This window comes from Novipirellula artificiosorum, assembly GCF_007860135.1.
Taxonomy (GTDB): Bacteria; Planctomycetota; Planctomycetia; order Pirellulales; family Pirellulaceae; genus Novipirellula_A; species Novipirellula_A artificiosorum.
The window spans coordinates 1-103,114 of sequence record NZ_SJPV01000010.1 but is presented as its reverse complement, the minus strand read 5'-3'; the positions used below and the strand labels follow the sequence as shown (position 1 = coordinate 103,114).

The window sequence follows — 103,114 nt, the reverse complement described above, 5'->3', positions numbered from 1 at the left end:
TTTGGTGGTGCGAAAACACCGTTTACAGGCACCCTTTGTTCAACCGGACGCCTCGTCTGTGGGAAATGTGACGTTGACGAGGAAGGTTCATGCCTCGCCTTCGACTCTCCCAGTGGAGAGGGTGAAGAGCGTAGACGCTCTATTATCAAGCACTTAGAAACGGAACAATTTCTCGCATCGGTAGAGGCCTAGCCTGCGCCAGGTTTCACGGAATGACTCGTTGAGATGTGCTTACAGAAAGGGCGAGACGGGAAGCCTTCACTTAGTCGACCGAAACAATGCCGTTTCGAATCGCGTACTGAACCAGTTCAGCGGTGCTGCTCAGTTCCAACGCTTCCATGATGCGAGCACGATGCGCTTCGGCCGTTCGCACTGAGATTTTTAGCAGTGATGCAATCTGTTTCGCTGAGCTACCTTCGGCAATCAATTGCAAGACCTCTCGCTGCCTGGCCGTCAATCGCTGCGGTGAGCCGCTGGAGGATGCATCACCATCGCGATAGGACTGGAACAATTCACCCGCAATGATGGGCGAGATATAGGTTTGTCCACACAGTGCTTCACGAATGGCGGTTAATAGCTCTGACGTCACTGAGTGTTTTAATACGTATCCGGAAGCCCCTGCATCTAAAGCCCGGCGAGCATACGCGACGTCGCGGTGCATGGTTAGGAAGACGACCTTTGCCGTGACGCCTGCGTCGCGAAGCTGGACCGCAGCTTCAATTCCGTTCAGCAATGGCATTGTCACATCGGCAACGATCACCGCTGGCAACAGCCTTTTCGCAGCAGCCACAAGCTCGCGTCCGTCGGCAACAACACCGACGACTTCAAACTCGGCTTCCAATAATCCACGCACTCCCTCGGCTAGAATTTGATGGTCGTCGGCGATTAATACTCGAATTCGATTCATGGCGATGACATGTGACCTAGCGTTGCCCGTAAGCCAGCACGAAGTGGCAGAAATCCACCCGGACTGAGTGGCACGTGAACTTCGACCGAGGTGCCCTGTCCCGGTTGTGAACTGATTTCAATGGTTCCGTCAAGGAGATGCACACGCTCCTCCATGCTCGAAAGACCTAGTCCTGGCTGCGAGTTTGCGATCTTTGCATCAAAGCCAACTCCTTCATCGCGAACCTGTAAGACGAGTTCGGATCCACTCACAAAGAGCTTCAAGGACGCTTCGTTGACCGCGGCATGTTTTGCAAGATTCCGCAGACCTTCCTGGGCAACACGATAGATCGACAACGCGATATCCTGCGGCAAATCCGGCGGCACATTTTCGATTCGGAGATCAATCAAAATTGCTTCACGTTGTGAAAACGCGCTGCACTCGGATCGTAACGCCTCAGCTAGACCCAGATCATCAATGATTGACGGATGCAACTGGCGTGAAAGCGCATGCACGTCGTCAGCCAAACTGACCAGCCGCTGACGAATCGAATTCACCATCGGCATCTCCATTTTGCACTCCGTCAGTTGAGATTCGAGGTTTGCCGCATCGATTCCCAGCACCGCAAGCCGCTGGGTCCAGTCGTCATGCATTTCACGAGCAATACGAGACCGCTCTTCCTCTTGTGAGATCAGCAGACGCGAAGTGAGTTGTCGCAGCCCGTCTTTTGCTTGACGCAACAACTTCTCTTTCTGCTTGAGAGTTTCATCGGCGCGTTTTCGGGCCAACGCGTTGGTGAAAATATCACCGATCATGCGCAATCGCGGAATCAATTCGTCCGGTAAACAGCGGGATGATCGCACGGAAGTGAAACCGATGCCGCCCACGACATTGCCCATCACCATCAACGGAATCGTCAGGTTGGTCTTCAGCCCCGTCCGCGCACAATATTCACGCTCGCCAGTCGCATCGGGTGGCAAATCGTCAGGCAATCGAATCACGGCCCCTTGGTGGATCAGCCTGGTGTAAACCGGAAGCTCCGAACTCAGCATGATCTTCGCTGAAGGTGGTACCCCTGGTAACTGGTACGAGTGGGTCACGAGCAATTGTTTGCCATCAGCAGAAACTTCGCCCAAGCCGCTCCGGTCCATGTCCAACATTTCAACGATTCGTCGCAATCCCCACTCGATATGAGCGTCGACCTCGCTAGCGGGAATATTCACGAACATAGCGGACAATTCGGTCAGCAACGCCTCAAAAGATAAACGTTTGCTCATCGCTGCACCCAACGGGCAACCCGCTTCGTCAAGCTCGCGGTACATACTCGAATCAAGAACGTTCATTCCCGTCCGAACCGCCGGCACAACTTCCATCGGAATCGGGCATGCAATGACCTCTTCCGAATCAGCATGCGATGCCGGATTATTGATTGTTCGCTGCTGAACGGTGAAGTGGTGAATCATTCTTTCGTTTGTCCTGAGTGCGCCTATTGTACACGACAAACTAACAGAACCCACCTCGAATGAGGATCAGGGATTCCCCTCATTTCTAGTTGAGACCAACCTACCAAGGTTTGCCATACTGGCAGACCGAACAGTACCTCGTCCGCTCAAAAAACTTTGCTGACCAATCAAGCCTTGTCGGACTCGACTGCCATTGGCTTGAGAATTCGCAGGAGTTCTTCGGTTGTTTCAGGATGTTCGGTAAGCTCAGTATGAGTCGTCTCGATCAATCGTTCACTGAGGGTATTTGGGTGCCGGGCGCTCTCGACTGGAACCACACCATCAGCGGGCGTGCCGTCCCTCAATCGCTTCCCCGTCCCGATGATCGTATGCAGTTGAACGCTTGGGTTGACGGGCGTTTGAAAGGCCGCGATCGACAACGTGTTGTCAGGACGAAGGAACGCGATACTCGCCGGCAAATTCTTCTCAAGCGATCCTTTGAACAAGCCCGGATTCTGTTCTTTCAGCGATTCGAATAGACGTCGGCGTTCCTTTGGCTTTCGGACAAGCATTGACCCGAGTTGTCCGACCCAGCTGGTAGCGAACGGAGATCCTTGATGTGGGGTGCCAATGAATACAACCCGTTTTACAAAAGGCAAGGGTTCAAAGAAAAAGAGCGAATCGATCTCGGCTCGTTGCTCGTTGGAAGTCTCGACGGCGTCTACGGGACGGCTGGCGATTGCGTTCCACAGAGCTGGACTGCGTTGTGTGATTTGCAGTTTCGAAACAAGGCCTCCCATGCTGTGTCCGACTAAGACCATTTGAGACAACGCGAAATCCGTCCCTGATGGGTTACAGAAGGCAACGGCTTCGGTAAGGGCCTTCCTCATCTGGGCAGCTGACCGCACAAACGGCTGACCGGTTGGATACTGAAAGAGCCAGATTTGATAGTGTTGATTGAACCAAGGTTCAGCCCGCAGGTCGTTGATCAGATCAATCCAGGTGATTCGGTCGGAAAGCAGACCATGGACAAAGACCACAGGGATTTTCCCTGACTGGTAGGGTTCGATCATTCTCAAGCCAGCCGCTTCGTCGGTCCGTCCCGGCATCATGAAACTTTGGAAATTGTCACGGTCAAATTGACTCTGGGCTAGAGCAAGCGGCGCGGAAACGTTGCGAGCAAGGTCCCAGGTTTGATCGTCATGGTTGACCTGCGTGACGCGAACCGGATCATACAGATCCAAGACAGCTAGGACGCGCCGATCCGTCGCACTTGGGTCGCTCTGATTGGAGATCAACTGAAAAGCCGTTGTTCGAGTCGGTCGCAAGACAGCGGTCGCTGCGAAAGGAATTGACTTTGCCTGATACGGCGGCGGCTCCGTCTTGTTTCTCGTGACCAGCAGTGGTACTCCCAGCCCGGGCTCGTCCCAGTAGCGGGCGAGCTTGACGCGATTAAACTTCGGAACAAGTTGCAACTCATTGAAGTCTTCGGCTTGCCAGGGGAAATCATGGCGAGCGATTTCGATCAGTACCTTTTCGCCATTCGAGGTCGTTATCGCGATGCCCTTATGCGGATCGAGCAAACCGTGTTGGCTCGCGCTCGCGGTCAGTTGTTCCAGACTGCGATGATAGATGTTCCACGCCGCGCTTGCTTGTTCCTGTTTGGTTTCAACTGCCGTATCGATCGGTTTCAGCAGGGGCCAACACATCAGTGCGGCCTCGGCGTAAAGCGAGACGCAATGCGGATCCGAATCTCGCTGAGCCTGTTCCGCAAGTCGGACGAACTCAACCGCGTCAACCAATCGGGAATCATCCGACAAGCCCGAGATCGAACTTGCTAATTTCGCATGTACACTCTTGGGGCCTTCGACATTCTTGGATTGGGTCGGAGCGAAGTTGCCAACAAGACCGCGTGACCACAGATTGGCCACCGAATTGCTGGTACTGCATCCCGACCCGACGCATACAGCCAAGCCAATCAAATAGTACGCGAGTGCAGAAATTGGACGGCAAACCATGAAAACAGCCTTTTGTATTGCTTATGCAGCGGATCGATGCGTCGCCGTCGACACACGTGGTCGAACTCGGACTCGAAGCACCGGTCTTTGCCCAACCGTTTGGAACTTCGCGTCCGCAAACCAATCCGCTAATTGTGGATCCATATTTCGGGCCGTCGATTCGATTTCGGTCGGACGGCTACCAAAGGAGATATTGCAACAGATCAGTTCTAAAATCTCAGCATGCTCAAAGTACGAGGTGTGAACCAATTCTTTCCCAGATAACCTCGCCTGAATTTGACTTGCCGCTTCACTGCCATGCTGCCACCACTTGACACCTGAATCGTGATCGTCGCCAGCAAATGTTCCATGCACCAAGATCGCGACCGACTCGGTGCCGGTTCCGCTCATATTGATAATGTCCCGGACCATTGCATTCACCGTATGGATTGTTAATTCAGCAAGACTTGCACACGTTACGCAATTTTGCACGTGGATGCCAATGTCATTTTGACGACACCCCCATTTTGGTACCCTAGCATCCTCCGATCATCAGGCTGGCTTTCGTTTTCGGTCCCTGCTACGGGGTACGTTCCGGGGCGACTGACCACGACCGTGCCACCTTGGTCCACGGCACGTTGCAAAGCGAGCGTGTTGTCCGCACCACCGGCCTCGGGCGAGAAACCAAAGGCAGCGGCATCGGCCCAACCCTGAGACTGCGATATTGGCATCTGCTCGTGAGCGCATGACAACTCGGTATGCCATGCCAAGCTCAGGACAATCAACGCGATGTGAGTCAAGCCATTTCTATCCATGAAAGAACTCCGGAACTCTCATTTCTAAAATCAATCAGTCTCTGCACTCTTTGAAACGCCCACCTTTTCAAATGGGGCTCTCCCAAGGAATGGGAGCATGCGGTCATACCTATGGTGATCACAACATCTGGCAGATGTGGTTACCCACGCGACCTCCGACGTCGATCGCACGCACCCCCTGGACCGAGACTCTGCATCACCCGGGGTCCCAGCAAATGAAGTACTTTCGCGAGCTCTTCGAGGCTCGGCCTTTTTGGAAAATGCGCCGGGACAAGGCGATGACGATGGATTCCGAAAACGTCCATGCAGGGTGGGCTCAAGGCGGCTCGTTCGGTGTCGTCTACCTGCCGCAAGGACAACCGGTCACCGTCTCGCTCGAGCAGGTTTCCGGAGAATCGATCAATGCTTGGTGGTTCAACCCACGACAGAATTCGAGCCAATTGATCGGAGAGTTCAACCACGTCTTCTCTGCCGCTTGCACGGTCGGCCTGTAGTATTTTTCATAGAACTCCGCTTCCCCACCATGCCGCTGCCAAAGCTGTTCTCCGCTCGTGGGCAGTGCGATCACTTGGCGATCAGAAAGAATTCAAGATCGCGATACGTGTCCACGTCTGGATACCCTTCGCAGGTTGGTGGAATCGCGAATCGAGCTTCGTCGGTGGGGAAAGCCGATTCGGCACGGAGTTGTTTCCGTGTCGTCGCGTCTTCCGGTGGGCCCTCACCAGGAAACATCGTTGGGGGATTCTTTCCATTACCTTCACGCCGAAGTCCCCAGCCGCCGGAGTAGTTGTCGCCGGCTCCTTTGATCAACGCAGGGCCGGGATCGGCAGCCAAATTGCGATTGGACAGCGTGAAGTTCCGCTCCGACCCTGCAGAAGAAAAACCGATCATGAATGCGTACTGTTTTCCCTTCTGGAATCGAAGCGTCTCGTCGTGGGTGAAATCCCATTTCAGGTAGGTCAACTTACCATCACCGGTCGCTGTCAAATCGGGGAGTCGCCCACCTTTGATGATACAAAGACTCTCGTACATCACACCTCTCACCGTATCGTCGCAACGGTGATTCTTTGAAAAGCCGTGAGTCGCATCCGTTCCCGGCGGGGTGCCGTTGTCATCAATCACGGGAGTTCCCACGACCTTAAAGAACTGAACGAACACCTCCGCATTCGCTGCGCCAGGAAGAAACGCTAAATCGGAATTGCCGGTTCGCAGTACGATCGCATCGAGCGTGAAGTTACATGGTGCGGTAAACACCTGCCCCAGATCGCGAGCGCGGCGATAATAGCCACTATCTTTCCACACGAATTCGGAGCGATTGCGAACGGAGGTGTTTCCCCCGAGACTCCCCCCCAATTGTTTGACCAACACACGCTCGGCCAGAACGCCGAGTACGGGTTGGACTCTTTCCCACTTGCGGGCCGTGCCCGATTCTTCGTCGTGATGCGAAAGGCCAGGTGCAAGCTTCCCCAGGGACGTCACCTGAAGTCCTTTGTCCCGAACTTGGCGAGCAATTTGCAGCACCGAGTTTTCTCGAGCCGGACGCTGGATTGACGACGCTCGTCTTTGAACAAGCTCTTTGGTCCGTTTCAGCAGCGACGGCACGTTGACTTTCTTGTCGCCACGATACCAATTATGCCACTTGCCCTCGGCCGCCTGTTGGCGAATCGACAAAAACTGTTCCAGTGCTTTCGCTGCTTCGGTAAAGGCAATCGGATCGTCCTGCGCCTGGATCATCGCCGCGTGATAACGATACAGTTCGCGCCAAAGTCTCGCCTGCATCAGGAAATGGATGTCATGAAACGCCCGTTCACGCCTCGTCAATTCGGACGCCGGATAGTTATCGATCAGCGTCCCAATCCGCTCAATCGCATCGCCGAGTTGCCGTTGCCGTAGAGCGATTTGTTTGGAGTCCATTCCCACCGGGTTCTTATCGCCTCGTTCATAACGAGCCAACATCGCTTTCGCCGACTTGAAGACCGCCGCATCCTGCATCGCTCGGCCGGGGCCGAGATCAAATAAACAATCATGTAGCTCTTGATAGGGATCATGCAAAACCGATGGTGCAAAACGGTCCCAAAACGTCTCGATCTTCCATTCGTCCAGGTTTCGCGTCATTTCCATCGAAGCTTGAATTCCCAGCACATGCTCACGCACGTTGCTAACGTTGAAGATCACATAATCTAAGTCACCGTTTATTGCAACTTCCGTTAGCACATCGTGAATCTTCGCTGGCTTGGATCCCTGCAGCAAATGCGGCCCCGACGACCAGAACGCAAGATGATAGTAGGCACCGTATCCGTACTGCGGATAGCGCTTGGAATGGTGGAAATCGTCCTGCATGAGCTGGGTTTCACCATGATCCGAAAAGACCACCATGATTCCCTCGGGGAATTCTAAGCTTCCTTCGCTCATCAATTCGGAGCCCTCGAGGAACAGTGTCGTCGTCGCCGGTGGTTCTTCCCGTTGGTCGATCTCTTTCACCATTTCCCATTGCTCGGCGATCGCTTGGGAAATCAATTTGCCTCCTTGTTCGCGATTGACGGAGTTGTCACTGTTCCAAATCGCCGTGTCTCCCTTGCCACGCAAGCCCAATTGCCAAACGACTTGATCGCCTGCGATCTCGTACCAGCGCCGTGCAGATGCTCGCCAGACCTCGCGGACCTTTTCCGGATTTGAACCATAGAGGAACGCTTCCTCTTTGCCTCGTTCTTTCCAGTAGTTTTCGAAACCAAAATGGCTCACTCCGAGCGGTTCGATGTGATGCTGGCTGACATACAAACCTCGTCGCACGGCTCTGCGGATCAAATCGGCTTCGGTATCATTTAGGATGTAGATGAACGACGCAGGAATAATCAGGTTGCCTCCGCCACGCAGGCAGGCTTCGCAAACACGATCGATGACCTCGACCGAAGTCACTTGATGATAAAACGGATAGCGAATGTCACGTGGCCCGTTGGGTTTCTTCCATTCCGTCAACAAGTCCTCATCGTTGACAAACCAGCCACGATATCGAAACATGGGGTCTTCCGACTCGGTGTCGCCGACCGGTACATGGATCGACTGGCGTCGCTCTGGCAACAGATCTTTGAAGTACCAGTACGGATCGACGCCAAGAACATCCTGGCAAATGTGATACATACCGTAGATCGCACCGAGTCGATCCGCACCGATTACTTTGATGGATGTCTCACTCACGGAGACGCGATAAGATTCCGGCTTAAGCTGCGTCGCATCGATTGAAATAACGACGCGCGTGGGTGCGGTATCTGGCGATTCCGCCGCAACGCCAAAGACTTTTAACAGATCATCTCTCAGATCGTCGGCGGCAAGCTGAACGCCTGGCACATCGACGCTGCACTCGACCACGGTCGCAGCATCGAGCCTGCACGCCGGTGCAGTCGCGTGAACCATGCCGGGAATCATCAAACAAGAACCGATACAGATACCAGTTCCAAGGCAAAACCATTTCATGAGAGGTGTCACGGGGTCGTTCCAGGGGATTCCTTGAATGGATTGATTCGAAAAACACGTCGCAACGTTTGGTGCGGTCCCGTTGGGCTGCGTTGTTGATCACTCATTTGTTTGTCCGAGCGTCGAGTTCATCCAGCTTGAACCGTGTGCTCACAACCGAATGCTTCTCCGGTCCAAGCCTATACTTAATGTAAGTCGTGGCGATGATTGTGCCGTCTGGCAGTAATTCCACGCCGGGGTAGCCGCAGTCGCCAACCCGTTTGGCATGACTGTGGAGCAACTTGACGCGGTACTGACCTGGGGTGGCGTTCTTGATGTCGTTATAAGTACCAACCCAGGCGACGAAGTGTCCCTTCGTTGGACTGCCGATTGCTTGATCGCGAAACGCGATCACCCAGCGGCCGTCCCCTACATGAACGCCGACGTGGCGATCTCCGGTTAATCCCCAGGGCGTGTCGACGGGGTCACTCCAGTTTTTCCCTTCATCCTGTGAGAACATCATCAGACTGCGACCGGTGTGTGTATTTTCTCTCATCAGACAGCACAGTTCGTCTCCCTCGGGAGAGCGGAAAACGAACGGTTCGCAGGGGTTTTTTCCTTCGACTGCGGCAACGACACGAGGCTCTGACCATGTGAAACCGCCGTCGGATGTAAACGTTTGCAAAACACTGAGGGGTGTTCGATCCTCTCCACCTGGTCCTTTGTGATACATCCCAAGGTACCTGCCATCTGTTAATCGGACGACGCTGCTGAATGTCATCACACAGGGAAAACCGAGTGGTGGCTGCTCCTTCCATGTTTGACCACTATCCTCACTCATGATGCTAGGCATGCCGGGACCGCCACGCTTTCCCAAAGCAGCGGACCAAACCCACAGTCGAGATTTGCCGGCGGGGTCGATCAGACGATAGATACTTGGGCAGTTCTGGTGGGTGGAAAAACCGGCAGGCATTTTTTCGTCGAGGCGAGTCCATGTTTTCCCACCGTCTTCGCTGAATGCCATCGGCCCGGCGGCACCACCATGATTGATACACCAGACACAATAAATGGTTTTGCCGTCTGCCATCAGAACCGTGGTTGGATGGCCTTGGTAGAGGTTTTCGGTTCCCTGAGCGATCACGACTTGGCGATCGGTCTCACTCGAAATATCGAGCAAAGGAAGGTCGGGACCGTCTGCAGCAACCGATGGCCTCGGTACAGCGGACATTGCACAAAGAAGGAAAGTCGAAGCGAAAAACTTTGTCGATGGTTTTCGGTAGGTCATAGAATAAGTCTCTTTAGGCAGGGGGGAACCCATTTCGGAGGCAGGATGGTCAGCAGACGGATCATTGTACTTCAATTGGTCGTCTGTTTGCACTCGTCGCGTTGTATCGACGTGCAAATTGCCCTGTTCGTCGACTTGCTTTCGGGACCAAACGCAATCCAACTCTGGTTTTCCTTCACGCGGATCTACGTTTCCCGAAAGACGTGGAAAAGCCAACTCGGGGTCAGCCAAGTTTAAGCTGTACTGACAGTTCTCCAACTCCGAAGGTAGGGGGCGTTGTTTCAGCAGCTTGCCGTCTAATGTGACTGCGGCGGGCCGGTCAGCCCAATTGTCGGCTCGCCACACGCCGGGCAAGCCATCGACCGCTTTCCACACGCCATTCGGTGCCAAGTCGTTGCCGCTTAGCGTCGGCAAGCGGCCGTCGGAATCGCGAATGCCTTCCAGCACAATCGGCTCTTCGGGGGTGCCTGCCTTCTAAAGCTGGACCGATTCGCGGTAGATGCCAGGATACACGTGAATGACGCTTCCAGGTGGCACGCGTTTGACCGCGGCGATCTGGTCTTCATCAAGGTGCTGCAGCCCGTTGATTCCTTTCAGCGGATGGTTGATCACCCACCAACCGGGTCGGTTCGTCGCGAGCGTTTTCCTTTGCGAATCAAAGGTAACTGTTAGGTCGGTATGTTCGAGTAACAAATGTTGTCCGCCGCAGGTAATCACCGTTGCCGGACGTTTAGGCTGCCCCGGTACCTTGGGGGCGGGCAGCGGTAAACCCTCCTTCGCACCGCAGTTTGCAGCAGCGAGGCGGATAGAGAGCAGAAGAGCGATAAGGGGGATTCGAAGCGTCTCGGTAAACCGGGTTGGAGAGGAAGTCGTTTTCGATTGTCTAAGCGTCACTGTTTTGATACACATTCCCTTCACTCGAGGCAACGTTCTATCTCGTTTTGCTCGACAACAACCAACGGAGAATCATAGACAGGCAGGTTTTCGAACATGGTTCCTTGTCCGATGGGCTTGCATGTATCCGACGGCATTCTGTAGGCACGTCCGGTGAGCAAGTCGACTAATACGGGCTCTTCGAACTTGAGATTCGATGCCTGTAGTTTCATGCTTTCAAAATCGGGCTTTTCGCCCCGGCTTGTCATTTGCTCGCCAATAGGTGATCAGTCCACCGCCGCTCGGTCCGCGATAAGCGGAGAGTTCGATCTTCCTGTCCGCGTTTTCGGTATTGACGTCGAAATCGAGATCTTGGATGCGAAGCAGCGTGTTATCGAATACAGATGCCAAATTCTGGATAGCATAGTACCCTTGCTTGGCATGGTCGATCGTCTTGTCGTCATTGATCGCCATCAATCCCTTGTAGTTAATTTTATCGGGATACTTCATTTCACAGATCGTGAAGTCGCGATCCATTGTCTCGGCGCCAATCGACCAATTTGACGCTTTGATGTCACGAGCATGACGTGGCTTGATGCTGCCAATGTACGTGTAGTCTTTGCCAAGCTGTTGTTCGAGCGACGGTGCAGCCTGGGCGGTGGCCAGCACAGCCTCAAGTCCATTGCCGGCGGTGATGACGTTGTAGCCGGGGAAGACCGACAGTGCGATCGCGAGCGGAAAGGTCGCTGAGATTGTTGGACCTATATGGGGAACGAATCGAAGACAAGTTGCCAACACTCCCCACAAAATCGCATTCGGAAACGTTCCACCGTCGGTCATTGTGATGCCGATGATTGATAGCCCGAATGTCATGACGAAACCATGCGACGTGTTGATGATCGTTTGAGCCACCAGGTAACGAGGTCGAGAATCGTCGCGGGATTGTCAAGGCTTGGCCGGTTGGGTTCGATATTCTCGAACAATCCATCCTCCGCATTCCCATTGTTTTTTCCGCCAGCATTCCTCGCAAAACGTAAGCGTTCTATCTTCCCATGTTGACGGGGGCGGTATGATGTCGAAGACCGTGCGAAGGAGTGCTCAGCCGATGAACGCCTTGAACTACGTCAGCGGGAGTCGGTCCCGCTGATGAATGAGCTTCATGATTGGCTGATCGAAAAGAGCAACGATCCGCGCGTGCTGCCGAAGAGTTCACTGGGCAAAGCGGTTCGTTACGCTCTGAATCAGTGGGGCGAACTGTCGGTGTTTCTTGGCGACGGAGCAATACCGTTTGACAACAATGAAACGGAGAACGAGCTTCGCAGCCTGACGATCGGCAGACAGAACGGGTTGTTCGTCGGCTCACATCGTGGAGGCGAAGTGGCCGCGGCGATGTACAGCATGGTCTCTTCGGCGGCGCGCCACCACTTGGATGTTTGGAGGCGTCGCTTCGTCGCTGGCCGAAGGATCAAGTGATTCGCCGAGTTGGGATGACTCGGGTCGAGTTGCAGTGGCTGATCGGCGACTTGAGCCACTCGTGCGTCAAAGGCAAAGCAGGCCGCGACGTCGAAGCGGTCAATGACCTGTGCGAGCACCTGGAGTGCGCCCAACGAACCGGCGACGGCGACTTGGACATTCTCTGGTAGCCGACGCCACTCAGTCGGACCTACTCAGGCTGGGGAGATAGAACGCTTACGTCGGACATCTGTAGTCTTTGCACAACCAGAGGAGCGGACACGCGGTGTGACCGCGCGCGTACAACGTGACCTTCTGGCGGCGGTGTCGCTGCGGGTTCAGGGTTTTCCCAATTCGTAAAGTTCGCCTACTTCGGTGTCACTTAATGCCTCGCCGAACAGGACGAGTTCATCGATTCGGCCGTTGAGGTTGCGTATCTTCTGGGGGCTGTACGTCGGTGGTGTGCCCCAGTTGCCGATTTCGGTATCCCCGAGTGTCAGGGGGACCGTGCTCTCTTGTATCCGCAGCCTTGCCAGAACCTCCCCGTTCGCAAAGTGGGTTACCTGCCTGGATTCACGATCATGGACCGTGGCCAAATGCATCCATCGGCCCAAGTGCGAGATATCAAGGAAGGGTTCGGAATCGTACGCCACACTCTTGCCGGTGCGCCCTCTAATCCCAAGCAGAAGTCGGCCATCGCCTCGCAATTGCCAGTGCGGCTCGCCACCGTCGAACCCGTTGGTCAGCATCAACGAATTGAACGCGCGATCCAGCCCGTCAAGACGCACCCAGGCGGCGTAGGTCAACGATTCATACGTGCCTGGAATGTGGAGACGCACACGATCTCCCGGGCGTTTGAACTCCAGGGCCCGTTTACCCGGCCAACGCCCCGATGACCACGCGCATCCGACGATCGCTCCGTCAAGCGATGGTTCCAGATCCCGGTGACTGGGGAGTACGCGGGGTGCATCGGGTTCAGGCTCAAACGAGTAGTAGCAGACAACTCGGGGATCGTTTTGCAGGCGGTCACGAAACGTTCGCCAATCGGCCACACGACCCTGGTTCTGCTCGGCTGCGAGTTGCTGCAATCTGGCAGACGAGACGAAAGAGTCGGACTCTGACGCGATCGCGTGAAATTCGCCTTGGGCGGAAACCGACACGCCGGACGTGGCCAGTACGTCTCGGCGTGATTGCAGGGATCGATTGGATTGGGCATCATACAATTCGACTTTGCCTTCAAACACGTGAACCGACGCGCTCCCGTCGTCGGCCACGTTCACTCCGAATTCGGTGCCCAGGTCGACCAATTCAAACTGCGGAGCCAGTATGGCAAATCCTTGCGATTGCGGGGGAACGTGAGCGCGAAGTTTCCCTCGCCGGCAAATCAGCCGGTCTGCATCCACGAATTCGAGGTCCGCAGGTCCCTCGACGACGACAACCGTCCCGCGATAGAACTCGAACTGAACCAGCCCCGTCTCAAGCTCCAGCACGCCGGGGGCAATGCTCGAACCGACATCGATCGAAACGTTGGCCCCCGGCCGAACATCGACCATCTGCGTCACAACGGCAACGCCTGCATCCAGCACGCTTCCGGTCGTTAGCGTTGGCCCGATCGCCGTGTCACGTTTCTCCGACTCGTTGCCGAACGGCCAGTTTACGATGGCCGCGAGCATGATCGAAGCGGCAATAAGGGGCGCCAGGACGAGCAGGAGACGTCGCTGCCGTGTCCGCAAGCGTTTCGCGCCTGCCTGTGCGACAGCCTGCGATTCAATAGACTCCAGCGGAAGCTCTTCTTCGAGCAGCGACACAAGTTGCATGTGCTCGGCGAAACGGCGGGCAGCGCCGGGCTGCTCCCCGAGCAATTCCTTGAGCTCGGCGGCTTGCTCGTCTCCCAGATTGCCGTCAAGGAGTAAGCCGATCAGCTCATCCAGCTTTGGAAGCCATTTCTCTGATCGATAGCTCATTGGGTTCCCTCCGCCTGTACGCGGTCATTGATGCAGTCCAACAGGAGGCCGTGGATTCGAGTAAGACGCTTGTACACGGCAACGCGACTGCGTCCCAATCGCTGGGCAATTCCGGAAACTGGCCGATCCATTGCGTATCGCGCCACAAGCAGGTCTCGGTTTTCATCGCTCAGTGTTTGAATGCAATGCCCCAACGCAACCCGTCGATCCTCGTACTCGCAACTGACTTTGGTCGCTTCGTCGGCCAGGATCACAAGTAGTTCATCATCGAGAGGCAGTGGCACGCGCTGCTGACGCCGCCGCCAATTCAAGATCGTGAGCCTGGCAATACTCATGCCCCAGGCAGCGAAATCGGTTCCCGGTTCAAAGCGGTCGAACTTCTCCCAAAGCAACATGCTCACGTCTTGCAGGATGTCGGCAGCGGCGGCCCGATCGTGTACCAGCGACAGAATGAAGCCGTGGATTCGGCGTTGATTCGACACCAGCAGTCGGGAAAACTGTTGCACCCGGTCGTTTTCTCGCGGAGGTTGCTGGTCCATGCTTATGGGCTGTTCAATTCGTGATGTTGGCTGCGTTAAATGATATCGCCGTCCCGCGCGAGTTTGCATTCTTGTGACCGGTAGCCTCAACTCGCAGCGTGTGGATGCCAGCTTCAAGATCGTCACTGCGGTAGCCCGTCACGTCGCACGTCTCGGTTGCGTGGTACAGGTCAAGGCGTCCCTGGCTCTCTCCGTCGAGAAAAATCTCCGCGATGCCCAGGTCGGCATCTTGGACGCATTTGTATTCAATTCCCGTGCCATAGAAGTAGACTTCGAAGGCATAGCCGAAGTCCACCCGGAATTTGTAGTATTGTCCGAGGTAGGCGTTGGGGCTAGAGACCATCTGTACGCCGTTCTTCACGCGTCGATAGATCTGGGGACTGATTTCCGGATCCCAACTGTCGTACTGCCGCATCATCGCTTCGTCGCCAAAGGTGATGCTGATCGCTTGGCCGTCAGCGTCCTTCAGAGTCACAAAGGGAACTTTGGCCAGAAACTGCGTCGGGTTCAAAACGTTTTCCCAATCTTTACCCCGGTTGGTCGAGCGGTAGATGCCGTCGATCGCGGGCGCGAAGATGGTTCCATCCTCCGCGTAGCTGCCGGAAAACGTCAGGCCGGTATAGAGGAATTTTCCCTTGAGGCCGAAGTAATTCCAAGTCTTGCCGCCATTCACCGACCGCAGCACCCTCTCGCCGAACGTGGTGGCGTAAAGTGTGTTGTCGGCGGCATAGGTTGGCGAGAAGACGAGATTGTTGATGTAGTACTCGTTCAGATTGAAATCGCTCGATCCAAACGTCGCCCCCCAATCACGCGAACTATGGAGTTGGCCCCCGGCGTTCATCACCAGAACCAGGCCGTCCTTGTCGAAGTTGGGCGAGACGAATATCTGCGAGGCGTTGCCCCGGAAAACGTGCTCCCAGGTGTCACCCTTGTCCTGCGACCGAAAGACTCCCTGGCCCGACGCGCAGAACATCAGGTTCTTCTTCGAACCCACGGGGGGGAAGGCGAAGGCATTGATGTAGTTGGATTCGCTGCCGACAATCACGCGTTTGATTTCCCGCGTCTTATCGTTGTACTTCCAGACGAACTTCTCCTCGACGTCAAGGATATGCCTGGGGACGGTGAACATCAGCAGGATTCCATCGTCGGCAAACTGATGGGACACACCCAATTCCCGATGCAGTACCGGCTGGTTGTAGTATCGGGATATGTCCAGTTCGGGGATCTGGGACCAGGTATGGCCCGCGTCGGTCGACCGATACAGCCCGGTGGAGATATCGATGACGAAGATCGTCTTGTCCTTGTCGTAGGCGGGCGAGAGCTGCATCCCGTTGGCAAACGCGGACGTGATTCCGATGTTGGCCGACTCCCATGTACTGCCGAGGTCGCGGGAACGGGAGATGCCGCTGTTGTACGTTGCCGTGAACACGTCCCGGGACGCGCCGCCCGGAGCGGGATAGACGTAGTATCCCCACTTTGTGTTCCAGACGTTGATATGTCGCCAGAAGTCGCCGCCGTCGGTGGTCTTGTAGAACCCGGTTGTCTTCCCCAGCAGCAGTGTGCGGTCCTTCTTGTAGTCCGGCGAGAACAAGAGTCGCGTGACGAGGATATCGGTATGATGCACCCAGCGGTTCAGGCCATTGGATCTCAGTTGCCAGTCCTCCCCTTCGTTCTCGGAGAGAAACACGAAACCTTTCGCCGTTCCTACTGCAATGGTCCCGTCCTCCGCATAGTACGGCGAGAACGCTATCTTGCAGACGTAGTCGTTCGTGCGACGGAAAACCTCCTGCCACGACCTTCCGGAATCGTCGCTTCGCAGGACCGTGCCGTCCTCTCGGAAACTGGGCGAAAAGGTATGCCCGGTGACCAGCGTCCGGTCCATGCCGGCGTGAGATTCGGAGAACGTCTCCCCAAAATTCGTCGAAACGAGATGGGCCTCGCCGAATTGGGTCGAGGAAGCGAAGACCAAGCCGTCCTCATGAAAATTCGGGCTCACGTCCAGCGAGTAGATAATGTCATGCGGGACATGGGCATGGGCGATGCTCGCCATACACGCAAGGAAGATGCACAGGGCGGTTTGTCTAATCGTGAGTTGCATGGCGGCGTCCGGTCAATTATGAATCTCGATTCGAAAGGGCTGCGGGGCATACATGGGGGAATGTCACCATCCGTGTATCTGTAAACCTGCCGTCGAAATTTCTTCTGGGCTTCTCAAATCTAAGCACTACCTTTGCCACTCTACGCCTTCACCCTCCAGTCGGGAGGGTCGGACGCGGTAGCGGCCGGGGAGGGGCTGGATAGAGATTCCGTAGAAAACACGCCAATTCTCCCATGAGAGGTTTACAATCCTGCCTTGTCGGACATTCCCCAGGTGAAAATCGAGGAATTGGCAGAGTCACGTTACATTGCCACCAAGAAAACAAAGGCGATAGAAACATGCCAAAATCGGCAAGAAATCTGGAGTGCAGGACTTTCATAAAGCTGACATTGCTGTTGAGCCTTGCCCCCGCACCCCGACGCCCCCCTGAGAAATCGGAGTGCCCCATGACACGACGTTCCACGCACAATTCGATCCGCCCCATCGCACGGATCGCACTGGTCATTGCCATGCTGCTTTCAGCTCGCCCGACGCTCGGCGTTGAACTGGACAAGTACGGCGGCTGGACTGGAATCCAGGGCGAAGAGACCGGGTTTTTCCATCTCGAGAAGACGGGCGGTCGCCACTGGTTCATCACACCCGAGGGCAACGTGTTCTTCCCTGTCGCGCTCAGCCATCTCTACTCCGGCGAAAGCGACGTCGCCTGTCAGAACGTCTACGGCGGCGACAAAGACGCCTGGATGAAGGACTCGTTTGCCAAAGCTCGCGCGATGGGGTTCAACTGCGCCCTGGGCAGCGCCACCAGCCCGGAGCGGAATCTCAACGGGTTCGTCGAGATCCCCAAGGTCGAAGCCCTGTTCCGCGAGCACAACTTCCCGTTCGCCGTCGGCGTGATCTTGCTGAAACACCCGTGGGAGTTCGTCGAAGGCGAAGACCTGCCGGACATCTTTGCTCCAACATACAAGGAGATGATCGAAGAGCGGGCCAAGGCAGCCTGCCCGCCGGTCAAGGACGACCCGTTGGTGATGGGATACTACTACGGATTCGGCGCGTTCAACCATGCCGAGATCTGGGTGAACCAATATCTGTCACTACCCGTGGGAAGTCACGGCCGCAATGCGGTCGTCGACGTTCTGATCGAGCGCTACGCGAGCGACGTCGAGAAGTTCAACCAGGTGTATGGCACCTCACTGAAACGAATCGGTGACCTGAAAGACACGGAGGAATTGGCCTTCGACAAGCTTATGGAACGCCGCAACTATCCCAAGGTCCGTACCCAACTCGATCCTCGCCAGGTTGCCGATTTCGAGGCGATTCTCTCGCACATGGCGATCACACTCTACAAAATCGGCTACGACGCGATCCGCCGATGGGACACAAACCACCTGATCTTTGGCTCGTTCGTCAAGGAGTTCGCCCTCTCGCCCGAGACGTGCAAGGCGATGGCTCCTTATGTCGACATGATCGCGCCGCAGCACATCAACCAGGACGTTCCCGTACACAAACTGGCCGAGGCGGCCGATCTGCCGATCCTGATCTCCGACGAGTATTTCGGCTGGCACTACCCCGGCGACGTCGGCAGCCGCCACGCCGGTTTAGAGTCGCACGACGCTCGAGGCGAAGTCTATCGGGCGAATCTCATGCGTCACTTCAAGGATCCTCAGGTCCTGGGCGTCACGTACTGTGCCTGCATGTTCGATCAGGGCGGCGAGACGTTGAAGAAGAACAACCAGAACGGCATCTACGATATTCACGGGAATCCACGACCGAAACTGCTCCAGGCAATCACGGACATGAACGGCCAGATTTACGAACACTCGCCCCATCCCGCCACGCCGAAGGAATTGGAGCTTCTGGATATCAGGCTTTATGACACGTGGCAGAAGCATTTGCGGGGCCGTACGCTTTGGGGACACTAGAAAGTCGAAAGTCGAAGGTTGAAAAGTGAAATGAGGCACTAGAACCGCAATGAAGATACAAACAACTCTTTTCGCAACTGCAATGTTCGCCCTTGTGATCGCTATGTTCGCTGAGAGTGCGATCGCAGAGCCTGGAAAAGACTCGGATCTCGCAACCGGCTATGTTCACGCGAAACAGATCGACGGTGTCTGGTGGTTCATTAATCCCGATGGACAGAGGTTCGTCAGCTTGGGCGTGAACCACATCGAACCGCATCTCTGGCTGGCGCCCTACAACAAGGAAGCGACGCTCAAGCGATACGGCCAGGACATGGTGACCGAAGGCGCCCGATTCAACCCGGAGGGCACGGCCGTCAAACGCTGGATCGATCGTCAGATCGAAATCTGCGATGATCTGCACTTCAATACCTTCGGCAAGCACACGCATGAGTCGATCGACCGGGCATTGTACGAGGACAGGATGTACTATATCGCGTCGCTGGAGACTGCTCCCTTGGCCGGCTGGCGAGAGCGCAAGGGCCAGGGACCCCGGCCGGATGTTTTCTCTCGCGATTTCGAAGCGTTTCTCGACCGCCGGGTGCATGACGTGTGTGCCGAAAACAAGGAGAGCCGCAACCTGTTGGGCTACCTTTACACGGACGTTCCCAGTTGGATCATGGGTCAAAAGGACCAAAACGACCGGGACGAGCAAGTGATGATCTACCCATGGATCAACGCCATTCTGCCACTCGGAGAATGGGCGCCCGGCAAGCAGCGTTGGGTCGAACACCTGAGCCGGCGGTACGATTCGCCCGAGGCGGCGGCCGTTGTCTGGGGGCTGCCCGTCAGTCCGGCCTATGGCATTACCTGGCAGGACATGGCCCGATTGCAAACGTGGTTCGAGCCGGCTGACGCAAAGAAGGCCACCGAGGACATGATCGCGTTCATGTACGTGATCTGCGAGAAGTGGTACGGCATGCACCACGACGCGATCCGCAAGTACGATCCGAACCATTTGATTCTCGGTGACAAGAACATGGTCATGTGGCACTACGAGTGGATGATTCCGGCGATGAAGAAGTACGTCGACGTGGTCACCATCCAGGCCTACGGTCGCTGGGAGCAGGATGGCAAGTCAGTCGCGAAACTCTACGAACAACTCGGCAAGCCCATCTACAACGGCGACGGATCCTACAGTTACGTACAGCCGAATCAGCAGGAGTGGGGAGCCAAGGGCTGGCGAACCGAGGCCAGGAGCTTCCAGGAAGTGGCGTCGCTCTATCGCGAAACGCTCGAAGGCATGATGGCCACTCCCTACATGATCGGCTGGCACCACTGCGGCTGCCTGGAACAGTGGGACGCGGCCGAGCGGGGCGATTCGCCCATGAACGAAAACGGCTTTATGGACCCGTTTGAGAACTACCATACCGAGTGGACCGACGTGATCCGCGACGTCAATACCAACGCGGCGAGACTTCACGAAGCCGCCGAGTGAGCGGCCGTCTTCGATAGAATGGGCCGTGACCCTCGATCGGGTTTTCCGCCTCGCGGCAAGGCTCCCTACTACGACGTAAAGGAAAACAATGACCCTCTCGACCATGTCAAAAGCCGTACTCACCGTCGCGTTGCTGGCTCCGCTGGCCCTGGTGCCGGCTGCCGAGCCGCCTGCCAGGGGATTTCCCGGCCGGCTGCCTTTGACGAAACCGACTGACCGACCGCTCAGCGCGGCGATGCAGCGGGCTTATGACTTTTGGGGAATCGCGTCTTTGGGTTCGCCGCGTGGGGTCTCACAAAATGATCGAATGGAGTTGTACAGCAACTTTCGCTACTCACGTTTGGAGGGATTCGACTACAGCTGCAATACGTCTCGACGCGACCCCACGAAAGTCCTCAAGATCGATGGGACTTATTATGTTTGGTACACCCATCGCAAAACCGAGGCTCCCCCGAGCGGCACGGGCAAGGCGACCGACACGATTCCGTCGGCGGATTGGGATCTCGCGGAAATCTGGTATGCCACCAGCAACGATGGCTTCGCCTGGCAAGAGCAGGGAGTCGCGGTTCCCCGGCCGCCAAAACCAGATTATGGCTGGCGCAGCGTGACGACGCCGGACGTTCTCGTGTTCAAAGGGAAATACTACCTTTACTACAAAGGCCAGCCGATCCATTCGAGCGACGAGTCTCCCGGCCTTGAACTTGTCCGCGCACAAGGGCTGGCGATCTCGGAAGATCCACTCGGACCATTCACCAAGCATCCGCTTAATCCCGTTATCACTTCAGGGCATGAAACTTGCCTGTTTCCATGGAAAGGGGGAATCGCTGCCATTACGAGTCTGGATGGACCGGAGAAGAACACCGTGCAGTTCGCACCCGATGGTGTGAATTTCGAAATCATGTCCAGCATTGAAATGCCGCCGCTTGCGCCGGGGCCGTTTGTGGCTGATGCGTTTTCGGATAACGAGGATGGCCGCGGCATCACTTGGGGGCTTTGCCACATTCCGCCGCCGGTCGATGCCACCGCTCCGGGGAACTGGGCGGAAAACGCCCATTTCACACTCGCTCGATTCGATTGCGATTTGAGCCGGGATACTCATCGGTCGAATTTCAAGAGTACCTACCCGGGACGATATGACGAGGAGGCGTTCTTCTCATCGCGAGCCCATCTTTCCGGCTGGCTATTGAACCAGGTGAAGAAGGAGCAGCAGCAACTCGACCGGAACACGATTCTCCAGCAGCAGTGAGTACGGCATCGCGCACAACAGCTCACCGTGGTGGGCGATCCTCGGAAAATCAACCTTTACGATCGGACCATACCTGAAATGAAATGTCCTCTTCTGAGTCTTCTACTCGTCCTGTTCATGAGCACCGTCGCACCATTACGGGCACAGAGTGTCCGATTAGCAGTTGCCCTGGACGCCCACCGTCCCCTTTCGCAGGACATCCACGGCGCGAACAACGAGTGCCTCTTCCGCCCCGTCTGGTTCGACCATCCGGCCTATGCGGAGAAGTACCTGGCGGCCGGGCGACCGTTCTTTCGCTACCCCGGTGGGACAGGCTCGAATTTCTATAATCCCTTCACGGGGTACTACGACGAGGAATCGCCATCGACACGCGACTACACCGGGCATAACAAGCGAGTCGCCCAATTCACCGACGGCGCCGGCCGCGTGCCGGATGAGTACTTTCGGTTCGTCAAGGAACACAATGTCCGCTACAGTTTGGTGTTGAACGTCTGCACACAGACGTTCGAACAGAACAAGGCCTGGCTGGAGAAGATCGCTGAAGAGGGCCACCGCGTCACGGCCATCGAGATCGGCAACGAGGTCTTCTACGGCAGCTACAAATGGGCCTTTGCCGCGGGGGCCGAGTATCTGGATCGTGCGAAGAAACTGACCGCCGTGATCCGCGAGCTGCTGCCGGAGACCAAGGTCGGGGTCGTGCTGCCGAACCAGATGTACCAGTACGACAACCTCCTGACCGATGACCGCTCGGCCGGAATGGACCATCCCTACGGCTGGATCGCCGCGCTCGAGGGTGAGACCTTCTACGACGCGGTTATCCTGCACGTCTATTCGCTGACAGGCATGGCAAATGACGTGAAGCCGGAAGACTTCATCCCCCATATCGAAGGCTACAACAACTGCGACGCCCACCTGGACCACTTCTTCGACAAGACACTTGAAACGCTCGAAACCCGATTCTCCGGCAAGGAAATCTGGATGACCGAGTACGGGGTCGGAGGTTTCGGAGGGAACCTGAAGCAGTACAACCTCCGCTTCTCCCATCTGGGCGCTCTGCACGCGGACGTCATGCTACTGCGGTTCATCAAGCGGCCGTCCGTTACCGTCGCGCACTGGCACTCGTTCCAGCACTTCTGGGACTTTGTCGGCGGCCCGCAAGGAATTGGCGACAAGGAACATCTGCCGTACACCCACTTCTCGGTATTTCGCGACGCAATTCGCAACAGTCACGCCGTGGTCGACATGACGATCCAGACGCGTGGTGACTCGGCAGCCGCTGAGGACCTGGAATCCATTGCGCTCGTGGGAGAAGATCGCGTGCATGTCCTTGTGATCAATCGACACGACAACCAGTATACCGTCGAACAGGTTGCGATGACCGATACGGAAAGAAAGCTCGGGTTCCGCCTGACCGGAGGCATACAACTGACACATCGAGCGGATAGGTCGCTGGCCGAAGCGATGCAGGATACCGAGCGATGTGAGCGCGTCGAGATATCCGCCTCCAACGGCGATTCGATCACACTTCCGGCGTACTCCATCACGCGATTAGAGTATGACTTGAGCCGGACGGCGGACCCGAGAGGATAAAAGAACGACTCCCTGGCGAGACCGCAAACGTTTCCTCCCGACACACATCAGCAGGTTGGCGGCACCTCGCATCGAGCTATGTGGTCGGTCATCACCGGCGCAGGATGCCCACGAAAACGCCAGTTTCGGTCCATGTCAACCTGCCCTAAGATGTCGTGTATGAGTTTTTCGAAAGGGCCACTTTGTCGCAGGATCCTGGCGTGCACGGGCCTGACAGGCCTCGGGCACTTGCGCCCAGCCCAGTCGTGCTCGGGTGGCGGACGACATTGAACTTGTCGCGCTGCAGGCCATAGTTGTCGGTGACATACTTCTTCATGCGCGTCCAGTCGCCCTCGCCCACCCGATAGTCGACCCACCAGTCGCGTGGCAGCTGGATCTTCTCTCCTTCGCCACCGGGTTCCTCGTACCAGTAGACGGCAAAGCTGCCGTCGTTGTACTTCGGGTCGCCTTCAAAGAAGACCTTGTTGAAATGCCGGGTGCTCTTCTCGGCGACCTTCATCGTCGGTCCTTGCTGTGTACGAAGTGATCTGTGCCGATGAAGAAAGCACGGTGCTCATGCCGTCATAGATCAGCCGGCCGGTGCAGGTTTCGTTTTCGACTGGGTGCGTAACAACTGTGCCGCCTTCGGCAATTTGAACCGCGTTATTGCTCTGGTCGAATCGCACTTTGGCGGTGCAGTCGATGCTCAGCTTCGGAATCACCAAGCTGTGACCATCGAAGCGAAGTGTGATGGGCGAGCCGGATACGATGATCGAACAAGCCACATCGTTGGCAGCGATGAATTTCTCTTCATGAATCTTGATGCCAGCGACTTCGTACGTGCAGATCACCTTGTCCGGTCGCCACACCATCGAGGTCGGTACAGGGTGCGGATATTCTTGATCCCCAATGATCACCGTGCCGTACGCGATTTTGGTTTGGGTGTAAAACTCCCAGCCGCGGAAATCGTGTCCATAGCCACTGCCCGCGTGCTGTGCCAACCCAAACCCGCGAGCGCGCAAGTCGTGGTGGAAGGGATGCGTCAGTCCAATCGTCTCGTCCTCATGATGTCGCCAGCAATGGTACTGCCCGCCCACGACATCAATGTCCGTCGGTGCAGTATCACCGACGAATCGTTCACACACCTCGCACAGATGGACTCTCTGACACGCATCCGTGCCGTCAAGACCTATGTCACGGACGTCGGCTTAGAACACTTGGCAGGCATAAAGAAACTTGAGCTGCTGGACCTGCGCGAATGCAACCAACTCTCCGATAACGGAATCGCACATCTTCGGGGGCTTACGCAACTCAAGGAACTAGAGCTACAAGGTCCAGGAATCACCAGTATCGGACTTCGGAATCTAACGGCGCTGCAAAAACCTTCGCGCACTCAGCTTGCATGATTGCAGCGTCGACGACGCGGGCCGGGAATGCCGGTGATATAGTCGTTGAGATCATCGCAGACGATCAGCACTACATTGGGCTGGGTTTTGGCGCAGACACTGGAAGCCACCACTGCAACGAACAGACTGATTAGTACTCGTTTCATCTCTTCTTTTCTCTTCTAGTGCTTGTTGCGGTGTTCCAATCGATAGCGATACAGCGTGTCTCCCATCTCGCGCGATGCTTCGACCATTTCAGGATACGGCCGATCAACGATGTCCACGAATCCGATCTGGTAGTTCTCGCCGTCTCCTCGGCCGGTGAAGAGCTGGTCGGAGTACTGGAACCAATGGGCGCCGACGATGCGATCGTTTTCCAGAGCTTGGTGAACGTAGTCGGCATAGGCCCGGGCCCGTTGTCGCTGATTGGCGACGGCCAGCAGACCCGTATGCGGCAGTCCTCGATCGAGCGCACCAAAATGGAACTCGCCGATGATCATTGGCTTGTCGAGGCTGTCCGTCGGCAGGACTTCGTGGACGACGGCCAATTGGTAGCGGTTCATGCTAACGACGTCGCAGTAAGCGGCCGCCGCGCGGTAGGCAGCGCGAGGTTCACCGTCGCCGTGGATGCGGCTGCCCAGGTAGAGGACGTTCGGGGCCACCGCCTTCAGCTGCTCGCTGACGACTTTGTAGTAGGTCTCCACGACCTGGGGTGTGTTTTTTTTGGGCCAGTGCAGTTCGTTGTCGACGAAGACGCCCAGGCACCATGGATCGTCCTTGAACTCGGCGGCCCACTCGGCATTGAGCCTTCCTCGCACGGTGGCGCGAAATACCGCTTCGTCGATCGAGGCCGAAACCTTCTTGGACATGCCGGAGCCCGCCGCAACGACATACGGGGTCCTCCGCACGTGGTAGAGGTCCGGATCGGACCAGTTGGCAAACGTATTCATACCCCAGGAGCGCAACCGCCTGTGGGTGAGGTCGCCAGCTTCCTCTTGCCATCGGTGACCAAACTTACGTTTCAGGTTGGACGCGCGGAAGTCGCCGTCGGGCACCTTTTCGGAAAAGTAGTTCTCCCGCTGCCAGATCTTTGTGCTTTGCGACAATCGCACGCCCGTGATCCCGTGCGACCAGAACAGTCGACCATCGGGATCGACCAGCCACCACTTTCCGCGATACTTCTCCGTGCGGAAGTGGCCCATCGCTTCGAGTTGGGGTCCGGCGGCCCAGCCTCCATATCGGTCCCAATCGACCGGGCCGGGGTGGGCGTCCAGATCCACGAGTTCCGCCCAACGCTGGGCGGTAATCGCTTCCGCCGATCGTGTCTTGCCCGGCCACGTCCCGTGCATGTATTGGCCGTACCGATCGACGAACGGAAAGAAGTCGGACTGCAGTTCCTGCTCACTCGGCGGCGCAAACCTGCCGGTGGCGCGGATGTTGTCGATCGAGAAACACATCGACTGGTTCGGACGCGACTTGCTGATTTCGATCGTGTCGAGCTTGGTCAAGTCCGGCGCCTGCCAATGTGCGAGCACCCCGCCAGGCAAGCCTCGCATATCGCGAAAGAACTTCAGCATGTACTCCGGCGGCTCACTTCGAAAGAACGTGAGAAGCATCGTATCGGTCTCGCCAGGTTCTAGGCAGACGACGCTTCGGGAAGCTGTTTTCTCTTGACCGACCGAAATTTGAGCGAGGACAGCGATCGGTTGCGAGTCTCGATTCGTCACGTCGATCGCTACGCCGGAAAAGGATGACAGGTCCCAGCCGGGCGAGGTGAGTCGAATGCGGGAAGGCTCGCCCTTACCGTGCAGAGTCACCTGGAGCGCGCGACCGGTCGCGCCTTGCACGAGTTCCGTTTCGGCGCGCTGGTGGATAATCGACGTTGGCTCGGATCCTTGATCGAAGTCGCAGAGGACATCGTCCGACCGAACCGATCCCAGCGAGACCATCAGTACGGAAACCGACAGTAGAGGCGAAAGGAAAGAAGGTACACGCATGATTGGCTCACAAGTAAAACGCATCATTTCTTTCTCGCTTCAATCTCTTCGCGCGTCATGATCCCATCGAGTTTCGCTTTGTCCTGGTAAACCGCTATGTAGTCGATGGACAAGTAATTCGGGAATACTGCCGGATGTTTGTCGTTGGGGTTGAAGGGGCTGCCTGGGTTGGTTTGAGCCAGCACGCCATTATTCAAGGTTAGGTAAAGGGCTTCATCTGGCCATGATCTTTGGGCATGCTCAGCTGGCATATCGTAAGGATCAGAGCCATAACGATGCTTACGATGGACTTCTTCTCCATTGAGATACCAAACCATCACATCTCCAGCCCATTCGAAGCCATAAGTATGCCAGATCGTGTCGGCATTGTGTTTTTCGACAAAGCTCTGCGATAGATAGGATGTGTTTCCATTTTTTAGCCAGGTTTGAGGCCATTGGGTCGGATAAATGTATCGCATGGCCATGTAATCTTGATGATTCTCACTCCAATGCCAGCCGAAGTATTCCCAGATATCGATCTCGGGAGGCCAGGTTTTGATTCCCACCATCCAGATGGCAGGCCATACGTTTTTTCCATTGGGAAATTTTGCGCGGACCTCAAGATAGGTGGGATTCTTCGTGCCATTGAATCCAAACTTATCAAAGGAGTTGATCCATCCGCTGGTGTAGTCAAAGTGGGTCCGACTAACGGGAAAGTCTGCAGGCCTTGGAGTCTTCCGCCAACCCATAGCCTTCACATCCCACTCCCAGGGTGGAGGCTCGGTTCCGCGATATCGTCGTTTCTGGTTCTGCAAAAAGAGGACGCCGTCCTGAACGAAGGAGTCTTCATCGGTGATGTACCCGGCGTACTTGTCTTGATTGAGGATATTGAGGCCGCCTCCTCGCTTTTTGTTCACAAGGTGAGAACTTCCAGTTTCCTTATTAGAGATGCCTCGATTCCATTTGCTTTCGTCAAACGTAACAAAATGGTCTTCAAAAACCCGGTTCGAATAGCGTGAAGGAACATGGGTTGTGGGATAATCGTCGGACGCTAGTCGGCCAGCCGCGATCTTTTCTGGCCATTGTGCTTCGACCATTCTGTCAGCGATGTGAATGGCTGTGGCCACACCTTGGCTGTCGTTCAAGGGGTCTCCTGGTTCAGCCCAGAGCTTTGTATCATCCAGATAGATGTCATCAACGAAATACTCGGTTGTTCCTCCGCCGGTTCTGCCAAAATCGATGCCGGTGACCTCCGTCGCTTTGACATGATCGGACAGGCAGATCGATATGTTCCACCACCCGTCCGAACCTTTGGAACAAGTGCTACGCCCCGTTCCTAACAGTCCACCCTCTTTCTCTGCGATTCCACCAACTTTCAAAACCTTATTGTCACTGACGAAACGAACTCTCGTTTTCCAGGCATCACGAGCTGGATCCCGAGCCAGTTTGAAAGTCAAGATACTATTTTCCTTCGCACGGACTGGAAAGCGAAGACAAGAAGCGTCGATGTTATTGTTGAGTGTGCCTGTGGTATCGATTTTCAGGTACCCTCCAGTCGCTTTTTCTCCGCGCTGCCAACTGGGCCTGTCGTCGATGGGCTCGGCCTCGATGGTCGAGGCGCTGTCACGGCTTGTCCGCGTGTGGTCGGTCGCCAAACACGACGATGCCAACACAACATGCCAAGTCGCAATTGTGACGCAGCAGAAGTTGAAATTCAGGTATCTCATATCTCGATCATTTCCTGGACGTGTAAGGTAATCCTCTTCTGGGGCTACCGTGCCTGTTCGATGCTAATGATGTACACCATCAGCATCGCTTTGCCCGACTTGGTTGAGCATGTTAACGAGCAGCTTGTCCGCAACAGGGTCTTTGCCCAAGTTCTCCATGATCCTGAGGGTAGAGTACAGAATCTTGCCGTCGCTGTTGCCCTCGGTTACGAGCAGCACGTCGGCTGCCCAGAGCACATCGCCGATGCCGTTGTAATGACGAAGCGAGTTATCCATATTTTTATGTTGGTCGTACGTAATGACACCGCTGATGTATTGGCCTCTGTTAGGGCGACAGATCGACTTGTTCGCGCAGACGTTTTCGTAGACTCCACTCATCAATTCGTTTGTCGGCAGGCCGTCGAACACGGGGTGATCGGTCACAATGTGATTTCGTGAGATGTAGTTTCCTTCCGTCGCGTACAGTTTCCCACTCAGCGGCAGTTGGTCCACGTCACTGTCGGTCAAGACTCGCGGTACGATCCAACTCCAACTGCCGTCATCATCTTTCGGCTTTGGCTCGGGATTGGGAGCCCCCCAAGTTAGGCTTGGCCCGGCGACATCAAGGCATATCGCGTATCCGCCACGCGTGACAAACTCCTTGACCTCGCCGACGGTCTTTCGAAAGTCGGGCGTCGCCTTGCTGATCGCTCCGATAACCACCGGACATGACAGGTCCAAGTCCGAAGAGAATGGAATTGTCTTGATGCCGTTATTCTTTAGATGAGCACTCACCGTATTGCCGGTTTCGACGACGGACACCTGCCCTGTCGGCCTGCCGATTTGTTCTCTCTCAAAGACATCAAATGCCCGCTGATTGCTCGTGATCAGTCGGCCGGATGGATCCTTGACATCGACTCGAACACGGTAGCTACCTCGCATCGAGTCGGTCTTAATTAGATCCGTGTAGAGGTCCGAGATCCCGTGTTGGAAGTCCTTGGTGAGCGTGTTGGTGGAGAGCGTTTTTCCATCGAGTGACTCGACGTGGACAGTCACTATCGCTTGAGTGGACCGCAGTTCGTTGATTCCCGTAATAGATACTTTGGCTTCTTGTCCCGCATACACATTCCGTGGAATGACATGAACGGAAACGATTTGTGGCTGGTTGGCCTGCTTGGTCATCTCGTAGGCCAAGGTTTTGGGATTCCGCCACAGATCGAGAATCGCCGCACCCAGGATCCAATCGCCGTCGGTCAGGGCGTGAATGCAGTAACCGCTGATCTCGGGATTCGTTCGCGTGGCCTCGATCATACGCTTGTTGGCGATGCCGTGTATTCGTTGCTCTTCCAGGCAGTAAGCTCGCAGATCCGGAAATGCCTTGTCGAATCCGGTACGCTTGAAGGCGTGTCCCAGATGTTTCTCCAAGTTCTTGGTTGTAACGGTCGCCGGCAAGATCGGGTTTCCACGTTCCCGAAACATCGCGTTGTTTCCCACGATGTCGGGCCAACTGGCATAGCCGAGTTCCGACAGATAAGACATGAGACCTGGCTGTACGTTCTTGCCAGGCATCGGCAGGCCCGCCAAGCCCATCGCTCTCTGCTCTTCCTTCGTTTTGCCAATCAACAGGATGCGATCGTACTGCGACTGGTTTACCTGCCCACCAGGATAGAAATGGACATCGTTGAACTTGACCGGTTCGGACTGGTAAGGCAGATACATGTTTGCACCTTGGGCCCATCCGCCCGATTCATCAAGAATCAGCCGCGTCGGGTCGAGCTGGCGCGAAAGAATCGCCATCGGACGCAGCAATCGCTTTAGGACGGGCTGTTTCAACTCGTTGAATAACTCCCATTGCACCACGCAGGCACGATTGCGGTCGCGCAAGATGCTCTCGCTTACTTCGTTTTCCACCCAGCCAGGCAGCCGAGCCGATTCGGACGGGAAGCCCATACATTCCACCACCAGGCTACCGACGGTCAGGACGCCCAGCTCATCAGCAAGGTCCAGCCACATCGGTGGCGGCGGCTTGCGCCAAGGGCGGATCATATTGAAGCCAGCCTCTTTGGCGAGCCTGATCTCGCGGATCGCCATTTCGCGGCTGTCGGGATAGGCCACGCCGGTCGGGTAAAGGCCCTCGAAGAACGTCGCTTTCAGGTAGAGCGGCTTCCCATTGAGATAGAACTGTTTGTTGCGAATCGTGAACTCTCGCATCCCGAATCGCGTCGTCCATTTGTCCGAGACCGCATCGGCTGACACCACCCTGACTTCGGCGCGGTACAGATGAGGATCGTCGGGCGACCAGTAGGTGGCGTCGGGTATGTGCAACGTTTCGCTGTGCTGGTTCAATCCCGGTTTGAGGTCATATTTCTTGCGCAATGTGGCGACAATACGCTCGGGCGTTTTGGTTGAACGAATCACGATCTCCACATCAGCGGATGTAGTTTGGTCGCCGGTGTTGCTCAATTGCATATGCAGTGCCGCACTGTCATCGGCGATCTTCGGCTCGATAAACGTGTCTTCCACGTAGACGGAATCGGTGGCGACCAAGCGTACCGACTGCCAGATGCCGCCGGTGATGCCGCCGCGCCATTGCGGCGTCTCCATCTTCCCCACTCCGTCGATTCGTTTGTCCTGCAGCAAAATCGGACCAGCGACGCGCACGACGAGTGTATTCTCCCGGTCGAGTCTCAGGAGATCGTCGACGCGGAATTCGAAAGGCGTGAATCCACCGTCATGAGTGCCGACGGCCGTATTGTTCACCCAAACTTCTGAGAAGAAGTTAACGGCATCAAAGTGCAAACGAACGACCTTCCCATTCCAATCCTTCGGAACGGTGAACTTGCGTCTGTAATAGGCCACACCTTCGTAGTCTTTCTCAAGCTCCTCCCAGCAGCTCGGAACTGGAATCTTCTGCTTTTCGACCAGCGCCGAAAACGCCGCATCCCGGTGCCAATCCGCCGCCCGACCCTTGTTGCCTGCATCAAAGGCGATCTCCCACGTTCCGTCCAAAGATACATGTTGCCTTGCGGCTGCGGTTGGTTCCGCCAGGGCAGAATGACTAAGAAGGCTGCACACGATTGCCAATGAGGCGGTATATCGGACAAAGATCATGGAGCGTGCTCCTGTTCGCTGCGATCGGGGTTGGGCTAGGCGGGGCCTTCGTTTTATTTTTCCTATAGTATGACAATAATACAAAGCGGGAGTCAATGCAGTGAGCCGGTTTGGCAAGAAAAAACCGCTCGATACACGCCGCCCCCGGTTGGCCCGACACCGGTACCTAGTTATCCACCAATCGTGCAGCTTGCGTTCTTCTTGCAAATTGAACCCGGCGAGAAGAGAACGACCGCATTGGACTTGTTGTTTTGGCGGTACTGATTGTCGTGCCAACGGCCATCGACAATGCGTCTGGCAGTTGCATAGCGGCAAGGCGGAAACTAGCCACCAGCGACGAATGGACCCGTGTGCTTTGGTGGCGTGGCAGGGGGGCCGGGGCAATGCGGGGCCCTATGCCGATCGACATAGTTCTGGCTGCTTCTTTATTTGCGGCGCGTTCTTCGTTCGATTGAGCGACCAACCTCGCGCCCTCCACTCATCGAGACTTTGGACACATCGATGGTATCACCGTCACGGAATTCTTCGGTTGTCGTTGTCCGCACGGTCTGTTTTGACAGTGGCTCGGAGTATTCTGAGACCCACACCATCGTCGTCGTTTTGGGATCCCAAGTCCCCGTGTAGGAAAGGCTACGACCATTCGACAAGAATGCCCACCGTTTGTACTGGCTCGTATTCGCGTCGTAGGTTGTCAACACCTTAATTTTCGCATTGTAGGGTACGAATCGGGCTTTCAGTTCACCGGTCTGTTCGAGATACGTACCACCCAGCACGCATTCTCCACTGAGTGTTCCTTGCGAAAAAGGATCGTCCGCATCGAAGGCGAGATCCCAGTCGCCGACGTAGCCGCGCAGTACGCCACGCTCTGTAGACTTCGACGGCGTACTTCTCTTGGCAGAGGCAACAAGAACGATCAACCCGAGACAGACGATCGAAAGGGTACGGATCATTTTAGTTTCCTGCGGATCTGTCAGAACGAATTGCATCAGCGGGTGCGAGGAGAAAAGCATGAGTACAGGAATCAGTGCATCGAGCTCTCCGCTGGATGCGTTAGTTATCCGGCATTGGTGTCATCATACCCCGACGAGGTTCGTTTGAACGCTATTGCTGCCTCTGAAGTGGGCACCCGCACTGCGGGCAGGTCGTAGCGCGGAGTGACACAAATCGCCCACAATCCGGGCACGGTTTCAAGTTCGGGTTGTTGCCGGACGCTTTACGGCTGCGTGTCAGGACGACGACCAACGCAACCACGATGGCAACGGGGATGAGCAAGATGACGCCGATGATGATCAGCTCCATCAGGCCCGGTGCACCAAAAGCAAGCATGCGATTGTTCCTGGTTTAGTGACGATCTAGCTGGCCGAAGCTTCGCCCAAGAGATTGATGGCAACGTTGGGATCCGATGCCCAGCCGGATAACTTGTGTAAAACCTGAAGGACCAGCGAGATTCCCTGGGAGGAAACGACCTTCACCGGTTCGTTCGAGTGTTCTCGATTGGAAGGAAGATCAGCCGGAGACCTATCTTCACCGATCGCCACAGTGCTGTCAAATTCCCAACTGAGCCAGCAGGTGGGCGTTGAGTGTTGCGACGCCCCTGTCAAATCCAGTTGCCGGCGAGGAAAGTGGCCGGTACAGGTAGTCTGTGTTTGATGATCAAGTTCGACAACGAATCCCAATGAAGCGGTGGTCGTCAACTATTCTCGTTTTCGGTGCCATTTCAACTGGTCTTTCCCATCAACCAGATACGAATATCCGTAAGCCGTTTTCTCCCATTTCCCAGTGTGTTCGGTCTTTACTCAATCGTTGTCGAAAAACAATAACTTCCCTGCGACGTTGGTGTCTGACAGTCGCTTGAAGTGTCCAACTGAGTACCCTTTGCCTGGGTGGTAGCCCAAAGCAAGTAGTTGTTGGTCGATGCCGAATGTGCCCTGGAATTTGTCGGATGAAGCCAAGTAGCAGTTCCTGGCTGTGTTAAGATCGATTGATATTTTATTTTTACGCTCCGCGGAACGTGTCAACAAGTTTGAGACAACAACTTTTGGAAATTAGTGACTGAAGCCAGCTCTATCAGGGGCCAGCCCCCGAACCCCCGGGATTTTTCCAGGCATTGCTCGGGTGTTCAAAGGTTCGTTGTCGGCTAAGTTCGTTGCGTTCGGTGAAACGGAAGCTGGCTCTGCGGGGACGCAACCAGCCAAGGGATAACCGGATCGAGGGTGCGTCAAAGACGCTTCTTGCGGGCCTCCAGGACAATGAATTTCTGGAGGCCTTTTTTCGTTTGCCGACAACTGAACCGGAGGATTGATCCATGCAGCAGTCGGCAGTTTCGCTGGTCGCGGAACACCGTTGACGAATCGCTCAGGGTTTGTTGCAAACGCCAGATCCAAGGTGTTCGTTCGTGACGCGATGATGCCACCGGCCAGTCCGTAGTGCAACGACGCCGGTGTCATCAACCCGATCCCGCTGTGGTAATGCTCGTTGTTGTACCAGCCAAAAAACTGACGGCTATGCGACAGCGCGTCTTGATAACTTCCGAATCGGTTTGGAAACTCCGGTTGGTACTTCATCGTCTTGAACTGGCTTTCCGAATAGGGATTGTCGTTGGATACATGAGGGCGGCTATGGGATTTTGTGACGCCCAAGGAGCCCATCAAATTGGCGACGCTGTGCGACGTCATCGAAGGGCCTCGGTCACTGTGAATGATCAGTTGATCACGCACGACTTTTTGCTTCTCAATTGTTTCCTGAATCAGTTTTTTGGCCAAATTGGCTTGTTCGCGATGAGCCAGCATCCAGCCGACGGTGTACCGGCTGAAAATGTCGAGGATCACGTAAAGATAATAATAAGTCCATGTTTCGGGTCCTTTAAGCTTCGTGATGTCCCATGACCAGACTTGGTTAGGGCCTGTCGCGAGCAGTTCGGGTTTTCGATAGTTCGGGCGTTTGAGTTGATCTCGTCTTTCCCGACTGGTCTTGTTTTGAGCAAGGATTCGATACATCGTCCGTACGCTGCACAGGTAGTTGCCTTCGTCAAGCAGCGCGGCGTAAACCTGATACGGCGACTGGTCAATGAAGCGATCGCTGTAAAGTTCCTGGCGTACGTTGTTGCGTTCTTCTTCACTCAACGCACGAGGCGAAGCAGCACGACTGACCGTTTTCTGTTGTGGTAGACGTCGTCGGTAGAGTGTCGCCCGGGACACCGTTAAAGCGTCACAGGCGTTGCTCGCCCTTCCTCGCTCGCAGATTTGCTCAGCGTACGCGCGGAAGTTGCATCGTCTTCATGCAATTGCAGATCATTCTAAGTCGCGTCGGTCATTTTCACCTCAGCGCGGAAAGGCCGATGGCTAAGTCCGCGCGGTTTCATGGACCGGATGCAGCTATAACACCACGAGCCAGTGACGTGCGTTAATGTCCCGAAAAAAGTTCGTTCCCATCGAATCTCCCTGGTGGGAGGTGGGGTGCATCCTTTCCGCATCACGGCAGTCTCGAGTTGCCGTCTCGGAAAAAAAAACGCCCTCAGGTGTTCAAGTTGATTGCCCTCACTGCACAACATTCATTCGAGGTCAGTTTTAAAGAATGTCCCGATGCCGACGCCGCCCAGCCGAGCGCTATACAATCGACGGTCCGATCAATATCGCCGCCTGCTGCCAATTCGATTACGTCGCCGCGGGGAGGAGAAAACTGGGAAGCGGGCGCGAAGCACGATCTGAACGGCAGGCCAACCCCTTTGCCGCCACAGCAACAGAATTGATCACGCACTGAAAATTGAAAAGTACTGAATACAGGGAGAGTGATTGTGTCCAAACAAAGCCAGCTTATTCGCCAGACGGCCTCAGCCTTGCTGGTTTGCGGTCTCATCACCAGCCTGTTGCCCGGTTTGGCCATCGCGCAGAACCCGTCCACGAGTGCAGTCGCGATTGTTCCGCTCGATGGGCCGGTGCTGGCCGGCAAGCCCGTGACGTTCAAACTTAATGGCAATCCGAGCAACCCTCATTGGGATCTCGGAGACGGGGCGACGGTTGACGGCTCGTCGGTCACCCACACCTACCAGGAACCAGGGATTTACCGCATCGTCATCGGATCCAAAGTGGGCGACACTTTCAACGAGCTATCTTCCGCCATCGTGCGAGTCCACACGCCAGAAACACTGCACTTGCCGCAGGTCCTTCTCGACACCGACGCACGCAACGAAGTCGATGACCAGCATTACATCGCCTACGGCCTGTTCAGCAACGTGGACGTGCTGGGCATCAACAGCGCCCATCACGGTCCCCACCGCATCAATCACTTTGGCGTTGCCCAGGAGCCGATCAACTATGGCGAGATTCTCTACATCATCGAACTCAGCCGCATTAGCGGCCTGTTAAAGCATCGTTCTGAAAACCAAATTCCGCAGGTGTTCCACGGCGCCAAAGTGCCGTTGCAGGTTCCCGCCAGTGGCAACTGGTCGGACACGCAACCAATCGAATGCGAAGCCAGCGAAGCGATTCTAGCTGCGGCTCGTGGCGCTTCGCCCGACAATCCGGTGTGGGTCCTGCCCGTCGGGCCATGCACCAACATTGCCAGCGCGATTCTTCTGGCCCGTGAACAAGGATTGGACCTGAGGAGCCGAATCAAAATCGTCTGGCTGGGGGGTGGCTCAGAAAAGGTCAACGTCAGGAGTCACAACGGAGGCAGTGACCCTTGGTCGGTCTTTGTGACCGGTCAGAGCGATGTCGATTTCTGGATCATCCTGGAGAATCCCACCGGTGCCAGCATCACCATGGACAAACGCGCCGAGTCGGGACTCTATCCCGACAACCGGCTGGGCCAATACCTGGAAGCGATCACGCCTGCTCGCGAGAAAGCCCTCTTCGACGTGGCGACGATTTCCATGGTCATCGGCAACCACCTTGGGAAGCCTTGGCTGACGTCGGTCGAGCCTTCCGTGGTGCTCGGTCCGGATGAGCAATACCAGTGGAAGCAGGTCGACTCGCCAACGACCGTTCATATCATTCGCGATATCGACCAGAAAGCGATGAAAACCGATTTCTTCAATACCTTGAACGGCAAGCCGACCACTCTCCCGCCCATGCAACAGAAATGATGAAGGACTGAAATGAAACGACGACTCTGTCTACTGCTGCTTCTCTCCGCATCGCTGGCCGAGGCCGATGATCGTCCCAACTTCGTGATCATCATGGTGGATGATATGGGCTATGCTGGCGTCCGTTGTTTTGGAAACCCGTATTTCAAGACGCCTGAAATTGATCGTCTCGCCGCCGAGGGAATGCGGCTGACCGATTTCCACTCCTCGGGCACCGTCTGCTCGCCGACTCGGGCCGGATTGCTGACCGGTCGATATCAACAGCGAGCCGGGATCGAGGCCGTGATTCATCCGGTGCGCGAGCATCCCGAACACCGCAAAGGGTTGCAGAAGACGGAAGTCACCTTTGCCGAGCTGTTGCAGTCGGCAGACTATACCACGGCCTTGATCGGAAAATGGCACCAAGGCTCGCAAGGGGAGCTTTGAGAACGAGCAAGTCGAACTCTACCGGCTCGACCAAGACCCATCCGAGAAGACCGATTTGGCCAGTGAGTACGCCGTCCGAGCGGCCGTCATGCTGACGCGTCTTAAGGCCTGGTACGTCGACACGCAGTGCACGGCCACACCACAGCCCGGCGGTTGGCCGCATTGAATCGCAGCAAAAAGCACCCAATGCATCACAGGGATGACTTCACGCGTCGTGGCACTCGTCATAATTCTTGACGATCAGAAGCACCCTTCGACGGATAAGATGACCATGACTGGCGGGAAGGCCTACGAGATTTTACCGAGTGCCAGAAAGTCGTCGCACATGACTCAGTGGGGATGGTGCTCGGTCTGGAGATGAGTCGGCTATCACGGTCTGGCAAAGACTGGCATGCGTTGTTGGAGTTGTGTGCGATCGATCAGACGCTACTTTCAGATACTGATGGCACCTATGATCCGAGTGATCCCCAACATCATCGTCGCTTGCGGTGATCGGCTGAAAAGCTCTTTCTCGCAACAAACAGGGATTCGAATTCGCTACAATCAGACGAGGTTTCGATCAAGGCCTTTGACAGGTAAGTGATGCTATGACGCTCAGACGAATTCTCCTGCTGCTTTGCGTGGTGCTTGTAACGCAATTCGTTTCCGGTTTCGTTCTCGCCGACGAGCAACCCCGACCGAACATTCTCTTCCTGCTGACCGACGATCAGCGATTCGACGACTTGGGTTGCATGGGCAACCAGATCATTCAGACGCCAAATCTCGATCAGCTCGCCAGCAACGGTGTGATCTTCAACAACGCCTTTGTCACGACCGCCATCTGCTGTTCCAGTCGGGCCTCGATCTTGACGGGGCAGCATATGCGTCGTCACAAGATCGTCGAATTTTCTACGCCGCTTTCGTCGGAAGCCATGGATGCGTCGTATCCGGTGCTTCTGCGGAATTCGGGGTATCGCACCGGTTTTCTAGGCAAGATGGCGATTGGTAACCCGTCAAACGGGCTTCGCCGACTGTCGCTGCCGGAGGACAAGTTCGATTTCTGGTTTGGTTTTCCCCAATCGATCAGCTTCCGCCAGAAGGTCGACGGGGAAGATCGTTTTCTCACGACGCTATTGGCCGACAAGGCGATTGAGTTCTTGCGGACAACCCCGAGCAGCCAACCGTTCTGTTTGTCGATCAGCTTCAAGACGCCGCACGGGCCGTTCGGTTTCTTCGATCCGGAAACACCCGACCCGTATCGGGATACGGAGATTCCTTCGCCCGCAAGCTACACCCGAAAAAACTTCGAGGCCCATCCCGAGTTCCTTAGAGAATCTCTCAATGGCAACGGTGAATGGCCCAGCAACGCTGATCAAGAACTTCTTCAAAAGGCTCGAATCTGTTATCGCTTGATCACGGGCATGGATGCCGCCGTGGGTCGCATCATGGCGACTCTGAAAGAACTGGGCATGGACGATAACACGATCGTCATCTTCACATCCGATCATGGTGCGTTGCGCGGCGACCACGGACTGACCGGCAAGTGGCTCATGTACGAAGAGTCGATACGCGTCCCGCTCATTGTCTGCGACCCTCGCCTACCGCATGAACTGCGCGGGACCAGGCGAGAGCAGATGGTGCTAAATATCGACATCGCTCCCACTCTGCTGTCGATGGGAAGCGTCGAAGTTCCCTCTGTGATGCAGGGACGCGATTTTGCCCCCTTCCTACGTGATGCGGCGATCGAGGGACGGAGGGAGTGGTTCTACGAGCATACGTATAATACGAAACGCCCCCGCCGTCCGATTGCCAAGAGTGAAGGGGTGAGAACCGAGCGATGGAAGTACATCCGCTATACAGAGCACGATCCGCCGTACGAACAGTTATTCGATTTGACTCGCGATCCGGGTGAGCAACGCAATCTCGCGAGTGTGCCTGCACACACCGACGTTCTGACGGACATGAGAGCCCGATGCGAGCGACTTGGTCAAGAGGCCCGGTGAGCTCCGTCGGCGTGAAGCATTCGATTGAATTTCTCTGGCAGAGCTTCAAAAAAGGACCAATCATGAAACGTATTTTTCGAGTCGTCTTTTCGATCATGCTCGGCGCAGCTGCTGTTTCCTGCATGCCGGGACGAGCTTGCGCACAAGCGAATTCGGAAGCCAGCGCCAGCGATCAGAAACGATACCAGAGAGAAGCGGAGGAGGCTCAGCAACGTGTCATCTCTTCCGCGGAACTGGACGCAGTCGCCATCGCGGCAATCGATACCGCAGTACCCACGGAGGCGCCCGCGACTCCCGCCAAGGTTCGTAAACTGTTGATTTTTGATGTCAACGTGGGCTATCCCGGACATCCGTCGCGCTTCCACGCCAACTACGCATTTGAGCAAATGGGCAAAAGGACCGGAGCATTCGAGATTGTGCTCAGCCGTGATCCGGAGGTGTTTCGTCGCGAAAGCCTGTCGCGTTTCGACGCGGTCTTCTTGAATAACACGGTAGGAAACCTATTCGAGGATTCGCAGTTGCGTCGGAACCTTGTCGAATTTGTCTATGCTGGCGGTGGATTGATGGGAGTCCACGGAACGACCGTGGCGTTTACCAAGTGGCCGGGCGCAGTGGAAGACTGGCCGGAATTTGGCGTCATGCTGGGCGCACGCGGCGCACGGCATCGTGAATTTGACGAACGCGTCTTCGCCAAGGTCGACTCACCGGACCATCCGCTCGTTCGCGTCTTCCCGGCGGAAGGATTCGAGTACCGTGACGAGTTTTTTCGCGTTCACGGTCCCTATTCACGTGACCGCCTTCGTGTGCTCTTCAGCATCGATGTCGACAGAACCGACCTCACGCCGAAGGAGAGTCGCTGGAAGCAAGAGCGCGAAGACAACGACTACGCGCTCGCATGGATACGCAACTACGGGCGAGGCCGCGTGTTCTATTGCACGATCGCGCACAACCCAGAGGTCTTTCGCGATCCACAGATGTTGAAATTCTATCTCTCTGCGACTCAGTTCGTACTGGGAGACCTCCCCGCTTCGACCATCCCAAGCGACCGTTTGACTCCGACGATTTCCGCTCAGGAGAAGCTCGGATGGCGGTTGGGCGTGACGGCCTACACGTTTTACCGTTACACCTTGTTCGAGACCATCGAGAAGACCGAGCAATTGGGGCTGCCTTACTTGGGCGGCTTGAGCTTTCAGAAGGTCAGCAGTGATATCGACAAACCGTTTGATGCGAAGCTTAACGACGACGAGTTAAAGGCGATTCGATTGAAGCTGGACGACGCAGGCGTGCGTATGCTGACCAGTTTCTACGCGAAGATTCCCGGCGACGAGGAGGGCTGTCGTGAGGTCTTCGAGTTCGCCCGAAAGATGGGCGTTGAAACGCTCATCTCGGAACCGCCGCTAGAATCGCTGGACATGATTGAACGATTTTGCGAAGCGTACGACATCGACCTTGCCATCCACAACCACGACCAAAAGGCTTCGCCTCATTACTGGAGCCCCGAGGCGGTCATGAATGTCTGTGACGGACGCGGACCGCACATCGGCGTATGCGCCGATGTCGGTTATTGGTTGCGATCTGGAATCGATCCCGTGGCCGCGGTCAAAACGATCGGTTCGCGGCTGTTCGTTGTGCAATTGCATGACCTCGATGCTCTTACCTCCGAAGGTCACGATGTGCCTTGGGGTTCGGGGGCTGGCAAGACCAAGGCGTTCCTCAAGGAACTTCACCGGCAAGGCGTCGAGCCCAAGATGTTCGGCTTGGAGTACTCCTACGACTGGTATGATTCGATTCCCGAAGTCAAGCAATGCGTGCGTTTCTTCAATGAAACGACGCAGGAACTAGCCCGGATGATTAGTCAGCGCACGTTGGAGTAGTAGGCTTAAGCCGATTCTTTACCGCCCATCGATGAGAAAATCGGCTAAAGCCTACGACTCCAACGTGCGTAGTCTGTTTCCAGTCAAAACGGTGCAAGCTAACTGCCAGCAACGAACTACAAAAAAGGTTCACTCTATGAAATCCACAACAGCGAATAGCCGTGAGACGACGGGCGATGGCCGCGATCTCAACCGCCGCGGGTTTATGCAAAAGGCGACCGGCGCAGCAGGCGCGTTGACCCTGCCTTCTCTGATTCCAGCGTCGGCTTGGGGGGGACTGGGACAAACGCCACCAAGCAATCGGATCACCGTGGCGCAGATCGGGCTTGGCACGATGGGACAGGGGCATGTGCGCCGTTTGAGTAGCGACCCCTCCGTCGAATTGGTTGCCCTTTGTGACGTAGATCGAATGCGTCTCATTGCCACGCAGGCCGCCGTCTCGCAGACCGAAGGGAATTCCAGCCCCGATATCTACAACGATTACCAGGACGTTTTGGCCAGGGACGACATCGACGCGGTCGTGATTGTCACGCCGGACCATTGGCACACTCCTATGGCCATCGATGCTGCAAAGGCAGGTAAAGACATCTACTGCGAAAAACCGGTTTCAATGACGGTCCGCGAGGGACGCGTGTTGGAGGAAGCGGTCAGGCGGTGCAACCGGATTTTCCAGACCGGGACGCAGTACCGCTCAATTCCTGCGATCCGGGAAGTCTGTAACTTCGTACGCAATGGCGGTTTGGGAAAGGTCAAATCGGTGTTTACGCTTTGGCGAAACATGGCGGGCTACTTGAGGAATCGGCGTTTTCAGCCCTATCGCGAGTTTCTGGACCTCGAGGCGGCAAGTCGTTCCTACGTACCGTTGGATGTCTCGTTGCCAGCGGAGCCCGTCCCCGAGGGGTTAGACTGGAACCGTTGGGTAGGTCCTGCCCCGTGGCATGGCTACAACCGTTTGTTTCACACGAATCCAAAGCCGGGAGTCGTTCCTTGGTCGTTCTGCCGAGAGTTCGGGGTGGGCGCTTCGACTGGATACCATTCACATGCTGCGGACATCATTCAGTATGCGTTGGGGATGGAACGCAGTGGACCGGTTGAGTTACTTCACCCCAATGACGGACCCTATCCGACGCTGACCTGTCGCTACGCCAACGGAACGTTGCTGCATCTGATTGAAGACTGGCAGGACGTCAAACGGCTTTACCAGGCTGTACCTGACTCGGCCCGCTTGGCCGGAAATTTCGGCGGCGTCTTCGTGGGAGAAAAGGGATGGATTACATCAATGACAACAGGCGGACCGATCGAGGGCGGCCCTAGAGAGATGATGGAGGGCCTCCCCGTGAATCAACGCGAGCCAGCCAGGGAAGGAAACAACCATCAGGCAAATTGGCTGCACTGCATCCGCACTCGACAACGCCCAAGCACGGATGCGGAGCTAGGGCATCGTGCGGCGACGCTCGGTCACTTGACGATTGTCGCCTATCAGCTGGGACGTTCGTTGACATGGAATCCTGCGGCCGAAAAGTTCCCGCACGATTCCGCCGCCAATCGCTTGCTGTCGCGAGCGAGCCGTGGATAACGCTGTCTGGGACGCGAGAAAGCGACGACGTTGGAAAAAGAAATACCTGATTCGATTCGAGAAAGACTCATGAACGGTTTACGATGCACATGGTTTGTATTGATGTGTGTGGCGATCCTCTATCAGGCGACTGCAACAACTCTTTCGTTTGCGGAAGATGAGAAGCCGCTGATCGACGTGATCACTTCGGATGCACCGAGAGGCGAGAAGACGATTGCATGCAAGAAACTGGCACTTTGCGGTTCCGGCAAGTGCGTCCCCGCGCTCGCGGCGCTGCTACAGGATGAAGAACTGGCGGCCTGGGCTCGGATTGCGCTGGAGGTGATTCCCGATCCGTCGGTCGACGAAGCCCTGCGCGCATCGCTGGAGCGTCTGGACGGACGCCAACGGATCGGCGTGATCAGGTCGATCGGTGTTCGCCAGGATGCAGCCGCGGTTGGCGCGTTGACGAAACTCCTGGGAAGCGACGATGTCGAGCTAGTGACGGCCGCTGCTGAGACGCTCGGGCGAATCGGAGGCGACAAGGCAATCGAGGCTCTCGTCTTGGCCCTGGAAGCGGACTTCGAGCCGGTGCGTAGCGAAGTTGCCTATGCCTGTATTCTATGTGCGGAGAAGCTCATGGCCCACGACAAGGCAATCCTCGCTGCGGAACTTTACGACATCGTTCTCGCAGCCAAGGTACCCGAGTGTCGAGTTGCCCAGGCAACGCGCGGCGCGATTCTCTCACGCGGCGCCGAGGGCGTTCCGCTCTTGCTCAATCAATTGAAATCAGGTGATCGAGCGATGGTGCAAGCAGCGCTGGCCGCCGCTCGCGAGTTGACCGCCTCAAGCGTTTCCCAAGAGTTACTCTCCGGGTTGGCCGATCTGGATGCCGATCTCCGAGCCTTGGTGATTCTGGCCCTGGCCGATCGTGGCGACGCTGAGACGTTGCCAGCGATGCTCAGCGCCGCACAGGAAGGTCCGGTTGCAGTCCGTTTGTCGGCGATTGAAGTGCTTGGCATCCTTGGAGACGAAACCTGCGTGCCTTTATTGCTGACCCTCGCCTCGGATGACTACGACGATATTCGCGAGACAGCTCGAGGCGCCCTGTCGATTTTGTCGGGCGACGGTGTCAACGTTCTGTTGACAGAGAGCTTGGCCGAAGCGGAAGGCAAACGGCGACTCGCCCTGATCGAACTCGTCGGTCGACGAAGAATCGAGGTCATCGAACCGCTTCTGAAAGCCGTCAACGACTCCGGTACGGAAGTTCGGGCCGCAGCGCTAAAAGCGCTGGGCGAGGTTGCTTCACTTGAGAACCTTTCGGTGCTGATTGACACGGTGCTGGAACCTGTCCATGCCGAGGATGGTCAGGTTGCCGCGAAGGCGCTTCGAGCCGCGTCAGTACGGATGGCCGATCGAGAAGCGTGCGCCGAACGACTCGCAAAGGCGTTGGAGGATGCACCGACCGACGCCCGAGTGACGATCATGGAGACGCTTGGGGAAGTGGGAGGCACGAAGGCGCTGGCCGCGATCGGCCGCATGGGTAAGTCAGAGGATGAGGAAATGCAGGACGCTGCTACTCGAGTTCTGGGCGAGTGGATGTCGATCGACGCGGGTCCGGTATTGCTCGACTTGGCCACCGACCCGAATTCGTCCTATCGTGTCAGAGCGCTCCGAGGGTATTTGCGATTGCCGCGACAGTTCGGCCCAGAGATGTCGGATGAGCAGCGCGTCGCGATGTGTCGCGAAGGGTGGAATGCGACCCAGCGTGATGCCGAACGCGAACTGGTCCTTGAGGTCATCGGACGCTATCCGAGCAAGGCCATGCTGCAATTGGCCCAAGACCTTGCTGTGGGGGAGGCTTTGGCGGACGAGGCCGCGGTTGTTGCCAAAGTGATTGAAATGCGTCTCAAAGATGGCGGGGCTCAGGACAAGTAACATCCGCCGAACACATCTCGTGGCTGAGTGAGTGTTCTTAGAACAGTACCTTAAAAGGTGGTTTAGGTTCGAGCGTTTTCTTTCCTCGAACCAACGGAATCTTGCAAGACGAAGCAATCTTCGGCTGAAAAAAGTCGAATTCTGTAAAATAGCGTGGGGAAAGAACTGGAACGAACACTTCGGCCAATGCAACCCGCGGTTGCGTGGTTACCAACCACGTCAACAAGAAGAAAACCGAGGACCACGAAAGTGAAAAGGGAAAGCATGGGGCGGTCGTCCGACCCGTGATTCGGAAGCTGTCTCGGATTCTTGTGTTTCATTGGTTAAACCGCGCTGGTGAAGTGTCCGGTTGCCAAAATATCGGCGACGTGCAGAAATATCGACTCGTCGCGGTGAAAGCCCCGAGTCGAACTGTGTTGCCTTGTTAGTATGACTGAACCGCCTCTTGGCATACAGCTGAGTGCCGGTCCCATCCCGGCCGGAGATGGTGTTTTCCTCAGATGGGTCAACTGCGAGAGAAGATTGAGTGGCAAGTCTACGCTTAGAAGATGACCGAGGCCGCAAGGGCTATCGGCTGCAGTTTCGTGATGCGGAAAAGCGAAACCGAACGATCTGGCTTGGGGACGTTCCCGAGTGGCGGGCACAGGAAGTGAAAGAGCACGTCGAACACCTGCTAGACCGAGTGAAGAAAAAGTGTCCGCCGGAAATGGCAACGGCCGATTGGCTTAGTGGTATCGATGACGACTTGCGCAACAAGTTGGCTCGATGCGGTCTGTGTGAATCAGTCGCAAAACGTGTTGCCCGTGTCTTGACGTTGGAAAAGTGGATCGATGAATACATCGGCGAGCGTCAAGACGTCAAGGATTCAAGCAAAATCAGTTACCGGCAAGCGAAAGCGAATCTGATCGACTTCTTCGGCCGCAAGAAACTGTTGCGGGACATTACGCTTGCGGAAGGAAAGCGGTGGCGTGTTTGGTTGAAGACCAAAGGAAACCGGCGGGACAAAAAGAGAAAGACCATGGCCGAAGATACGGTCAGACGTCGAACGGCAACCGCGAAGCAGTTTTTCGCCGAAGCAGTTGAACGCGGCTACATGCCGGCGGACCCCTTTGCCAAGCTACCGAGCGCAATCCAAGAAAACGAAAAGAGGCAGTTCTTCGTTGAGGCAAGTGTCATCGAAAGCTGCATGGAGTATTGCCCCGACTTGGAGTGGCAGACAATCCTAGCGTTAGCCCGCTATGGTGCGATGCGTTGTCCGAGCGAGCTGGTCGCGTTGCGATGGTCGGACGTGGATTTGCCAGCCGGCCGCATGGTCATTAACGCGAGCAAGACGGAACACCATTCAACCGGTGGGGTGCGTGTCTGCCCGATCTTCCCAGAATTACGGCCCTACTTAGAAGTGGCATGGGACGCGGCGCCAGAGGGAGCGGAATTTGTAATCAACCGCTACCGGCAATCCACTCAGAATTTGCGGTCCACGTTTCTGCTGATTTTAAAACGTGCCGGCATAACCCCATGGCCGAAGCTTTTTCAGAACTTGCGGGCCAGCCGCGAAACGGAGTTGTTAGCTCGCTACCCCGCAAAGGACGTTGTGGGGTGGGTGGGTAACTCGATTCCCGTTGCGATGAAGTCTTATGCCATGGCAACGGATGAAGCGTTCAAGGCGGCATCAGACCCGCACGGACAAACCATCGCTACCCCCTCCGAGCCAAACAACGTGGCCCGTGATTCAGAACGAGGGCACAACGCGGATTCAGGATGCAACCGCGGTTGCACTGGCGGTTGCATTTCGGGCCAATCTGGCGCTATTGAGGACTTGGGCAATTCCGCCCTGAACTATGAAAACACCGCAAAAGGCGGTGTTTTCATAGTTCAGGATAGCGTAGGAAACCACTATTTGATGGGCGATACAGAATTCGAATCTGTGACCTCTGCGGTGTGAATCGACTTCTCGCACCAAGCTATTTCCCTGCGATTTGCTGGAAAACTCACCATTCCTTGAAGCATAACACATCAATTCCGCATTGCAAGTTATTGCATCGACTGGCGTTGATTGTGGCATTGTTCAACCATTTCATGCCCAAAACCGTGAGTTATTGGGTATTGGCTTTCACGCCACCTTGCGGCACTCGTCTCCTAACCGACCAATCATCAATGCCCCACATCATCAGGGATACATCTGCTTGATGGTGACGATTGGATCCCAGCGTGATGCGATCTCGTTTCCTCTGCAGCCGACAAGGTGTATTGTTAGGGTCGTCGAGATAACCCCCTAAGAAAGCGCCGTTATGACCCCATGGCTAGTTCTCATCGTCCTGCTGGCCGCAGCCTGGAATACCGCTCCGCAAGCACAGGGCGAACCAACCAATGGCGCTGAAGCAGCGGCGAAGAAAGCGGATGCGGACAAGATCCTGGACGAACAATATGCCGCATGGATGATCACCCTCTCGCCCGCTCAGCAAGCCTGGGAACAAGTCCTACAGGAAAACCTCGGCAGTTTCTATCTTCCGATCCACAAACGCGAGAAAGTCGCCGGCAGATCCAACGCCTGGGACTTCATCCAGGACGATCCAAAGCTCCCACGCGTGCTGCTGATCGGCGACTCGGTATCACGAGGCTACACCCAGAGTGTGCGAATGGCACTTGCCGGCAAGGCCAACGTCCATCGAGCTCCGGCCAACTGCGGTCCCACCTCGCTAGCCGTGCGAAAGCTAGACGTGTGGCTGGGTGATGGCGATTGGGATCTGATTCATTTCAACTTCGGTATCCACGATCGGAATACCCCAATCACCGAGTATGGCGAGCGATTGGAGTTACTCGTCGAACGAATGAAACAGACGGGTGCGGAATTGGTTTGGGCAAGCACGACGCCGATTCCGGATGACCCGACCAAGAATCAAACTGCAGCTGCGATCGTTGAAAGAAACGACGTGGCAGCGATGCTGATGCGGAAGCACGGTGTAACGATCGACGATCTCTTCACTGCAATCACTCCGCACCTAGCTGAAATGCAGAATCTAAATGACGTTCACTTTAACTCGGATGGTTACGTGTTCCTCGGCCAGCAGGTCGCTCGGGTCATCGGTGAAGTATTGGAGTAATGCTGTTGCTCTGGACGAACCCAACGAAAAACAGTGTCATCGCTTTAGCAATACTGATCGCTTAAGCAAATCTGGGCGTGGGGCTAGCAGTTACCGTGGCGGGATTCACACCCATTCGTCAGCAAACCATTTCTAGTCTGCACGTGCATCTCTTAGTTCTGTCACGTCTTTCAAGCATCAGGTCAGTATCGGTGGTGGCTGCCATCCCCCAAGGTCGTCCTCCAGTGCTTTCATGAATGCCAGCACCACATCCTCCCGAAACTGGCGAGCAATCACCTGTACCCCAATGGGTAATGGCTGCGATTTATCTGTGCGGTCACTGAATCCGCATGGCACACTGCCGGATGGTATGGCCGGCAAGTATGCCGGTAGTTGCACAAAGATCAAACGCCGGATGTCCGTGAACGTCGTTGCGTGTTTTGGCGCCGGCGTTGCCGTCACCGGACTTAGGATCGCATCGTATTCACGCAGAAACGAAAGCAGACCTGTTCTCAATTCAGGTAATCGTAACTGAAACTGCTCAACCTGGCTTTTGCTATATGGTGTGGCCCATGCGCTAAGCCCACGCATCATGTCGCAATCGATTGGCCCCAGTTGATCAATACCGTGCTCCTTGAGTGTTTGCTTCCAGCTGTCGAGAAAGAAAGGTGAGTAAAGTGCTTGACTAATGTCGTATATCTCGTCTGCAAGTGGCGGTTTTGCGTCCACAACCCTTACGCCACGCTCCTCAAGAGTGCGTCTCGCGTCTTCCAGCGTCCGTTCGGTTTCAGGCGTCAGCACTGCTCCGGAACCTTGGGTCCAATAGGCCACTTTCATGCCGTGGAGTTCGACCTTTCGATAGTCGCCAAGTGGTACCGGGAATGTCTTCGTATCTCGTGGGTCCGGCCCTTGCATGATCGAAAGAGCGAGATGTAGGTCCGCGACCGAACGTGCAAAAGGCCCGGTTACCGTGTATCCCGGATCAGGCAACCAACCTTCGGCATGCGGTACAGCGGGAACTTGACCAGCCCGAGATACTCGCCCCCATCCGGGGCGCAGCCCAGGTACACCGCAGTAGTGAGCTGGAACGCGGATGCTTCCCAATCCATCCGTTCCAATACCTAGCCATGACCCACCACTTGCGATGATCGCAGCTTCACCGCCACTACTGCCTCCTGGCGTGTGACTGAGGTCGTAGGGATTGTTCGTTACACCGAATTCTGACGTGCCAGTCTCGTACGCGCTCATCAGTGCCGGCAAATTCGTCTTGCCTATGAGGATCGCTCCGGCATCTCGCAATCGCTTGACGACCGTCGCGTCACTCTTCGCCTTGGTATCCTTCCATATCGGCACGCCGCTCGTGGTGGGCATGTCGGCGACATTTAGGCAGTCCTTTATGGTAATTGGAACGCCCATTAGAGGCGTCAACTCCCAATTAACAGCGTCATTATCAAGCAGTGTATCGATCTGCTTAGCTTGCTGACGCGCCAGTTCCTCAGGAAAGTGAATCACCGCATTCAGGCTTGGGTTGACTTTCTTGATCTGGCCGATTGCGATGTCGACCAAATCCGTAACGGAGATTCTCCTGCGTCTAAGAAAGTCGGCAACAGAAGTTGCTGATGCTGCGAGAATGGTTCGCTCATCGATTCGCTCGGATGTCATTGCACGGGAGGTGCCCACTAGCGTGGACGTCACGAACCCCGTCGAGGCAATGCGACAGCATTGAGCAACGAACTCACGGCGGCTTGATTCCCTAATGCACATGCATCGGACTCCGTTGGGTAAAAACAGACGGATGGAATTACGAACCACTCCAAATGAAGCGGAATCGAGGGATAGTCAGGGCGTTGAACTAAGACGCTGGGCTTGGTGCGGCACAGATCCGTGGGGGCCCCGGAGCTGTTGCTCGGGCTCACCCAGCAGACTCAGGTTAACTGATTGCGGAGGGCGGTAGCAAAACTTGAGAATGGGCCTGCAGCTGGCAGTTATCCCGGTTGGTATCGCACCTGCTTGTCATCAAACCATTTGCGGCTCGTGCGTTCATGACTGGATTTGTCAGACGGCTGATTGCCCTATTGGCTCACGCGACGCCAGACATCGTGCTGGTCATCGACCTGTTCTCCGCCAAGCGTCCCGGTTCCGGTCCAGGTATGCGTATTGCCGTTGTCAGTAATCGTTACCGTGCTTGTGTATTCGTTCTTGGTTCCGTCTGGGGTACTTCCAAGACCCTTGTCAACCCATTTTCCGTCCACCTTGTGGAGCGTGCTCTGACCAACATAGCCACCAGACGAAACCCACATCCACTTGATTTGCTTAGCGCGCGCATCGAACGCAACGATGCCAGTGCCCGAACCATTACCGCCATAGAATTTTGTGATCAGGGCATTCCCATCTTCTGCTACCGTATTCTCAGAATAAGCGGTGACCTTTTCGCCCTTCTTTCCCAAGCCTGGCCAGTCCGCTACCCAGGTAATATCACCTACCCATCGTCCTTGAAACGCTTGACAGTATTCCTGGAAGTCCTTGCGACTAGACTCTTGCGCGAACGCTGGCGATGCAATTACGGCAAACAGCAAGACAATGGTCGAGGGTGCGAGTTTCATGGCGAAAACCTTTCGCTAGTAGGGAATCAACGGGAACGGATTAGGCGATGGCCAACGCTGACCGTCGCGTCAGGACGCACTCTGGTGGCACAATGAATACTTGCAAGCCCGAGGTTTGATGGGTGAGAGCCATTCCTAGCATCGTGCGAGAAATGACTGTCGGATCTCCAATTGTGAGCGGCAAGGCGCTAGCCGCCGGTTTGGTGCTAGAAAACCCTGTCCTCATGCACCGGTGGCTGGCACTATTCCGCTCACTTATTTCCCCCACGTTGCTTAGTTGTCCCCCGATGGCTCCCCCTGATCTTACCAAAGATTCCCAATGTTCTGTGTCGTTATCGCTTGATGAAAAACGTGACAGCCGTTCCAGACTCAGTCTTGCCCCTCTTGATCTCAGAATACACCGATGCATCACCGATTTCATCGCTAACCATGAGACCCTCGATAGCACCACCAATTGGATTTCCTTTTCGTGCCCCCTTCACGACTTTCTTGACGACCTCGGCAGCTATCTTGGCTTTCGATGGCGGAGCCTTAGTCGTACTGATTGAAACGACATAGGAGAACGGGACATCGATCTTGCAGTCCGGGGTAGTAACCACAACAAAGCAACGGTCGGGTAGCCATTCCATCGGGATCGCGATTGAATCGCCGGTGCCAGTGTCGACTGTGAAAGCCGCAGGCATTCCGATAGACGGCCCACGTGGCTTAACCAATTCACTGCGTAAGTGATGTACCCGCTTGTCGTAAACGTAGGTTGGCATACAGAGCCTCCTAATCGGATGAAGTCTCACGAAAGTCCCTAAAGCATCGACGCTGGTATTAGCTGAGTTTATGTCGCATAATTTCAATTCGTACGCACTTGAAAGGCAGGATTCTTCTGCATTCCATTTGATCTCAAATTTTCCGGTAAGTCCCATTCCAGCAGCGGTACCGGTAACATTCCAGTTGCCCAATAGCATTAGCAAGAAGTCGCGACTGATTTCGTCGGCCGCACGTGACGTCGTGGCGAATGCTCATGACAGCGTCAATAACAGTGACACAGCGATTCGTAGTGATCTCATTTCAGGACTCCTGATCAAAGAATGACAGCAAAGAACCGTGCTTCTATATTCATATGAAGGACCAGCGATCATACCCATGAAGGGACTCATTCACATTGGTTTCCCATTCGGTACCAAGGGTGACCCCGATTTATGCTCGTAGGTTGAATGGAGTGTTCTCGCCGGGGAGTTGAGAGCGCCTCTTTCAGTATTCTCACGGGTTGGCTTCCGGATGTCAATTTACACTATGCCGCCAGCGTTTTTGCCCCGTGAGGAGCAAGAACGCTTACGTATTGGCAACCCCGATTGCAGGTCTAAGGTACCATCAGCTCAAGCAGTTCCTCGTCCAGCCAACCTTCGCTGTCGTCTTCGTCGTCGAAGGCCCAGTGTTGGTCGATTGCTTGTGCGTTGATCGCGGCACGAGCTTGGATCACGCTGCGAGTTCGCTGGTTGATCGTGACGAGCGCGTCGAGCGGTGTCACGGCTCCGTCATGGTTCAAATCCAAGTGTGACGGTGTCGCACCAGACGGATGAGTGTTGAGCCAATTGATCACCAGCAGCGCATCCATCGATGTCACTTGCCCGTCGCCGCTTGCATCCATGGTAATTTCGGACGCGGGTGCTGCTGCAGGAGGCGGATCCGAAACGATGTAGGCCACCTGTTCGGTCGTGTGAGCCCGCTCACTGTCTCTCTGGTCTTCGTCAAAGCCCAACAGCAGCGTATTGTCGGTCACCGGCGTTGATCCATAGAGCACTGGCCAGCCACCGTTGCCACCGTCCATGCCAGCGGCGCTCACGACCGCGAACTCGGCGTGATCCAGGTGCCTGATGTTGTAGGTGAAGCCGTTTCCGTCGGTGACACCCTCGACCGTGTCACGACCCAATCCCGCCACGCAACTGATTCCGCCGATTGGTCCTGCTCCGCTCTCGATTACGATGTAGCCAATCGTTGCGCAGACAACATTTAAGAGAATGGAGTGGAGTGAGTGCGTGGTTCGACCTTTGACTCTCGGGTCTTCGACATCCTGGAAGCAATCGTGAAACTTACGAGCGACTTGATATGACATTCGGAAATCCATTTGTGCGTGCCGTGATTTTGACATCCGTCAACTGAAATCTTTCACACCGACACTGGACTTAGGCAGGTCTGAAACGAATAGTTGGTTAACGTTTGATGCGATGGCCGTGGCCTCGAAGCGGCAGCCAACCTGCTGAGTATCCGTGCCGGGCTTGACGATTTTTCGAGCACCGTTGCGTTAGTTCCCCTTTCCCCCCTTTTCTGCACAGTACTTCTGCTCGGCGGCTGGCACGGCTAAGTCTACAAGGAAGCGTTCGGCCATGAACGCTTTCCGTGCAAGGGAGGGCCAACCAATCGGCATGCCGAATTCACCGAGTTTTGCGGCGGTGGTAACCGCTTATTTCCAGCCCTTGGCGAGTAGTTCCAAAACAGTGTCGTCAAGGAGCGACTCGAGCTCTTGCGCAGTGCTTTCCACGACAGGGTCGCTGGATTGTCGCGTCTGCGGTTGCATTTGCCGCCCTTGGGGGACTTGTGCCTTAGCCTGCACCCGTTTCGTTACCTGTTTTATTTCCGGTTCGTCACCGCGATTGTCGAACTCGCGATCATCCGTATCCTCGAATACCGATGCTAACGCCTGAGTACTGCCTACCGAGTAACGAGAGGCAGACAGCGGGCTGGCAATGTCGATGGACGTGCCGTCGCTGTCGCCATCGGGGTCGACGTTGTCCGAGGCAGCGTACGGGAATGGTCCGCTGACATTGGTGACGTTGAACCGAACCGTTGGCGTTCGAGTTGAGATTTTCGTTTTCACCACTTTGCAGATTCCATCGACGTCAGTAACCGCTTCCGACGTTCCGGTAACACCATCGCTCCAGGAGCCAGTCACGGTTGCGCCCTCGACAGGTTTACCTTGGGCATCTTGGATTAAGATTTCTGTGGTTGCCGTCCAGCGGTTGCGGTCAAGGACACTCGAGCCATCCAAGTCGGCCACGTGCATCGTCGAGGCGACTGCGTTGTTGACTACAGCTTCAATTGGGATTGATATCACGGTCTGCTGCCCGCTGTCAGTGGCAGTCGCCGTTACGCCATACAATCCGTCATCGTATCGCGTCGTGTCCCATTCTGCGGACCATCCGCCGATTTCACTGGCGTCGACTCCAATCAATTCGTTTCCAACAAAGAACTGGACGTTTTCGACGCCGCGATCATCCCAGGCGTCTGCGGTAACCGTTATCGTTCCGGAAAGAACGCCCGCAAGGCTGTCGCTGTCCAATGCGACAGTGGGAAGGTCATCAACGTTGTCCAGCATGACAGAAATTTTGGTGGAAGTTGTCTGTCCGGCCGTGTCGGTGGCGATTGCAGTGATCTCGTAGACCCCATCGAAAAGACCCGTCGTGTCCCACATCATTGACCAACCATCCGACTCCACAGTGTCGGTCCCAAGACTGGCTCCATTAATGACAAATTCCACCTGTGTGACTGAAACATCATCGTTTGCCGTTACAGTAACCTCAACGTTTCCTGCAATGGACGTGCCTTCAACCGGTGAAGTAATTTCAACAGTGGGTGCATGATCGATCGGTCCCTGGTCGGCGACCCAACCAAGATTCTCGGTATGATTGTCGGGACTGTCTGGGATATAGTTCGGATCAGGGAAATACAATCCCTCATCGGGGTCTCGCCATCCTTTTCCGCCATAAATCAATGCTTGGCGGATCGTGTAGACCTCTTCGGCGTTGTGAGCTCGTCCATTTTGCGCGATATACAGGGCCGCAAGCCCTGCGGCGTGAGGTGCCGCGGCACTGGTTCCGCTACCGACGGCGTAACCACCATCCTTGTAGGTCGAATAGATGTCCACGCCTGGCATCATCAAGTCGATGCCCAGCCCCGGTGAAAGGATTCCGTGGTTATTGTCGTCGTACCAGGAAACTAGCTTGTCGTTACTGTCACGGGTGCTATTGCTATAGTTGCTGAAGTCCGCAAACGTGTCGTCAGCGTAACCAAGACTACTGACCGGTCCAGCGTTACCAGCTTTCCCATCGGTATCCGCAAACGCACTAATGGTTGCTACTTCCGGGTAGACCGCCGGAATCGTGTCGTCTGAGGTCCCAAACTGAAAATCTTGCCCCAGAATGTCCCGGTATTCGTTACCAGCGGCGGCAACATAGACCACGCCAGCCTCAACGCTGGCCTTGATCGCGTCGTGATAAATCGTGCTCGCTCCAAGTCCCCCCAAACTCATGTTGGCTACTTCAATCGTTTCGGCGCGGTCGGTGACCCAATCAATGCCTGCGATGATGCTCGATAAGGAACCATTCGCGTTTTCATCAAGCACTTTTACGGACCACAGCCGAGCACCGGGTGCAACGCCGACAACTCCGATGTCATTGTCTTTGGCTGCTGCGATTCCTGCGACGTGGGAACCATGTCCATTATCATCGTCATAATTGTTGTCTTGGACCGTTACGCTTTTTCGCCAGTTTCCAGTGGTGTAAAAATGCGTGCCCCCGACAACGTTCAAATCATCATGCGTGGTGTCGATGCCTGAGTCAATGATCGCGATATCAACATCAATTGCAATCGGATCCCCCTCAAGCTGCTGATCCCCATTGATTCGATCAATTCCAGTTGGCAGCACTTGAGTCAGAGGATCTGCAAACGCTTGCATCTGGATGTCTGGTTCGACACGCTTGATAAGCGGATTGTTTTGCAATGCCTGAATCGCCGCCATCGGCATCCGTGCCGAGAATCCCTTGATGGCATGATTGTAAATGTGCCCGAGTTGTCCACCACCACGTCCCACAACATCATTGCCAATCAATCGTGCGTCGCTGGTGTTGTCGTTCAATTCAACAATCACCGCTTGCCAACTATTGGGCAGTGTAGGGCCAACGAGACCGAATGCGTCAAGGACGATTCGTTGTTCCAAGTTCTCAACTGACAAAAAACGTCGATTGGACATCGTAAACACTCCGGTTAGAAAGGAAGGATTGTCATGCAGTCAGCCACGCAAAACGGACGTCGTTTCTTGTACGGGACAAATCGGCATGAAACGATTGGCAAACATTCATTCGATATCAATTATCACTCAATTTGATGTTATCCTGGCAAAATACTAACGACCAACGGGAGTGGGTATACACAACCCGAGCGGCAGCTCGCTTCGCTTGCGGCCGTGCCGCACTATGGTTTTGTTGAACCCATCGGAAATTGTACTAATCGTCGCATTGCAAAACTGCAATTAGGAGCGACGCAGTTCCTCTGACGCAGTACTTCACGTACCCTTTCTTGCTTTGATCTTGATCCGCAGTGATCCCTTCTTTCGGGGCGTCACCTGGGCTGCGGTACAATCAAATGGCCTCTCCCCGGAGCTCGCTGACCAAACGCCCTGGGGATGGCATCAGGCCGGTGAGTGGTTGCTTTGTCGGCTCTTTCTCACCGGCCGCCTATGCTTATTTTGTCTCGTCAACAGTTATGGCATCTGTAAAACCCTTTCAGGGTTTGGTGTGTCGGGCAATCGGTGCCCTAGGTTGTGCGTCGCGACCTAAGCTGTGGAATACAACGCCGTTGGCGTAAGGACCTAATGCGTCTCTTCCGATTCGTTTGTCGGATCGGTGTCATTTCGTTGGTTAACACTCAATGAACTCTCCGCCACTTCACGCAGCGGCTAGCTCGCTTCAGTCAGCCGCGTGATGGTCGAAACTGCTTCAGAAACTCAGGCTACAGTAGCCTACATTGATTTTGGAAATGCTTTGGCAAGCACCCCCTGCACTCAATCAAACAGGCTTAGTATCGAGTGACATGAAGAAAGTTAGTTCGAACTGACTCCTTTCGGAGTTATTATTCCTCAATTTGGTGTGGGATGAGAATAACGCCACCAATCTCTGTGCTGCAAACGCTCACGATTAGGGGAAAACCTGTATTCGAGTCACGATCGCTGATCGCCTTTACCCACTGTTTTCCCTCTCGCCACGCATCCACAATGGTCGGATCGCTGTCGGTATCGATCAGATCGGCAAGCTTCCAAACAGACCCTTCGCGGACCAAATAGCCACCCTCATGCTCAACCCAATAGGCGGCGTCCCCCGAGGAGTTCATGAAATTTTGGTTGCTACCGGTGAAAAGGTGGACGGTTGGTGCCTTCGCAATGGCCTCAAGCGGTGGTCCGTAGCGGACTATGTAGTCGGCAAATTTCCCACCTTTTCCACCGAGTTTTACGTTCGTGAGCTGACAACCAACCCGTCCCAAATCATCTACCGAAACAAAAGGTTGAAGCCCCTCGATCTCGATTTGCTGTGCTTCCAAGTCAGGGTCAAAGATCAGCAAGGTACTGCCGTCCGCCACAGCCACTCGACCGTCGTTATTCAGGGAGCCATTAGACAGATAGCGTGTTGCAATTGATGTGCTCAACGATTCTGTTAAGAAAATCCCCTGGTCCAGCTCGCTATCCCAATACCACTGAGACAGAAAACGAGACCACGTGCCATTGGGACGTTGGTAGCTGCCAAGGATCTTGCCATTGTCGTTGATGGCAATAGCGTACGAACTCACTTCATCGTCGGCGTCGTCGGGCAGTGGCACGACACTAACTGTCCAAGCACTCGGGTTCGGGTTAAGAAAAGTATCAATCAAGACGGGTGTGTAGATTGCGGGCTCGTCGTCCGTGTAGTACATGTCCGCCACAATCTGTCCAACAACGTTGATGCCAAGGGGATGAACAATCCTTGTCCCCTCTGGCTGGCCATTCAGCCACACAATATCCTCTAGAGTATTTAGATCCTTTAGATTATTTAGGTCGTAAAAGAGATGGTCGTCACCGTCCAAATCGTGCCAATAAAGGAAATGCGTGCCGTCCCAATAGAAGCCAATCACCATTCCAAGAACGTTGATGTCAAGGGGCGCTGGGGCACCGGCAGGCGATCCGGTAAATTCCTCGATCGTGTAACGTACCAGGGGTAAATCTGCCGGGGGATCGTCTTTAATCGGTTTCTTTGCATTCGCAAAGTTCGTGAACAGAGGGACAAGGGAAAGAGCAAGCATAAATGGCAATATCTTTTGTTTGAACGGGTGTGGTGAAGAAGGGACGGACCGGTGGTGTTGCGAAGCTTTTTGGACGCATTTTCGAGATGACATGACTCATTCCTCGTGCTTGGGATCAGCCTGCGGTACAATGGAAAAGCCCTCGCCTCGAGCGCGCAGACGACTCGCTCTGAGGTTGGCTCTTCGGCTGGTGAGGCGTGTTGCCTGGTAGCGAATGTCTCGCCAGCCGATCTTGTTCTCTTTGAATCTCAATCAAGTTCTGAACTTACAGGCTCGACCGGGCTCTCTTGCTCATCTTGTTTGGTTGTTGGCTGTACAATACCAAGGACCTCGTCGGCTTCGGCACGAAAGGGTGCATTGAACTGGTTCGTGGCAGGGGACTTTTCACCCATTGCCACCAACTGGTCGTATATGTCGCGAGCTTGTTCGGTCTCGTCCAATTGATGCAGCGTCATCGCCAGAAACCACCATTCGGATCCACTGCCAAAGCCGTAGATTGGATTATTGTCACCTCGCTGCTCGATCCCTTTTTCCAACGCCTCGCGTGCTTGCTGCCAATTGCCCAATCGGTAGTGCGCCTGGCCCACATGACCCCAGAGGTGAATGTTTGCTTCATCATGGTTCACGTCAGTGGCAATTTCGATGAATTTGCGCCAGGCTTCGGCAGCAACATCTTCATCGCCAGCATCGCGAAGAATCTTTGCTAATTTGAAGTAGGCCATGTCCAACTTTAATAGGGACTTCACGATTGACGGAACTCGCTCCAACAGCGTCTCTAGGATGGCGATCTCTTTTCGGAGGTGTTCCGTGGCCACATCGAATTCACCCATTAAATAATGTGTATGAGCGATGTTGTAATGCACAGCTGCCAGACTCTGTTGATGGTCTACAACGTCCGGATGTTGCTCCGCAAACTTCTCGTAAACGGAGAGCGCCTTTTGTGAATAGTCCAGACCCTTCTGCATCTGACCCAAGCGAAAGTGCGCCACAGCCACGTTCAAGTATGTTCTGGGCAAGGTCGGGCGCTCAATCATGGGATACTCTTCCACAAGCTTCTCGAAAAGGAGAATGGACTTCTCGTAGGAAGCCAACGAGTCCTCCAGTTGCCCAATGCTCGATTGTGACTGGGCCAGGGCGGCGTATAGCGAGCCGAGTCTAGCGCGGATTTCCATTCCATCGGGATCCTGTTCGAGCAGCTTTTCCTGAATCGAGATCCCCTTCTCTGAGCAGGTCACGGCCTCTTCGAATTGACCTAAGTCGATATGCAGAAACGATTGGGTTTGAAAATAGATGGCCAAACGTGATTGATACTGCAAGACCGAGGGATTTTCGTTGGCGAGTTTCTCCTGTATTGAGATCGCCTTCCCACAGAAGGTCATTGCCTCTTCGAATTGAGCCAACGTCCTTTGTGCCAGCGCCAGGTCGCCAAAAAAATCCGCCTGGGCTTCCTGGAACTTCAAATTCTCTGGTTCTTGCTGCAGTATTGCTCCCTGAATCAAGATCGCCTTTTCGAGGCGGGCGATGCCCTCGCTCAACCGACCCAGCGAGCAGTCAAGATTCGCCCCTAAGTTGTAAGACCTGGCCAATTCATACTGATATTGCCTGACCGCGGGATTTTCCTCGACGAGTTTTTCAGACATCGAGATCGCCTTTCCGTAGGAATCTTCGGCCTCGTCTTGTTGCCCTAACGTCTTCTGAGAACTTGCTAGGAAGCGGTAGGATTCCGCTAGATCCGACTGATACTCCGAGACACGGGGATACTGGTCGACCAACTTTTCCAGCACCGTGATCGCATCTTGATGCTGTGCCAGAGCCTGATCCGTTTGGCCGATGTGCATCGACTGTTGGGCTATATTGCGCAGCGAGGATGCCAAAGCCTGCTGATGGGTTGGGCTGGTTGGATGCCGTGCCACTAGCTTTTCGCGAATGCTCAACGCCTGTCGATGAGCTTGCAACGCTTGCTCGGCGGATCCGATTAGACTGGTAATCTCTCCGAGTCGCTCATGTGCATCGGCCAACTCGGCCTGAAGATCGGCATCATCAGGCTGTTGCTGAATGAATCCCTGGTAATAACGCAACGCCAGTTCCAACAGATCCTTGCGCAATGGCTGCAGTGACGGAGCATTCAGCAGTTCATTCTCGCTGACTTCGGTCAGGTAGGTGTCGACGGCCTCGCGAGCCTGATGGAAGTTCTTCTCGGCCTGATCGCGCGCTCGCCGGGCGTCACTCGCTTGCCACAGGCTGATGCCGGTTCCGAGCAGCAGAACGACGGCAACCAATAGGCTGGTTGTTAGCAGCCCACGGTTGCGGCGGGCGAATTTCTTTAGCCGGTAGGGCGTCGATGGTGGGCAGGCTTCGACGGGCTGATCCTCTAAGTAACGCTGCACGTCCTTGGCCAATTCGCTCGCTGACTCGTAACGCCGCGTACGGTCTTTCTCGAGCGCCTTCATCGCGATCCAGTCCAACTCACCACGAAGCGATTGAGAGAGCGTCCGAGGATCGGTCTGTTGATTCTCAGCCACCGTGTCGAGCGCGCCGTCAAGGGTGCTCAGCCGAGTGCTGGGCGTCGGCGGATCCTCTTCGCAGATGATCCGGCGAACCTCATCGTCGCTGGACTGATCCATCCGCTCACGTTCAAACGGAGTCGTGCTGGTGAGCAGCTCGTACAGCAGGACGCCTAGCGAATAGACGTCGCTGCGAGTGTCCACGTCCAGCGAAGTCGACGAGGCCTGTTCGGGACTCATGTACAACGGCGTGCCGATCATCTGCGATGCTTGCGTGTAAAGCGACCGATCGGTCAGCGGTTGGTACAACGCTTTGGCGACGCCGAAGTCGATGATTTTCGCAGTCACCCCATGGTCATTGTCGGTAACCAGAATGTTGGTCGGTTTCAGATCGCGATGGATGATCCCTTTCAAATGGGCGTGCTGAACCGCCTGGCAAACCTGGGCAAACAGCTCCAATCGCTGACGCGTTGTGTATCGGAATTCGTCGCAGTATTTTGTGATCGGTTTCCCTTCGACCAACTCCATCACAAAGTAGGGACGCCCGGAATCGGTGCCGCCGCCATCGAGAACGTGAGCGATGCTTGGGTGGTCCATCATTGCGAGCGCCTGCCGCTCAGCTTCGAATCGGGCCACCACTTCTTTCGTATCCATCCCTGGCTTGATGATCTTCACAGCCACTTTTCGTCGTACGGGCTCCTGCTGCACCGCCATGTAGACGACACCCATCCCGCCACGCCCAATTTCGTGAAGCAGCTTGTAATGGCCGATCTGCTGACCGGGTAGTTCCAAGGCGTCGGCATCGTCCCGAGTGGCTACGTCGTTCCCATCGGAGGCCTCCTTTTGATCGAAGGAGGCAAGGCTGGCAGCGATGCCGGGGGCCGGCGATTCGAGGAAATCGCCGACTTTGGACTGTACCTGTAAGAGCTGCTCGATCCGATCCCTCAGCACTTGATTGTCACCGCAGGCTTTGTCGAGGTAATCTGCGCGAGCCTCCGCGGAGGTCAATTCCAAGGCGGCTTCGAAGATCGCCTGTACGTCTCGCGGTTCCGCAATCATCTGCGTTGTCCCCCCGACGAATCAGTTGACAATGGGGTGTAAATCAAGGGCCCGTATTACAATGCGAGTTTTTCGTTCGGCTCGCGTGCTAAAAACGAAATTTTCTCAAAACTTTCTTGTGCTCTGCAACTCGCAGTACAAATAGGACTTGGCGTAAGTCCATTGGCGGACGGCCCTCGCGGGAGTGATCCCGACTGCTTTGGCAGCTTCACTGAGGGACATGCCGGCAAAATATCGGAGCTTCACGAGCGCCGCAGCCTGCGGATTCTCACTCGCTAGTTGGTCAAGTACATCGTTTACCGCAATGACCTCGTCGGTATCGTTCTCAGCAATCGTTGCACACTGCTGATTTTCAACGGCGTCGATGCCTAAGCGGTACCGGTCCCCACCGTGCTTGGGGCGTTTCTTACGCCGCGCATGATCTACCAAGATCCGACGCATCGCCTCGGCAGCCGCGGCAAAGAAATGGCCGCGAGAGTCCCAATGCTTGGCCTGCTGTGTATCCACTAACCGGATATAAGCTTCATGCACCAGAGCGGTGGGCTGCAGCGTTTGTCCAGGATTCTCGCTCGCCATTCTTGTGGCGGCCAGTTTACGAAGTTCGTCATAGACCACCGGCAATAGCTTCTCGGCTGCATGGCCGTCGCCATCTTCGATCTGCCTGAGGATCTGCGTGACGTCACTCATGGTGGGGCACCCGAAATATTGGAATCCCACTCATTGTCCACCTTTGTGGGGTGAGAAACAAGTTAAGCTCCGGCCTGACACGCCAAGCTTCGAAAAACACTACAAGGACGAGCGGGCTTCTCGTACGTGATGCAAGTTCGCAGCCGAATCCTCGATTGAGCTAAATACCGAGCGCTTTTGCGCTACATGTAGGTGACGGAGGCGACGTAGCCACCGTCACCTCTCTTTTTCACTTACAGGAGACGTGCGAATGTCACATGTGGTGCAAGTGCAAACTCAAGTCCGAGACGCTGCGGCGGCTCGGGCGGGGTGTCAACGACTGGGGCTCGAGGAGCCGGTCGTTGAGACGGTGAAGCTGTTTAGCGAGTCCGTTACGGGACTGGCTGTTCGGCTTCGGGATTGGCGGTATCCGGTGGTGTTTGACACAGCAACCGGTGAAACCAAGTTTGACAATTACCAAGGCCATTGGGGCAAACAGGAACGGCTCGATGAGTTCTTGCAAGCCTATGCGGTCGAGAAGACCAAGATCCAGGCTCGACGCAAGGGCTACTCGGTCAGCGAGCAGTCGCTTAGTGATGGCTCGATCAAGGTGACCGTCCAAGTCGGAGGTGCCTCGTGAAACGAATCGAAGTGATTGTCTCGCCTGATGGTTCAACCAAGGTCGAGACGAAAGGGTTTACTGGCAGCACATGCCAGCAGGCCAGCGAGTTTCTGGAACGCTCGCTTGGCCAGAAACGCAGCGACCACCGAACGGCTGACTTCTATCGAACCGAGGCCAGCCAAACACAACAAGCCCGGCAGCAGTCTTCCTAGAGACGCTCGCCGGGCTTCTCTTTTGCCCCTTCAACACTCAAGCAATAGGAAACCAGTGCATGACACTGACTCAACGAATGAGGGAGCTCGTCGATGCCTGCTTCACAGGTATCTGGATCGAGTCCCAAGAACATGAAGACGCCATCGGCGAACTGGGCCGACTCTGCGGCGAAGAAGATTGGCAGCTCGCCTTGTGGGACGTCAATCGCGGACTGCATTGCCTTAGCAGTGGCGACCTTGGCGCCGAGGCCTCTGACCCGTTGTCGGCGGTGGAATCGCTTCGCACGCTGGGACAAGGCGATGGCACCACGCTGCTGGTGCTGAAGAACTACCATCGCTTCCTGCAATCGCCCGAGATCGTGCAAGCGGTCTACCGGGCCGTTGTCGGTGGTAAAACGGCACGGACGTTCGTGGTGATTCTGTCACCAAGCGTGCAGCTACCACCCGAACTCGAAACCCTGTTCGTCACGGTCAAACATCCACGTCCGGACCGCGAGCAACTTGCTGAGATCGCCCGCGGGGTCGCTACCGAAGGCGATGAATTGCCAGACGGCCCCGAATTCGAAGCGGTGCTTGATGCCGCTGCGGGTTTGACTCGCCTGGAGGCCGAGAATGCGTTCTCGCTATCCTTGGTTCGTCACCAATGCTTGCGGCCTCCAGCGATTTGGGAGATCAAGACCCAAACACTGAAGCACTCCGGTCTGCTGTCGCTTTATCGCGGCGATTCGGATTTCAGTTCCCTCGGTGGCCTGTCGGCCCTGAAAGCGTTCACACGACGAGCGTTGCTGCGATCACGAACGAGTGGCTCGGTGCATGCTCGGGGAGTAATGTTGTTGTCGCCCCCAGGCTGCGGCAAATCGGAATTCTGCAAGTGCCTTGGCAAAGAGGTCAATCGACCGGTGCTGATGCTCGATGTTGGCTCGCTGATGGGGTCACTTGTCGGTCAATCGGAAGAGCGAACCCGCCAAGCATTGGCGACCGTCGATGCGATGGCACCCTGTGTGCTGATGATCGACGAGGTGGAAAAGGCTTTTGCCGGTGCTTCGGGCGGTGGCAGCAATGACAGTGGTGTGTCTTCGCGGATGATGGGAACGGTGCTGACGTGGCTAAACGATCATGAATCAGAAGTCTTCGTGGTTTGCACGGCAAATGATGTGCAGAAATTGCCACCCGAGCTAAGTCGTGCCGAACGGTTTGACGGTGTGTTCTTCCTGGACCTACCAGACCGAAAGCAAAAGGACGAGATCTGGCAGTTGTATCGCGACCGCTATGGGATCAGCGATGATGAACCTTGCCCGAAGGATGACCTTTGGACTGGGGCGGAGATCAAATCGTGCTGCCGGCTCGCTATGCTGCTGGACACTCCCCTCTCACAAGCAGCGGATAACGTTGTGCCTGTGGCGGTCACTTCGGCTGAATCCGTGGAACGACTGCGAAGCTGGGCCGATGGTCGCTGCTTGGCGTCGGATCATGCCGGAATCTATCGCTCGGCCCCGACAACCTCGAATCGTCGCCGGCAGGTTTCGACACAGCCGTCCAAAAACTGATTGCTGGCACTCGCCACGTGCGCGGGACCGGTCCCGGGCACTTGGGCGACACGCAAGATCATTTGGTTCACCCCATAGGCGGTTCAACTTCTTCCTGAGGGCCAGTCTCGTCGGAGGCGGGTTCTCTTACGCATTCAAGGAGAAACACCTTGTCACCCATTCTGATGGTGTGCTTGTTCCTCTCGATGGCGCTCGCGACCGCGTCACTGATCGTGTTGCAACTGCGGCGTCAGCGGCGAGGGTTACAGGCACTACTTCAACAATTGTTACGAAAGGAGTTCTCTCATGCCGACAACAACGCTCCGCATGAATCGCCCTCAGCTGACGATGATCACTATCACATGGATCGTGATCGCCTTGACCCTTAGTGGCTGCGGACCGTCGGGCCGCGATCTGAGCGACCAGCAATGGCTCGAAATCCAACAAGATCTGCAAGACGAACGAGCCGAGGTGGGCAAGCAGCGTGATTTGCTGGAGGCCGATCGACGCGAGTGGGACGAGCGAGAACGGAGTGAACCTGTGTTGGCTGCCGTTATCTCGTCATCCGTCCTGCTAATCTGCTGCTCGTTACCCCTGTTGTTGGTTGCCGTACTGCTCTGGCCACGTAAGCGAGAGCAGGAATCGCAAGCGGTATGCGAAGCAATGCTCGATGAGGTCGTTACGGTCCGCAACCTTGTCTCGGGTGACACCAAACGCATCGCCGCTTCGCCCTCCACACAACGCCTCGCTGCTAGCGAGGAATGACACCCGGCCCAGCCGTGTGTTCTCTGACTGCAAACCTTACTTCCGACCCAGCGTATTGCCCCATCGGTTGAAACAACCGGCGGGGCGTTTTCGTTGGTACTGTTCCTCAACCACAAACAAGGACTCGACCATGAGCGTAGCCCTCGAACCGGCGACACAGCCAAATGCCAATGCTGCGATCGTCAACCCAACCGCCAGTGTTGGCGAGCGACTGCAAGCCGAAACCACTGCCGTGCGGCTGCATATTCGTTGGCCGGGTGTTCGCAAGACACTCAGTACCGATCAGACCCGGCAAGCGGCTGGCACGTTCGACGCCGACACCAAGTCGGTCTCAGCGTCCAAGAAACTGCTCGACACCGGTCATCCGGCATTTCGAGCGGTGACCGCGGTAAAAACCAAGGCAGCCGACTACTGGAAGTCGAACACGCTGCCTTACACCGAGCCAGGCATGCGATTGATTCGCCGCGATGATGTCGCTGCCTTTGACATGCAGTTGACGTCGGCGCGAGCGGAATTGACCGAAGCCGTCGAAGAGCTCGAGCGTCACTATGACGAGCTCGTCGATCAGGCACGAGAGCGGCTAGGCGATTTGTTTGATCCGGGTGACTACGATTCTAACCTGCGTGATCAGTTCGGTATCGAGTGGGATTACCCCAGCTGCAATCCGCCCGAATACCTGCTGCAGGTCAGCCCTCAGCTGTACTACAGCGAGTGTGCCCGTGTGCAGTCCCGCTTCGATGAATCGGTCCGTTTGGCTGAACAAGCCTTTGCCGACGAGCTGGGTCAATTGGTCAACCATTTGGCCGAACGACTCAGCGGCAGTAATGATGGCTCACCCAAAGTGTTTCGTGACACGGCGGTGACCAATCTACTGGAATTCTTCGAACGGTTTCAAAGGCTCAACATCCGCTCCGATGACCAGCTTGACCGGCTCGTTGCGGATGCCCGGCAAGTCATTGGCGGTGTCCAGCCCCAAGATCTTCGTGACCAGGCCACGATGCGGCAACAAGTCGCTCGGGACCTAACTCGCGTCGAGGCCTCTCTCGACGGCTGGATGACCGACCGGCCACGTCGCAGCATCCTGCGGCGATCCAAATAGCGAGGCCATCAATGCAAGTGGTCATTACCCCCGATGGATTGGTTCGCTGCGTCTATGACGAGGCGATCGATCTGTCCCAGCTTGGAGCAGTCGATATTCGTCGTGGCTCTCACGTCGAACCTAATGCCATGGGCCAATGGACAGCGGATATGTCACCCGTTGACGGTCCTGTCCTCGGCCCGTTCTCAACACGTCGACTTGCCCTCGAAGCAGAAATCGCATGGCTGGGCGAGTACTGGCTAACGGCATCAAGCCCTTAGCTTTCGACACCAATCCGTTACTTCCCTAGCCCTCTTCGCAATCGTTTGCGGCGAGGGCTTTTTCGTTTCTGTCCCTAACCCATTGGAGATCCCTCCCATGACCCAACTCGACCTCTACCGCAGCGTTTCACGAGCGACCGGCGAATCGGTTGCAACCATCAAACGACTTGGCTTTCTGATCGCCGACCCCTCGCAGCCGATCAGCGACCCGGAAGCCGAATTCCTCGGCCCCCACGTCCTCGACTGGGATGAACTCGATGCATTTCGAAGTGAAGAACCCGAACTGGACTTCGTGTTGGGCTAATCCCTCGCGTCCCCGGTTCTCAAACCCAAACCTACGGCGTGGTTGGCAGGCATCCGCATGTCAGCCACGCCGTGGTCGGCGACGACTCCGTTTAAGTTGCCGTCGTCACAACGACCCCAATTCCACTCACAACCCCAAGGCAACCAAACGATGAAGATTCTGTATATCAATAACGACGGTGGCGGCTTCGCCAACTACATCAACGTTTCTGACAACCTGACCGTTGGCGAGCTGTTCAACTCGCGAGTCGGCGAAGGCAAGGAGCACAACTATCTGATCCGCGTCAATCGACAACCCTCGGCCGCGGACCAACGACTGCAAGACGGCGACCGTGTTTCGATCACGCCAATCAAGATCGAAGGAGCGGTTTAGATGCGACCGGACGCAAAACGTCGAAAGACGATAAGGGAACGGTATCGGGCGGCCACTGCGATCCACGCGATGATCGCGTCACCGCAGAATCGCCCCGACAGAGTCAGCATCGATCCGCAGCTGTTGACTCGGATCACCAGTCTCGAGCAGCGGAAGCAGACTGCGGAACGACTGCATTGGCAGTCCGCATCGCTACAGCTTGATCAGCAACTCATCCAATCGGTCCGTGCTCTGGTCAACCAAGCGACCTTAAAGATCGATCGGTTGGAATCGGAGCCAAACCTACCCCAAGTGTGTTCGGTCCGCGAGATCCTTGATGACCTAACAGGACTCGAAGCAGACTTCGGAGTCGTGAACATCGACCGCAAGAACGCCACCGTATCGGTCGTGACCGATGAGATCGTGCTTGATGGCGTTTCCCTGGGACCGTTTGAGATCCAGCTGCAGTGGCGTTACCTCGGTAACTCTAACTGCTACAGCGTTATCGCCCGCGATCCCAACCCAGCTTCGATCTGCGAATCCAACACTCATCCCCATGTGCAAGATGACCGACTGTGCGAAGGCGAAGGACACTCGGCTATTAAACGTGCTCTGAGCGAAGGCCGTGTCCACGACTTCTTCGTCATCGTCCGCCAGATTCTGCACAACTACAACCCCGCCAGTGCCTACGTGACGCTGGACGATTGGGAGGGCGTCGAGTGCCGTGATTGTGGTTCGACGATCAACAAAGATGGGGCGAGTGAGTGTTCTGACTGTCATTGCGACCTTTGCAATGAATGTTCGACCAGCTGCGACGACTGTGGTGAACCGCTTTGCGATGACTGCCGTCGTCCCTGCAAGTCGTGTGACAACGATTACTGCCGATGTTGCCTGACCCGATGTTCGGGTTGTGGCGAATCGGTCTGCCAAGGCTGCCTTAACAAAGGAGAACGATGTGATGATTGCTTGGAAAAGAAAGAACAGGAAGAGGCCGGCGTCGAATCATCGACGCCGGTCACGGACGAAGATACGGTTCTCTCCCTATGCGTGGGCGAAACTATTGTGTCTTCGTGACGCAGGACCGAGTGAGGTTGGCGGGTTCGGCATCAGCGACCCCGACGACCCGCTGTTGGTCATCGATGTCGAACTGGTCAAACAAACCTGTACAGCGGTCACGGTCGAGTTCGATGACGAATCCGTTGCCGATCTGTTTGACCGCCAAGTTGATGCTGGACGCACTCCAGACCAGTTCGCACGGATATGGATCCACACCCATCCCGGATGTTCGGCCATGCCTAGCGGAACCGATGAGGAGACATTTGATCGATCGTTCGCTACTCCCGACTGGGCCGTGATGCTCATCTTGGCGAAGAACGGAGCGACCTATGGGCGCTTGCGTTTCAACACCGGTCCCGGTGCCTCGGTGCGATTGGCAGTCGATGTTGACTATTCAACTGACTTCCCCGCATCGGATCCCGACGGATGGCTGGACGAATATGACGCCAACGTTCGCATTCATGACCCATTCGCTAGGGCACAGTCCACCGTGGACGATCCGTTTACTCTGGAGTCCGAGCCCATGGAAGTGGATGCTCTGCGATGGCACGCAACGGAGTGGGTGGCATCATGACGGAGGCTCAAGATCGCTTTGTTCGCCAATCTGCTCTCGTCCCGGCAGACCGCTTGTCAGGGCTTGCAGTCACGGTGATCGGAGTCGGAGCCATCGGACGCCAGGTTGCGTTGCAGCTGGCGTCGATCGGCGTTCGCCGAATTCAACTGGTCGACTTCGACACGGTTGAAAAGACCAATGTCACGACACAAGGCTACCTTGCGTCCGACATCGGCAAGACAAAAGTGGCGGCAACGTCACAGGCGATCGAACAGATTGATCCCATGATCAAGATCGACAAGGTTGTCGATCGCTACCGAGCGAAGCAGAGCACTGGCGACGTGATGTTCTGCTGTGTCGACTCGATCACCGCACGCTCCGCCATTTGGCGGAGCGTGCGGGGGCGAGTCGAACTGTTTGTTGACGGACGGATGTTAGGCGAAGTCATTCGCGTGCTAGCCGCTCACAACGTCCCCTCGTCGGATCACTACGCAAACACGTTGTTCACCGCTGCAGATGCCCAGCAGGGCACCTGCACGTCACACGGCACGATCTACGCCGCTTCGATCGCAGCAGGGCTGATGGTCCACCAGTTCACACGCTGGCTGCGGAATCTGCCACTCGATCAAGACACCACGCTGAATCTGCTCGCCGGTGAGCTTTCGGCTGTTCTCCCCAATCCTATCCCTACCTGAAGAGGAATCGAATGAACCTTCACTTAACACTGCGGCTCACGAATCAAGCGAAAGGCTGCAGCATTGAGCTCAGTGGCAATGAATCGGAAGAAGCCAACTTGCCAACCCGATTGATGAAGATGTTGGGAATCTGCCAGCGTACACTCGAGGGCACAGCGACCAGCCATGCCGAGCAAGGAGAACCCAGCTCTAGTGGGACAACCACCGAGAGCTCACGGAATTCTCGGGCGGCAACGGAAAAACAGATCAAGGCAATCTACGCCATGGCTAAACAGCAGGGCATGGAACTGGCACAGGCCCTGCCTGATCGCTTCGGCGTCTCTACCGTCGCCAAACTATCAATTCGACAGGCATCGCAACTGATCGACGAGCTGAAACGCAATCTGGAAACTGCTTGACGGTCTAGTTCGTTCCTGCAGTTGGCCACGCCAAGAACTAACTGAGCGAAGCGAGGATAAGCCTAAGCAATTGAACGACGGGGCCATCGCAATCAGGGGGAATAACCTGCGTTGCGGTGGCCATTTTCTTTAGCCCCCGGAAACTCTCAAAATCACCTGAGAAAGGGGAAATCGAGCCGTTTTTCGGTTCAGGGGTGTCACCTGGGGTGACATCCGAAGATATCGGACGGGCGTGTCGGAGCCTCAATGCAGCCAACTTGGAAAACGTTGCTGACCATTTCGCGGATGCGGTTCGGACAGCGTGAGGCGATCAATTTTCTCGGGGCAAAGCTCCCTTCGTAAAGCACTGTACCAGCGGTTCGATTGGAACAAAATCGAGCCGATCTATGGGCAACCGTGGGTGGAATCGGTGAAGCAAGCCGCAGCAGCCCAATCCGCTGCCGCGAAGGGCCGGGGAATTCAGCGTGGACACAACGCGTCCAACCCCGTCATCCACGGCCGATAACATCGCAAGCGCCTGGCGTCGTCGCTCCGGCATCTCGCCGGGAAAGCGATCCAGATAATGCTGTGGTGCATCGAGCGGAACGTGAGGAGCGCGGTAGGCGAGATAGAGAAAGAACGGAACGTCTTTGAAGCGGTTGATGAACGCAACGGCGAACGAAGAGATCAAATCCAAATGGTAACCGCCCCCTTTTTGCACCTGCGGCGGAATATCCTCGCCTTGCAAGTTCATGTTCCAATGACCGGGAGCATTGCTGTGCTTGAAAAAGACTTTGTCGAATCCGTTTTTCGCGATCGCTTCCGCGTTGTCTTCGCCTAAGTGCCACTTACCCGCCATGGCGGTGACGTACCCCGCTTTCTTCAAACGCTCGGGAACGGTCTGCAGTTGATCAAACCGCTCCATGATCGCCGCATCTTTGAATTGCGGATTTGATTCCAAACCCCACTTGGTTTGATACTGGCCGCTGATCAATCCGCCGCGTGACGGCACGCACTGCGGTGCGGTGCAATAACCATCCGTCATCCGAATACCACCGCTGGCCAGTGCATCAAGGTGTGGTGTTTTGAGATCATTGAACACCTCTTGGCATCCGAGATCGGCGTAACCGTGGTCATCGGTGAAGACGACGATCACATTCGGTCGCTCGGCCGCGAGCGAAGAAGTCGCAGACAGCAAGATCGCGAAACAGGGTAGAAAAATCGTTCGCACGTAAAACTCCGTGAGTGTCGCTTCGATAAATCGTGGCAAACACATTGCTTGCCAATTATGGTTGGATGGTTCGGTGGTGTCGGAAAGCTGCGGAAAAGCTGTCCGACGGACTTGCTGCAAGCGTTAACGAATCAACAAAACGTGTTGGCCAGGTTCCAGGAGGCGACCATCGTTTTCATTTCCTGAAAGATGGATCGTCGCGGAGGTGTTCGGCGGAACGGCGATTGTCCATCGAATCTTCTCGACTCCGTCAATTGATTCACGAGCCCAATGACTTTGGATCGGTCCGTACCGAGAGTCGAAGTCCACTCGGACCCAATCGAGAGGCTTTGCGAAACAGGGATGCAAAAAGAAGTGCTTGTACCCAGCAGCTTGAGGATCGGGGCGAATCCCGCCGAGTCCTTGATAGAACCAGGCATCATAACCGCCTTGAAAGGGATGGCTTAGTGATCGAACCGGGGCGGTCATCGTGGCCGGATCAAACGCTCCCTTGCGTTCCCACAAACTGGTTCCACGTAATTCATCAAACAGATAGAAATATCCGGGATGACCTTGCGCATAGAAAGTCCCGAGCGCCGTTTCGCCATAACCCGCATCGCTGAGCGCAGGATAAAGCCAGCGATGCCCGAGTGCACCGACCGATGCGTGGCCTTTCCAGTTATCAAGAACATCTCGATTGAGTGATCGTGCGACCGCGGCTTGATCCGATGCCGGTACGATGCCGAACGACAATGCCATCGCGTCAGCAGTTTGGCTGCCATAGGTCTGCGATTGAGAATCAAAAAAAACAGCGTGGAATGACCGTGCGGCTTGGTCTCGCCAGTCGCGGTAGGTCTGTGAAGTGTTGGGCTCACCCACCATCGCCGCGATCCGACTCATCAAATCGGCGGCATACACGAACAGAGCCGTCGACGTAATCGCGGGTGGTGTTTGCTGGGGTGTTCCGCGCCCGCCTTCACGCGGTTGTCCGGGTTTTCGTACCGGATCGCACCAATCGCCGTAGCCCGATGTGATGATCCCGTCCTCGTTGCGTTTGGACCAAAAGTGATCGAGGAAACGTTGCATCCGCCGATAGTGTTGCGTCAACGTTTGTTCGTCACCGTCGTGCAGGTATCGCTCCCAAGCGATCAAAACTTGCGCAACGGCCCAATCGGGATGGCTATTGCCGCCACGCTTTCCTGGCACAATCGCGGGGCTGACGTGCGGGCTCGTTTCAAAATCGCCAAGGTATTTCTCCCACAACGCTGCCATATCAAAGTTAAGATTTGACATCGTCAGAGTTGCGTGCGCGTCGCCGGTCCAACCGCAACGTTCACGAATCGGACAGTCCGATGGCAGGCTAATCAGATTGGATTCGTAAGTCCAAAGCGCGGTCTCGTGCACGCGATTCAAATGGGGATCCGAGCATTCAAACTTGCCCCGCGTCGCCACCCCGCTGCGCACCAAATGCCCGGTCAGCATCTCGAGCGACGGCTTTCGATCCATCCATTGTGGCGATGGTAATGATTCGCCGCTGGGAATGCCCGTGACTTCGACATAGCGGAACCCATGCCAGGTAAATGCGGGGGTGTAAAGATTCGCTTCACGATCGCCCGTGACGAACGCATCCACTTGATGAATACCGGTGGCAAAAGAACCGTCACTGCTCTGATCGATGCTGCCGTTCTTATCGGCCCACTCGGCGTACCGCAAGAAGACACCGGTTCGCGCCGGCAAAGGCGCGTCACGCATATCAAGTGTGACGACACCCGTGAAGTTCTGTCCAAAATCGTAAACATAGACTCCGGGTTTCGGCTCCAGGATCGCGACCGGCTTGAGATCCCGGACCACGCGAACAGCCGGTTGTCGTTGTGCCTCAAGCTTCTGTGTGGGGACCTCCGAGGATTCGATTGCGTGAATCCATTGGTCTTTCTCGAAGCTCGAGTCCTTGAACTCTCCCGCATACACGTTGTTCTTGATGACCGATGATGGGAGGGTCAACCACGTCGTATCGGTGGCGATGGTTTGCCGAGTTCCGTCGGCGTACGTGATTTCCAATTGCAGCAAGACTTGAGGATCACCGTAGTCGAACTTGGTTCCAAACCCGGCGTTCTGACCGTAGAAACCTTGCCCCAGATGTGCGGTCAGCACGTGGTCGCTTGGCGTTAATCGATCTTCCACCGCATCAACGTCATAAAGAATCCGACGATCAAAATCGGTCTGTCCCGGATTCATGATCCGGTCACTGATGGGTTCGCCGTCGAGAAACACTTCGACATATCCGGCGGCAGTGCTGTAAAGCCTCGCTTTTGCGATCGGCTGAGTCACCTCAAACGACTTGCGAAACCAAGTCGCGGGCACCATCTTTCTCAGCCGTTCTTCGCCAACGCGAGTTGGCTGGTCGTTCTTGTCCAGTGTGTGTCCCGCCAGCACGTACCAGTGCCTGAGCGCGGGCGTCTCCTTCGCCGGGTTGAGCTCGCCAGCACGAATCCATTTTGCTTGCCAGTCGCTTGGTTGCAGCAGGCCCATCTCCCAGGTTGCGACTTCGCTCCACGGTCCGGCTTCCGTCTGAGCATCACTCCAAACACGGACGCGCCAATGGCAAACCTGACGCGATGAAAGCGGGCTTCCCCGGTATTCAATGCAAACCGACTCGGATCGATTCACCTTTCCGCTGTCCCAATGATCGCCTGAGTTTGCTTCGAGCTTCTCTGCACTGGATGCCACTTGAATCTGATAGGCCGTTTGACGGGCAACTTCGGATTTCCACGACAGCCTCGGAGTACCGTTTTCAACATTCAGAGGCTTCGTCTCCCACTCGCACTGGAGACCCCATGGTTTTTCGTTGGCCAAGCAACTCGGAGATGAGCATAGGCACAGGGTTCCCACCACGATGGCGAGTTGAAAAATGCGATGAAGATACATTTGCAATTTCCTGATGACAGATTCGGAGAGCTGCTTTGTGCGGCTTAATCCAACGCGTTGGTTTTCTTTGTGAAAAGGCGAACCGGCCCGATCAGCCCCGACGGCACAAGCGAATCGGATGCCTTTACGTGCGGATATGTCGTAAACGTCAAACGCTGACTGTCCGGTGGCTTTTGATTGTTGCTGTACCAGTCAGGCATCAGCGGCTGCCTGACGTCGTAACCGCTCGTGTCAGGAAGCTTTGCGTCTCCGACAAGGCGATTGATCCAGAGATTGGTGACCTCGACTGTTAACTGATTCTCGCCCGGCATGATGGCATCGCTGATGTCGACGCGATAAGGCGATTTCCACAGTACACCGTATTCTTTACCGTTGACGCGAACTCCCGCGGACACTTCCACTCGACCCAAATCGAGCTCCAACGAATGATCTGGAGCAATCATTTCAGGCTCAATCGAAAAACTTGTTTGATAGGTCGCAGTGCCGGAGTAATGCTTGACTTCGTTGGAAAGGTGGTCTTTCCAATCGAGCAAACTAGGAAAGACGAGGGTGGCGTCGTACCCGTAATGCTGTTCAAAGCTCACCTGCCAAGGACCGTCTACGACAATCGGCTCGTCGATATTCTTGACGACTAGATTGACCCGTCGACCTGATCGCATTTCAACGGAGAGCATTCCGTTCTTGGAAGCAACCAATTCAGGCCGATGCTCGCGAGTCAGACGAACATTGCACATCGGCGCAATGTCCCCTGTCATCGAGACCACTGGATCAACGCCTTCAGTGCTCTCTCGAAAGACGATGAAAGCGGAGCCCTCCGGATCAAGAGTCACGGGAACGCGTGTCGTTTCTTGTGCTTGTGAAAACTGCCCCAACTTGCGAATCTGTCCCGTCGCGGGATCCCACTGCTCGGGAATCCTTCCGCGGACGTTGAACTGACAATCGAATGTTCGCTGCGAAGAGTCGGGATTAAAGAAAAAGTAAATATCGGCGTCAGTCGTTCGGCGATGGATGTAGGTGATGTCGGTTCGTTCGCCAATGACCAAATCAAAACGCAGGTTCTGCTCGCGATAGATGCGTGACCAATCGTAATCTTCGTAGGTCGTTTCGCGTTGCCAGACTTCAGAACACAGTCGAGCGAATTCCTCGCGAGCCGAAATATTGACGGCGTGCCCACCCATTCTTTGTGGTCGCTTCCCGACGACAACGACCCCCTGCTCGGATAAGTCGGCAATCTTCTTGAGAGACGAGAGGCTAAGAGTGTCCGTATTGTGCAGGACAAGCATTTGATACATGGTTCCGTCCGGCAACAGCGATTTTCCTTCCTTTGCCTTGACGCGATGAACCAGAGCATGCGTACTGATGCAATCAAAATTGACCGCCGCCGGGATGGCGGGCTTGAACGAACTCCGCGTTACTGTTGAGCTAGACGCGCCGTCGCCAACAAAGACCAACAAGTCGGACACCGGATTGCCCTGTCGTAGCAAATACGAACCCCGCGCGATGTATTGAAGCCACGCTTTGCCCATGTTGCTCCACCAGGTTTGCGTGCGATCAATGTGTGATCCCCAAATCGCCATCGTCATGCCTGGCGTCACATGGGTGTTGGCCTGATGAGCAAACCGATGGAACATGAACTCGTTGATTCCCAAGGTCCATGCCCGATCACCCGTCAGTTTCATCAAGCCAGGATGGCCTTTCCAATTCAAGTCAGAGTTGGCTGCGAAGGATTCTGACGAAATGACTTTCTTGCCATAGATCCGACCACCGGACACGGCCGTTTCGGTTTGGAAACGCTGATGCATCCAGAACTCGCCCATCGGAATGTCTGCATGGCGAGCAGCGTCCAACTCGTTGAAGGCCGCGTTAAAACTGTATGGCTCGATGTAACTGATCAAACCGTCTTGGTGACACCGCTCCGTGAAGTGACCAAAGTAATTGTCTGTCATCAACTTGCTGTTGAAGCGACGAATGTCCCAACACACATCGTCGGACGTCTCGGCGCTGTCGACAAAGCGTCCCGCGTACAGCGGCAGGAAAGGAATCAGCTCATAACCGTGGGCCTGTTGGAACTGATCTTCGTAACCCCGCGTCCAGTTCTGTCCGCCCACTTCGTAGCTGTCGATTTCCATGTATTGCAGCGCGCCAGGAGCGATGTCCTTGCAAGCTCGAATGACCTTTCCCACGTAGGAGTCGTAATGGACATCCAAAGCGGCACGATTCATCTTGTCCACTTCCAAGCCGCGTCCCTCGTCGGACGCAGGGCTGTTGACCGCACCGGTGACCGTGTAGCCGAAACGCATGATTGTCCAATCACCCGGCGGCAGCGTCGTGGTGAGCTTGCCGGCATCATCCATCTCTTCACTGAGATCGATGATCGCGCTCGGATCGATGACCATGCCCGGTTCAGACGCACCGATGTCGGGCAGGCGGTGGTCTTCAAGACGGTAAAGTGATGTTCGAGCGAGCGGTTTTCCTATGCGGTGCGTGGCGCTGAGTTCGATCTCGGAAATCTCAAACGGAATTTCCGTGATGACGCGAAAGAAACGTGCCGTGATGCCAGCGGGAAACACATCGTCAAAGCCATGTTCGCGTTTCCCTTGACGTTGGAGCTTGAGTTCACCGATCTTGCGGAAATCTTCGCCGTCGTCGGATGTTTCCAGCCAAGTGTCACCCTTGGGCGCGATCGCCTTTTCCATGTTCATGAAGACCGAACGAATCGCATGCGGACGACCGAAGTCAAACTGCACCCAGCCGGGGCGTTGCGGCGACGCGTCGAGCTTGCTCCGTCGGTCGATCCGACCGTCGGTGGCTAACGCCACGTCGAACTGCGGATCGGAACTGGTCACGAGGCGAGTGACGCGTGCATCGGCCAACTCCGAAGCCAAAGCCGGGTAGGCCAGCACGGCAATGTCACGGTAGAAGTCATGTCGAGCCGTTGGCTGCGGCAAGTCGAATTCAACGCGTGCTCCGCCCTTCACAACTCGCATGCGGTGGACCACCTGTTTCATCGAAATCTCAGGCGTCACCCACGGCCCACCACTCGACGTCCAACCATCGCAATTATGCATGCCAAAACTCAGTCCCAAACGCTCGCATTCCCTGGCCGCGTGACAGGTAAGCTCCGTGTGCCTGTCGGAATGGAAGATCACGTTCCCCTTGGGAATCGTGTGCGTGACATTAAACAGGATGATCCCGCCAATGCCTGCATCCGCCATGGCTTCCAAGTCTTTGGTCAGCCCGGCCTTGCTCATGTTCCCGCTCATCGCATGCATCCATGTTCGCGGACGTGCCGAGGCGGGCGGCTCACGAAACTTGTCGCTCAACTCAGGCTGGTCGGCAGCAACCAAACTGCACAGACTCAGCCAGCCAACGGCTGTGAGAATCACCATTCGGATTTGAATAACGAATCGCGTTTTGTGCATTTCATTCAACTGATTTGCGGAGGAACGAGAAGAAAATGAGGAGCGACGGGAATTCGATGATACAAGATTGATCCCAAGATGGCTGCCTATCTTATCAGAAGAACTTCGCCCGCGACTAAAAGGCGATGCAATGTCGCAAAAAATAGGCACTTTCATGGTGATATTAAACGCACTATTCAGCAACAGTGCGAGCCTCTGTGCGATTGCGAGCTTCGAGTACGATAGCCCGAACCCATTTCACGTTCACATCCATTTAATTGGGCTCACTTTCGAACGCGTCTTTAGTAGCTCTTCATTGCTCACCCGCTCGATCGACCATTATCCTCAATCGTGCGACGATGTTTGGAACCGATCTGTATCGCTCGAACTGTACCGTTCCCGTCGAGAATTACCGTTTCCCCCATTTGATGCGGCAAGCGGGCTACTTCACTTCGAACAACTCGAAAACGGGCTACCACACTTCCGACGCAAAGCGGGGCATCGATCTGGCTTGGTCTGAGCAGGGGAAGAATGCCACCTATCGCTCCGCCGAACGAAAGGAAGGACAGCAAAAGGGAGAAAAACCACTCAAGCAGGTTGGGACCCTATTCACGCCGGATACCATCTTGCGTTGGCACCGTCAGTTGGTAGCCAGTAAGTGGGACTACTCCAACCGAAAAAAAAAAGAAATCTGATCGGCCAAGGATCCGCCAAGTGATCGTAGATTTGACCATCAAGTTCGCCAAAGAGAATCCTACATGGGGCTACGACCGTATCAGCGGTGCGCTATCAAACGTCGGCTACCACCTCTGCGACTCCACCATCGGCAACCATTCTCAAAGCCCACGGCATTGAGCCGGCACCGGACCGCAAACGCACAGCATCATGGGAGACATTCCTGAAGGCACACTGGGACGTGATGGCATCCATCGACTTCACGACAGTAGAAGTCTGGACCAAGAGTGGCCTGACAACTTTCTACCTGCTCTTTGTTATGGAACTGAAAAATCGCTGTGTCAACTTCGTGGGCTGCACCACCAACCGGAACGAGGCGTGGAGTTGGCAGCGCTATGCCAAGCTTTGTAGCAGTCAATACCGCCCTCAAGTCCTGGCCCGCGCCCGCACACTCGATTGGCAGGCATTGTCCAAGGACGTGGAAAAAGAAGTCGACACCATACGAGCGGAAGCTTCTCATTAACGAATGAGTACCCCTTATCGTGAATGGTTGTCGTAATGGATTGTTCGTTAGAAGAAGTCGGGCGTCGCGAAGGCGACGCACTAAAAGGCATACTGTATGATCTCGACACAAAAATAAGAATTTACTGAAATTCCAACGGAACTCTGTCGAGAATGCGGGAATCTGGGGCGTATGTTAGGCAAGATGAGCGATTTCCAAAACTTAACTCCCGAACAAGTCACCAAACATCTGCTTCACGAGCAGGCGTCGCTGACCGCCTATGCGTACGCAGTGACCCACAATTACCATCTTGCGGAGGACGTGTTTCAGGACGTGTGTGTGAAGGCGGTTTCCCAATGCGATCACTTTGATTCGCTTGAACACCTTTCCAATTGGTTCCGCACGAGCTCCCGAAACCACGCCATCACCCTTATTCGATCCAAGGAGGGACGCTACGTTGGACTTTCGCCAGAAATGCTTGCCACCATGGAAGGCGAGTGGGCGAAGACGAACACAGCCGGAGACTACCGATCCGAGGCGCTCAACGGATGCCTTGAACACCTGCCGGCGAAGAGTCAAAAAATAATGGCGATGCGTTATCAGGAGAATCGAAGCGGAGAAGAGATTGCCGAGTTCATGGGAACGAAGGTGGACTCGGCGTACCAGGCCATCACACGCATTCATCGTGCACTGCGAGACTGCGTCGGGCAACGACTGAGAATGGAGCCATGATGCAAAAGAAACCAAGCCAAGTTGATGAGTTTGAAAGACAGGTTGTTCGGTTCCAGGCCGGAGCGATGACGCAAGAAGAGATCAATGCATTTGAATCGCAGCTTCGAACCGATGAACGTAAACGATTAATCTATCTTCGGATCGAAAAGCAATCAGCCGAGATTGCCCGACTGATGAAGCGACAGATCAACCTCCATGGTGGTTCATGCGATCGAGTGGTTGTCCTTCCGCAACGCAACTGGCTCAGCCATCCGACGACGCGAAAATCGATTTGGATTGGCATCACCGTCGCGATTGCGTTGGTCATCACGTGGGCCAGTGTGCCAGAGCAAGGACAGCAACGCCCCGAACTGACCGAGCCAATTCGCCTGGCTTCATCGTCGGCAAGGATTACCTACTCCGACAACGCAACTTGGTCCAGTGCAAACGCGGGAGCTCCTGTCGCGGGTGTCGACTTAAAAACGCGTACCAGCTATCACCTGACCAGTGGTTCGGTCCGCCTGCAGATGGCGGGTGGCGGAATCGTCTCATTGGAAGGTCCTTCAGCGTTTAAGATTCTTGACCAGCAACAAATCGATCTGATCCACGGTCGGATGGCGGCATGGTCCCCCAATGAAACAAACGGACTGACCGTCCAGGTGGGAAACCTTGGGATTCGTGATCCGGGAACCGCGTTTGGCGTCTATGCAGCGGCAAGGAAAGACGTCGAACTATCTGTCTTTGACGGAAGCCTGGAACTGGAGCTTCGCCCCACCGAGTCAAGATTGGACTCACAGCGACCTCCCGAGCGGTCGACGAAGACCATTTCCGAGGGCGAAGCCGTTACGATTTCCCGCGACGCTTCGACGGCCAATTCGATCGAGTTTGATTCAGAGCCTTATGCTCAGCTATGGCCGTTGACCGTTGGAATCGACAGCGTTTCCCATCTCATTGACTTCGTGCCACCGCAGACTGGTTTCAAGCTCGCGGCTCTTGCCAGTGATGACCGATTGTTCTTGTTTCCCGAACGTTTGAATCTGACGTTGACCGCCCCCATGGCGGTTGATTTGGCACGCGATCCGGATGCCAAGCAGGCGGTTACATGGCCAAAATTCGAGCAAGACTCCGATGTGCCTGTGGTTCCAGCTGGTCGTGTACTGAGCAGCTATTTGCTGGTGTTTCGGCCGAAGACAAAAGATCGGTCCACCTATCGGTCGCTTTCGGGTTCCATCACGTTTGAGAAGCCGATCGCAGCAGTAAGCGTCCGGGGAAAACGGCTCGAACTCTCCGAGCGAATCTTTGGACGTCCCGACGTTGATTACGATTCCTGGCGGAGGCGATCACTTGAAGACCGAGCGTCCGGCATCGCGAAAGCTCCCGCCGATCGGATTGCGATCAGCGCCGACGGACATCGACTCAATTTTGAACTCAACGTCGATTTCAACCCGGATCACATTCGGGTGCTCGTGGATCATACAGCAGGCCAAGGCGAGCAATGACTAGATCTATGTTGCCTGAAATCACCCATCGCTTCCAGTTCGCAACTGGCCTTACCATCACCAACTCCATGGAGACAACTTTCGTGTCAGGAATTCGATATCTCATCGTGGCATTCTTTTTGCTTGTCCTCAGTCTGACGAACTCGGGAAATGCTGCCCAACTAAGTGGCGAGCAGAAGACGTGGCACAAGATGACACTGACCTTTGACGGGCCGGACGTCAGCGAGGCAGGCGAAGACAACCCATTTTTGGACTACCGTTTGTCGGTCACCTTCTCGAAAGGCAACAAACAGTTCGTCGTGCCCGGGTACTTTGCCGCCGATGGGGATGCGGCCAACAGTTCAGCGAGCGCGGGCAATAAGTGGCGTGTGCACTTTCGTCCCGACGAAATTGGTGACTGGAACTACTCGGTTTCCTTCCGCACTGGTCAAGGCGTCGCATTGAAGCTGGACAGCGACAACGCGGACTCCGAACCTTGGTCGCCGCTCGATGGAACCCAGGGCTCGTTCGTGGTGGAAGTGTCCGACAAAGTCGAGCCGGACCTCCGCGCGGCGGAACGAGGCCGCGTCGTCTACGACGGTTCACACGTCTTGAAGTACGCGGGTAGCAGTAAGCCCTACGTCAAAATTGGAGAAGGAAGTCCGGAGAATTTCCTGGCGTACCACGAGTTCGATCAAACGCGGGACCTGAAAAACAACGGCTTCAATGCTGGCCTCGTCGATGGCCTACACCGCTACGCACCGCATCAAAAGCACTTTAAGCCAGGCGATCCGACTTGGCAGGATGGCAAGGGGAAAGGGATCATCGGTGCCGTCAACTACTTGGCCAGCCAAGGCCTTAACAGCATCTACTTTCTGACTTTCAACATCGGTGCCGATGACACGATTGCGTCGGCCAACCCCAAGGGCTGTCACGCACGAATCTGCGGCGATGGCGGCGACACCTGGCCGTGGATTAGTCCGACAGAGCGGCTCCGAATTGACGTCTCGAAACTGGACCAGTGGGACAGGGTCTTTACCCACGCCAACGACAAAGGGATCGGCCTGACATTCATGTTGGCGGAAGCGGAAAACGAAGAGGCCTTGGACGGTGATGCCACGACAGCAATGGGTCCAGCGCGATCGCTCTACTACCGCGAGATGGTCGCACGCTTCAGTCATCAGCTCAACGTGATGTGGATCATTGCCGAAGAGACCGCAACGTACGCGCCGCCTGGGATCGTCGATCGCAATAAGGTGCGAATGAAACGGATTCACGCACTCGATCCATACAAGTCGCCCGTCGGATTGCACAATGGCAAGGTGAAACTGGAGGACTATGCCGGCTACGAACCGATGACGTACTACAGTTACCAGGGCCACCAAGCGGACTGCCACGACATTTATCCTGACATTGTCAAGCTCCGCAGTGGCAGCGAGAAGAGTCCTCCCACTTGGGTCGTGATCAACGACGAGCAGGGTAAGGGTTTCTCGGGCGTAGGAACCAATACCGACAATTGGGATCCGGGGTTTGAGGTCACACGCAGAGATGCACTCTGGGGAACTTTGATGGCGGGCGGCACGGGAGTTTCGTGGTACCACGGCGGCGACTACGCCGAAGGTGACGGCAACTGCGAAGACTTCACGCAGCGTTCGGAGTTGTTCCGGTACTCACAGCTGGCTGCAAATTTCATACGCGATAACGACATTCCGCTGGCAAAGATGCTCAGCCGCCAAGATCTGTTGGTTGACCCAGTCGGCCGTCGCTGCTTGGCTGCGGAGGGTGCTGCGTACATCGTTCAGTTAAATCATGGCGGTGACTCAGCCATCCTCAGGTTGGGTTCCGAGCCGAGTTCGAGCCAGTTCCGTGTTCGCTGGTTTGATCCGGTCGGCGGTTGGACGCAGACAGGCACGGTGGCATCCGTCGAGGGCGGTCAAGACGTGTCAATTGGCGTGCCGAAGTATGGACCACAACAAGATTGGATCGCATTGGTACAGCTTATTGAACATCACAATTCTGCTCCATCCGTTATCCTTCAAACAGACTCCAGCAAGGAATCATTCACCGTTGGCGAGACCTTGCGATTAAGCGCGGAAGCGTCGGATCAGGACGGGACCATCCGCAAAGTCGTCTTCATGCTTGATGGCGAAGCGGTACGAGTCGACAAGACTGCTCCCTTCGAGCACAGTTGGGCACCAACCGAGTCGGGTAGCTACCAAATAGGCGTCCGAGTCTACGATGATCAAAACGCTTTCGCCGAGGCTGTACCGCGGACGATCCAAGTCACCGAAGGTACTTCCGACGGTCTAAACGTTCCCGTGTATTTGGAGCGCGGCGGCATGGTCATTATGGAGGCCGAAGATACGGTGTCCAACTTGGACCAATGGATCACAAAGACGGAGTTGCCCGAGCACACAGGTGAAGGCTATCTGGAATTCACCGGCAACACTCCGCACTCCGGTCCACCGAAGTCGCCGCTGCACTATCGCTTTAAAATCAATCAGAGCGGACTGTACACTCTGCACCTGCGCTGCGCGAAAGAAGAAGTCGACGGCAGAGCCGACTTGGCGAATGATTGCTATGTCCGCGTGGAAGGCGACTTTGGACAGGGGCCGTTGGTGGGTGACAATCATAACGACCAAGCACGGCTGGCACTGTTGCGCAAGGACACCAAGTTTTTCGGTGGCGAAGTCAACCAGTTCGTCTGGTCATCCGGAAACCGACTCGACCCGGGCGGCAAGAAAAATAAACGGGTTGCCATTTACGATTTTAAATCGGGAGAGACCTACCGTTTGATCGTGTCTGGCCGCTCCCAATTGTTTAAGCTGGACCATATTCTCTTCAAACACACGGACACACCGATCGAGCGTGCCCAGAACACAAAAGAAATGATCTCGACGATCGAAGGCGAATGAGAGTTTTGATGACCCATCAAGTTAACGTTCGCATCAGGCGGTTTGCAAGTCTCCTGTTTTTCGGTGTTTGCCTGCTTCAATCCCATGCGGCATGTGCGGAGCAGCAGCTTCCAAACATTCTGTTCTTGTTTGCCGATGACCAGCCTTCCAATTGTTTAGGACGCATGGGGAACGACCGAGAGCCAGATTAATTTGCCATTACAAGTTGAAATCGTTCGCCAGAGAAGCATCCGCATCGACAATCCGTCAGCCAGCCAATCCCTTCCCGGATTAAGTTCAACCATGATTCGAATCGTTCAACTTGTCTCGCTCGGTTTTCTCATCACGCCGTTTTGTGACGCAGGCGATGGCCCAGTCGATGGAGCCCCCAACATCGTAATGATCTTTACCGATGATCAACGACACGATGCCGTTGGCTATGCGGGCAATGATGCGATTCAGACACCCAACCTCGATCGACTTGCAAGATCGGCGTTCGTCTTCGAAAACTGTTTCGTGAACACTTCCATCTGTGCGGTCAACCGGGCGAATCTCCTTGCAGGCCAGTATCCCGCCCGGCACGGCATTGATGATTTCTATAAAGCCTTCACGCCAGAGCAACTGGCGGACTCGGTGCCCGGTCGATTGAGAAACGCCGGCTACCAGACAGCCTTCTTCGGGAAGTGGGGAATCGGCGATTCACCGGAGCGGACCCACGAGGGCGCCGCTGTCTTTGACTATTGGGCCGGGCAGCCCGAGCAGACGAACTATTTTCACCAGTCGGATTGTCGCTACGTGAACTTCGACGGATTCACTCGACCACTCAATGATCTCTGTGATTGTCCGGCGGACTCGCGAGGCAAAGCTGGCCATAAGGTCCGTATTGGTCGAGACAATCTGGTGGACCCCATCCACGTCGACTCGCAAGTGACACCGCAGCACGTGAGGCGGTTTCTCGACGGTCGCGACAAAAGCCGCCCGTTCTGCTTGATGCTCTTCTTCAAGTCACCACATGGTCCGTTCGGCGACTGGGATCCGTCGCTCGCCGGTGCAATCAACCCCAAAAATATCGAGTTTCCATTCGCCGCGACTCAGGCGAACGCGGATCATGAACCTGAAATCGTCAAGAAGTCGCTGGGTTGGCCGACGGGTCAAAATATGCTGAGCAATCCCAAGCGACACGACAAGAGCATCCGTGATTACTACCGTTCGATCTCCAGCATGGATCTCGGCGTCGGACGCGTAATGGACGAATTGAAGCAGCGTGGTCTGGACCAAAGCACCGTTGTGCTGTTCACGTCGGACAACGGACACTTCAGTGGTGAGCATGGTCTGGGCGGAAAGTGGTTGATGTACGAACCGTCGCTGCGCGTGCCCGGATTCCTGTATGACCCGCGCGTCGTCGGTGGAAAGTCAACCGATCGCATGGTCATCACGACAGACTTTTCCGTCACAATGCTCTCGCTGGCCGGGGTGGAAATCCCGGACTCGATGACGGGGTGTGACCTGACCGCCCTAGCTGAGGATTCAGCGGCTGCATGGCGGGAGGACTTCCTCTATGATCACCCCTATGGTCACAAGGGTCGCATCCCGCGCACGATCGGCGTGCGGACCAAAACCGACAGCTACACTCGATACATTGATCCGTCGCCGCCCTTTGAGCAGCTCTTCGATCTTCAGGCCGATCCAGACCAACTGAACAACCTGGCCGAGAATCCGGAGTACGCCGAACGACTCCTTCAGCTACGCAATCGCTGCGATCAACTCGCTGCCGAAGTGGGGCCAGTCCAATGATTCGCTGCCGCCTTGTCGTTCTTGCGTTCTTGGTCATAAGCCCTTTCATCTCTGCGACTATGTCCGGAGAAGACCCGCCCCCCAACATCTCTGATGGATGGGTCGCCACCGACGCACTCGGGCGAAAGATTGCCAATCACGCCGAGGCGGGTGACCGGAGAGTCGGCAAGCAAGTGGCGATGTTTTATTGGAATTGGCACACGTCAAAATTTGTCGACGTCGAGCCCGTCAACGTGGAGAGTATCCTGTCGCGTCACCCGGAAGCGAGCAACGATTACAACCACCCTGTATGGACCCGGGGTGGACGGCATCATTGGAGCGAACCTCTGTTTGGCTACTACGTGAGTACCGACGAGTGGGTCCTGAGGAAGCACGCTGAGATGCTGGCCGATGCCGGCGTGGACGTGGTCTTTTTTGATTGCACCAACAAGACATTCATGTGGGAAGATGCCCTGCATGCGCTTGGACGTGTCTGGTCACAGGCGCGAGCTGATGGGGTGCGGGCGCCAGACATCGCGTTCATGTGCCCTTTCACTCCTTTGGACAACTCGCGGGTACTCATCACCAAGATCTACGAGAGCGTCTACAAGAAAGGACTCTACCGAGATCTTTGGTACGAGTGGGACGGGAAGCCATTGATCATGGGATACCCGGACAACCTCTCTGAGGAAGTGCAGGGATTCTTTACGTTCCGACCCGGTCAGCCAACGTACAACCGCGGACCTTCGCGGCCCAATCACTGGGGCTGGCTGGAGTTCTATCCGCAGCATGGATACGTGAAAAACTCAGCCGGCCAGTTTGAACAGCTTACCGTCGGTGTTGCCCAAAACGCGACCGAATCCCTGACCCCCGCTGCGATGAACGACCCCCATCAAGTCTTCGGACGCAGCTACACACAGCAGAGCGGAATGGACAGCCGGCCGGAGGCCGTTAACCGCGGGCTTAATTTCCAAGAGCAGTGGGATCGCGCTTTCGACGTTGATCCCAAATTGGTTTTCGTGACCGGTTGGAACGAATGGACCGCGGGAAGATACAAAGAGTGGCAACGAACGACCAACGCATTTCCTGATCAGTGCAACCAGGAATACAGTCGTGACATTGAACCCATGAAGGGCGGACACGGCGACAATTACTACTACCAACTGATTGACAACGTGCGCAGATTCAAGGGGATCAGTCCTCCTGCGGAGTGTTCCGGTCCAACGACCGCACATATCGACGGAGTATTCGATGAATGGCAGGGGGTGGAACCCTTGTTTCGCGATCACCGAGACGTTTTGGCCCCGCGCAACCATCGAGGATATGGCAGCACCCAGTACAAAAATGACAGTGGACGAAATGATATTGTCTTTGCCAAGGTTGCTCGGGATGACGAAGCCCTTTACTTTTACGTGGAGACAGCAAAGCCAATATCCCCGCCCACAGACAAATGGATGATGCTGTTACTCGACATGGATCGAGACAAAAGCACCGGCTGGGAGGGCTATGACTATGTGATCAACCGTCTTACGCCGATCGGAGACAAGGCTGTGTTCGAAAAAAGCACTGACGGGTGGACGTGGAGAGAGAATGGTTCTCTTGATTTTTGTATCAATGGCAAGCGTCTGGAATTAAGGATTCCCAAAAACCACCTCACAGGGATTAAGGTTGTTGACGGCTTTGAGTTCAAGTGGTCGGACAATATGCAAGTTGAGGAGGACATCATGGATTTCTATGTCAATGGGGATGTGGCCCCATCAGGACGGTTTAACTATTATTACCCGGAATATTAACATGTCAAAAATCAGAAAAATGGCCCTTGTTTCGGCTGAGGTCGTGGTTTTATTCGCTTATGGTCAAACGGAAATGCAGTATTTTACCTAGTATGTATTGATTCAGAAGGAACTTTTCTTCCTAAAGCGCTTAGATAAGTATCAATAACATATTCCAGTCAGGGATGACGTGTATGGTGCGAAACTGAATCATTAAGGGTTACAGATTTCTACCATTTTCTATAATTGAGGAGTTATATAAAATAATTAGGAGTTAATCGATGAGTAATACCTTACAAAAACAAGGTAGACGTACTTTTTTGAAACAAGCAACTTTGCTCCCCGCGGCTGCTGGTTTGGTTGGGGCCGTTGGAGCGCAAGCTGCGCAGCCAAACCGCCGCCCTGCATCTTTACAGACAGATGTACTGGTGGTCGGTGGTGGTCCGGCGGGCATTGGCGCCGCAATTGGAGCGGCCAAGGCGGGAGCCAAAACGTTGGTGTTGGAGGATGAGGCCTTTTTTGGCGGTGTCGCTGCGTGGGGTGTGGGCATGTGTATGAATCAGATGCGGCCGTTTAGTGAGCCGCGTGGATTTGTTCATGAGTTACTGCTCGAGAAGCTTCAGGCCTATGGCGATCAGGCCGTGCGGTTGGAGACTCATCAGTTTTTTGTGAATGTCGAATATCTTAAGGCCGCCGTGCTGGATGCATTGGATGAGGTAGGGTGTACGTATTTAGTGCATGCAAAGGCGGTTGAAGCCATCACCGAGGGAGATCAAGTGAAAGGGGTGGTTATTTCGACCAAATCCGGCTTGCAGGAAATTCGAGCGAACGTGGTGGTGGATTGTACGGGCGATGCGGATATTGCCTATTTTTCGGGCGCACCCACGTTGACCGCAACGGGTAAGTTATCGCCCCAAACGCTGGGTCTTAATGTAGGGAATGTAGAGGGCTATGGACGAAAGGATCTTATGCCCGTATTTACGGAGGCCCGCGAACAATACCCGCTGATCCCCGACCGATGGTGGATGCATCAGGTGTCTAATTGTAACTTTTCTTATATTAACCATTCGGGAACTAAAACCTTAGGTAATTTTGATGTGACAGATATCGAGCAGTTTTCCAAGGCGGAGTGTCTGAGTCGAAAGCAGGCGGTACAGATGGTCGAAGCCATGCGTCATTTTGGCAAGGGGGTTGTCAAGAACTGTGAATTGGTGGGAACCTCGCCCCGCATTGGCGTAAGGGAATCTCGGCGAATTGAGGGGGCGTATATTCTCAGTGAAGAAGATGCTTTGGCGGGACGTCGTTTTGACGATGCCATTGCTTGGCGCAGCGGGTGGTTGGATATTGGATTTACGCGGGTCACTCAAATGAAGGTTCATCAGGTTCCCTATCGTGCCCTGTTGCCTAAGCAGGTGGAGGGGTTGCTGGTGGCTGGTCGTTGTATTTCTGCGACTCATGCAGGCGCTTCGGCAGGGAAAAGTATGGGCAATTGTTTTGCCACGGGGCATGCGGCCGGTGTAGCTGGGGCTATGTCTTCAAAAACGAAGGTTTCACCTCGCGCGCTGGATGTGAAGGAAATTCAAAAACGCTTGCGGCAGGATGGGGTGAACCTCGATCGAGGCGGAGAAATGCAAAGTAGAGAGATGTCGAATTAAGGAAAGATCATCCGGATTTTGTCATCCGGATGAAACCCTAAAGGGAGGAGCTATGGTCAAGATGGGGCCGCCTCCTAATGATGTGGTTAAAGATTTGATATTACAGATTATACGTTCGGAGAAAGTAATTCTTAACGGAAAGACGGTTCAGGAAAACAAGTTTGTTTCAGGGTCTACGAGATCATCCATGAAGAAAGGTTGGGTCGCAGAAGACAAAGCCTATATCCAGGGAGATCACGGCCCGGTAGCCATTCGTTTATTTGATATGAAGTCGCAAGATTATTCAGCATTAGATGCTTCATTTAATCATGATATGTTGACGCCTTCATCTACTGCGGCTTCGCAGTAGAAATGAAGATTACTCATACGTGATCCTAATCGGTAGGTGAGGGGAAGAGTCTTTGCTGCACAGTTCCACTAACATTTAATTGAATGGGTTCTTTTTGATGAAAAAACAGGTTACCTATCTAATTTATATATTGCTTAGTATATTGAGTCTCTCCCGGGGGGTACTCGCTGAATCGTATAAGCCACAATGGAAGGCAGATTCATCCTCTGAGTTTGAGGTGGGAACGCAGATTCGGGCGTGGACCATGCAGGATGAGGGCATGGATTATCTGCTGGATAATATGCAATCCATGGCGGGTATTAACGATCTGTATATGGTCGTTGTGATGCATAAGGAACATCGACCTTTTCGGGCTCCTGAATTTCCTCATAATCCCGCGCGTGATAGCTGGGAGGCCGAGGATTCCCGCGTAACTTTTTTCCCTGAGATGAGCCGATACGGAAATATCAAGCCCCAGCTTTCAAAGCATAAGTGGATTCGGGAGACCGATTGGTTACGTCTGATGGTGGAAGCTGCACGGGCCCGTGGATTAAGTACAGGAGCAGAAGTCTCTCATTACCCCATTCCTAAGGCACTCCTCAAAGCTAATCCTGATTGGCAGATGAAGACCATTGATGGTACATCATGGAGTGAGGATCGATTTTGTCCCAATAATCCGGTGGTGCGTGAATACCTAATTGCTCTCTATGGAGATTTGGCCGCCAACTATGACCTAGACTATATTCAGACCTGTCAACGGTTGTTCAGTCACAACGAGATCGACGATGGGGGAACCTGTTTTTGTACATATTGCATGGCCGAGGCCAAAGCAACGGGCTTTGATTTAGAAGCGGCTATTCCCATTCTGAAGAAGGATAAAAATGCAGAGCCTCAAAAGTCGCAGTGGCTAAAATTTCGCCGTGACTCTTCTACCAAGTTGTATCGAGAGCTATCTGAAAAGATCAAGCAAGAGAACCCCGCCTGCCAGCTTCGGTTGAATGATATATGGTTCTGGGAGGGAAGGGATGCCATCGAAAGTGGACTTGATCTTAACGCCGTGGCTCCCTATCTCGGCTCGATTGTGAATCAGGATCATACAGAGCAAAAAGGAAGAAAGAACGAAGGCTTTGCCTTACGAAAGAAATGGCTAAGTGTAAATCGCGATTTTCTCGGGCCAGACAAACCGCTCATCTGCGGGATCGCCCCTCGTATGGATGCTTCACCAAAACTCGTGAAAGAAGGGATTAAAGTGGCTTTGGAGCATCCGGCCAAAATCAACGGCTTGGCCCTAAAGCATTATGACGGTGCTTCGTTTTCGCTTCTCCGCGCCTTCAAGCAGGGCATGATTGATGCCGGCGTACAAGGACTCACCCCAACGCTGGGTAAAGAGATTGAGGAGATGGAGCTGGAAAACTATGCGAAGTTCTCTGAGGAGCTAGTGGAAGAATGGGGTGTGGAAACGAAAGGAACGGGCAAAGCCACCTATACGTTCGACAACCCTTCGGGACTCTATGATATTCGGATCACCTACTTCGACGAAGAAGAGGGTCAAAGCAAGGTGACGCTCAAGGTTGCCGATCAAGAAAAGGCCTCGTTTAAAATGGATGAAGACGTTGATTGCTGGCGCTGGCGGCTATTCAAAAATATTCAGGTGAATGCAGGTGACCCTATAACCTTGATTGGTGAGGCTGATGAGAACGAACAGGCCAAGCTGGACTTCATTGAGTTCATTCGGCGTTAAAAAACATTGTTAAAGAGGAGAAACAGTATGAATAACACGATCAATCATTCTCGCCGCAGATTGCTTAAAACCACCGCCGCAACGGGCTTAGGGGCTAGCTTGATTCCATCGAGCCTTTTTGCTGAAGGGGCCGTTGATCCCAAGACGCTCGAAATCTATCGTACCAAGGCCATGGGCTGTTTTGTGGGTGCCGCTATTGCTGATGCTATGGGCGGGCCCACGGAATGTCAGCATTACCTGCGTATTGCCGAAATGTTTCCTGATTTTCAGAATCATATTCGGTACGACACCCCCGGAACCTTCTTTAAGTTGAGGCCGGGGTATGCGCTCGATGCAGCTGCGGGGAGTATCACGGATGACACCTTCATTCGTATGGATCTGGCTGGGTATCTCCTGGGAACTGATGTCCCCTATGATGCGGCTAGTTTTGCACCTTGGTTGTTGCAGCATGCTGACTTTTCAAACTGGTGGAAAGTGGCGGTTAGGCCACTCAAGCGGATCGAAAAAGGTGAGGTTGCACCTGAAGAAGCCGGGGTGGACCACAAACAGGGGGGTGGCGGCGGTTGGTGGCAACCGGTATCCATGCTTTACGCCGGTGATCCCCAAAAAGCTTCGGCCGTGACAACGGCGATGTGCAAAATATGGAAGGCCCCGCTCGAAGAAGATATCCTCTCTTCCGTCGTAGCAGGTCAAGCCGCCGCCTACAAAAAAGGAGCCACCGTCGATTCCGTGGTTCAGGCGGTACTTGATGATTCCGGAGAGCTTACGAAAAAGTTATTCACGCGGGCGGTGGAAATTGCGCAAAAGGCCAAGTCGCCAACAGAGCTCTATGAAGAACTCTATAAGCACTGCTTGGTAAAATCCTGCACGACAGACGTGGATGGCCCCATGCCGGAACGACTGGAGCCCGAAGTGAGGATGGAACCCAAAGGATACAACGGAATACTGTTCGCGGAGCAACAGCCGCTGGCTCTGGCCTACTTTGTTTATGGACAAGGGGATCCCTATAAAACAGTCCTCACTGGCGTCAAAGGGGGGCGGGATGCGGATAGCATCACCTGTAATTCCGCGGCTTGGCTGGGTGCTTTGAGTGGCATGGAGGTGTGGCCCAAGAAGTGGGTTGATGTCGTTCAAAACGCGAACCTAAAACGAATGAATCTCTTAAAAACCGGAAACGAACTTATCGAAAAAGGCATCGCGAATAAGACGGTTCGCTTTGATCGAATGGGATGGGGTGATCGTCTAGCAGCGTGTTGATTTCGCACATTCAGGTTATCCTACGTCAACCACGGTTTGGAGACCATCGAATGACATTGGGACGACGGCGTCGCGAACATCAAGATAGCTTCTGGGTTGCTGCCGATCGACTCGGCAGTGGGCCACATAACGCATTTTACGATCGCTTGAATCAACTTCTTGGCGAGGTCGACTTCGATCCCCAGAAATCCACCGCGCTAAAAGCCAAATAATCGCTAAATTGAAATCGGAGTCAACCATGATGAATAAATTGGGCCTTATCTCGCCTCATAAGATTATTTCTCTTCTAGCAGCCATCTTATTCATATTGTTCATTACATCGGATTGCTGGGCTAACACCGCCCTCCAAAACCAACTCTATGAAAACTTCAAAACTCCACCCGCCGAAGCGCGCCCTTTTGTTCGCTGGTGGTGGAACGGTAATAAAATCACTGCCAAGGAGCTGGACCGCGAACTGGAACTCTTGAAACGCGCCGGGTTTGGAGGTGTCGAGATCAATCCGATCGCGATGCCGTCGGAATGTCCTGACAACGGCGATGAAGCCCTGGTCTGGATGAGCGACGAGTGGATCGACTTGCTGGTTCACTCCTGCGAGAAGGCCAAAGAGCTGGGACTGATCACGGACATGATCGTGGGAACCGGCTGGCCGTTTGGCGGTGAGTTTCTCGAGTTAGACGACACCTGCCAGCGCGTAACGCCCCATGCTCAGCGCTATAAGGGCGGTACAACGCTTGAACTGAGTGAAGCCGAACTGTTGGCCACGTACAAGACCACCGAAAAAGCCGATCTCGCGGGCTCCCACGCCAGCGACAACTCTACACACACGTTATCCTACTTAACATTGGTGCCCGTGAAGTGCGACGGCGCAGAAGAGGTGATCGACCTCAGGGATCACATGGATGAGCAGGGTCGCGTTTCTTATCAAATCAACCAAGCGGGCGAATACAATCTCTGCTACGGGTTCCTGGAACAACGCTTCAGAAACGTAACTTTAGGTGCGCCGGGAGGTGCGGGGCCCGTGATGGATCATTATAAAAAGGAGGTGACCCGCGCCTACCTTTCGCGATTAAAGCGAATCTCGGAAAAATCCGGTATCCCGCTGAATCAATTGGTGCGGGCATTATTCTGCGACAGCATCGAGATTTCTGGAGCCAACTGGAGCGACGGCTTCGCCGACCTGTTTTCCCAAAAATATGGATACGAGTTAGCCCCCTGGATGCCGTTCATTTTCGATGGTCCTGAAGTCGGGGAATACACGGCGAAATTCACTCCGGAATTCAAGCAACAGATGAAACGCGTTCGATACGACTACAACAAGCTCTTAGTCGAAACCTTCCTAGCCAACTTCACACGGGAGTTTCAGGACTTCTGCACAGAAAATGATCTCCTCTGCCGCTATCAAGCCTACGGAACCCCCTTCTTGATGGGCATGCTCGATGGCTACATGATCCCGGATATTCCCGAAAGCAACAACTGGATCTACTCCGCCGACATGAAGGGCCCGCAGTGGGAATGGAGCCAACAACATGGTTACATGACGTGGAATATGTACGCGGCTTCAGGAGGTCATCTCGAGGGTAGAAAAATCATCTCGACCGAGGCCATGACCAATCTAAAAGGCGTCTTCAAAACGACGCTGGAAGAGATCAAACAGCACGACGACATGAACTTTATCACCGGCATGAATCATTCCGTCCTGCATGGGTTTAACTATTCCCCTCCTGATGTGGCGTTTCCGGGTTGGATACGTTTTGGCGCGTTTTTCAGCGAGCTGAACCCATGGTGGAAACACCTTTCGCGATGGGCCGACTACAACGCGCGCCTCTCTTTCGTGTTTCAAAACTCGCAACCCCTGAAGAAAATCGCGATCATTGGACCCACCGCGGATTTGTGGGGCGATGTCGGGCTGAGCAGAGACCCCTTCCATATGACTCCGGAATACCTCAACAAACTCTGGGAGCCGATCAGCCAGTTAGGCTATTCCTGCGACTACATCAATCAAAGAATTCTGGAAGAAGCCACAGTAAAGGACGGCGCCATCGCCTATGGCCCCATGCGCTATGACCTGCTCGTGCTCGCAAGCATGCAATCCATTTCTCCGCGTGCCGCGGCCGCCGTTCAAGCATTCGCCGAAGCAGGAGGAGAAATCGTCGCGATTGATCAGCTCCCCATGAAGTCGCTTCAATTTAAGGATCACGCAAAAAACGATCAGTTGGTTAAAAACGCGATGGAGCGTCTGCTCGCAGAACACCCCGCCTCGGTCACCCAGGTGAAACAGCCGAAATCGCTCGACCTGTTGTACGACTGGACCCGAACCATGTTAGAAAAAGCGGGCGTCTCTCCCGACGTGGCCATCGATCAGCCCAGCCAAAAGGTATATCAGATTCATCAACGTGCGGAAGGAAAGCAAATTTACTTCTTCGCCAACGTTCACCGCGCCGAAGAAGCGACGTTTGCTGCAACATTCCCAGTCGAAGGAAAATATCCCTGGTCCTGGAACCCGGAAACGGGAGAACGAACACCTTATCCTTTCACGTCCGATCCGAATCAGCTTCGCATCACCTTGGAGCCATTGCAATCGCTCCTGCTCGTGTTCGAAGAGGAAAAGCCCCAAGCGAAAGCGGCGCCCGTTGAGCGAGTGTTAAAACAATCCAAAGCAGTGAAGGGAAGTTGGACTGTCACCGGAAATCGCGTTGATGGGAAAACGTTCACGTGGAATGTGGATCAACTGATCGACTTCGGCCACTCCAGCGAAGCCACACAACGAACCTTTGGTGGAACACTTATTTACAACACCACGCTGAAGGATACCGAGGGTTTTACCCATCTTGACCTCGGAAAAGTGAACGAAGGGGTCACTGAACTCTATGTGAACGGCATAAAGGCAGGCACACGCTGGTATGGTGAAGCCGTGTACCCCATTGCCGACTTGCTCAAAGATGGAAGCAACGATATTGAAATCCATTACACCACCGTATTGGCAAATTATTGCAAATCCCTTACCCATAACCCCGTCGCACAGAGATGGACTGAGGAGTTCAGCAATCCAACAGCAACCGGCCTGGAAGGTCCATTACGCTTACTCACGATATCGCTTGAGACAACTCAATCCAAACCGTCAACGCCAACGCAGGATGAACGGATTGATATCGCCGTAGATACCGACCAAGAGATGGGCGAATTCTACAACTTCTGGAATGTTTTTCCGGTTACCGTTCAGAAGACGTTTCTGGACCAGGCCAACCATGCCGAACTCCGCGAAATGTATAAATATGCAGACTATATTAACTGCGTGCGTTTTCTAGGCGGTATTAAGCTGGAGAAGGATGATTACTACCGAGGGGTCGATGAACAGGGACAGGCGATCTGCGATTTCTCTCTGGCCATCGATCTGATTGCAGGCATTCGGGAATGTGGGTTTACTCCATGGATTGTGCTGGATAATGTGCCAGCCAAAATGTGCGACAAGCCGACCAAGAACCGGTATGGCAACTCAATGCCGCCCAACAACTTCGAGGTATGGAGCAGCTATATAAAACAGTTGGTTCAAGCCTTGGTTAGCGAATTTGGATATGATGAAGTTAAAACATGGCGCTTTCGTGTCGGTACGGAACCCGACCTTTTAGACCAGCACTGGTCAGGAACAAAGGAGCAGTATCTGGCTCACTATGACCATACGGTAGCAGCCGTAACGAGCATCATTCCTGAAGCAATAATCGGGCCGGGAAACATTCTTGATCCCGCAAAGAAATGGAAGTGGAACACCTGGGGCAGTGAGATTATTGACCATTGCGCGACTGGAACAAATTATGTCACCGGAAAGATCGGCACACCGATGCATTTCTTTTCCACCAGCTATTACACTTCCGTTGGGAAGCCTGATGAACGCTTTAATCAGGTCATTAATGAAATGCGACAAAAATTGAAACAATACCCGAGTTTTTACCAGGTTCCAGTGGAGATTCAGGAATTCGGCATTCTGAGCGAAAACGGCAAATGGATCGTCGGCGACGGCACTGAATTTGGCGGTTCCTGGATGGCACACTTTGCCGACAAGATTAATACCCTGCAAGTCCCTCGCGTTTATCAGTGGGAATGGAACGCCAATAAGGGGAAGGGCATCGACACCCCGATAAGCCATGTGATGGACCGACTCGAAGAAATGGTGGGGGGCATCCGTTTTCAATCCACAGCAACACGTTCCAGCGAAGCGGATCATGTGGGCTGCATCGCGATAGCCAAAGAGGGACATCTGGATGTCATGGTGTTCCGCCATTTGGCCGTACGGGATAATGGAGACCGCGTCCCGGTTCGCGTGCTCCTGCAAGGGGAAACCATAAAAGCCCGCCAATGGTCTATTTCAGAAGCATCCGTCATTAACGGCGATCATCCCGGTTTCATGCATGAGCAAAAGGCCGATATAAGACAGGCCGGTAAACGCGAAATAGAGAGCCTTATTCAAAAGAACAAGGCGAAGTATGAACGGATGAGCGAGCTTTCCCGCATGAACCCGCCAGCCTTTAAAAAAGGCTCGGCCGGACAGCTCTACTTCGATCTAGAATTGGATGGACACAGCGTCGTATTGTTGCGTCTGAAACCTAGAGATTAAATTGAATATAGAGAAACCATATTATGTCTACTCGACAAAGACTATTGGATTATTCGTACTTGTTCACCGGGCTGTGATGGGTAGAGGCAGCTTCAGTGGCGTCAGACTGGACAGTGGCGATTGCCGAAAAGGCACTGTATTGGGGGGCCTAAATAGATATATTCAGAGGTACGTCAGATGGTCGTGGAATCACATGCATGAGATCGCGCAAGCATAAGGGGAAATTCGATGAAAAAGATATGGTGTATAGGGCTTCTGTTGGCAGCCGTGCAAGTGCGGGCGGATGACGTGAAAGAAGAGACCATTGTTTCTGAAAAGCACGTTATGACAGTAGAAGCAGATAATCTCGTGGGTGACGTCTATAATCTGTGGAACGTGCGTGTGATTAACAGCATTTCGCTTTGGAAAGATCCAGTGTTCCTGGAAAAAATTCCAAAGATCTCCAAGCACATCAAATACATCAACAGCATTCGCTGCTTAGGAGGAAAAACAGGCGGGAGCGACGAGTGGTTTCAGGAGGTGGATAATCAGGGAGAGATTATTTGTGATTTTTCGGGATTTATCGATTACGTAAAGGCTCAAAAGGCGGCTGGATACATTCCTTGGATCGTGCTGGACAATGTGCCCCAAAAAATGAGCAGTCAGCCCTTTAATAAATATGGAAATACGAGTCCTCCTGACGACTTCGATCTATGGTTCCGCTATGTACAGAAATTTCTCACGGCGCTGGTGGATGAGTTTGGTTTGGAGGAGGTAAGTTCATGGCGTTATCGAGTAGGTACGGAGCCAGATCTATTTCCTGGTCACTGGTCCGGAACCAAGGAAGAGTATTTTAAACATTACGATTACACCGTCGCGGCGTTGGAGAGCATTATTAAAGATCCGTGGATCGGTCCGGGAAACATGCTGATGTGGAATGGAAGCCAGAAAGGCCAAAAAGGAGGGCGATGGGGTTTCGATATTCTTAAACACTGTGCGGAAGGAACAAATTACTATACCGGGAAAATCGGCACGAAAATCGATTATTACTCGCAGTCCGTCTATGCGATGTCGCCGCATCCTTTTTTATACGAAGAAAACATGCAAAAGGTCCGCGCTGAATTGGCCAAATATCCCTCGATCAAAGATATTGATTGCGAAATTCATGAATATGGCGAATTGAATGAATGTCTCAGTCGCGGAGAAGCGGTCAGTAATACGGAGTTCTTTGCTGGTCTATATGCGCACACCGTCGATGTGGCCTACCGGTATAATGTGCGTCGTATTTATAACTGGGATCAGCACATGGGAACCATTTATGGCGTTGAACAAATTGTTCCGGGTCTTTTTGACCCTTGGATGAACGTCATGGATTGTTTAGCTGTGATGGAAGGCGGACAACGCGTTAACGTCTTGAAAGATGCACAGAAGCAATTGAAGTTTGGTACCATTGCCGCATGGAAGAATGACGACCTCTATCTGCTCGTCTATTCACATCATGACAATGCGAAACAAGCATCTGAAAACAATATCGCGTTAACGTTGGTCGGTGATCGAATTGCAAGAGAAAACAGATGGTCTATTGATGAACAGCTTCTTGATCAGCATAACGGAGTTTTTATTCACCAACTCTACAAAGATATTGAAGCCGCCGGCATTCCTGCGAAAGAGACCAAATTCTATCTGCAACGCAACATTGGCGCACGTTATGGAGAAGAAAATATGGAAGGCGTTATCGAAGTGATTACAAAGAATCTGAAGAAATATCAGGAAATGGGCGAAATGAAGTCGGTTAAAGCAGCCGAGAAGATCGACACCGTAAATGGAATAATCGAGCTGAATCTGGACTTTCACGGCAGTGCTTTGCGTTTCATTAGGTTGAGCCCTGCTGAATAGTCATTTCCTCTGGATGACCATGCATGGAAGACAGCCAAGAGCCAGGGCAAAGGACAAATGCAAAACGCGATCAAAGGCACTGGCATCTAAATCCAGTTGATGTATGCGTGATCCTTGCGATTTCCATACACGAAAACATCGCAGGATCTCGAAAAATTTCTTTTCGATCCTGACCAGCTGGTGCGAAACGTATGAAGGTGACGGATAATGAAAAGCAGATTTGATAAATCTCGTGTCGGGATTGTTCATAGCTCGCGCGTATCATATGCACTGACAATGATTTTTAGAGCGTCTGATGTCTTTCAGCGGATCAGGAACCGACGCATTGAGACGCACGGCTTCGGGACAATTTGGCTAGAAGACTCAATCCCCAGTTGACTACGAAACGCTTGCTGCGTGATCGATTGCAGCACATTCACGAGGCTTCTCAACAAGCTACATCGCAAACGCAAATCTATAGCAATTCACGTAAGATCTACCATTATGAAAACCCGACGAACTATCCTTGTCCTCCTAACGCTTCTCTTCGTCGTCCGGGCTGGTGCGGCCGAAGACGCCAAGCCCAACATCCTTTTCATTGCGATCGACGACCTGCGTCCTGAGCTGGGATGCTATGGCGACACCGTCGTAAAGTCGCCGCACATCGACAAGCTCGCGGCCGAGAGTATGGTCTTCGATCGGGCATACTGTTCGGTTGCGGTCTGCGGCGCTTCGCGAGCCAGTCTGATGACCGGCATTCTGCCGACAAAGAATCGCTACATCGACTTTCTTGCGAAAGTGGATGAAGACACCCCGAATGCGGTCACCATGCCACAGGTCTTCAAGGATGCTGGCTACTTCACCAAGGCGAATGGCAAAGTCTTTCACACAGCCACGGACACGGCGGAGCGAAGCTGGAGCAGGCCTGCCCGGCGGGTGGGTGACGCCGACTCGGAAGAATCTGAGTCCGCCGCCCCCGCTGCCAGGAAGAAAGGCGGCAAGGGGGCGAAACTGTTCTTCGACGATGCCGATGTGCCGGACAACGCTTATGGCGACGGAATCGTGGCCGAGCAGACGATTGCGGATCTGCGGGAGCTCAAGGAGAGCGGAAAACCCTTCTTCCTCGCCTGCGGGTTCATTCGCCCACACCTGCCCTTCATTGCTCCGAAAAAATATTGGGACCTCTATGATGAAGCCACGCTGCCGATCGCGGATAACCGCTTCAAACCGGAGGACGCACCCGATGCCCTGCATGGGTCCGGCGAATTCAAGACCTATTCGCTGGGTAAGTTTAGGCCGGCATCGGAAGCCTTCCATCGCAAAATGCGCCACGGCTACTTCGCCTCAACAAGCTATTCGGACAAGCTGACCGGTGATGTGCTCAACGAACTTGAGAGACTCGGGCTGGCGGAAAACACGATCGTCATCCTTTGGGGCGACCACGGCTGGCACCTCGGCGAGCACAATTTCTGGGGCAAACACAACACCATGCACAACGCGCTGCGAATTCCGCTGATCGTGAAGGTCCCAGGGAAGATGCAGGGAAAAAGCGGTTCGCTGATTCAGAGCGTCGATATTTTCCCTACACTCTGCTCGCTGGCAGGACTGGAGGTTCCGAAGTCCGTGCAAGGCCACAGTTTTGTGGAACTTCTAAGCGCACCTGACAAGAAAATCAACGAGGCGGTCTATGCTCGGTTCAAGGAGGCTGACGCGGTGGTGACGGACCAGTTCACCTACTCGAGATATTCCAATGGAGAAGAGATGATGTATGACCTTCAAAAAGATCCGAAGGAGAACCGGAACATCGTAGGGAACCCGGAATATGCCTCCACCTTGAAGTTTATGCGCGAGGAACTCCACCGGCGGATCAAGCTCGCTGAATCGGCCGCCTTCTAACCACCCTGACTCGCCACGCACGATTTCAAAATTAGACAACTAACATGCCCACCAAAATGATGAAAACCAAATTTTCCAAGCTTACAGTCATCTTGTTCTACGCAATCATCGGCGGTGGGGGCGGAGCGGCTGGGGCTGACTCGGAGATGAAGGGCTCGAAGCCTAACATCGTGTTTTTCCTCGGTGACGATCAAAGCAAATTCGACCATAGCACCTATGGTAACGTCGCTGTGCCGACTCCCACCACCGACGCCTTGGCGAAGGAGGGGCTGGTCTTCGAGAGGGCGTTCACGGGACAGGCGATTTGCGCTCCCAGCCGATCCATGCTCTACACGGGGCTCTATCCGCTACGGAACGGCTGTTTCATCAATCACTCCCCCATCCGGCCGGGCGTGCAAACGCTTCCGAAGTATCTGTCCGACCTCGGTTACACGGTAGTGCTGGCCGGCAAATCGCATGTGAATCCAGACGCGCAGTTTCCCTGGTCCATACGTATGGAGCCCGTCCAAGAAGAGGGATTGCCCAGGCCTTCGATTCCAATCCAGGAGATGGACAAGTTGATGAAGGACCAGGGATCGAAGCCGTTCTGCTTGATGATCGCCAGTGAGTTTCCGCACGGCCCGTATTTTGACGAAAGCCCCTACAAGGCGGACGATGTCTCGCTTCCTCCATTTGCCGACAGCACAGAGGAGGCGAAGAAAAAGGCGACCCTTTATTATGCCAGCATCGCACAGAAGGAGCGGGAGCTCGCCTCGGTGCTCAAATTACTCGAAAAGCATGGGATCGAGGATCAGACAATCGTTTTCTATGCCGATGACCACGGTGTGACGCGCGGAAAATACACGGCCTACGATTCCGGTCTGAACGTAGCGTTCATAGTTCGCTGGCCGGGGAACGTTCCTCCGGGCCGAACGAATGCCTTGAGTAGCTTCGCTGATTTCGTGCCAACGGTGATCGAACTGGCGGGCGGGACGCCGCCCGAGGATCTCGATGGCATGAGCCTGCTGCCAATCCTCGAAAAGGGTGAGGGCAAACAACACGAATACGTCTACGGTGTCACCGTCAATCAAGGCATCATCTATCGCCATGTCTTTCCCCAACGTTCCGTCCACGACGGGCGATACCACTACATCTTCAACTTCAACAGTATGGAGCGGCTAGAGCGGGAAAGAGCGAAAGGGAATGAAGTCAATTACTTCATCGAGAAGGGCGCGTCGAAATACAGGCACCTCCCTGAAGAGATGCTCTTTGACACGCAGAGCGATCCTCACGAGTTAAGTAACCTCGCGGGCAGGCCCGAGATGGCGGATGTCCAGCAAAGTCTCAAGACCGAGCTGTTCCGATGGATGAAGGAGCAGAACGACTATCTGAGCGAGGACGGTCCGCTTCCATTCCTCCAGACCAACAAAAAATTCAGTCTAGACCGCGCTGACGAGGGGCATCCAATTCCGAAGAGGATGATTGGAAGTCTAAAGGGAAAGACCATCGATCCCCACCGGTGAGCAAGCACTTTACGTTCTAAATCAACTACAACCAAGAAAAACACAAGACCTATGCTAATGAGATCGTTGATAGGAGTCATAGGAAGCGTGATCACGTTGATCGCACCGTTTGTTCAAACGGCAAGAGCGATCGACATATATGCCGATACTGCTGTTGGACAAATCGAATTCGGAGCCAATGACATCAAGTTGGTGCTTGAATCCCATGGCTTGAATGTGGACCTCCGAGGGCTGCCAAACGCCGGGCAAGCAGCGGGTACGCAGTCGGTGCTGATTCAGCTGGATGAAAGCCTCGGCGAGCAAGCCTACACCATTGATTGTGTGGAGGCGGATCGGTATGTCGTGAAGGGGGGCGATGCAAACGGGGCGATGTATGGTGCCTTGCGGCTTGCAGAGCTGTTCACCTCCGATGGCTTTGGCAAGACCTATCAGGAGGCGGATCATCCGCGTCTTCTGAGGCGTGGGATCAAGTTCAACATCCCCTGGGACCGGCGCAGTCCGACCTACTATGGAAATGGATTTTCCAAGCTTTCGTTCAAGGGCGACTCCACCAAGGCGGCCATCAAGGATGTCTGGGACTTTTCGTTCTGGGAGTCGTGGTTCGATGAAATGGCACGCTATCGCTACAATGCGATCACGCTGTGGTCCCTGCACCCATTCACCTCGTTGATCAGCATGCCGGACTATCCCAATGTTGCGATTCAGGATGTTCAGGGCTTTGACGGGTTCTCCAAAAAGCTGTCCATCGATGAGAAAATCGAGTTTTGGAGGAAAGTGATGAAATACGCGAAGAACCGCGGATTCGAGGTCTATTTCTTCAACTGGAATATCTACACCTATGGTGCAACGGGGAAATACGGCATAAGCAATGATCCCAAGTCGCCCGGCTTGAAGAAGTACATGCGAAGCTGCGTCACCCGCTTGTTCGAGACCTATCCTGACCTTAGCGGCTTCGGTGTGACCGCCGGAGAGAATACGCAGATCGGAGACGATGAAGAGGAAGCGAGATGGATGTGGGACGTCTATGGGGAAGGAATCCTCGATTTCGCGAAAGCGAACCCTGATCGAAACATCGTGTTCATTCATCGCTACCACGGGGCCAGTTCCGAAGCCTTATCGAAAACTTTCAAGCCCATGTATTCCATGCCGAACGTGCGCTTCGAGTTCTCGAACAAGTACGCGGTGGCACACATTTACTCTGCGGTCCGGCCGCAGTGGATCCGGAGCAGGAACGGTGACATCCCCGCTCAGTTGGCCGCGCTGAATCTGAAGACGTGGATCGAGTTGAGAAACGATTCCTTCTACTATCTGCACTGGGGCAATCCGGATTTCGTCCGGAGCTATCTTGCCGGGTTTCCGGACCGGGAAAATATCGTTCGCGGTTTCGTGATGGGGGCGGATGGTTACACGGCGACCTACGACTTGTTGAGCAAGGCGCCATGGGCCGAAGGGATGCTAGAGGTCCGCCGACATTGGTATACATACATGCTTTGGGGCCGACTTGGCTACAATCCGGAGGTGCCGGATTCCGTTTTCAAAAAGCAGATGGAGAAGCGATATCCGTCCCTGTCCCCGAACACTCTCTTCGAAGCGTGGAAGCACGCGTCGCTGGGGGTTCCGATGTTCACGGAGGTGATTCAAGGGACATGGAAGGCGGACTATGCGTGGTGGCCTGAGGCCTGCGTCGGGACCAATACATTCCGAACCATCCAGCAAATGCTGAGAACCGAACCGCCACCTGGTGCGGAAGTGTGCTCAATCAAGGATGCGGCAGCGGGAAAAAACCGGGGGAAGCGTACGCCTCTGGAAACCGCGGATCTTATCGAACAGCACGCGAACAAGGCACTTGATCTGATTGGCCGGGACGGACAGACGACGGGGAGCGAAGAGGAGACCACGCTTGGGAATATCCTCGCGTTCTCTTATCTAAGCATCGCGTGAACATCAAGTGACGGAATTGGATGTACTTGGTAGGCTGTGCGAAAGGTTACCAGTTTCTCCTGCTTTTCAGGGTGTCACGGATGGCATTTACATTTCAAAATCAACTCGATAAGGC

At 54.7% G+C, this 103,114-nt stretch carries 79 protein-coding genes and 3 pseudogenes; 48 read left to right on the top strand and 34 right to left on the bottom strand.

The window, feature by feature from the left end:
• On the top strand, nt 1-192 hold a 192-nt coding region (locus Poly41_RS35075; RefSeq protein ID WP_231615880.1), incomplete at its 5' end, for a hypothetical protein.
• Nucleotides 193-262: 70 nt separating this feature from the next.
• On the opposite strand, the gene Poly41_RS23660 is transcribed toward Poly41_RS35075, so the two are convergent.
• The 5 genes from Poly41_RS23660 to Poly41_RS23640 all read right to left on the bottom strand — a co-directional run bounded on the left by Poly41_RS23660 (nt 263) and on the right by Poly41_RS23640 (nt 5,140).
• Nucleotides 263-907, bottom strand: coding sequence for a response regulator (locus Poly41_RS23660; RefSeq protein ID WP_146529558.1), 645 nt, complete (start codon nt 905-907; stop codon nt 263-265).
• Nucleotides 904-2,349 carry a GAF domain-containing sensor histidine kinase gene (locus Poly41_RS23655; RefSeq protein WP_146529557.1) on the bottom strand — a complete coding sequence of 482 codons (1,446 nt, stop codon included), beginning with the start codon at nt 2,347-2,349 and terminating at the stop codon, nt 904-906. The genes Poly41_RS23660 and Poly41_RS23655 overlap by 4 nt, the downstream gene beginning before the upstream one ends.
• Nucleotides 2,350-2,516: 167 nt before the next feature.
• Complete coding sequence (locus Poly41_RS23650; RefSeq protein ID WP_146529556.1) at nt 2,517-4,346, bottom strand: esterase/lipase family protein; 1,830 nt, start codon at nt 4,344-4,346, stop codon at nt 2,517-2,519.
• A gap of 21 nt (nt 4,347-4,367) precedes the next feature.
• Complete coding sequence (locus tag Poly41_RS23645) at nt 4,368-4,757, bottom strand: hypothetical protein (RefSeq protein WP_146529555.1); 390 nt, start codon at nt 4,755-4,757, stop codon at nt 4,368-4,370.
• A gap of 44 nt (nt 4,758-4,801) precedes the next feature.
• On the bottom strand, nt 4,802-5,140 hold the full coding sequence (locus Poly41_RS23640; RefSeq protein WP_146529554.1) for a hypothetical protein: 339 nt from the start codon (nt 5,138-5,140) through the stop codon (nt 4,802-4,804).
• A gap of 71 nt (nt 5,141-5,211) precedes the next feature.
• Here Poly41_RS23640 and Poly41_RS23635 point away from each other — a divergent pair, with 71 nt between their 5' ends.
• On the top strand, nt 5,212-5,634 hold the full coding sequence (locus tag Poly41_RS23635; protein ID WP_146529553.1) for an apiosidase-like domain-containing protein: 423 nt from the start codon (nt 5,212-5,214) through the stop codon (nt 5,632-5,634).
• 70 nt (nt 5,635-5,704) lie between these two features.
• Here the strand turns inward: Poly41_RS23635 and Poly41_RS23630 are convergent, their stop codons facing one another.
• The 4 genes from Poly41_RS23630 to Poly41_RS35070 form a co-directional block, all read right to left on the bottom strand.
• The gene (locus Poly41_RS23630) at nt 5,705-8,611 is read right to left on the bottom strand and encodes a glycosyl hydrolase 115 family protein (protein WP_146529552.1); all 2,907 of its coding nucleotides are present in this window, start codon (nt 8,609-8,611) and stop codon (nt 5,705-5,707) included.
• Between the two features lie 103 nt (nt 8,612-8,714).
• On the bottom strand, nt 8,715-10,322 hold the full coding sequence (locus Poly41_RS23625) for a sialidase family protein (RefSeq protein ID WP_231615879.1): 1,608 nt from the start codon (nt 10,320-10,322) through the stop codon (nt 8,715-8,717).
• Nucleotides 10,323-10,349: 27 nt separating this feature from the next.
• Nucleotides 10,350-10,784: a hypothetical protein gene (locus tag Poly41_RS23620; protein WP_146529551.1), complete on the bottom strand. Its 435-nt coding sequence runs from the start codon at nt 10,782-10,784 to the stop codon at nt 10,350-10,352.
• A 201-nt stretch (nt 10,785-10,985) separates the two neighbouring features.
• Nucleotides 10,986-11,660, bottom strand: coding sequence for an AI-2E family transporter (locus Poly41_RS35070; protein WP_231615878.1), 675 nt, complete (start codon nt 11,658-11,660; stop codon nt 10,986-10,988).
• Nucleotides 11,661-11,828: 168 nt separating this feature from the next.
• Here Poly41_RS35070 and Poly41_RS23610 point away from each other — a divergent pair.
• Nucleotides 11,829-12,221: pseudogene (locus tag Poly41_RS23610) on the top strand (IS66 family transposase); the annotation flags it as partial.
• The gene (locus tag Poly41_RS34315) at nt 12,218-12,391 is read left to right on the top strand and encodes a hypothetical protein (protein ID WP_197231574.1); all 174 of its coding nucleotides are present in this window, start codon (nt 12,218-12,220) and stop codon (nt 12,389-12,391) included. The pseudogene Poly41_RS23610 and the gene Poly41_RS34315, both read left to right, overlap by 4 nt.
• 147 nt (nt 12,392-12,538) lie before the next feature.
• Here the strand turns inward: Poly41_RS34315 and Poly41_RS23605 are convergent, their stop codons facing one another.
• Genes Poly41_RS23605 through Poly41_RS23595 form a run of 3 tightly spaced genes read right to left on the bottom strand, consistent with a single transcriptional unit; the run spans nt 12,539 to nt 16,801 of the window.
• Nucleotides 12,539-14,164, bottom strand: a complete 1,626-nt coding sequence (locus tag Poly41_RS23605) for a LamG-like jellyroll fold domain-containing protein (RefSeq protein ID WP_146529549.1) — start codon at nt 14,162-14,164, stop codon at nt 12,539-12,541.
• Nucleotides 14,161-14,703: a sigma-70 family RNA polymerase sigma factor gene (locus Poly41_RS23600; protein ID WP_197231573.1), complete on the bottom strand. Its 543-nt coding sequence runs from the start codon at nt 14,701-14,703 to the stop codon at nt 14,161-14,163. Before Poly41_RS23600 ends, Poly41_RS23605 begins: the two co-directional genes overlap by 4 nt.
• A gap of 13 nt (nt 14,704-14,716) precedes the next feature.
• Complete coding sequence (locus Poly41_RS23595) at nt 14,717-16,801, bottom strand: WD40/YVTN/BNR-like repeat-containing protein (protein WP_146529546.1); 2,085 nt, start codon at nt 16,799-16,801, stop codon at nt 14,717-14,719.
• Nucleotides 16,802-17,247: 446 nt separating this feature from the next.
• On the opposite strand from Poly41_RS23595, the gene Poly41_RS23590 reads away from it, so the two are divergent.
• From Poly41_RS23590 to Poly41_RS23575, 4 genes are all read left to right on the top strand, one after another.
• On the top strand, nt 17,248-18,720 hold the full coding sequence (locus tag Poly41_RS23590) for a hypothetical protein (RefSeq protein WP_146529545.1): 1,473 nt from the start codon (nt 17,248-17,250) through the stop codon (nt 18,718-18,720).
• A gap of 49 nt (nt 18,721-18,769) precedes the next feature.
• Nucleotides 18,770-20,194: a beta-agarase gene (locus tag Poly41_RS23585; RefSeq protein ID WP_146529543.1), complete on the top strand. Its 1,425-nt coding sequence runs from the start codon at nt 18,770-18,772 to the stop codon at nt 20,192-20,194.
• A gap of 103 nt (nt 20,195-20,297) precedes the next feature.
• Nucleotides 20,298-21,440 carry a glycoside hydrolase family protein gene (locus Poly41_RS23580; protein WP_146529541.1) on the top strand — a complete coding sequence of 381 codons (1,143 nt, stop codon included), beginning with the start codon at nt 20,298-20,300 and terminating at the stop codon, nt 21,438-21,440.
• A gap of 117 nt (nt 21,441-21,557) precedes the next feature.
• On the top strand, nt 21,558-23,030 hold the full coding sequence (locus Poly41_RS23575) for a hypothetical protein (RefSeq protein ID WP_146529539.1): 1,473 nt from the start codon (nt 21,558-21,560) through the stop codon (nt 23,028-23,030).
• Nucleotides 23,031-23,175: 145 nt separating this feature from the next.
• On the opposite strand, the gene Poly41_RS23570 is transcribed toward Poly41_RS23575, so the two are convergent.
• The gene (locus Poly41_RS23570) at nt 23,176-23,529 is read right to left on the bottom strand and encodes a hypothetical protein (protein WP_146529537.1); all 354 of its coding nucleotides are present in this window, start codon (nt 23,527-23,529) and stop codon (nt 23,176-23,178) included.
• On the bottom strand, nt 23,480-24,154 hold the full coding sequence (locus tag Poly41_RS23565; RefSeq protein WP_146529535.1) for a hypothetical protein: 675 nt from the start codon (nt 24,152-24,154) through the stop codon (nt 23,480-23,482). Before Poly41_RS23565 ends, Poly41_RS23570 begins: the two co-directional genes overlap by 50 nt.
• 9 nt (nt 24,155-24,163) lie before the next feature.
• Here Poly41_RS23565 and Poly41_RS23560 point away from each other — a divergent pair, with 9 nt between their 5' ends.
• The gene (locus tag Poly41_RS23560) at nt 24,164-24,415 is read left to right on the top strand and encodes a hypothetical protein (protein WP_146529533.1); all 252 of its coding nucleotides are present in this window, start codon (nt 24,164-24,166) and stop codon (nt 24,413-24,415) included.
• Here Poly41_RS23560 and Poly41_RS34310 read toward each other — a convergent pair.
• From Poly41_RS34310 to Poly41_RS23530, 8 genes and pseudogenes are all read right to left on the bottom strand, one after another.
• On the bottom strand, nt 24,403-24,561 hold the full coding sequence (locus Poly41_RS34310; RefSeq protein WP_197231572.1) for a hypothetical protein: 159 nt from the start codon (nt 24,559-24,561) through the stop codon (nt 24,403-24,405). The two genes, Poly41_RS23560 and Poly41_RS34310, sit on opposite strands and share 13 nt — an antisense overlap.
• Before the next feature lie 15 nt (nt 24,562-24,576).
• Entirely contained in the window at nt 24,577-25,971 is a 1,395-nt protein-coding gene (locus tag Poly41_RS23555) for a hypothetical protein (RefSeq protein ID WP_146529531.1), read from the bottom strand.
• 75 nt (nt 25,972-26,046) lie between these two features.
• A pseudogene (locus Poly41_RS35785) lies at nt 26,047-26,343 on the bottom strand (hypothetical protein); the annotation flags it as partial.
• A gap of 71 nt (nt 26,344-26,414) precedes the next feature.
• Nucleotides 26,415-28,097, bottom strand: a complete 1,683-nt coding sequence (locus Poly41_RS23550) for a glycoside hydrolase family 16 protein (RefSeq protein WP_146529529.1) — start codon at nt 28,095-28,097, stop codon at nt 26,415-26,417.
• Between the two features lie 63 nt (nt 28,098-28,160).
• Entirely contained in the window at nt 28,161-31,187 is a 3,027-nt protein-coding gene (locus Poly41_RS23545; RefSeq protein WP_146529527.1) for a glycoside hydrolase family 2 protein, read from the bottom strand.
• A 425-nt stretch (nt 31,188-31,612) separates the two neighbouring features.
• The gene (locus tag Poly41_RS23540) at nt 31,613-32,137 is read right to left on the bottom strand and encodes a DUF1579 family protein (RefSeq protein ID WP_197231570.1); all 525 of its coding nucleotides are present in this window, start codon (nt 32,135-32,137) and stop codon (nt 31,613-31,615) included.
• Nucleotides 32,138-32,288: 151 nt separating this feature from the next.
• Entirely contained in the window at nt 32,289-32,513 is a 225-nt protein-coding gene (locus Poly41_RS23535; protein WP_146529524.1) for a hypothetical protein, read from the bottom strand.
• A gap of 965 nt (nt 32,514-33,478) precedes the next feature.
• Nucleotides 33,479-34,429: pseudogene (locus Poly41_RS23530) on the bottom strand (IS3 family transposase); the annotation flags it as partial.
• Between the two features lie 551 nt (nt 34,430-34,980).
• Between Poly41_RS23530 and Poly41_RS23525 the strand changes: the two are divergent.
• Both Poly41_RS23525 and Poly41_RS23520 read left to right on the top strand, forming a co-directional pair.
• The gene (locus Poly41_RS23525; protein WP_197231569.1) at nt 34,981-36,270 is read left to right on the top strand and encodes a nucleoside hydrolase; all 1,290 of its coding nucleotides are present in this window, start codon (nt 34,981-34,983) and stop codon (nt 36,268-36,270) included.
• A 12-nt stretch (nt 36,271-36,282) separates the two neighbouring features.
• The gene (locus Poly41_RS23520; protein ID WP_146529519.1) at nt 36,283-36,696 is read left to right on the top strand and encodes a sulfatase-like hydrolase/transferase; all 414 of its coding nucleotides are present in this window, start codon (nt 36,283-36,285) and stop codon (nt 36,694-36,696) included.
• 18 nt (nt 36,697-36,714) lie between these two features.
• Here the strand turns inward: Poly41_RS23520 and Poly41_RS23515 are convergent, their stop codons facing one another.
• Nucleotides 36,715-36,924 (bottom strand): hypothetical protein, encoded by a 210-nt coding sequence (locus tag Poly41_RS23515; protein ID WP_146529517.1) that lies wholly within the window; start codon nt 36,922-36,924, stop codon nt 36,715-36,717.
• Nucleotides 36,925-37,283: 359 nt separating this feature from the next.
• Here Poly41_RS23515 and Poly41_RS23505 point away from each other — a divergent pair, with 359 nt between their 5' ends.
• The 6 genes from Poly41_RS23505 to Poly41_RS23480 all read left to right on the top strand — a co-directional run bounded on the left by Poly41_RS23505 (nt 37,284) and on the right by Poly41_RS23480 (nt 47,146).
• Nucleotides 37,284-38,678 (top strand): sulfatase family protein, encoded by a 1,395-nt coding sequence (locus tag Poly41_RS23505; protein ID WP_146529513.1) that lies wholly within the window; start codon nt 37,284-37,286, stop codon nt 38,676-38,678.
• A gap of 62 nt (nt 38,679-38,740) precedes the next feature.
• Nucleotides 38,741-40,552, top strand: coding sequence for a ThuA domain-containing protein (locus Poly41_RS23500; protein WP_197231567.1), 1,812 nt, complete (start codon nt 38,741-38,743; stop codon nt 40,550-40,552).
• Between the two features lie 136 nt (nt 40,553-40,688).
• The gene (locus tag Poly41_RS23495; RefSeq protein ID WP_197231566.1) at nt 40,689-42,128 is read left to right on the top strand and encodes a Gfo/Idh/MocA family protein; all 1,440 of its coding nucleotides are present in this window, start codon (nt 40,689-40,691) and stop codon (nt 42,126-42,128) included.
• A gap of 69 nt (nt 42,129-42,197) precedes the next feature.
• Nucleotides 42,198-44,045: a HEAT repeat domain-containing protein gene (locus Poly41_RS23490; protein ID WP_146529507.1), complete on the top strand. Its 1,848-nt coding sequence runs from the start codon at nt 42,198-42,200 to the stop codon at nt 44,043-44,045.
• Nucleotides 44,046-44,571: 526 nt separating this feature from the next.
• Nucleotides 44,572-45,987 carry a tyrosine-type recombinase/integrase gene (locus tag Poly41_RS23485; RefSeq protein ID WP_146529505.1) on the top strand — a complete coding sequence of 472 codons (1,416 nt, stop codon included), beginning with the start codon at nt 44,572-44,574 and terminating at the stop codon, nt 45,985-45,987.
• 346 nt (nt 45,988-46,333) lie between these two features.
• Complete coding sequence (locus tag Poly41_RS23480) at nt 46,334-47,146, top strand: SGNH/GDSL hydrolase family protein (protein WP_197231565.1); 813 nt, start codon at nt 46,334-46,336, stop codon at nt 47,144-47,146.
• Nucleotides 47,147-47,323: 177 nt separating this feature from the next.
• On the opposite strand, the gene Poly41_RS23475 is transcribed toward Poly41_RS23480, so the two are convergent.
• From Poly41_RS23475 to Poly41_RS23440, 8 genes are all read right to left on the bottom strand, one after another.
• The gene (locus tag Poly41_RS23475) at nt 47,324-48,889 is read right to left on the bottom strand and encodes an amidase (protein WP_146529503.1); all 1,566 of its coding nucleotides are present in this window, start codon (nt 48,887-48,889) and stop codon (nt 47,324-47,326) included.
• A 308-nt stretch (nt 48,890-49,197) separates the two neighbouring features.
• Entirely contained in the window at nt 49,198-49,728 is a 531-nt protein-coding gene (locus Poly41_RS23470; RefSeq protein ID WP_146529501.1) for a hypothetical protein, read from the bottom strand.
• Nucleotides 49,729-50,060: 332 nt separating this feature from the next.
• Nucleotides 50,061-50,489 (bottom strand): hypothetical protein, encoded by a 429-nt coding sequence (locus Poly41_RS23465; protein WP_146529499.1) that lies wholly within the window; start codon nt 50,487-50,489, stop codon nt 50,061-50,063.
• 593 nt (nt 50,490-51,082) lie between these two features.
• A complete protein-coding gene (locus Poly41_RS35065) occupies nt 51,083-51,370 on the bottom strand; it encodes a dockerin type I domain-containing protein (protein WP_261344911.1) in 288 nt (95 codons plus the stop codon).
• 813 nt (nt 51,371-52,183) lie between these two features.
• Nucleotides 52,184-54,748, bottom strand: coding sequence for a S8 family serine peptidase (locus Poly41_RS35525; RefSeq protein WP_146529497.1), 2,565 nt, complete (start codon nt 54,746-54,748; stop codon nt 52,184-52,186).
• 878 nt (nt 54,749-55,626) lie between these two features.
• Nucleotides 55,627-56,826, bottom strand: a complete 1,200-nt coding sequence (locus tag Poly41_RS23450) for a hypothetical protein (protein ID WP_146529495.1) — start codon at nt 56,824-56,826, stop codon at nt 55,627-55,629.
• Nucleotides 56,827-57,074: 248 nt separating this feature from the next.
• Nucleotides 57,075-60,389, bottom strand: coding sequence for a serine/threonine-protein kinase (locus tag Poly41_RS23445; RefSeq protein WP_146529494.1), 3,315 nt, complete (start codon nt 60,387-60,389; stop codon nt 57,075-57,077).
• A 105-nt stretch (nt 60,390-60,494) separates the two neighbouring features.
• A complete protein-coding gene (locus Poly41_RS23440) occupies nt 60,495-61,076 on the bottom strand; it encodes an ECF-type sigma factor (RefSeq protein WP_146529492.1) in 582 nt (193 codons plus the stop codon).
• A 250-nt stretch (nt 61,077-61,326) separates the two neighbouring features.
• On the opposite strand from Poly41_RS23440, the gene Poly41_RS23435 reads away from it, so the two are divergent.
• The 13 genes from Poly41_RS23435 (at nt 61,327) to Poly41_RS23375 (ending at nt 68,896) form a co-directional block, all read left to right on the top strand.
• Nucleotides 61,327-61,695 (top strand): hypothetical protein, encoded by a 369-nt coding sequence (locus tag Poly41_RS23435; RefSeq protein ID WP_146529490.1) that lies wholly within the window; start codon nt 61,327-61,329, stop codon nt 61,693-61,695.
• The gene (locus Poly41_RS23430) at nt 61,692-61,889 is read left to right on the top strand and encodes a DUF2997 domain-containing protein (RefSeq protein WP_146529488.1); all 198 of its coding nucleotides are present in this window, start codon (nt 61,692-61,694) and stop codon (nt 61,887-61,889) included. The genes Poly41_RS23435 and Poly41_RS23430 overlap by 4 nt, the downstream gene beginning before the upstream one ends.
• A gap of 59 nt (nt 61,890-61,948) precedes the next feature.
• The gene (locus Poly41_RS23425; RefSeq protein ID WP_146529487.1) at nt 61,949-63,436 is read left to right on the top strand and encodes an AAA family ATPase; all 1,488 of its coding nucleotides are present in this window, start codon (nt 61,949-61,951) and stop codon (nt 63,434-63,436) included.
• A 149-nt stretch (nt 63,437-63,585) separates the two neighbouring features.
• Nucleotides 63,586-63,804: a hypothetical protein gene (locus Poly41_RS23420; protein ID WP_146529485.1), complete on the top strand. Its 219-nt coding sequence runs from the start codon at nt 63,586-63,588 to the stop codon at nt 63,802-63,804.
• A gap of 61 nt (nt 63,805-63,865) precedes the next feature.
• A complete protein-coding gene (locus tag Poly41_RS23415) occupies nt 63,866-64,180 on the top strand; it encodes a membrane or secreted protein (protein ID WP_146529817.1) in 315 nt (104 codons plus the stop codon).
• A 130-nt stretch (nt 64,181-64,310) separates the two neighbouring features.
• Nucleotides 64,311-65,279, top strand: coding sequence for a hypothetical protein (locus Poly41_RS23410; protein WP_146529483.1), 969 nt, complete (start codon nt 64,311-64,313; stop codon nt 65,277-65,279).
• 11 nt (nt 65,280-65,290) lie between these two features.
• Nucleotides 65,291-65,539 (top strand): hypothetical protein, encoded by a 249-nt coding sequence (locus tag Poly41_RS23405; RefSeq protein ID WP_146529481.1) that lies wholly within the window; start codon nt 65,291-65,293, stop codon nt 65,537-65,539.
• Nucleotides 65,540-65,636: 97 nt separating this feature from the next.
• Entirely contained in the window at nt 65,637-65,843 is a 207-nt protein-coding gene (locus tag Poly41_RS23400) for a hypothetical protein (RefSeq protein ID WP_146529479.1), read from the top strand.
• A 150-nt stretch (nt 65,844-65,993) separates the two neighbouring features.
• Complete coding sequence (locus Poly41_RS23395) at nt 65,994-66,215, top strand: molybdopterin converting factor (protein ID WP_146529477.1); 222 nt, start codon at nt 65,994-65,996, stop codon at nt 66,213-66,215.
• Nucleotides 66,216-67,268 (top strand): hypothetical protein, encoded by a 1,053-nt coding sequence (locus Poly41_RS23390; protein ID WP_146529475.1) that lies wholly within the window; start codon nt 66,216-66,218, stop codon nt 67,266-67,268.
• Complete coding sequence (locus Poly41_RS23385; RefSeq protein ID WP_231615876.1) at nt 67,255-67,824, top strand: Mov34/MPN/PAD-1 family protein; 570 nt, start codon at nt 67,255-67,257, stop codon at nt 67,822-67,824. Before Poly41_RS23390 ends, Poly41_RS23385 begins: the two co-directional genes overlap by 14 nt.
• Nucleotides 67,794-68,498: a ThiF family adenylyltransferase gene (locus Poly41_RS23380; RefSeq protein WP_231615875.1), complete on the top strand. Its 705-nt coding sequence runs from the start codon at nt 67,794-67,796 to the stop codon at nt 68,496-68,498. Before Poly41_RS23385 ends, Poly41_RS23380 begins: the two co-directional genes overlap by 31 nt.
• Before the next feature lie 11 nt (nt 68,499-68,509).
• Nucleotides 68,510-68,896: a hypothetical protein gene (locus Poly41_RS23375; RefSeq protein WP_146529471.1), complete on the top strand. Its 387-nt coding sequence runs from the start codon at nt 68,510-68,512 to the stop codon at nt 68,894-68,896.
• A gap of 310 nt (nt 68,897-69,206) precedes the next feature.
• Here Poly41_RS23375 and Poly41_RS23370 read toward each other — a convergent pair whose 3' ends face one another.
• The 3 genes from Poly41_RS23370 to Poly41_RS23360 form a co-directional block, all read right to left on the bottom strand.
• Nucleotides 69,207-70,151 (bottom strand): sulfatase-like hydrolase/transferase, encoded by a 945-nt coding sequence (locus Poly41_RS23370; protein ID WP_146529469.1) that lies wholly within the window; start codon nt 70,149-70,151, stop codon nt 69,207-69,209.
• Nucleotides 70,152-70,229: 78 nt separating this feature from the next.
• On the bottom strand, nt 70,230-73,010 hold the full coding sequence (locus Poly41_RS23365) for a family 78 glycoside hydrolase catalytic domain (protein ID WP_146529467.1): 2,781 nt from the start codon (nt 73,008-73,010) through the stop codon (nt 70,230-70,232).
• A gap of 44 nt (nt 73,011-73,054) precedes the next feature.
• Nucleotides 73,055-76,432 carry a glycosyl hydrolase gene (locus Poly41_RS23360; RefSeq protein WP_197231563.1) on the bottom strand — a complete coding sequence of 1,126 codons (3,378 nt, stop codon included), beginning with the start codon at nt 76,430-76,432 and terminating at the stop codon, nt 73,055-73,057.
• Between the two features lie 338 nt (nt 76,433-76,770).
• Between Poly41_RS23360 and Poly41_RS23355 the strand changes: the two genes are divergently transcribed.
• The 18 genes from Poly41_RS23355 (at nt 76,771) to Poly41_RS23280 (ending at nt 102,999) form a co-directional block, all read left to right on the top strand.
• Nucleotides 76,771-77,106 (top strand): hypothetical protein, encoded by a 336-nt coding sequence (locus Poly41_RS23355; protein ID WP_146529463.1) that lies wholly within the window; start codon nt 76,771-76,773, stop codon nt 77,104-77,106.
• Between the two features lie 86 nt (nt 77,107-77,192).
• Nucleotides 77,193-77,609: a hypothetical protein gene (locus tag Poly41_RS23350; protein ID WP_146529461.1), complete on the top strand. Its 417-nt coding sequence runs from the start codon at nt 77,193-77,195 to the stop codon at nt 77,607-77,609.
• A 183-nt stretch (nt 77,610-77,792) separates the two neighbouring features.
• Nucleotides 77,793-78,320: an RNA polymerase sigma factor gene (locus Poly41_RS23345; RefSeq protein ID WP_146529460.1), complete on the top strand. Its 528-nt coding sequence runs from the start codon at nt 77,793-77,795 to the stop codon at nt 78,318-78,320.
• Nucleotides 78,317-79,798 (top strand): FecR domain-containing protein, encoded by a 1,482-nt coding sequence (locus tag Poly41_RS23340; RefSeq protein WP_146529458.1) that lies wholly within the window; start codon nt 78,317-78,319, stop codon nt 79,796-79,798. The genes Poly41_RS23345 and Poly41_RS23340 overlap by 4 nt, the downstream gene beginning before the upstream one ends.
• An 83-nt stretch (nt 79,799-79,881) precedes the next feature.
• Nucleotides 79,882-82,692, top strand: coding sequence for a DUF5060 domain-containing protein (locus Poly41_RS23335; RefSeq protein ID WP_197231562.1), 2,811 nt, complete (start codon nt 79,882-79,884; stop codon nt 82,690-82,692).
• Nucleotides 82,693-82,700: 8 nt separating this feature from the next.
• Nucleotides 82,701-82,883 carry a hypothetical protein gene (locus tag Poly41_RS23330; protein ID WP_146529454.1) on the top strand — a complete coding sequence of 61 codons (183 nt, stop codon included), beginning with the start codon at nt 82,701-82,703 and terminating at the stop codon, nt 82,881-82,883.
• Nucleotides 82,884-82,974: 91 nt separating this feature from the next.
• Nucleotides 82,975-84,465, top strand: a complete 1,491-nt coding sequence (locus Poly41_RS23325; RefSeq protein WP_146529452.1) for a sulfatase-like hydrolase/transferase — start codon at nt 82,975-82,977, stop codon at nt 84,463-84,465.
• Between the two features lie 59 nt (nt 84,466-84,524).
• Entirely contained in the window at nt 84,525-86,237 is a 1,713-nt protein-coding gene (locus Poly41_RS23320; protein WP_146529450.1) for a hypothetical protein, read from the top strand.
• A gap of 260 nt (nt 86,238-86,497) precedes the next feature.
• On the top strand, nt 86,498-87,871 hold the full coding sequence (locus Poly41_RS23315) for an FAD-dependent oxidoreductase (protein ID WP_146529448.1): 1,374 nt from the start codon (nt 86,498-86,500) through the stop codon (nt 87,869-87,871).
• Between the two features lie 187 nt (nt 87,872-88,058).
• The gene (locus Poly41_RS34300; RefSeq protein WP_197231561.1) at nt 88,059-88,220 is read left to right on the top strand and encodes a hypothetical protein; all 162 of its coding nucleotides are present in this window, start codon (nt 88,059-88,061) and stop codon (nt 88,218-88,220) included.
• 217 nt (nt 88,221-88,437) lie between these two features.
• The gene (locus tag Poly41_RS34295) at nt 88,438-89,940 is read left to right on the top strand and encodes a hypothetical protein (RefSeq protein ID WP_231615874.1); all 1,503 of its coding nucleotides are present in this window, start codon (nt 88,438-88,440) and stop codon (nt 89,938-89,940) included.
• A 27-nt stretch (nt 89,941-89,967) separates the two neighbouring features.
• Complete coding sequence (locus Poly41_RS23305) at nt 89,968-91,197, top strand: ADP-ribosylglycohydrolase family protein (protein ID WP_146529446.1); 1,230 nt, start codon at nt 89,968-89,970, stop codon at nt 91,195-91,197.
• A gap of 50 nt (nt 91,198-91,247) precedes the next feature.
• Nucleotides 91,248-91,409 (top strand): hypothetical protein, encoded by a 162-nt coding sequence (locus Poly41_RS34290; protein WP_197231599.1) that lies wholly within the window; start codon nt 91,248-91,250, stop codon nt 91,407-91,409.
• A gap of 26 nt (nt 91,410-91,435) precedes the next feature.
• A complete protein-coding gene (locus Poly41_RS23300; RefSeq protein ID WP_146529444.1) occupies nt 91,436-95,806 on the top strand; it encodes a glycosyl hydrolase in 4,371 nt (1,456 codons plus the stop codon).
• A gap of 228 nt (nt 95,807-96,034) precedes the next feature.
• On the top strand, nt 96,035-97,681 hold the full coding sequence (locus tag Poly41_RS23295) for a GH39 family glycosyl hydrolase (protein ID WP_146529442.1): 1,647 nt from the start codon (nt 96,035-96,037) through the stop codon (nt 97,679-97,681).
• A 483-nt stretch (nt 97,682-98,164) separates the two neighbouring features.
• Nucleotides 98,165-99,556 carry a sulfatase gene (locus tag Poly41_RS23290; RefSeq protein WP_146529440.1) on the top strand — a complete coding sequence of 464 codons (1,392 nt, stop codon included), beginning with the start codon at nt 98,165-98,167 and terminating at the stop codon, nt 99,554-99,556.
• 44 nt (nt 99,557-99,600) lie between these two features.
• Entirely contained in the window at nt 99,601-101,058 is a 1,458-nt protein-coding gene (locus Poly41_RS23285) for a sulfatase family protein (protein ID WP_146529438.1), read from the top strand.
• A 57-nt stretch (nt 101,059-101,115) separates the two neighbouring features.
• Nucleotides 101,116-102,999 carry a hypothetical protein gene (locus Poly41_RS23280; RefSeq protein ID WP_146529436.1) on the top strand — a complete coding sequence of 628 codons (1,884 nt, stop codon included), beginning with the start codon at nt 101,116-101,118 and terminating at the stop codon, nt 102,997-102,999.
• The last annotated feature ends 115 nt before the right edge of the window (nt 103,000-103,114 follow it).

Bases quoted from the DNA above. Each gene is read 5' to 3' on its own strand.
- Poly41_RS23660 (WP_146529558.1), bottom strand. From the start codon at position 907: ATGAATCGAATTCGAGTATTAATCGCCGACGACCATCAAATTCTAGCC.
- Poly41_RS23655 (WP_146529557.1), bottom strand. From the start codon at position 2,349: ATGATTCACCACTTCACCGTTCAGCAGCGAACAATCAATAATCCGGCA.
- Poly41_RS23650 (WP_146529556.1), bottom strand. From the start codon at position 4,346: ATGGTTTGCCGTCCAATTTCTGCACTCGCGTACTATTTGATTGGCTTG.
- Poly41_RS23645 (WP_146529555.1), bottom strand. From the start codon at position 4,757: ATGGTCCGGGACATTATCAATATGAGCGGAACCGGCACCGAGTCGGTC.
- Poly41_RS23640 (WP_146529554.1), bottom strand. From the start codon at position 5,140: ATGGATAGAAATGGCTTGACTCACATCGCGTTGATTGTCCTGAGCTTG.
- Poly41_RS23635 (WP_146529553.1), top strand. From the start codon at position 5,212: ATGGGGCTCTCCCAAGGAATGGGAGCATGCGGTCATACCTATGGTGAT.
- Poly41_RS23630 (WP_146529552.1), bottom strand. From the start codon at position 8,611: ATGAAATGGTTTTGCCTTGGAACTGGTATCTGTATCGGTTCTTGTTTG.
- Poly41_RS23620 (WP_146529551.1), bottom strand. From the start codon at position 10,784: ATGTGTATCAAAACAGTGACGCTTAGACAATCGAAAACGACTTCCTCT.
- Poly41_RS23605 (WP_146529549.1), bottom strand. From the start codon at position 14,164: ATGAGCTATCGATCAGAGAAATGGCTTCCAAAGCTGGATGAGCTGATC.
- Poly41_RS23600 (WP_197231573.1), bottom strand. From the start codon at position 14,703: ATGGACCAGCAACCTCCGCGAGAAAACGACCGGGTGCAACAGTTTTCC.
- Poly41_RS23595 (WP_146529546.1), bottom strand. From the start codon at position 16,801: ATGCAACTCACGATTAGACAAACCGCCCTGTGCATCTTCCTTGCGTGT.
- Poly41_RS23590 (WP_146529545.1), top strand. From the start codon at position 17,248: ATGACACGACGTTCCACGCACAATTCGATCCGCCCCATCGCACGGATC.
- Poly41_RS23585 (WP_146529543.1), top strand. From the start codon at position 18,770: ATGAAGATACAAACAACTCTTTTCGCAACTGCAATGTTCGCCCTTGTG.
- Poly41_RS23580 (WP_146529541.1), top strand. From the start codon at position 20,298: ATGTCAAAAGCCGTACTCACCGTCGCGTTGCTGGCTCCGCTGGCCCTG.
- Poly41_RS23575 (WP_146529539.1), top strand. From the start codon at position 21,558: ATGAGCACCGTCGCACCATTACGGGCACAGAGTGTCCGATTAGCAGTT.
- Poly41_RS23570 (WP_146529537.1), bottom strand. From the start codon at position 23,529: ATGAAGGTCGCCGAGAAGAGCACCCGGCATTTCAACAAGGTCTTCTTT.
- Poly41_RS23560 (WP_146529533.1), top strand. From the start codon at position 24,164: ATGGACTCTCTGACACGCATCCGTGCCGTCAAGACCTATGTCACGGAC.
- Poly41_RS34310 (WP_197231572.1), bottom strand. From the start codon at position 24,561: ATGAAACGAGTACTAATCAGTCTGTTCGTTGCAGTGGTGGCTTCCAGT.
- Poly41_RS23555 (WP_146529531.1), bottom strand. From the start codon at position 25,971: ATGCTGAAGTTCTTTCGCGATATGCGAGGCTTGCCTGGCGGGGTGCTC.
- Poly41_RS23550 (WP_146529529.1), bottom strand. From the start codon at position 28,097: ATGAGATACCTGAATTTCAACTTCTGCTGCGTCACAATTGCGACTTGG.
- Poly41_RS23545 (WP_146529527.1), bottom strand. From the start codon at position 31,187: ATGATCTTTGTCCGATATACCGCCTCATTGGCAATCGTGTGCAGCCTT.
- Poly41_RS23540 (WP_197231570.1), bottom strand. From the start codon at position 32,137: ATGATCCGTACCCTTTCGATCGTCTGTCTCGGGTTGATCGTTCTTGTT.
- Poly41_RS23535 (WP_146529524.1), bottom strand. From the start codon at position 32,513: ATGCTTGCTTTTGGTGCACCGGGCCTGATGGAGCTGATCATCATCGGC.
- Poly41_RS23520 (WP_146529519.1), top strand. From the start codon at position 36,283: ATGAAACGACGACTCTGTCTACTGCTGCTTCTCTCCGCATCGCTGGCC.
- Poly41_RS23515 (WP_146529517.1), bottom strand. From the start codon at position 36,924: ATGACGAGTGCCACGACGCGTGAAGTCATCCCTGTGATGCATTGGGTG.
- Poly41_RS23505 (WP_146529513.1), top strand. From the start codon at position 37,284: ATGACGCTCAGACGAATTCTCCTGCTGCTTTGCGTGGTGCTTGTAACG.
- Poly41_RS23500 (WP_197231567.1), top strand. From the start codon at position 38,741: ATGAAACGTATTTTTCGAGTCGTCTTTTCGATCATGCTCGGCGCAGCT.
- Poly41_RS23495 (WP_197231566.1), top strand. From the start codon at position 40,689: ATGAAATCCACAACAGCGAATAGCCGTGAGACGACGGGCGATGGCCGC.
- Poly41_RS23490 (WP_146529507.1), top strand. From the start codon at position 42,198: ATGAACGGTTTACGATGCACATGGTTTGTATTGATGTGTGTGGCGATC.
- Poly41_RS23480 (WP_197231565.1), top strand. From the start codon at position 46,334: ATGACCCCATGGCTAGTTCTCATCGTCCTGCTGGCCGCAGCCTGGAAT.
- Poly41_RS23475 (WP_146529503.1), bottom strand. From the start codon at position 48,889: ATGTGCATTAGGGAATCAAGCCGCCGTGAGTTCGTTGCTCAATGCTGT.
- Poly41_RS23470 (WP_146529501.1), bottom strand. From the start codon at position 49,728: ATGAAACTCGCACCCTCGACCATTGTCTTGCTGTTTGCCGTAATTGCA.
- Poly41_RS23465 (WP_146529499.1), bottom strand. From the start codon at position 50,489: ATGCCAACCTACGTTTACGACAAGCGGGTACATCACTTACGCAGTGAA.
- Poly41_RS35065 (WP_261344911.1), bottom strand. From the start codon at position 51,370: ATGGATGCAAGCGGCGACGGGCAAGTGACATCGATGGATGCGCTGCTG.
- Poly41_RS35525 (WP_146529497.1), bottom strand. From the start codon at position 54,748: ATGTCCAATCGACGTTTTTTGTCAGTTGAGAACTTGGAACAACGAATC.
- Poly41_RS23450 (WP_146529495.1), bottom strand. From the start codon at position 56,826: ATGCTTGCTCTTTCCCTTGTCCCTCTGTTCACGAACTTTGCGAATGCA.
- Poly41_RS23445 (WP_146529494.1), bottom strand. From the start codon at position 60,389: ATGATTGCGGAACCGCGAGACGTACAGGCGATCTTCGAAGCCGCCTTG.
- Poly41_RS23440 (WP_146529492.1), bottom strand. From the start codon at position 61,076: ATGAGTGACGTCACGCAGATCCTCAGGCAGATCGAAGATGGCGACGGC.
- Poly41_RS23435 (WP_146529490.1), top strand. From the start codon at position 61,327: ATGTCACATGTGGTGCAAGTGCAAACTCAAGTCCGAGACGCTGCGGCG.
- Poly41_RS23425 (WP_146529487.1), top strand. From the start codon at position 61,949: ATGACACTGACTCAACGAATGAGGGAGCTCGTCGATGCCTGCTTCACA.
- Poly41_RS23410 (WP_146529483.1), top strand. From the start codon at position 64,311: ATGAGCGTAGCCCTCGAACCGGCGACACAGCCAAATGCCAATGCTGCG.
- Poly41_RS23405 (WP_146529481.1), top strand. From the start codon at position 65,291: ATGCAAGTGGTCATTACCCCCGATGGATTGGTTCGCTGCGTCTATGAC.
- Poly41_RS23400 (WP_146529479.1), top strand. From the start codon at position 65,637: ATGACCCAACTCGACCTCTACCGCAGCGTTTCACGAGCGACCGGCGAA.
- Poly41_RS23395 (WP_146529477.1), top strand. From the start codon at position 65,994: ATGAAGATTCTGTATATCAATAACGACGGTGGCGGCTTCGCCAACTAC.
- Poly41_RS23390 (WP_146529475.1), top strand. From the start codon at position 66,216: ATGCGACCGGACGCAAAACGTCGAAAGACGATAAGGGAACGGTATCGG.
- Poly41_RS23380 (WP_231615875.1), top strand. From the start codon at position 67,794: ATGGCACGCAACGGAGTGGGTGGCATCATGACGGAGGCTCAAGATCGC.
- Poly41_RS23375 (WP_146529471.1), top strand. From the start codon at position 68,510: ATGAACCTTCACTTAACACTGCGGCTCACGAATCAAGCGAAAGGCTGC.
- Poly41_RS23370 (WP_146529469.1), bottom strand. From the start codon at position 70,151: ATGTGTTTGCCACGATTTATCGAAGCGACACTCACGGAGTTTTACGTG.
- Poly41_RS23365 (WP_146529467.1), bottom strand. From the start codon at position 73,010: ATGTATCTTCATCGCATTTTTCAACTCGCCATCGTGGTGGGAACCCTG.
- Poly41_RS23360 (WP_197231563.1), bottom strand. From the start codon at position 76,432: ATGCACAAAACGCGATTCGTTATTCAAATCCGAATGGTGATTCTCACA.
- Poly41_RS23355 (WP_146529463.1), top strand. From the start codon at position 76,771: ATGTTTGGAACCGATCTGTATCGCTCGAACTGTACCGTTCCCGTCGAG.
- Poly41_RS23345 (WP_146529460.1), top strand. From the start codon at position 77,793: ATGAGCGATTTCCAAAACTTAACTCCCGAACAAGTCACCAAACATCTG.
- Poly41_RS23340 (WP_146529458.1), top strand. From the start codon at position 78,317: ATGATGCAAAAGAAACCAAGCCAAGTTGATGAGTTTGAAAGACAGGTT.
- Poly41_RS23330 (WP_146529454.1), top strand. From the start codon at position 82,701: ATGACCCATCAAGTTAACGTTCGCATCAGGCGGTTTGCAAGTCTCCTG.
- Poly41_RS23325 (WP_146529452.1), top strand. From the start codon at position 82,975: ATGATTCGAATCGTTCAACTTGTCTCGCTCGGTTTTCTCATCACGCCG.
- Poly41_RS23320 (WP_146529450.1), top strand. From the start codon at position 84,525: ATGTCCGGAGAAGACCCGCCCCCCAACATCTCTGATGGATGGGTCGCC.
- Poly41_RS23315 (WP_146529448.1), top strand. From the start codon at position 86,498: ATGAGTAATACCTTACAAAAACAAGGTAGACGTACTTTTTTGAAACAA.
- Poly41_RS34300 (WP_197231561.1), top strand. From the start codon at position 88,059: ATGAAGAAAGGTTGGGTCGCAGAAGACAAAGCCTATATCCAGGGAGAT.
- Poly41_RS23305 (WP_146529446.1), top strand. From the start codon at position 89,968: ATGAATAACACGATCAATCATTCTCGCCGCAGATTGCTTAAAACCACC.
- Poly41_RS34290 (WP_197231599.1), top strand. From the start codon at position 91,248: ATGACATTGGGACGACGGCGTCGCGAACATCAAGATAGCTTCTGGGTT.
- Poly41_RS23300 (WP_146529444.1), top strand. From the start codon at position 91,436: ATGATGAATAAATTGGGCCTTATCTCGCCTCATAAGATTATTTCTCTT.
- Poly41_RS23295 (WP_146529442.1), top strand. From the start codon at position 96,035: ATGAAAAAGATATGGTGTATAGGGCTTCTGTTGGCAGCCGTGCAAGTG.
- Poly41_RS23290 (WP_146529440.1), top strand. From the start codon at position 98,165: ATGAAAACCCGACGAACTATCCTTGTCCTCCTAACGCTTCTCTTCGTC.
- Poly41_RS23285 (WP_146529438.1), top strand. From the start codon at position 99,601: ATGCCCACCAAAATGATGAAAACCAAATTTTCCAAGCTTACAGTCATC.
- Poly41_RS23280 (WP_146529436.1), top strand. From the start codon at position 101,116: ATGAGATCGTTGATAGGAGTCATAGGAAGCGTGATCACGTTGATCGCA.